The organism is Spiroplasma endosymbiont of Dasysyrphus albostriatus, assembly GCF_964019495.1.
Classification (GTDB): Bacteria; Bacillota_I; Bacilli_A; order Mycoplasmatales; family VBWQ01; genus Spiroplasma_E.
In genome coordinates, this window is the sequence record NZ_OZ026447.1 from 576,715 (window position 1) to 692,057 (window position 115,343).

General features: G+C 23.4%; 145 protein-coding genes, 13 tRNA genes, 1 other RNA gene, 1 pseudogene and 1 riboswitch (2 of these 161 only partly in view). Of the genes and pseudogenes, 129 read left to right on the top strand and 31 right to left on the bottom strand.

Translation table 4 applies throughout. From position 1 onward, the window contains the following. From AACL11_RS03615 to AACL11_RS03655, 9 genes are all read left to right on the top strand, one after another. Positions 1-430, top strand: the 3' portion of a protein-coding gene (locus tag AACL11_RS03615) for a recombinase RecT (protein WP_338988181.1). 437 nt of this gene lie to the left of the window's left edge; the window shows 430 of its 867 coding nt (coding positions 438-867); its start codon lies beyond the left edge, outside the window; it ends in the stop codon at positions 428-430. Between the two features lie 15 nt (positions 431-445). Then, a complete protein-coding gene (locus tag AACL11_RS03620; protein WP_338988184.1) occupies positions 446-634 on the top strand; it encodes a hypothetical protein in 189 nt (62 codons plus the stop codon). Then, entirely contained in the window at positions 627-755 is a 129-nt protein-coding gene (locus AACL11_RS03625; RefSeq protein ID WP_338988185.1) for a hypothetical protein, read from the top strand. The genes AACL11_RS03620 and AACL11_RS03625 overlap by 8 nt, the downstream gene beginning before the upstream one ends. A gap of 3 nt (positions 756-758) precedes the next feature. Next, positions 759-911 carry a hypothetical protein gene (locus AACL11_RS03630; RefSeq protein WP_338988187.1) on the top strand — a complete coding sequence of 51 codons (153 nt, stop codon included), beginning with the start codon at positions 759-761 and terminating at the stop codon, positions 909-911. A 327-nt stretch (positions 912-1,238) separates the two neighbouring features. After that, positions 1,239-1,496, top strand: coding sequence for a hypothetical protein (locus tag AACL11_RS03635; protein ID WP_338988188.1), 258 nt, complete (start codon positions 1,239-1,241; stop codon positions 1,494-1,496). 121 nt (positions 1,497-1,617) lie between these two features. After that, on the top strand, positions 1,618-1,797 hold the full coding sequence (locus tag AACL11_RS03640; RefSeq protein WP_338988189.1) for a hypothetical protein: 180 nt from the start codon (positions 1,618-1,620) through the stop codon (positions 1,795-1,797). A gap of 2 nt (positions 1,798-1,799) precedes the next feature. After that, positions 1,800-2,096, top strand: coding sequence for a hypothetical protein (locus tag AACL11_RS03645; protein ID WP_338988190.1), 297 nt, complete (start codon positions 1,800-1,802; stop codon positions 2,094-2,096). Between the two features lie 89 nt (positions 2,097-2,185). Next, on the top strand, positions 2,186-3,424 hold the full coding sequence (locus AACL11_RS03650; protein WP_338986680.1) for an IS256 family transposase: 1,239 nt from the start codon (positions 2,186-2,188) through the stop codon (positions 3,422-3,424). A 136-nt stretch (positions 3,425-3,560) separates the two neighbouring features. Then, on the top strand, positions 3,561-3,800 hold the full coding sequence (locus tag AACL11_RS03655) for a hypothetical protein (protein WP_338988192.1): 240 nt from the start codon (positions 3,561-3,563) through the stop codon (positions 3,798-3,800). Here AACL11_RS03655 and AACL11_RS03660 read toward each other — a convergent pair. Then, positions 3,797-5,035 (bottom strand): IS256 family transposase, encoded by a 1,239-nt coding sequence (locus AACL11_RS03660; protein WP_338986680.1) that lies wholly within the window; start codon positions 5,033-5,035, stop codon positions 3,797-3,799. The genes AACL11_RS03655 and AACL11_RS03660 overlap by 4 nt on opposite strands. A gap of 145 nt (positions 5,036-5,180) precedes the next feature. Here AACL11_RS03660 and AACL11_RS03665 point away from each other — a divergent pair, with 145 nt between their 5' ends. Beyond that, positions 5,181-5,378, top strand: a complete 198-nt coding sequence (locus AACL11_RS03665) for a hypothetical protein (RefSeq protein WP_338988194.1) — start codon at positions 5,181-5,183, stop codon at positions 5,376-5,378. A gap of 35 nt (positions 5,379-5,413) precedes the next feature. Here AACL11_RS03665 and AACL11_RS03670 read toward each other — a convergent pair whose 3' ends face one another. Genes AACL11_RS03670 through AACL11_RS03685 form a run of 4 tightly spaced genes read right to left on the bottom strand, consistent with a single transcriptional unit; the run spans position 5,414 to position 7,819 of the window. Further along, complete coding sequence (locus AACL11_RS03670; protein WP_338986885.1) at positions 5,414-5,620, bottom strand: hypothetical protein; 207 nt, start codon at positions 5,618-5,620, stop codon at positions 5,414-5,416. Positions 5,621-5,636: 16 nt separating this feature from the next. Next, on the bottom strand, positions 5,637-5,759 hold the full coding sequence (locus AACL11_RS03675; RefSeq protein WP_338973392.1) for a hypothetical protein: 123 nt from the start codon (positions 5,757-5,759) through the stop codon (positions 5,637-5,639). A gap of 4 nt (positions 5,760-5,763) precedes the next feature. Beyond that, positions 5,764-7,590 (bottom strand): hypothetical protein, encoded by a 1,827-nt coding sequence (locus tag AACL11_RS03680; RefSeq protein WP_338988195.1) that lies wholly within the window; start codon positions 7,588-7,590, stop codon positions 5,764-5,766. Beyond that, positions 7,574-7,819 carry a hypothetical protein gene (locus AACL11_RS03685; protein ID WP_338988196.1) on the bottom strand — a complete coding sequence of 82 codons (246 nt, stop codon included), beginning with the start codon at positions 7,817-7,819 and terminating at the stop codon, positions 7,574-7,576. The genes AACL11_RS03680 and AACL11_RS03685 overlap by 17 nt, the downstream gene beginning before the upstream one ends. Positions 7,820-7,887: 68 nt before the next feature. Between AACL11_RS03685 and AACL11_RS03690 the strand changes: the two genes are divergently transcribed. The 4 genes and pseudogenes from AACL11_RS03690 (at position 7,888) to AACL11_RS03700 (ending at position 9,673) form a co-directional block, all read left to right on the top strand. Beyond that, a complete protein-coding gene (locus AACL11_RS03690; RefSeq protein WP_338986622.1) occupies positions 7,888-8,901 on the top strand; it encodes an IS3 family transposase in 1,014 nt (337 codons plus the stop codon). Positions 8,902-8,983: 82 nt separating this feature from the next. Next, positions 8,984-9,040: pseudogene (locus tag AACL11_RS10530) on the top strand (hypothetical protein); the annotation flags it as partial. 111 nt (positions 9,041-9,151) lie between these two features. Further along, entirely contained in the window at positions 9,152-9,358 is a 207-nt protein-coding gene (locus AACL11_RS03695; protein WP_338988197.1) for a hypothetical protein, read from the top strand. A gap of 15 nt (positions 9,359-9,373) precedes the next feature. Further along, on the top strand, positions 9,374-9,673 hold the full coding sequence (locus AACL11_RS03700; RefSeq protein WP_338988484.1) for an ankyrin repeat domain-containing protein: 300 nt from the start codon (positions 9,374-9,376) through the stop codon (positions 9,671-9,673). On the opposite strand, the gene AACL11_RS03705 is transcribed toward AACL11_RS03700, so the two are convergent. From AACL11_RS03705 to AACL11_RS10535, 3 genes are read right to left on the bottom strand one after another with little or no spacing between them, the layout of a single operon-like run. After that, entirely contained in the window at positions 9,674-10,246 is a 573-nt protein-coding gene (locus AACL11_RS03705) for an IS630 family transposase (protein WP_338988471.1), read from the bottom strand. Next, complete coding sequence (locus tag AACL11_RS03710) at positions 10,203-10,475, bottom strand: IS630 transposase-related protein (RefSeq protein ID WP_422397942.1); 273 nt, start codon at positions 10,473-10,475, stop codon at positions 10,203-10,205. The genes AACL11_RS03705 and AACL11_RS03710 overlap by 44 nt, the downstream gene beginning before the upstream one ends. Then, complete coding sequence (locus tag AACL11_RS10535; RefSeq protein WP_422397939.1) at positions 10,409-10,561, bottom strand: hypothetical protein; 153 nt, start codon at positions 10,559-10,561, stop codon at positions 10,409-10,411. Before AACL11_RS10535 ends, AACL11_RS03710 begins: the two co-directional genes overlap by 67 nt. A gap of 510 nt (positions 10,562-11,071) precedes the next feature. Between AACL11_RS10535 and AACL11_RS03715 the strand changes: the two genes are divergently transcribed. From AACL11_RS03715 to AACL11_RS03730, 4 genes are all read left to right on the top strand, one after another. Continuing rightward, complete coding sequence (locus AACL11_RS03715) at positions 11,072-12,496, top strand: hypothetical protein (RefSeq protein WP_338988199.1); 1,425 nt, start codon at positions 11,072-11,074, stop codon at positions 12,494-12,496. A gap of 200 nt (positions 12,497-12,696) precedes the next feature. Beyond that, complete coding sequence (locus tag AACL11_RS03720; RefSeq protein ID WP_252320168.1) at positions 12,697-13,539, top strand: energy-coupling factor transporter ATPase; 843 nt, start codon at positions 12,697-12,699, stop codon at positions 13,537-13,539. Next, on the top strand, positions 13,515-14,393 hold the full coding sequence (locus tag AACL11_RS03725; protein WP_338988166.1) for an energy-coupling factor transporter ATPase: 879 nt from the start codon (positions 13,515-13,517) through the stop codon (positions 14,391-14,393). Before AACL11_RS03720 ends, AACL11_RS03725 begins: the two co-directional genes overlap by 25 nt. Positions 14,394-14,406: 13 nt before the next feature. After that, a complete protein-coding gene (locus AACL11_RS03730) occupies positions 14,407-15,255 on the top strand; it encodes an energy-coupling factor transporter transmembrane component T (protein WP_338988200.1) in 849 nt (282 codons plus the stop codon). Positions 15,256-15,429: 174 nt separating this feature from the next. On the opposite strand, the gene AACL11_RS03735 is transcribed toward AACL11_RS03730, so the two are convergent. After that, on the bottom strand, positions 15,430-16,044 hold the full coding sequence (locus tag AACL11_RS03735; RefSeq protein ID WP_338988201.1) for a hypothetical protein: 615 nt from the start codon (positions 16,042-16,044) through the stop codon (positions 15,430-15,432). A 615-nt stretch (positions 16,045-16,659) separates the two neighbouring features. Here AACL11_RS03735 and AACL11_RS03740 point away from each other — a divergent pair. Both AACL11_RS03740 and AACL11_RS03745 read left to right on the top strand, forming a co-directional pair. Next, positions 16,660-16,736 (top strand) — tRNA-His (locus AACL11_RS03740). 157 nt (positions 16,737-16,893) lie between these two features. After that, positions 16,894-17,430: a DUF402 domain-containing protein gene (locus tag AACL11_RS03745; protein WP_338988202.1), complete on the top strand. Its 537-nt coding sequence runs from the start codon at positions 16,894-16,896 to the stop codon at positions 17,428-17,430. 61 nt (positions 17,431-17,491) lie between these two features. Here AACL11_RS03745 and AACL11_RS03750 read toward each other — a convergent pair whose 3' ends face one another. The 3 genes from AACL11_RS03750 to AACL11_RS03760 form a co-directional block, all read right to left on the bottom strand. Beyond that, positions 17,492-17,713, bottom strand: coding sequence for a hypothetical protein (locus tag AACL11_RS03750; RefSeq protein ID WP_252320160.1), 222 nt, complete (start codon positions 17,711-17,713; stop codon positions 17,492-17,494). Positions 17,714-17,841: 128 nt separating this feature from the next. Then, on the bottom strand, positions 17,842-18,414 hold the full coding sequence (locus AACL11_RS03755; protein ID WP_338988485.1) for an IS630 family transposase: 573 nt from the start codon (positions 18,412-18,414) through the stop codon (positions 17,842-17,844). Next, positions 18,371-18,730, bottom strand: coding sequence for a helix-turn-helix domain-containing protein (locus tag AACL11_RS03760; protein WP_338973555.1), 360 nt, complete (start codon positions 18,728-18,730; stop codon positions 18,371-18,373). Before AACL11_RS03760 ends, AACL11_RS03755 begins: the two co-directional genes overlap by 44 nt. Positions 18,731-18,956: 226 nt before the next feature. Here AACL11_RS03760 and AACL11_RS03765 point away from each other — a divergent pair, with 226 nt between their 5' ends. Together AACL11_RS03765 and AACL11_RS03770 are read left to right on the top strand one after the other, a co-directional pair. Continuing rightward, entirely contained in the window at positions 18,957-19,970 is a 1,014-nt protein-coding gene (locus AACL11_RS03765; RefSeq protein ID WP_338986622.1) for an IS3 family transposase, read from the top strand. Positions 19,971-20,028: 58 nt separating this feature from the next. Beyond that, complete coding sequence (locus AACL11_RS03770; RefSeq protein ID WP_338988203.1) at positions 20,029-20,457, top strand: hypothetical protein; 429 nt, start codon at positions 20,029-20,031, stop codon at positions 20,455-20,457. Here the strand turns inward: AACL11_RS03770 and AACL11_RS03775 are convergent. Further along, entirely contained in the window at positions 20,434-20,943 is a 510-nt protein-coding gene (locus tag AACL11_RS03775) for a hypothetical protein (RefSeq protein WP_338988205.1), read from the bottom strand. The genes AACL11_RS03770 and AACL11_RS03775 overlap by 24 nt on opposite strands. 222 nt (positions 20,944-21,165) lie before the next feature. Between AACL11_RS03775 and AACL11_RS03780 the strand changes: the two genes are divergently transcribed. The 16 genes from AACL11_RS03780 to AACL11_RS03855 all read left to right on the top strand — a co-directional run bounded on the left by AACL11_RS03780 (position 21,166) and on the right by AACL11_RS03855 (position 37,637). Next, positions 21,166-21,955 (top strand): IS5 family transposase gene (locus AACL11_RS03780; protein WP_281747819.1). Its coding sequence is split into 2 segments (ribosomal slippage): positions 21,166-21,426 and positions 21,428-21,955, totalling 789 coding nucleotides; the frame shifts between segments, so codons are not numbered across the junction. A gap of 34 nt (positions 21,956-21,989) precedes the next feature. Continuing rightward, positions 21,990-22,301, top strand: coding sequence for a hypothetical protein (locus tag AACL11_RS03785; RefSeq protein ID WP_338988206.1), 312 nt, complete (start codon positions 21,990-21,992; stop codon positions 22,299-22,301). Positions 22,302-22,365: 64 nt separating this feature from the next. Then, on the top strand, positions 22,366-23,712 hold the full coding sequence (locus AACL11_RS03790; RefSeq protein WP_338988207.1) for a BMP family ABC transporter substrate-binding protein: 1,347 nt from the start codon (positions 22,366-22,368) through the stop codon (positions 23,710-23,712). A 333-nt stretch (positions 23,713-24,045) separates the two neighbouring features. Continuing rightward, positions 24,046-25,353 carry a BMP family ABC transporter substrate-binding protein gene (locus tag AACL11_RS03795; protein ID WP_338988208.1) on the top strand — a complete coding sequence of 436 codons (1,308 nt, stop codon included), beginning with the start codon at positions 24,046-24,048 and terminating at the stop codon, positions 25,351-25,353. A gap of 17 nt (positions 25,354-25,370) precedes the next feature. Further along, positions 25,371-26,951, top strand: coding sequence for an ABC transporter ATP-binding protein (locus AACL11_RS03800; RefSeq protein WP_252319464.1), 1,581 nt, complete (start codon positions 25,371-25,373; stop codon positions 26,949-26,951). Then, positions 26,944-29,499, top strand: coding sequence for an ABC transporter permease subunit (locus AACL11_RS03805; RefSeq protein ID WP_338988209.1), 2,556 nt, complete (start codon positions 26,944-26,946; stop codon positions 29,497-29,499). Before AACL11_RS03800 ends, AACL11_RS03805 begins: the two co-directional genes overlap by 8 nt. Further along, entirely contained in the window at positions 29,499-30,419 is a 921-nt protein-coding gene (locus tag AACL11_RS03810) for an ABC transporter permease (protein ID WP_252319468.1), read from the top strand. Before AACL11_RS03805 ends, AACL11_RS03810 begins: the two co-directional genes overlap by 1 nt. Positions 30,420-30,698: 279 nt before the next feature. Next, positions 30,699-31,433, top strand: a complete 735-nt coding sequence (locus AACL11_RS03815; RefSeq protein ID WP_338988211.1) for a hypothetical protein — start codon at positions 30,699-30,701, stop codon at positions 31,431-31,433. 223 nt (positions 31,434-31,656) lie between these two features. Continuing rightward, positions 31,657-31,908, top strand: a complete 252-nt coding sequence (locus AACL11_RS03820; protein ID WP_338988213.1) for a hypothetical protein — start codon at positions 31,657-31,659, stop codon at positions 31,906-31,908. Then, positions 31,827-32,555 carry a hypothetical protein gene (locus AACL11_RS03825; protein ID WP_338988214.1) on the top strand — a complete coding sequence of 243 codons (729 nt, stop codon included), beginning with the start codon at positions 31,827-31,829 and terminating at the stop codon, positions 32,553-32,555. The genes AACL11_RS03820 and AACL11_RS03825 overlap by 82 nt, the downstream gene beginning before the upstream one ends. A gap of 176 nt (positions 32,556-32,731) precedes the next feature. Further along, positions 32,732-32,863 carry a hypothetical protein gene (locus AACL11_RS03830; RefSeq protein ID WP_338988215.1) on the top strand — a complete coding sequence of 44 codons (132 nt, stop codon included), beginning with the start codon at positions 32,732-32,734 and terminating at the stop codon, positions 32,861-32,863. A gap of 35 nt (positions 32,864-32,898) precedes the next feature. After that, on the top strand, positions 32,899-33,396 hold the full coding sequence (locus AACL11_RS03835) for a hypothetical protein (RefSeq protein WP_338988217.1): 498 nt from the start codon (positions 32,899-32,901) through the stop codon (positions 33,394-33,396). Positions 33,397-33,548: 152 nt separating this feature from the next. Further along, positions 33,549-34,277, top strand: a complete 729-nt coding sequence (locus AACL11_RS03840; RefSeq protein ID WP_338988219.1) for a glycerophosphodiester phosphodiesterase family protein — start codon at positions 33,549-33,551, stop codon at positions 34,275-34,277. Beyond that, positions 34,277-35,725: an MFS transporter gene (locus AACL11_RS03845; RefSeq protein WP_338988220.1), complete on the top strand. Its 1,449-nt coding sequence runs from the start codon at positions 34,277-34,279 to the stop codon at positions 35,723-35,725. The genes AACL11_RS03840 and AACL11_RS03845 overlap by 1 nt, the downstream gene beginning before the upstream one ends. Before the next feature lie 150 nt (positions 35,726-35,875). Beyond that, the gene (locus AACL11_RS03850) at positions 35,876-36,781 is read left to right on the top strand and encodes an ABC transporter ATP-binding protein (RefSeq protein ID WP_338988221.1); all 906 of its coding nucleotides are present in this window, start codon (positions 35,876-35,878) and stop codon (positions 36,779-36,781) included. Further along, entirely contained in the window at positions 36,774-37,637 is an 864-nt protein-coding gene (locus tag AACL11_RS03855) for an ABC transporter permease (RefSeq protein ID WP_338988222.1), read from the top strand. The genes AACL11_RS03850 and AACL11_RS03855 overlap by 8 nt, the downstream gene beginning before the upstream one ends. Before the next feature lie 113 nt (positions 37,638-37,750). On the opposite strand, the gene AACL11_RS03860 is transcribed toward AACL11_RS03855, so the two are convergent. The 3 genes from AACL11_RS03860 to AACL11_RS03870 all read right to left on the bottom strand — a co-directional run bounded on the left by AACL11_RS03860 (position 37,751) and on the right by AACL11_RS03870 (position 39,337). Next, entirely contained in the window at positions 37,751-38,182 is a 432-nt protein-coding gene (locus AACL11_RS03860; protein ID WP_338988223.1) for a BspA family leucine-rich repeat surface protein, read from the bottom strand. A gap of 14 nt (positions 38,183-38,196) precedes the next feature. After that, complete coding sequence (locus AACL11_RS03865) at positions 38,197-38,655, bottom strand: BspA family leucine-rich repeat surface protein (RefSeq protein ID WP_338988225.1); 459 nt, start codon at positions 38,653-38,655, stop codon at positions 38,197-38,199. A gap of 160 nt (positions 38,656-38,815) precedes the next feature. Next, on the bottom strand, positions 38,816-39,337 hold the full coding sequence (locus AACL11_RS03870) for a hypothetical protein (RefSeq protein WP_338988226.1): 522 nt from the start codon (positions 39,335-39,337) through the stop codon (positions 38,816-38,818). A 286-nt stretch (positions 39,338-39,623) separates the two neighbouring features. On the opposite strand from AACL11_RS03870, the gene AACL11_RS03875 reads away from it, so the two are divergent. The 10 genes from AACL11_RS03875 (at position 39,624) to proS (ending at position 52,041) form a co-directional block, all read left to right on the top strand. Continuing rightward, positions 39,624-40,451 (top strand): purine-nucleoside phosphorylase, encoded by an 828-nt coding sequence (locus AACL11_RS03875; RefSeq protein WP_338958059.1) that lies wholly within the window; start codon positions 39,624-39,626, stop codon positions 40,449-40,451. Next, entirely contained in the window at positions 40,426-41,364 is a 939-nt protein-coding gene (tsaD, locus tag AACL11_RS03880) for a tRNA (adenosine(37)-N6)-threonylcarbamoyltransferase complex transferase subunit TsaD (RefSeq protein ID WP_338988228.1), read from the top strand. The genes AACL11_RS03875 and tsaD overlap by 26 nt, the downstream gene beginning before the upstream one ends. A gap of 10 nt (positions 41,365-41,374) precedes the next feature. After that, positions 41,375-41,968: a dephospho-CoA kinase gene (coaE, locus tag AACL11_RS03885; protein ID WP_338988229.1), complete on the top strand. Its 594-nt coding sequence runs from the start codon at positions 41,375-41,377 to the stop codon at positions 41,966-41,968. Positions 41,969-42,158: 190 nt separating this feature from the next. Beyond that, a riboswitch (cobalamin riboswitch) is annotated at positions 42,159-42,324 on the top strand. 158 nt (positions 42,325-42,482) lie between these two features. After that, complete coding sequence (nrdF, locus tag AACL11_RS03890) at positions 42,483-43,502, top strand: class 1b ribonucleoside-diphosphate reductase subunit beta (protein WP_252319910.1); 1,020 nt, start codon at positions 42,483-42,485, stop codon at positions 43,500-43,502. Between the two features lie 17 nt (positions 43,503-43,519). Next, positions 43,520-46,126 (top strand): class 1b ribonucleoside-diphosphate reductase subunit alpha, encoded by a 2,607-nt coding sequence (gene nrdE, locus AACL11_RS03895; protein WP_338988230.1) that lies wholly within the window; start codon positions 43,520-43,522, stop codon positions 46,124-46,126. Positions 46,127-46,316: 190 nt separating this feature from the next. Continuing rightward, positions 46,317-46,407, top strand: a tRNA-Ser gene (locus AACL11_RS03900). A 101-nt stretch (positions 46,408-46,508) separates the two neighbouring features. After that, positions 46,509-48,032 carry a cardiolipin synthase gene (gene cls / locus AACL11_RS03905; protein WP_338958044.1) on the top strand — a complete coding sequence of 508 codons (1,524 nt, stop codon included), beginning with the start codon at positions 46,509-46,511 and terminating at the stop codon, positions 48,030-48,032. Positions 48,033-48,082: 50 nt separating this feature from the next. Continuing rightward, the gene (locus AACL11_RS03910) at positions 48,083-48,784 is read left to right on the top strand and encodes an acetyltransferase (protein ID WP_252319916.1); all 702 of its coding nucleotides are present in this window, start codon (positions 48,083-48,085) and stop codon (positions 48,782-48,784) included. Positions 48,785-48,798: 14 nt separating this feature from the next. Beyond that, positions 48,799-50,583 carry a hypothetical protein gene (locus tag AACL11_RS03915; protein ID WP_338988233.1) on the top strand — a complete coding sequence of 595 codons (1,785 nt, stop codon included), beginning with the start codon at positions 48,799-48,801 and terminating at the stop codon, positions 50,581-50,583. Positions 50,584-50,589: 6 nt separating this feature from the next. Then, positions 50,590-52,041, top strand: a complete 1,452-nt coding sequence (proS, locus tag AACL11_RS03920) for a proline--tRNA ligase (protein ID WP_252319920.1) — start codon at positions 50,590-50,592, stop codon at positions 52,039-52,041. Positions 52,042-52,087: 46 nt separating this feature from the next. Here proS and AACL11_RS03925 read toward each other — a convergent pair whose 3' ends face one another. Next, a complete protein-coding gene (locus tag AACL11_RS03925; protein ID WP_338988471.1) occupies positions 52,088-52,660 on the bottom strand; it encodes an IS630 family transposase in 573 nt (190 codons plus the stop codon). Continuing rightward, positions 52,617-52,976: a helix-turn-helix domain-containing protein gene (locus AACL11_RS03930; protein WP_338973555.1), complete on the bottom strand. Its 360-nt coding sequence runs from the start codon at positions 52,974-52,976 to the stop codon at positions 52,617-52,619. The genes AACL11_RS03925 and AACL11_RS03930 overlap by 44 nt, the downstream gene beginning before the upstream one ends. 154 nt (positions 52,977-53,130) lie before the next feature. Between AACL11_RS03930 and AACL11_RS03935 the strand changes: the two genes are divergently transcribed. From AACL11_RS03935 to AACL11_RS03960, 6 genes are all read left to right on the top strand, one after another. Continuing rightward, positions 53,131-53,487 (top strand): MG284/MPN403 family protein, encoded by a 357-nt coding sequence (locus tag AACL11_RS03935; protein WP_252319922.1) that lies wholly within the window; start codon positions 53,131-53,133, stop codon positions 53,485-53,487. A 9-nt stretch (positions 53,488-53,496) separates the two neighbouring features. Next, positions 53,497-54,903 carry a hypothetical protein gene (locus AACL11_RS03940; protein WP_338988236.1) on the top strand — a complete coding sequence of 469 codons (1,407 nt, stop codon included), beginning with the start codon at positions 53,497-53,499 and terminating at the stop codon, positions 54,901-54,903. Between the two features lies 1 nt (position 54,904). After that, on the top strand, positions 54,905-55,378 hold the full coding sequence (locus AACL11_RS03945) for a hypothetical protein (protein ID WP_338988238.1): 474 nt from the start codon (positions 54,905-54,907) through the stop codon (positions 55,376-55,378). A gap of 60 nt (positions 55,379-55,438) precedes the next feature. Then, complete coding sequence (locus tag AACL11_RS03950; RefSeq protein ID WP_252319928.1) at positions 55,439-55,696, top strand: acyl carrier protein; 258 nt, start codon at positions 55,439-55,441, stop codon at positions 55,694-55,696. A 25-nt stretch (positions 55,697-55,721) separates the two neighbouring features. Then, on the top strand, positions 55,722-56,183 hold the full coding sequence (locus AACL11_RS03955; protein WP_252319930.1) for a Fur family transcriptional regulator: 462 nt from the start codon (positions 55,722-55,724) through the stop codon (positions 56,181-56,183). 59 nt (positions 56,184-56,242) lie between these two features. Then, a tRNA-Trp gene (locus AACL11_RS03960) sits at positions 56,243-56,317 on the top strand. Positions 56,318-56,367: 50 nt separating this feature from the next. Here AACL11_RS03960 and AACL11_RS03965 read toward each other — a convergent pair. Continuing rightward, positions 56,368-57,249, bottom strand: coding sequence for a DegV family protein (locus AACL11_RS03965; protein ID WP_252319932.1), 882 nt, complete (start codon positions 57,247-57,249; stop codon positions 56,368-56,370). Positions 57,250-57,628: 379 nt separating this feature from the next. Between AACL11_RS03965 and AACL11_RS03970 the strand changes: the two genes are divergently transcribed. The 8 genes from AACL11_RS03970 (at position 57,629) to AACL11_RS04005 (ending at position 64,096) form a co-directional block, all read left to right on the top strand. Further along, positions 57,629-58,418, top strand: a protein-coding gene (locus AACL11_RS03970; protein ID WP_422397937.1) for an IS5 family transposase whose coding sequence is annotated in 2 segments (ribosomal slippage) — positions 57,629-57,897 and positions 57,896-58,418 — 792 coding nt in all. Because the reading frame shifts where the segments join, the coding sequence is not laid out codon by codon here. Positions 58,419-58,518: 100 nt separating this feature from the next. Next, on the top strand, positions 58,519-58,731 hold the full coding sequence (locus AACL11_RS03975) for a hypothetical protein (protein WP_338988239.1): 213 nt from the start codon (positions 58,519-58,521) through the stop codon (positions 58,729-58,731). A gap of 140 nt (positions 58,732-58,871) precedes the next feature. Continuing rightward, positions 58,872-59,297, top strand: a complete 426-nt coding sequence (locus AACL11_RS03980) for a hypothetical protein (RefSeq protein ID WP_338988240.1) — start codon at positions 58,872-58,874, stop codon at positions 59,295-59,297. Positions 59,298-59,432: 135 nt separating this feature from the next. Further along, entirely contained in the window at positions 59,433-60,497 is a 1,065-nt protein-coding gene (locus tag AACL11_RS03985) for a hypothetical protein (RefSeq protein ID WP_338988241.1), read from the top strand. 23 nt (positions 60,498-60,520) lie between these two features. After that, positions 60,521-60,691: a hypothetical protein gene (locus AACL11_RS03990; RefSeq protein WP_286642093.1), complete on the top strand. Its 171-nt coding sequence runs from the start codon at positions 60,521-60,523 to the stop codon at positions 60,689-60,691. 171 nt (positions 60,692-60,862) lie between these two features. Next, on the top strand, positions 60,863-61,126 hold the full coding sequence (gene secG, locus AACL11_RS03995) for a preprotein translocase subunit SecG (protein WP_174480339.1): 264 nt from the start codon (positions 60,863-60,865) through the stop codon (positions 61,124-61,126). 106 nt (positions 61,127-61,232) lie between these two features. Then, entirely contained in the window at positions 61,233-63,509 is a 2,277-nt protein-coding gene (rnr, locus tag AACL11_RS04000) for a ribonuclease R (RefSeq protein ID WP_338988242.1), read from the top strand. Next, positions 63,482-64,096, top strand: a complete 615-nt coding sequence (locus AACL11_RS04005) for a hypothetical protein (RefSeq protein ID WP_252320716.1) — start codon at positions 63,482-63,484, stop codon at positions 64,094-64,096. The genes rnr and AACL11_RS04005 overlap by 28 nt, the downstream gene beginning before the upstream one ends. On the opposite strand, the gene AACL11_RS04010 is transcribed toward AACL11_RS04005, so the two are convergent. Continuing rightward, positions 64,097-64,489 carry a hypothetical protein gene (locus AACL11_RS04010; protein WP_252320718.1) on the bottom strand — a complete coding sequence of 131 codons (393 nt, stop codon included), beginning with the start codon at positions 64,487-64,489 and terminating at the stop codon, positions 64,097-64,099. It lies immediately after the preceding gene. A gap of 276 nt (positions 64,490-64,765) precedes the next feature. Between AACL11_RS04010 and smpB the strand changes: the two genes are divergently transcribed. After that, positions 64,766-65,197 (top strand): SsrA-binding protein, encoded by a 432-nt coding sequence (gene smpB, locus AACL11_RS04015; RefSeq protein ID WP_252320720.1) that lies wholly within the window; start codon positions 64,766-64,768, stop codon positions 65,195-65,197. A gap of 27 nt (positions 65,198-65,224) precedes the next feature. Then, the gene (locus tag AACL11_RS04020; protein WP_338988243.1) at positions 65,225-66,028 is read left to right on the top strand and encodes a hypothetical protein; all 804 of its coding nucleotides are present in this window, start codon (positions 65,225-65,227) and stop codon (positions 66,026-66,028) included. Between the two features lie 116 nt (positions 66,029-66,144). On the opposite strand, the gene AACL11_RS04025 is transcribed toward AACL11_RS04020, so the two are convergent. After that, positions 66,145-67,332 (bottom strand): Mbov_0401 family ICE element transposase-like protein, encoded by a 1,188-nt coding sequence (locus tag AACL11_RS04025; protein ID WP_338988245.1) that lies wholly within the window; start codon positions 67,330-67,332, stop codon positions 66,145-66,147. Positions 67,333-67,553: 221 nt separating this feature from the next. On the opposite strand from AACL11_RS04025, the gene AACL11_RS04030 reads away from it, so the two are divergent. The 3 genes from AACL11_RS04030 (at position 67,554) to AACL11_RS04040 (ending at position 68,678) form a co-directional block, all read left to right on the top strand. After that, positions 67,554-67,835: a hypothetical protein gene (locus tag AACL11_RS04030; RefSeq protein WP_338988247.1), complete on the top strand. Its 282-nt coding sequence runs from the start codon at positions 67,554-67,556 to the stop codon at positions 67,833-67,835. A 160-nt stretch (positions 67,836-67,995) separates the two neighbouring features. Then, a complete protein-coding gene (locus AACL11_RS04035) occupies positions 67,996-68,379 on the top strand; it encodes a terminase small subunit (RefSeq protein ID WP_338988248.1) in 384 nt (127 codons plus the stop codon). Beyond that, positions 68,373-68,678, top strand: a complete 306-nt coding sequence (locus AACL11_RS04040) for a hypothetical protein (protein WP_338988250.1) — start codon at positions 68,373-68,375, stop codon at positions 68,676-68,678. Before AACL11_RS04035 ends, AACL11_RS04040 begins: the two co-directional genes overlap by 7 nt. A 142-nt stretch (positions 68,679-68,820) precedes the next feature. Here the strand turns inward: AACL11_RS04040 and AACL11_RS04045 are convergent. Continuing rightward, positions 68,821-69,650 (bottom strand): IS5 family transposase gene (locus AACL11_RS04045; RefSeq protein WP_338986605.1). Its coding sequence is split into 2 segments (ribosomal slippage): positions 68,821-69,254 and positions 69,254-69,650, totalling 831 coding nucleotides; the frame shifts between segments, so codons are not numbered across the junction. Positions 69,651-69,727: 77 nt separating this feature from the next. Between AACL11_RS04045 and AACL11_RS04050 the strand changes: the two genes are divergently transcribed. Continuing rightward, a complete protein-coding gene (locus AACL11_RS04050) occupies positions 69,728-70,468 on the top strand; it encodes a hypothetical protein (RefSeq protein ID WP_338988252.1) in 741 nt (246 codons plus the stop codon). A gap of 149 nt (positions 70,469-70,617) precedes the next feature. Here AACL11_RS04050 and AACL11_RS04055 read toward each other — a convergent pair. Next, a protein-coding gene (locus tag AACL11_RS04055; RefSeq protein WP_338986605.1) for an IS5 family transposase occupies positions 70,618-71,447 on the bottom strand; the annotation gives its coding sequence in 2 pieces (ribosomal slippage) (positions 70,618-71,051 and positions 71,051-71,447; 831 coding nt in all). A gap of 40 nt (positions 71,448-71,487) precedes the next feature. Between AACL11_RS04055 and AACL11_RS04060 the strand changes: the two genes are divergently transcribed. Further along, complete coding sequence (locus AACL11_RS04060; RefSeq protein ID WP_338988253.1) at positions 71,488-71,877, top strand: hypothetical protein; 390 nt, start codon at positions 71,488-71,490, stop codon at positions 71,875-71,877. On the opposite strand, the gene AACL11_RS04065 is transcribed toward AACL11_RS04060, so the two are convergent. Both AACL11_RS04065 and AACL11_RS04070 read right to left on the bottom strand, forming a co-directional pair. After that, positions 71,870-72,442 carry an IS630 family transposase gene (locus AACL11_RS04065; protein WP_338988471.1) on the bottom strand — a complete coding sequence of 191 codons (573 nt, stop codon included), beginning with the start codon at positions 72,440-72,442 and terminating at the stop codon, positions 71,870-71,872. The two genes, AACL11_RS04060 and AACL11_RS04065, sit on opposite strands and share 8 nt — an antisense overlap. After that, positions 72,399-72,758 carry a helix-turn-helix domain-containing protein gene (locus AACL11_RS04070; RefSeq protein WP_338973555.1) on the bottom strand — a complete coding sequence of 120 codons (360 nt, stop codon included), beginning with the start codon at positions 72,756-72,758 and terminating at the stop codon, positions 72,399-72,401. The genes AACL11_RS04065 and AACL11_RS04070 overlap by 44 nt, the downstream gene beginning before the upstream one ends. A 172-nt stretch (positions 72,759-72,930) precedes the next feature. Between AACL11_RS04070 and AACL11_RS04075 the strand changes: the two genes are divergently transcribed. From AACL11_RS04075 to AACL11_RS04250, 36 genes are all read left to right on the top strand, one after another. After that, a complete protein-coding gene (locus AACL11_RS04075; protein ID WP_338988254.1) occupies positions 72,931-74,259 on the top strand; it encodes a hypothetical protein in 1,329 nt (442 codons plus the stop codon). After that, positions 74,228-74,728 carry a hypothetical protein gene (locus tag AACL11_RS04080; RefSeq protein ID WP_338988256.1) on the top strand — a complete coding sequence of 167 codons (501 nt, stop codon included), beginning with the start codon at positions 74,228-74,230 and terminating at the stop codon, positions 74,726-74,728. The genes AACL11_RS04075 and AACL11_RS04080 overlap by 32 nt, the downstream gene beginning before the upstream one ends. A gap of 91 nt (positions 74,729-74,819) precedes the next feature. Further along, on the top strand, positions 74,820-75,179 hold the full coding sequence (locus AACL11_RS04085; RefSeq protein WP_338973555.1) for a helix-turn-helix domain-containing protein: 360 nt from the start codon (positions 74,820-74,822) through the stop codon (positions 75,177-75,179). Between the two features lie 28 nt (positions 75,180-75,207). Next, positions 75,208-75,708: an IS630 family transposase gene (locus tag AACL11_RS04090; protein ID WP_338988468.1), complete on the top strand. Its 501-nt coding sequence runs from the start codon at positions 75,208-75,210 to the stop codon at positions 75,706-75,708. Positions 75,709-75,721: 13 nt separating this feature from the next. After that, positions 75,722-76,888, top strand: a complete 1,167-nt coding sequence (locus AACL11_RS04095) for a hypothetical protein (RefSeq protein WP_338988258.1) — start codon at positions 75,722-75,724, stop codon at positions 76,886-76,888. A gap of 38 nt (positions 76,889-76,926) precedes the next feature. Next, complete coding sequence (locus tag AACL11_RS04100; RefSeq protein ID WP_338986622.1) at positions 76,927-77,940, top strand: IS3 family transposase; 1,014 nt, start codon at positions 76,927-76,929, stop codon at positions 77,938-77,940. A 77-nt stretch (positions 77,941-78,017) separates the two neighbouring features. Continuing rightward, entirely contained in the window at positions 78,018-78,470 is a 453-nt protein-coding gene (locus AACL11_RS04105) for a BspA family leucine-rich repeat surface protein (protein ID WP_338988487.1), read from the top strand. 96 nt (positions 78,471-78,566) lie between these two features. Then, positions 78,567-78,982, top strand: a transfer-messenger RNA (tmRNA) gene (gene ssrA / locus AACL11_RS04110). Between the two features lie 197 nt (positions 78,983-79,179). Next, a tRNA-Cys gene (locus AACL11_RS04115) sits at positions 79,180-79,255 on the top strand. A gap of 107 nt (positions 79,256-79,362) precedes the next feature. Beyond that, positions 79,363-79,439, top strand: a tRNA-Arg gene (locus AACL11_RS04120). 1 nt (position 79,440) lies between these two features. Continuing rightward, a tRNA-Pro gene (locus tag AACL11_RS04125) sits at positions 79,441-79,517 on the top strand. A gap of 11 nt (positions 79,518-79,528) precedes the next feature. Then, positions 79,529-79,604, top strand: a tRNA-Ala gene (locus tag AACL11_RS04130). Between the two features lie 32 nt (positions 79,605-79,636). Beyond that, positions 79,637-79,713: transfer RNA gene (locus tag AACL11_RS04135), tRNA-Met, on the top strand. Positions 79,714-79,720: 7 nt separating this feature from the next. Beyond that, positions 79,721-79,797, top strand: a tRNA-Ile gene (locus AACL11_RS04140). Between the two features lie 13 nt (positions 79,798-79,810). Then, positions 79,811-79,900, top strand: a tRNA-Ser gene (locus AACL11_RS04145). Between the two features lie 21 nt (positions 79,901-79,921). Further along, positions 79,922-79,996, top strand: a tRNA-Met gene (locus AACL11_RS04150). A gap of 1 nt (position 79,997) precedes the next feature. Next, positions 79,998-80,073: transfer RNA gene (locus AACL11_RS04155), tRNA-Asp, on the top strand. Between the two features lie 232 nt (positions 80,074-80,305). Then, positions 80,306-80,965 (top strand): hypothetical protein, encoded by a 660-nt coding sequence (locus tag AACL11_RS04160; protein WP_338988260.1) that lies wholly within the window; start codon positions 80,306-80,308, stop codon positions 80,963-80,965. A gap of 316 nt (positions 80,966-81,281) precedes the next feature. Continuing rightward, positions 81,282-81,770: a hypothetical protein gene (locus AACL11_RS04165; RefSeq protein ID WP_338986766.1), complete on the top strand. Its 489-nt coding sequence runs from the start codon at positions 81,282-81,284 to the stop codon at positions 81,768-81,770. A gap of 134 nt (positions 81,771-81,904) precedes the next feature. Then, positions 81,905-82,063 (top strand): hypothetical protein, encoded by a 159-nt coding sequence (locus tag AACL11_RS04170; protein ID WP_338988261.1) that lies wholly within the window; start codon positions 81,905-81,907, stop codon positions 82,061-82,063. Continuing rightward, positions 82,053-82,187 (top strand): hypothetical protein, encoded by a 135-nt coding sequence (locus AACL11_RS04175; RefSeq protein WP_338988262.1) that lies wholly within the window; start codon positions 82,053-82,055, stop codon positions 82,185-82,187. The genes AACL11_RS04170 and AACL11_RS04175 overlap by 11 nt, the downstream gene beginning before the upstream one ends. 117 nt (positions 82,188-82,304) lie before the next feature. After that, a complete protein-coding gene (locus AACL11_RS04180) occupies positions 82,305-82,664 on the top strand; it encodes a helix-turn-helix domain-containing protein (protein WP_338973555.1) in 360 nt (119 codons plus the stop codon). 28 nt (positions 82,665-82,692) lie between these two features. After that, positions 82,693-83,193 (top strand): IS630 family transposase, encoded by a 501-nt coding sequence (locus AACL11_RS04185; protein WP_338988468.1) that lies wholly within the window; start codon positions 82,693-82,695, stop codon positions 83,191-83,193. 58 nt (positions 83,194-83,251) lie between these two features. Continuing rightward, the gene (locus AACL11_RS04190) at positions 83,252-83,458 is read left to right on the top strand and encodes a hypothetical protein (RefSeq protein ID WP_338988263.1); all 207 of its coding nucleotides are present in this window, start codon (positions 83,252-83,254) and stop codon (positions 83,456-83,458) included. A gap of 15 nt (positions 83,459-83,473) precedes the next feature. Further along, positions 83,474-83,656, top strand: a complete 183-nt coding sequence (locus AACL11_RS04195) for a hypothetical protein (RefSeq protein ID WP_338986770.1) — start codon at positions 83,474-83,476, stop codon at positions 83,654-83,656. Beyond that, positions 83,649-84,377: an ERF family protein gene (locus AACL11_RS04200; protein WP_338988265.1), complete on the top strand. Its 729-nt coding sequence runs from the start codon at positions 83,649-83,651 to the stop codon at positions 84,375-84,377. The genes AACL11_RS04195 and AACL11_RS04200 overlap by 8 nt, the downstream gene beginning before the upstream one ends. A gap of 206 nt (positions 84,378-84,583) precedes the next feature. Next, positions 84,584-85,009 carry a hypothetical protein gene (locus AACL11_RS04205; protein WP_338986776.1) on the top strand — a complete coding sequence of 142 codons (426 nt, stop codon included), beginning with the start codon at positions 84,584-84,586 and terminating at the stop codon, positions 85,007-85,009. After that, entirely contained in the window at positions 84,999-85,409 is a 411-nt protein-coding gene (locus tag AACL11_RS04210; RefSeq protein WP_338988267.1) for a hypothetical protein, read from the top strand. The genes AACL11_RS04205 and AACL11_RS04210 overlap by 11 nt, the downstream gene beginning before the upstream one ends. 113 nt (positions 85,410-85,522) lie before the next feature. Then, a complete protein-coding gene (locus AACL11_RS04215) occupies positions 85,523-85,882 on the top strand; it encodes a helix-turn-helix domain-containing protein (protein WP_338973555.1) in 360 nt (119 codons plus the stop codon). 28 nt (positions 85,883-85,910) lie between these two features. Beyond that, positions 85,911-86,411: an IS630 family transposase gene (locus tag AACL11_RS04220; protein ID WP_338988468.1), complete on the top strand. Its 501-nt coding sequence runs from the start codon at positions 85,911-85,913 to the stop codon at positions 86,409-86,411. Positions 86,412-86,527: 116 nt separating this feature from the next. Then, the gene (locus tag AACL11_RS04225; RefSeq protein WP_338988269.1) at positions 86,528-86,713 is read left to right on the top strand and encodes a hypothetical protein; all 186 of its coding nucleotides are present in this window, start codon (positions 86,528-86,530) and stop codon (positions 86,711-86,713) included. A gap of 3 nt (positions 86,714-86,716) precedes the next feature. After that, positions 86,717-86,902 (top strand): hypothetical protein, encoded by a 186-nt coding sequence (locus AACL11_RS04230; RefSeq protein ID WP_338988271.1) that lies wholly within the window; start codon positions 86,717-86,719, stop codon positions 86,900-86,902. Between the two features lie 115 nt (positions 86,903-87,017). Then, positions 87,018-87,200, top strand: a complete 183-nt coding sequence (locus tag AACL11_RS04235) for a hypothetical protein (RefSeq protein ID WP_338987501.1) — start codon at positions 87,018-87,020, stop codon at positions 87,198-87,200. Between the two features lie 3 nt (positions 87,201-87,203). Next, entirely contained in the window at positions 87,204-87,476 is a 273-nt protein-coding gene (locus AACL11_RS04240) for a hypothetical protein (protein WP_338988273.1), read from the top strand. 269 nt (positions 87,477-87,745) lie between these two features. After that, entirely contained in the window at positions 87,746-88,060 is a 315-nt protein-coding gene (locus AACL11_RS04245) for a hypothetical protein (RefSeq protein ID WP_338988274.1), read from the top strand. Between the two features lie 65 nt (positions 88,061-88,125). Beyond that, on the top strand, positions 88,126-88,629 hold the full coding sequence (locus tag AACL11_RS04250) for a hypothetical protein (protein WP_338988275.1): 504 nt from the start codon (positions 88,126-88,128) through the stop codon (positions 88,627-88,629). A 98-nt stretch (positions 88,630-88,727) separates the two neighbouring features. Here AACL11_RS04250 and AACL11_RS04255 read toward each other — a convergent pair whose 3' ends face one another. Further along, the gene (locus AACL11_RS04255; protein WP_338988276.1) at positions 88,728-88,871 is read right to left on the bottom strand and encodes a hypothetical protein; all 144 of its coding nucleotides are present in this window, start codon (positions 88,869-88,871) and stop codon (positions 88,728-88,730) included. 97 nt (positions 88,872-88,968) lie between these two features. Here AACL11_RS04255 and AACL11_RS04260 point away from each other — a divergent pair, with 97 nt between their 5' ends. The 4 genes from AACL11_RS04260 (at position 88,969) to AACL11_RS04275 (ending at position 92,757) form a co-directional block, all read left to right on the top strand. After that, complete coding sequence (locus AACL11_RS04260) at positions 88,969-89,982, top strand: IS3 family transposase (protein ID WP_338986622.1); 1,014 nt, start codon at positions 88,969-88,971, stop codon at positions 89,980-89,982. Between the two features lie 135 nt (positions 89,983-90,117). Beyond that, positions 90,118-90,267 (top strand): hypothetical protein, encoded by a 150-nt coding sequence (locus AACL11_RS04265; RefSeq protein WP_338988277.1) that lies wholly within the window; start codon positions 90,118-90,120, stop codon positions 90,265-90,267. 230 nt (positions 90,268-90,497) lie between these two features. Continuing rightward, positions 90,498-91,109 (top strand): hypothetical protein, encoded by a 612-nt coding sequence (locus AACL11_RS04270; protein WP_252319175.1) that lies wholly within the window; start codon positions 90,498-90,500, stop codon positions 91,107-91,109. A gap of 22 nt (positions 91,110-91,131) precedes the next feature. Next, positions 91,132-92,757, top strand: coding sequence for a hypothetical protein (locus tag AACL11_RS04275; protein WP_338988278.1), 1,626 nt, complete (start codon positions 91,132-91,134; stop codon positions 92,755-92,757). A gap of 79 nt (positions 92,758-92,836) precedes the next feature. Here AACL11_RS04275 and AACL11_RS04280 read toward each other — a convergent pair whose 3' ends face one another. After that, positions 92,837-93,409: an IS630 family transposase gene (locus AACL11_RS04280; protein ID WP_338988471.1), complete on the bottom strand. Its 573-nt coding sequence runs from the start codon at positions 93,407-93,409 to the stop codon at positions 92,837-92,839. After that, positions 93,366-93,725 carry a helix-turn-helix domain-containing protein gene (locus AACL11_RS04285; protein ID WP_338973555.1) on the bottom strand — a complete coding sequence of 120 codons (360 nt, stop codon included), beginning with the start codon at positions 93,723-93,725 and terminating at the stop codon, positions 93,366-93,368. Before AACL11_RS04285 ends, AACL11_RS04280 begins: the two co-directional genes overlap by 44 nt. A 280-nt stretch (positions 93,726-94,005) precedes the next feature. Here AACL11_RS04285 and AACL11_RS04290 point away from each other — a divergent pair, with 280 nt between their 5' ends. The 5 genes from AACL11_RS04290 (at position 94,006) to AACL11_RS04310 (ending at position 99,238) form a co-directional block, all read left to right on the top strand. After that, complete coding sequence (locus AACL11_RS04290) at positions 94,006-94,467, top strand: hypothetical protein (protein WP_252319173.1); 462 nt, start codon at positions 94,006-94,008, stop codon at positions 94,465-94,467. A 323-nt stretch (positions 94,468-94,790) separates the two neighbouring features. Then, positions 94,791-95,411, top strand: coding sequence for a hypothetical protein (locus tag AACL11_RS04295; RefSeq protein ID WP_252319172.1), 621 nt, complete (start codon positions 94,791-94,793; stop codon positions 95,409-95,411). 23 nt (positions 95,412-95,434) lie between these two features. Next, complete coding sequence (locus AACL11_RS04300; protein WP_252319169.1) at positions 95,435-97,012, top strand: AAA family ATPase; 1,578 nt, start codon at positions 95,435-95,437, stop codon at positions 97,010-97,012. 14 nt (positions 97,013-97,026) lie between these two features. Continuing rightward, complete coding sequence (locus tag AACL11_RS04305) at positions 97,027-98,514, top strand: VWA domain-containing protein (RefSeq protein WP_252319166.1); 1,488 nt, start codon at positions 97,027-97,029, stop codon at positions 98,512-98,514. 88 nt (positions 98,515-98,602) lie between these two features. Further along, positions 98,603-99,238, top strand: coding sequence for a hypothetical protein (locus tag AACL11_RS04310; protein ID WP_338988279.1), 636 nt, complete (start codon positions 98,603-98,605; stop codon positions 99,236-99,238). A 23-nt stretch (positions 99,239-99,261) separates the two neighbouring features. On the opposite strand, the gene AACL11_RS04315 is transcribed toward AACL11_RS04310, so the two are convergent. After that, entirely contained in the window at positions 99,262-100,236 is a 975-nt protein-coding gene (locus AACL11_RS04315) for an ankyrin repeat domain-containing protein (RefSeq protein ID WP_338988281.1), read from the bottom strand. Between the two features lie 674 nt (positions 100,237-100,910). Here AACL11_RS04315 and AACL11_RS04320 point away from each other — a divergent pair. After that, entirely contained in the window at positions 100,911-101,327 is a 417-nt protein-coding gene (locus AACL11_RS04320) for a hypothetical protein (protein ID WP_338988282.1), read from the top strand. Here AACL11_RS04320 and AACL11_RS04325 read toward each other — a convergent pair. Together AACL11_RS04325 and AACL11_RS04330 are read right to left on the bottom strand one after the other, a co-directional pair. Beyond that, positions 101,324-101,896 (bottom strand): IS630 family transposase, encoded by a 573-nt coding sequence (locus tag AACL11_RS04325; RefSeq protein WP_338988471.1) that lies wholly within the window; start codon positions 101,894-101,896, stop codon positions 101,324-101,326. The genes AACL11_RS04320 and AACL11_RS04325 overlap by 4 nt on opposite strands. After that, entirely contained in the window at positions 101,853-102,212 is a 360-nt protein-coding gene (locus AACL11_RS04330) for a helix-turn-helix domain-containing protein (protein WP_338973555.1), read from the bottom strand. Before AACL11_RS04330 ends, AACL11_RS04325 begins: the two co-directional genes overlap by 44 nt. 123 nt (positions 102,213-102,335) lie before the next feature. On the opposite strand from AACL11_RS04330, the gene AACL11_RS04335 reads away from it, so the two are divergent. From AACL11_RS04335 to eno, 14 genes are all read left to right on the top strand, one after another. Continuing rightward, positions 102,336-102,998 (top strand): hypothetical protein, encoded by a 663-nt coding sequence (locus tag AACL11_RS04335; protein ID WP_338988284.1) that lies wholly within the window; start codon positions 102,336-102,338, stop codon positions 102,996-102,998. Between the two features lie 241 nt (positions 102,999-103,239). After that, a complete protein-coding gene (locus tag AACL11_RS04340; RefSeq protein ID WP_338988285.1) occupies positions 103,240-104,541 on the top strand; it encodes a hypothetical protein in 1,302 nt (433 codons plus the stop codon). 121 nt (positions 104,542-104,662) lie between these two features. Further along, positions 104,663-105,379, top strand: a complete 717-nt coding sequence (locus AACL11_RS04345) for a hypothetical protein (RefSeq protein WP_338988286.1) — start codon at positions 104,663-104,665, stop codon at positions 105,377-105,379. 96 nt (positions 105,380-105,475) lie between these two features. Continuing rightward, positions 105,476-105,551 (top strand) — tRNA-Phe (locus AACL11_RS04350). A gap of 132 nt (positions 105,552-105,683) precedes the next feature. Beyond that, positions 105,684-106,877: an N-acetylglucosamine-6-phosphate deacetylase gene (gene nagA / locus AACL11_RS04355; protein ID WP_338988287.1), complete on the top strand. Its 1,194-nt coding sequence runs from the start codon at positions 105,684-105,686 to the stop codon at positions 106,875-106,877. Positions 106,878-106,904: 27 nt separating this feature from the next. Further along, entirely contained in the window at positions 106,905-107,654 is a 750-nt protein-coding gene (gene nagB, locus AACL11_RS04360; protein ID WP_252319509.1) for a glucosamine-6-phosphate deaminase, read from the top strand. Positions 107,655-107,670: 16 nt separating this feature from the next. Continuing rightward, positions 107,671-108,420, top strand: coding sequence for a triose-phosphate isomerase (gene tpiA, locus AACL11_RS04365; protein ID WP_338988289.1), 750 nt, complete (start codon positions 107,671-107,673; stop codon positions 108,418-108,420). Positions 108,421-108,461: 41 nt separating this feature from the next. After that, entirely contained in the window at positions 108,462-109,838 is a 1,377-nt protein-coding gene (locus AACL11_RS04370; protein WP_338988290.1) for a hypothetical protein, read from the top strand. 17 nt (positions 109,839-109,855) lie between these two features. Beyond that, on the top strand, positions 109,856-111,391 hold the full coding sequence (gene gpmI, locus AACL11_RS04375) for a 2,3-bisphosphoglycerate-independent phosphoglycerate mutase (protein ID WP_338988291.1): 1,536 nt from the start codon (positions 109,856-109,858) through the stop codon (positions 111,389-111,391). Positions 111,392-111,582: 191 nt separating this feature from the next. After that, entirely contained in the window at positions 111,583-112,515 is a 933-nt protein-coding gene (locus tag AACL11_RS04380; protein ID WP_338988292.1) for a hypothetical protein, read from the top strand. 29 nt (positions 112,516-112,544) lie between these two features. Next, entirely contained in the window at positions 112,545-113,660 is a 1,116-nt protein-coding gene (locus AACL11_RS04385; RefSeq protein ID WP_338988293.1) for a hypothetical protein, read from the top strand. 5 nt (positions 113,661-113,665) lie between these two features. Next, positions 113,666-114,196, top strand: a complete 531-nt coding sequence (locus AACL11_RS04390) for a hypothetical protein (RefSeq protein WP_338988294.1) — start codon at positions 113,666-113,668, stop codon at positions 114,194-114,196. A 317-nt stretch (positions 114,197-114,513) separates the two neighbouring features. Beyond that, complete coding sequence (locus AACL11_RS04395; protein ID WP_338988295.1) at positions 114,514-114,882, top strand: hypothetical protein; 369 nt, start codon at positions 114,514-114,516, stop codon at positions 114,880-114,882. 119 nt (positions 114,883-115,001) lie between these two features. Then, positions 115,002-115,343, top strand: partial view of a phosphopyruvate hydratase gene (gene eno, locus AACL11_RS04400; RefSeq protein WP_338957874.1) — the 5' end (the start) only. Its footprint extends 963 nt past the window's final position; the window shows 342 of its 1,305 coding nt (coding positions 1-342); the start codon lies at positions 115,002-115,004; the stop codon falls past the right edge of the window.

A 115,343-nucleotide genomic window follows, 5' to 3' on the forward strand; every position in this document is an offset into this window, starting at 1 on the left:
AGAAAGATTAAAAGAAAAAACTATTGGTTATGTTGCTTATTTTAAATTAAAAAATGGTTATGAAAAATATTTATATATGTCAAAAGAACAAATAGAAGAACATTTTAATACTTATTCTGAAACTTATAAAAAAAATAAAAAATTTATTGTTAGTAGTTTTGAAGCAATGGCATTAAAAACTGTATTAACTCAATTATTAAGAAAATGAGGAATTATGTCAGTTGATATGCAAACTGCTTATGAAAATGACCAAGCAATCATTACTGAAAATGAAAATATATATATTGATAATCCAAATAATAGTAATAATGTTGAAGTTAAAATTATTAATTCAAATAATGAAATTGATAATACTGATATAAATTCTACTTTATCTAAATTAAAAGAATTAGAAAAAGAAGAAGAAATAATAGAAAATTTTGAAGTTTAATAAGGAGTTAAAATAATGAATAATCATGAAAATTGTATTAATAAAGAAAAATTACTTACAGAAATGAACAAACGATGTAATAGTTTAAATCAAAAAATTAAATTATCAAATAATAATGATTGAATAAGAGATTTTACTATTAAACTTTTTGAACTAGAAAATTGAATTGAAAAAATAGAAAATGGTGAATTTGATAATGAATAAAGAAAAATTAATTATTTGATTAAATAAACAAATTAGTATTTGTTTATGTGATTCATTAAAAGAAGCAGGTAAACTTACTGCTTATTATAAAGTAGTTGAATTTATAGAAAAGGAAGAATAAATAATGAAATTATTTTATATCTTATTAAGAATATTAATTTTACCATTATTTTTATTATTTTCTTTAATCACTATTCCTTATAATTTATTAACATTTATTTTATTTGGTAAATTTAAAATTGAATTTGAAATGACATGAAAAGAGGAAAGTAAATAATGTCATGATGAGGAATATTATTAATAGTCATAGCAACTACACCAGTAGCAATAATATTATTATTTTGCTTAGTTGCTCTTATTTTGGGAGCAATAGCAATAATAAAAGATTAAAGAAGAATAAATAATAATTAATATTTAGGCATTTGACATATATCCTTTCCTCGTTCCTTTTTTTATTTTATTTAATATGTCAATGTAAGTCCTAATTATAATTTTATATCTATACAGAACGAAACTATAGAATTATTAAAATTTGGATAACATTATAATTCTATAGTCCACCGTTTACTACGGTGCTGATGAGTTCATAAAAGGATGTGAAATAATGAGAAATATTAGAACTGAATGATTTTATAATGATAAAAGTCCAAAAGAAATAAAATGTCCAACAGTAAGTTTATTAAAAAATAAAGAAGATGCTTTATGTTATTTATTAGCATTAAATTTATATCCAAAATTATATCCACAAGATATTTTTTATTCATGAATATTAGAAAATAATCAAACTGGATATTTAATTATTTGTGGTAATAATAGAGATACTATTGGAAATATGCAATTTAAATTTATAAAAGGAGAATAAATAAATGAAAAAGGAAAAAATTAAAATTAGAAATTATGAATTTGAATTAAATTCTTATGTAGTAGATTCCTTATTAGATGTTATAAGAGAACTGATAAAAACAAATAAAGGAGAATAAATTATGTTAGATGAAATTTTAAAAGTAATTTTTGATAAATCAGATAAAAAAGAATTAATTAATATGATAGAAAGATTAATTATTTGTACTAATAATCATTCAGAAACAAAAAAATGACTTATTAGAGATTTTGATAAAACTAATTATGTTTTAGAAAAATTATTAGAAATAAAAGGAGAATAAACATGGAAACAAATAATTATACTTTAACTAAATTAATTAGAACTGGAATAAGTCCAATTTGTGCAATGATTGGTACAAGTGCTTATTATGGTCAAGTAATGAACAATTCACTATTAGGTTCAATTAATAGTTTATTATTTGGTAAAAAATTAGGTTTAGATATTTGAAATTTAAATCAAAGACCAAATACTAAAACTAAATTAATTAATAGTAGTAAAAAAATCTTACTTGGTTTAGGAACAATTAGTTTAGTTAATTATGCTAAATTTACTAATGTAGATATTAATCCAAATCGGTAATGTTTAGTAATCTGTGTAACTTACAAAAATAACTATGTTTAATTAGTTCTAGTAAATATAATTAATTTTCTAGAAAGAGTGAGTTACAGATGGCTAAAAAGCAAAATATTAATAACAATGATCCAATATCACAAGCAGTAGATTTATTATTAGAAAATACTGAAGATTTAACAACAGTTTTTAAAGAGGGAGGATTATATAAAGAATTAACAAAAAGATTAGTAGAAAAAATGTTGAATTCTGAGATGCAAAATTATTTAGGATATGATAAGAATCAACATAGTAATAGTGACAATGCTCGTAATGGTATAAGTTCAAAAAAATTAATAACCCAACAAGGTAAAATTGAAATTGATGTACCAAGAGATCGTAATAGTAATTTTAATCCTGTAATAGTTGCAAAAAGACAAAGAAGATTTGATGGTTTTGATCAACAAGTTCTTTCTTTATATGCAAAAGGTATGACATTATCAGATATTAGAATGCAATTACAAGAGTTATATCATGGTGCTGATATTAGTGAAAGTGTTATTAGTCAAATTACTGATGATGTTATTGATGACGTCAAAGCATGGCAAAATCGACCATTAGATAGTGTTTATCCGATTGTTTATTTTGATTGTATAGTAGTTAAAGTACGACAAGATAAACGGATTATTAATAAATCAGTTTATATAGCTTTAGGAGTTGATTTAGAAGGTAAAAAAGATGTTTTAGGTTTATGAATTAGTGAAAATGAAGGTTCTAAATTTTGATTAGCCAATTTCACAGAAATGAAAAATCGTGGCTTAAATGATATTCTGATTGCTTGTAGTGATAATTTAACAGGCATGTCAGAAGCAATACAATCAGTTTATCCTAAAACCGAACATCAATTATGCATCGTTCATCAAATTAGAAATAGTTTGAAATATGTCTCATATAAGCATAGAAAATCTCTAGTTGCAGATTTAAAACCAATTTATACTGCATGTAGTGAAGAACAAGCAATGCAAGCTTTAGAATCATTTGAAAATAAATGAACTAAACAATATCCACAAATTGCTAAATCTTGATATAAAAATTGAGATAATTTAATGGTTTTTATTAGTTATCCTGCAGAAATAAAAAGGGTAATTTATACCACAAATGCTATTGAATCTGTTAATAGTCAATTACGAAAAGTCATCAGAAATAAAAAAGTTTTTCCTAACGATATGTCAGTTTTTAAAATATTTTATTTAGCAATTGACAATATAACAAAAAAATGAACAATGCCCATTCAAAATTGAAATACAGCAATTGCTCATTTTATGATAAAATTTGAAGACAGAATTAATCTGAATTAGTAACTTTGTAAAACAAAGAAACACAGATTATTAAAAAGCCTCTCCAAATCCAACAGAAAGTCCAATAACAACTACTACTGTTGACCCTTTTCCACCAGATTTATTATTTGTAGTAAATAATAACCCTAATAATTTAATGGATTGAGATACATATTTTAGTTTAAATGCTTATGGTATATCAAATCTTATTAGTGGATTAACTGAATTAATACCTAATAAATTTGAAGCAATAAGAAAGATTTGTAATATGGCTACTGGTGGATGTTTAATATCAAGTGGTGTAGCAATGGGTATTAATAATGATTTTAATAATGCTTATGCAGTACCTACGAGGCTTTTTAATAATCTGTGTTTCTTTGTTTTACAAAGTTACTAATTCAGATTAATTCTGTCTTCAAATTTTATCATAAAATGAGCAATTGCTGTATTTCAATTTTGAATGGGCATTGTTCATTTTTTTGTTATATTGTCAATTGCTAAATAAAATATTTTAAAAACTGACATATCGTTAGGAAAAACTTTTTTATTTCTGATGACTTTTCGTAATTGACTATTAACAGATTCAATAGCATTTGTGGTATAAATTACCCTTTTTATTTCTGCAGGATAACTAATAAAAACCATTAAATTATCTCAATTTTTATATCAAGATTTAGCAATTTGTGGATATTGTTTAGTTCATTTATTTTCAAATGATTCTAAAGCTTGCATTGCTTGTTCTTCACTACATGCAGTATAAATTGGTTTTAAATCTGCAACTAGAGATTTTCTATGCTTATATGAGACATATTTCAAACTATTTCTAATTTGATGAACGATGCATAATTGATGTTCGGTTTTAGGATAAACTGATTGTATTGCTTCTGACATGCCTGTTAAATTATCACTACAAGCAATCAGAATATCATTTAAGCCACGATTTTTCATTTCTGTGAAATTGGCTAATCAAAATTTAGAACCTTCATTTTCACTAATTCATAAACCTAAAACATCTTTTTTACCTTCTAAATCAACTCCTAAAGCTATATAAACTGATTTATTAATAATCCGTTTATCTTGTCGTACTTTAACTACTATACAATCAAAATAAACAATCGGATAAACACTATCTAATGGTCGATTTTGCCATGCTTTGACGTCATCAATAACATCATCAGTAATTTGACTAATAACACTTTCACTAATATCAGCACCATGATATAACTCTTGTAATTGCATTCTAATATCTGATAATGTCATACCTTTTGCATATAAAGAAAGAACTTGTTGATCAAAACCATCAAATCTTCTTTGTCTTTTTGCAACTATTACAGGATTAAAATTACTATTACGATCTCTTGGTACATCAATTTCAATTTTACCTTGTTGGGTTATTAATTTTTTTGAACTTATACCATTACGAGCATTGTCACTATTACTATGTTGATTCTTATCATATCCTAAATAATTTTGCATCTCAGAATTCAACATTTTTTCTACTAATCTTTTTGTTAATTCTTTATATAATCCTCCCTCTTTAAAAACTGTTGTTAAATCTTCAGTATTTTCTAATAATAAATCTACTGCTTGTGATATTGGATCATTGTTATTAATATTTTGCTTTTTAGCCATCTGTAACTCACTCTTTCTAGAAAATTAATTATATTTACTAGAACTAATTAAACATAGTTATTTTTGTAAGTTACACAGATTACTAAACATTACCGTACCTACAATTGTTGCTGGTGCAAGTGAAATTATCCATAATTTATTACCTATGGAAACTACACATCATAATGAAGAAATGCAAGAAACATCATTTAATGATGAAACTACAAGATTAATTAATGACAATAGATTTACTATTAATAGTGAAACTGCAAGTCAATATTATGGTAGTGATAATATGAGCGAAGTACCATTAAATCATGATAATGCTTCATTAAATTGAGATTATAATCATATGAGTTTATAAATAAGTAAAAATGCCTTTAATAGGCATTTTTTTAATTAATAAATACTTTTTACTTCTTGTTGTTTATTAATAGAATTTAATTTACTTTGTAATTTATTAATTTTATTTTGTTTTTTAAGTTGTTTTTTATTAGGGTCTGTTAAAGATTTACCAAAAGCAACGAATGCTTTTCCTAATTTAATTAAAACATAACCTCCATTAATACATAAATTAGCAACTATAATAATTGTTGTAGTATCCATATTAATCACCACCTTTCTAAAATATTTGATTAATTTTTAATACAATTTTTACTATAATAAATATAATTAAACCTGCTGTTGCAGAAGATAATAAAACTCCAATTAAACCTAAAATAATTTTTATAATTTTAAAAAACATAATATTATTCCTGTAATTCTTCTAATTTTCATACATTACCTTTTAAATTACCTTTTCCAGTATAAATAGTAATCAATTTAGCATGTTGAACTGATAAAATTACTATATTAGCACTATCATTAAAGGTTTGTATTTGTACACCAGCAATTTTTTTATTAGTTATAATAAATTCTTGAATAGTATAAACTGGATTATATATACTTCAAGAATAATAAATTCTATAATGTTTATTCTCTTGAAAATCATAAGTAATTTGTCAATTATCTCATTTATTTTTTTCTCTTGTTCCTACTTCTTTTCATTGTGGAATAGTTGGACTTGGTGTTGGATTATTTTTTAATTCAATATCTCAATTATTTTCTTCTATTTGATTTGTTTCTAAACTTTTTGAATTAATTTTTATAGGTTTATCTATATTAATTACACTTGGTGAAGTAATATTTAATGTATTACTAGTAATTTGATAAGTATTTTCTTTTAATTCTTCAAAACTAAATATAGCACCACCATCAATTTCACATTTAATAAATAAACTTCACTTATTAGATTTAGTATAATCAGCATTAAGAATTAAAGAAGCATCTTTATTATCAATTTTACCAATTAAAAGAGTTCATGTACCAGTTCCAACTGCTTTTGCTGATTTAAACAATAACATTAATGGATAACCATTTTGTTCAGGTGCATTTCTGTGTCATGTTATAAATACACGATATGTTTTATTAAGGTCAATATTAAAATTATCTCATGTTCTATTATCAACTTTCTTTCCTATTACAACTCAATTTTCTTTATCTTGCTTTTTATCTATTTTATCATCTATATATTTTTTATTTGGAATATCTAAATCATCAGTTACAACTGGTTCATTTCTATAAATTAAAGTTTTACCTCCAACATTAGTTTTAATAACTTCATTAACTAATCTTGTAGTACTATTTTTATCATCTTTATTATTAAATATTCTATTTTCATCAACTGAACTACCACCAGTAGCACTAATAGTATTAGTTTTTTCATCAATCTTAATATTTTCACCAGCAGTTAATTTATCTTGTTTTTTATCAACATATTCTTTATTGGTTGCATCACTTAAAAATGTAGGTGTACCAACATCAATAAGTCTTCTTCCATTAGCATCAATACCTTTATTATCTTTGGATTTAATAAAATTAGGATTATCTTTATCAACTTCTCATAATGAATCAATATTACTATCAACATGAATTTTTAATTTAGGAATAGTATCACTAATATCATCTATTTTTATACCAACTCCTGCAATAATTCCTTCTTTTCGTAAAAAAGTTTTATTACCAGAATCTCAAGTTATAACTCTATTATCACTTTCATCAAAAATATTAGGTGTATTAAAATTATCTGTATTACATGAAATACTATTATTTATTGCTTTTCTTGGTGTATGTAAATTTGCTTGTTGTAATAAATTATATACTTCCATTAATACATAATCTGGTTCATTTGGTGGACTAATACTACTTGATAAACCATTACCACTAATAGATACTGAACTTCTAATAAATGCCATTCCATCAGTTAAATAATAAATAGTCATTCTTGATGTTGCTCTTTTAACTAATTGTTGTTGAGTTTCATTAAGATTTTTAAATCCTATGACTTCAATTTGATTACCAGTAATAGTATTAATTCTTTCACTTGAAATAGCAATTGCCATAATAGTAAAATCAGTTTTAGTATTATCAGTAGTAGTTTGGTCAGCATCTGGTATAAAACCATATATAGTTTTTAAATCATCTTTTGTAATATAATTTAAATTTACATTTCAATCAATATTATTTTTGTTTTCCATAATCTTTATACCTTCCATATCCTTGTACTGCTTGTGATTTATTAACTACAAACTTATTAAGTTCTTTATCAGTTGCTCTTTTATTTAAAAGATTAACTGAATATCTGGTTCTTTCTTGTTTTTCTGATTTAGTAACTTTTTTAAGTCCACCATAATAATAATCACCAAGAATACTTCATGCACCATGACCATCTACTGTTTTTGTTTTTACCATTTTGGATGGGGCCACTTAGCCCTTTTTACTAGACCATTAATTTAAAAAATCTGAATGTATTCTAAAAACAATTGTGTTATATAATGAACACTAATTTTGACCTGAAAGGATTTTTATTAATGGATAAAATTAAACAAATAGCATTAATAATTAACAAATTAAATATCAAAGAAAAAATTAAAATTATCGATGATTGCAAAAATCAATATTCAATTAGAAACTTATGTCAATATCTTCAATTAAACAGATCAACATATTACTTTTTAAAAAATAAACAAAAACTTATTAAAAAAGAAAAAAATCATATTATTAATTGCAATCATAAATATCAAGAATTATGCCAACTTTTAATCGAATTTCATTCTACAAGAAAAGGTAGAATTTATGGATATTTAAGAATTTTTTCAGCTTTTAAAGAGTGATTAAAACAAGAGAAAAATATCATTTTAAATATAGAATTATCAACAAAACAAATGCGAAAAATTATGAAAAAACACAATATTCAAGGATTAAAACAAACTAAAAATAACTATCCTAAAAACAAAAAAAATCCAAATAAGTGAATACCTACAATGGATAAAGTAAACAAAGATTACAAAAGTACAACCGCTTCAAATCAAATTTGATCAATGGATACTAAACAAATAAACACCAAAGAAGGTTGACTATATCTTTTTGTAATTATTGATTTTTATTCAAATAATGTTGTTAGTTATAATACATTTTCAAATAAATCATATCAAGATTTAATTCTTCCTGCACTTGAAAAAATAAACAACCAATTTTCTTGAAATCAAATAAAAAACGTTATTTTACATTCAGATAACGCCAACGAATTTTATTGTCAAGAAATTACAAAATGAGCAAAAAACAAACAAATAATTTTAAGCAAAAAACAACCATATGATATTGGCGGTAATGTCATATCTGAAAATTGATTTTCACATTTATCTCAAGAATGATTGCCTAAAGACTCAAATCAATATTTAACAATCAATGAAGCTATTAATGATGTAAATCAATATGTTATGTTTTATAATTATGAAAGAATACATTCTAAATTTTTAAAACCACCAATATTACAAATAAAAATTTAGAAATATCTATCAAAATATGGTCCAGTAATTAGGGCTAACCACCGATCCTAACTCAAATATTAATTCAGTTAAAGGATGAAATATATTCCATATAGCAATACTTTTCGGAAATGTAGATATTGTAAAATTATTAATACAAAAATTAAATGATCAATCATTAATAAATTATGTAGCAGAAAAAATTGGTACTCCTTTACAATGTGCAATTGTAGGTGCTAGTGTTGATACAACAGGTCTACCTAAAGAGGGAATGCCTTGAGTTAATCCATTATGTTATTTTAGATTTATATCAAATAATGATATGGGTATAAAGGACAGTAGAACTAAAATTTTAGTTGAAAATTATAAAGAAATTGCAAAAACATTGCTTTCTATTTTATCTTATGATCAAATTAATTCTAAGGATACTGAAGGAGATAGTCCAATTCATGATTGTGTACTAAGATCTAATGTTTAATTATTAAAATTAGTATTAAACGCAGGTGGTGAAGTAAATATGCAAAATAATTTAGGATATACTCCCTTGCATCAAGCAGTTCTTTATTCTAGGTTTGAAGTAATAGAAGAACTGTTACAAATACCTAATATTGACTTAACAATAAAAGATAAAAGCGCATTAACTGCATACGATTTAATTGTGAAAAAAAGTAATAGAAAAGATAAAATTAAAATAATAAATTTAATAGAAAATTGTCTGTTAAGTAAAAATATTAAATTTGAACGTTTTGTTGAAGTTATTATTGATAATAATATATCTGATAATAATATATAGCTAACTAAAGTAATGTTTACTCATATCTTGAAAAACAAAATCAATCGCGTTTTTAATATTTGGTCAATAATTTGGTAATATTTTTCTTATATTATGTTTTATAGCAAATCAAAAATGTTCAATTGGATTTAAATTAGGAGAATATGGTGGAAGAAATAATAGTTTGCATCCAGCATTTTCAATTAATTGTTTTGTTGCTTTAGATTTATGAAACGTCGCATTATCTAAAACTATAATTTGTCCACACTTTAATACTGGAATTAGTATATTTTTAACATATGATTCAAAAATTTTACTATTGCAATGTCCTTCAAATGCTCATAGAGCTTTTAATTTACCTTTATTTAGTGCACCAATTATACTCATTCTCTTTATTTTATATGCAGGTTTATTATCAAATAATCTTTTACCTTTTTCAGACCAACCATATTTATAAAATTCATTATCATCAATTCCAGATTCATCAATATATACCAAATCTTCATTCATTATTTTCGCTATTTCTTTTAAAAAATCTTCTTGTTTATTTTTATCTCTTTGTTCATATAGAAAAGTTTTTTTTATATGTATAATTTAGTTTTTTGAAATAGTTATAAACTGTTTCTTTTGTCATATCACCAAATTTTTCAATTACTTTTTGAACTGTAACATCTTTATTTTCTGCTAAATAATTTTTTAATTCATCTAAATCCTTTATTTTGTGGCTATGTCCTTTTTGATAATTCAAAATTGGTTTTATATTTCCGGTTTTTTGCTTTCTTTTTCTTCATAAAAATAAAGTCTTTCTAGTGATATTGAACACTTTACAAATTTCTTTAATTTTCATGTTTTTACTTTCATAAACTTCATTACTTTTCTTCGTAAGTCCTCACTGTATGGTTTTGGCATAATTTAATCTTCCTAATCTATTTTAATTATTGCTGAATTATACTTGTAAGTGCAAGAATTGTTTAAATTACATATTATTATTTTACATTATTTATGAGTAAACATTACTTTCGTTAGCTATATCTGATAATAATATATCTGATAATAATATATCTGATAATAATATATCTGATACTAATGGTTATTATGATGAGGTTGATACTGTTTCCTTATTAAGTAATGATGATGATACAAGTGATGTAGACAGTATAATTTGAGAGTCTAATAATAATTTTTCAGATAGTTTAGTTACTGATACTGTTTCTTATACAACAAGATTTTAGTGTTTAAAAATAAACTTTTTTAATAAATCTTAAATATTTTATAAAAATTTAAAAGTGTTATCTAGCAAGTATAATATATATTTAATAAAGTTTATATATAATATATATGAAAAACTAAATATAGTTTTCAATCCATTATTTTTTTTAAAAAAATAATCGATTTTTTTATTTTGAAAGGAAGATTTTGATGCCAGTTACTGAACAAGAAAAACGTAAAAAAGAAAGTTCAGAAATAAAAAAAGTAATTAAAGCCTTTGAAAAAGAAATCGAAGAAAATGATAAGCAAATTAAAAATGAAAAAAAAGAAATAAAAAAATGAGAAAAACTAAAGTTAAATATTAATGATGAAAAAAAAGATTTAAGTAAAGAAATTAAAAAACTTAAGATAGCCTTAAATGAAATTAAAAATAAATTAAAGGAAAAAAAAGAAAAAAATATTAAATATGAAGAAAAAGAGGTAAAGTTTAAAGAAAAAGATTTAATAAAATTAGAAAATTTAAGAAAAGAAATTGAAAATAAAATTGAAGTAGAAGAAAAGCAACAACAACAAATACAAGAAAATATAACAAAATTAAAAGAAAATGAACAAGAAATAATAAATCAATTAGAAAAATTCAAAAAAAATGAGAAAGAAATGGAAGAAGAAATAGGTAAATTAAAAGAAACGATAGTTGTTGATGATAGTAATGTGAATATTTTGATTAAAGAAAAAGAAAATGAAATATTAGAAGTAAGATTAAAAATTGCTAATTTATCTGATAGTTTAAAAAGAAAAGAGAAAGAAATAACATTATTAGAATTTGAAGAATTTAAACATAAACAAATTATTTTAGAAAATAAAGAACAATTAATAAAAGCAAATCATAAATTATATTCAAATAAAAAAACAGAAAATGAAGTTAAAATAGCAGAATTGGAGATCAAAAAAAACAAGAAAATTTGTGAAATATATGAATTACAGCATAAACTAAATATAGTGGTTATAGATGATGCAAATATTAATTCAAAAATTTTAAGTTTACTTTTGACAATATGTAGGCTTGAAAAATCTTCTATAGAAATTACCAAAGAAATTACAACAAAAAAAGATGTCTTAAAACAAATAAAAAATAATTCATTAGAAGAATCAATAGTAATTTCACCAGAAGAAAACGCTACTTCTGTTCAGCAAAATGCAAAACCATGGTTTAAACGTATATATAAACCATTTACTAAACTTTATAGAGGTAGTAAACAAAAAATTACATTAGGATATTATCAAAGAAAAGAAAAATCTTTAGAAGCGGAAATTAGGAAATTAGAAGCCGAAAAATTAAAAGATTTTTGAAATAAATTTTGATTACTTATGAGCTGTGGTTGTTATAATAATCATGGCAAAACAACAAGAAAAATAGAAGAAAAAAAACGAGAATTAAAAGATATTAAAAAAGAACTAGAAAAATTATCAAAAAATAATGTTTCAAATAATGATCCGCAACCTTCAACTTCATCAGCAGTACCCAGTTCATCTAAAAGTTGAAGTGACAAATTATTGAAATCAACAGAAGAAGTAACAAAAAATGATTCTTTATTAAAAGAAAATTCTAAAAATCTGGATGTTTCTTTACATTAATTTCATAGAATAGAAATTTATATAACTTTAATTTATAAACTAAATTTTATTAGAAAATGAACAATAATTTTACTTCAATTTTGAACAGATATTGTTCATTTTTTTCTTTTTTTATAATTTTTATAAATTATAAATTGATATATATAAAATTACTGTTATAATTTTACTAGCATAATATTTAAAATGGAGTTAGAAGTAATATGAGTAAATCTAAAATTTCATTAAGTTTAAAAAATGTTGAATTTCGTTATAAACCAGAATACAATAACGCTGTTGATAATGTTAGTTTTGATATTAATCATGGTGAATATATTACTATAATTGGTCATAATGGTAGTGGTAAGTCAACACTTTCAAAAATTATTATTGGTGTTTTACACAAACAAAAAGGTACAATTCAATTATTTGGTGAAACAATTACTAATAAAAACATTAAACAATTACGTCGTCACTTAGGTATTGTTTTTCAAAATCCTGATAACCAATTTATAGGTTCAACTGTTCGTGATGATATTGCTTTTGGCTTGGAAAATCATTTAGTTGAACCCAGTGATATGCCAGCAATTATTGACAGAGTTTCTAGGGCAGTGGGTATGGAAAAATATTTAGATCATGAACCACTATGATTATCTGGTGGTCAAAAACAACGTGTAGCTATTGCTTCAGTTTTAGCTTTAGAACCTGATATTATTATTTTTGATGAGGCAACTAGTATGCTTGATCCAAAAGGTAAACGAGAAGTTAAAGAAATTATGTTAAAATTACAAGAACAACGCAATAAAACTATTATTTCTATTACTCATGATATGGATGAAATTATTAATGCCGATAAAATTATTGTTATGAATAAAGGTAAATTAGTTCGTTATGGAACTCCATCTGAAATATTAAAAGAATGAGAGTTTTTACAAAGTATTCATTTAGATATTCCTTTTGTTTTAAAAGTATCGTTAGGTTTAAAAAATAAGGGAATTAATATTAATGAAACATTAAGTGAAGAGGAGCTGATTTCTAGCTTATGTCAATTAAATTCAAAGAAGTAAGTTATACTTATTCTCCAAAAACCCCTTATCAATATCAAGCATTAAAAGATATTACTATTGAAATTGTTGAACAAAAAATAGTTGCTATTATTGGTGAAACTGGTAGTGGTAAATCAACTATGATTCAACATATTAATGGTTTATTAGTTCCAATGGCAGGTTCAGTTTTTATTAATGATTTTATTATTAAGGCTAATCAAAAAAAAATTCGTGATATTAAAAAAATACGTAAACAAATTGGCTTAGTTTTTCAATTTCCCGAATATCAGTTATTTGAAGAAACTATTGAACGAGATATTATGTTTGGACCAGTTAATTTTGGTGAGAAAAAAGATAAAGCACGAGAGTTAGCAAAAAAATATATTAATTTGGTTGGATTAGACGAAACATACTTATCAAGAAGTCCATTTGATTTGTCTGGTGGTCAAAAACGAAGAGTTGCTATTGCTGGTATTTTGGCATTACAAGGTCATACTTTAATTTTAGATGAACCAACAGCAGGACTTGATCCCGATGGTGAAAAAGAATTAATTAATTTATTTTATGATTTAAATCATAAAGAAAATAAAACTATTATTTTAGTAACTCATAATATGAATCATGTACTAATGGTTGCTGATGAAGTTATTGTATTACATAATACACAGATTTATAAAAAAGCAGATCCAATTACTATTTTTAGAGATAAAAAATTAATTACCGAAACCGGAATTGAGCCACCAAAAATTTATAGTTTTTTATATAAATTAGAAGCAGCAGGATTTGATACATCAAAAATTACTGCTAGAAGTGATTCAGAATTAATTGACCAGTTGTCAAAAATATTATCCAAAAAAAATAGCAATAAAAAGTAAGGAGTAATAAATAATGAAAGTTAGTTTTGGTCGTTATTTACCTTTAAATTCAATCATTCATCGTGTAGATCCAAGAATTAAATTACTAGTTTTAATTTGTTTAATTGCTTCACTTTTTTTTCATACTGGTTTTGAAGGTTACGCTCTTATTGGTTTTACTGTCATAACAATTTTCTTTTGTGCAAAATTACCTTTTATGATGTTATTAAAATTAATGCGCCCGATTTTATTTATGGCATTTATTTTATTTATAATTAACTGTTTTTTAACTGATGGCCCTAATTTAGGAATGATTTGACGTTGGCATGGTATTAAAGTATCGTATAAAGCTATATTTGTTAGTATTTATATTGCTCTTAGAATTTATTTAATGATTTTAATTACAACAATTTTAACAACCACAACTCAACCATTAGATTTAACATTAGCATTAGAAGATTTAATGTTACCACTAAAATTAATTAAATTTCCAGTACATATTATTTCAATGATTATTTCTATTGCTCTTCGTTCAATTCCTACATTATTAGATGAAGCGGGTAGAATTTTAAAAGCACAAGCATCACGTGGTGTAGATTTAAAAAATGGTCATTTTAAAGAAAAAGTTAAATCGTTAGTATCATTAATTATTCCCTTATTAGTTTCTTCATTTCAAAAAGCAGAAGATTTAGCATACGCTATGGATTCAAGGGGTTATGATCCACAAGGTAAAAGAACACGTTTTCGTCAATACCATATTGATTTTAAAGATATATTTTTCTTTATTATTGGTGTAGGATTGTTAGCATTTCTTATATCTTATACTTATCATCCAGAAATATTTTGAAGAATTCCATTTATTGATGATTATTATTCACAATAATAAACGTATATGAATTAGGTTTACTAATTTTAAATATTTATTAATATTTAGTTAAAATAAAAATTTTGCAACAAGTGTCATAATATTTATCATTTTTTTTCTTATACTCCCTATTATTTTTTTTAATTAAAAATTCTTAATTTAAATTTAAAACATATTAATAATTAAAATTAATTAAGGAGTAAGTCCGGTTGCTAAATTATAATCATAAATATCACTATCTAAGTTACTTGTAACTACAATACTGTTATTTCATTCAACATTTTGTTTTGCTATTTTTTCACTAACTAACAATTGTTCAATAGCTTTATCTAATAAATTTAATTGATCTAATTCTAAATTATTTAATGCATTTTTTATAACTTGTTCATCATACATATCATTACTATTAAAATTACTTAAATCAAAAATTTGTTTTGAACTAGAAACATGATCATATTGCAATTCTCTTTCTTTTTCTTTAATAAGTTGATGTCTTTTTTGGTCATATTTTTTCTTTCTTACTTTTATTTCGGATCTTTGATAATATTTTTTCTTTTTTGCTTTTACTTCGGGTTTTTGATCATATTTTTTCTTTTTTACTTTTACTTCGGGTTTTTGATCATATTTTTTCTTTCTTTGTTTATTTTTTTGGTATCACATTTGATCATATTTTTTCTTTTTTGCTTTTACTTCAGGTCTTTGTTCATATTCTTGTCATTTTCTTTTTTTAGATTGTTTATTAAATATTTCTTCATTGGTTTGAAATGAAGAAGTAGTATTAGTAACTATACTTAAACTATTATTCATATCTTTTTCCCCTAAATATAATTAAAGTTAATTTTATTTAAACTTTTATTATATATTTTTTGCTATTTATTAAAAATAATATTTTTTGATACATAAAAATGTATATTATAACTTTTTCAAAGTTTTAAAAATAAGATTAATAAGATATATAAATTAAAATTGTATAAATTATACCAATTTTAAATGTTTTTTCAATCTTTAAAACTATTATTTTGTTTTGTTTTTGGTGCTCTTAATTAAAATTAATTGAGAAAGGAATGAGTATATTGCTAAATTTTTAATCATAAGTATTAGTATCTAAATTACTTGTAAGTTAGTATTGTTAATAAAATTTGATTAATAAATTGATTTAATAAGATATTATCTATTACATTTTTATGCTTTTTATTAAGGGCATAATAAAACTTTATTTTAAGAGTATTTAAATTAATAATTAACCATAATTATTAATTTAAAATTGTGTTCTAATTGTTAATAGTAACATTGTTTTTTATTATTGTTATTGTTATATACGAAAATTAGATGATTATTTTTGTAGTTTTATGAAAAAAAATATTAAAAAATCATAAATTTATTGTATAATATTTAACAGTTTTACTTATAGAAACTAATATGGCGACTGTGGCGTAGCGGTCTAGCGCATCAGTTTGTGGAACTGACATTCGCGGGTTCGAATCCCGTCAGTCGCCCCATTTAATAAAATTATGTTTTTTTACTACTCCTTTTTGGAGTTTTTTCTTTTTTAAATAAATATTATTATAAATTTATTTTTCGCTTTTTATTTACTAAATAAATAATGGTATAATTATTATGTTTTATGATTTGCAGAAAGTTGAGGTTTAAATGTATATGTACCTTAAAGAAGGGCAAATACTTTCAATTCATGCATATAAGCATAATGGCGATTTATATCGTAGTTGAAATAATTCAATTGTTTTAGAAGATACTGAAAAATATTTAGTTTTAGTAAATGAGAATGTAACAATTACTGAAATTAATGGTCGTAAATGAACAACCGTTGATCCAGCAATTTGGTTATTTTTTAAAAATAATTGATACAATATTATTTGTATGATTCGTAATGATGGTGTTCATTATTATTGTAATATTGCCAGTCCTTTTATTTTAGATTCGCAAACAGTTAAATACATTGATTATGATTTAGATGTTAAAGTATTTCCTAATCGTTCTTATAAACTGTTAGACTTGAAAGAATTTAAAACTAATCGTCGAATATGAAAGTATCCAATACCTTTACAAAATATATTATGACAAAATATAAATAAATTAAAAAAAGGAATTAAGAAAAATGAAATTAATTTATTTAATGATGATGTAATTTTAAATTATTGAAAAAATTATCAAGACCAAAGTTTACAAAAATAGTAAGAACATATGTTCTTACTATTTTTGATATTAAAACTTTTTATAACTAAATTAAATTTTTTTATAAAATAGGTAATGTTTTTGCATAATTATGTTCTCTCATAATACTGTTTATATTAATTTTTTTACTTTTATCTTCAATACTATTATTTATATTTTGAATATCTATATCATTAAATTGTATTTTCTTTTTGTAATTATGATAATTAATAGCATATGTTTTTAATTTTTTTATTTCTTTAAACATTAAGTTTTTTATTTCTTGTTCAATTTCTTTATTCATTTTTTACTCCTTTTAAAAATAAAAACCTATTTACTTTGAGAAACAAAGTAAATAGGTTAAAAACTATATTTAGTTTGTAGTTATTTTTAACATCTTTTTGAAAATTTACAATTAATAAACATATATAGCTAACTAAAGTAATGTTTACTCATATCTTGAAAAACAAAATCAATCGCGTTTTTAATATTTGGTCAATAATTTGGTAATATTTTTCTTATATTATGTTTTATAGCAAATCAAAAATGTTCAATTGGATTTAAATTAGGAGAATATGGTGGAAGAAATAATAGTTTGCATCCAGCATTTTCAATTAATTGTTTTGTTGCTTTAGATTTATGAAACGTCGCATTATCTAAAACTATAATTTGTCTACACTTTAATACTGGAATTAGTATATTTTTAACATATGATTCAAAAATTTTACTATTGCAATGTCCTTCAAATGCTCATAGAGCTTTTAATTTACCTTTATTTAGTGCACCAATTATACTCATTCTCTTTATTTTATATGCAGGTTTATTATCAAATAATCTTTTACCTTTTTCAGACCAACCATATTTATAAAATTCATTATCATCAATTCCAGATTCATCAATATATACCAAATCTTCATTCATTATTTTCGCTATTTCTTTTAAAAAATCTTCTTGTTTATTTTTATCTCTTTGTTCATATAGAAAAGTTTTTTTTATATGTATAATTTAGTTTTTTGAAATAGTTATAAACTGTTTCTTTTGTCATATCACCAAATTTTTCAATTACTTTTTGAACTGTAACATCTTTATTTTCTGCTAAATAATTTTTTAATTCATCTAAATCCTTTATTTTGTGGCTATGTCCTTTTTGATAATTCAAAATTGGTTTTATATTTCCGGTTTTTTGCTTTCTTTTTCTTCATAAAAATAAAGTCTTTCTAGTGATATTGAACACTTTACAAATTTCTTTAATTTTCATGTTTTTACTTTCATAAACTTCTATTACTTTTCTTCGTAAGTCCTCACTGTATGGTTTTGGCATAATTTAATCTTCCTAATCTATTTTAATTATTGCTGAATTATACTTGTAAGTGCAAGAATTGTTTAAATTACATATTATTATTTTACATTATTTATGAGTAAACATTACTTTCGTTAGCTATATATCAAATATATTAACTTTGTAATGGATGGGGCCACTTAGCCCTTTTTACTAGACCATTAATTTAAAAAATCTGAATGTATTCTAAAAACAATTGTGTTATATAATGAACACTAATTTTGACCTGAAAGGATTTTTATTAATGGATAAAATTAAACAAATAGCATTAATAATTAACAAATTAAATATCAAAGAAAAAATTAAAATTATCGATGATTGCAAAAATCAATATTCAATTAGAAACTTATGTCAATATCTTCAATTAAACAGATCAACATATTACTTTTTAAAAAATAAACAAAAACTTATTAAAAAAGAAAAAAATCATATTATTAATTGCAATCATAAATATCAAGAATTATGCCAACTTTTAATCGAATTTCATTCTACAAGAAAAGGTAGAATTTATGGATATTTAAGAATTTTTTCAGCTTTTAAAGAGTGATTAAAACAAGAGAAAAATATCATTTTAAATATAGAATTATCAACAAAACAAATGCGAAAAATTATGAAAAAACACAATATTCAAGGATTAAAACAAACTAAAAATAACTATCCTAAAAACAAAAAAAATCCAAATAAGTGAATACCTACAATGGATAAAGTAAACAAAGATTACAAAAGTACAACCGCTTCAAATCAAATTTGATCAATGGATACTAAACAAATAAACACCAAAGAAGGTTGACTATATCTTTTTGTAATTATTGATTTTTATTCAAATAATGTTGTTAGTTATAATACATTTTCAAATAAATCATATCAAGATTTAATTCTTCCTGCACTTGAAAAAATAAACAACCAATTTTCTTGAAATCAAATAAAAAACGTTATTTTACATTCAGATAACGCCAACGAATTTTATTGTCAAGAAATTACAAAATGAGCAAAAAACAAACAAATAATTTTAAGCAAAAAACAACCATATGATATTGGCGGTAATGTCATATCTGAAAATTGATTTTCACATTTATCTCAAGAATGATTGCCTAAAGACTCAAATCAATATTTAACAATCAATGAAGCTATTAATGATGTAAATCAATATGTTATGTTTTATAATTATGAAAGAATACATTCTAAATTTTTAAAACCACCAATATTACAAATAAAAATTTAGAAATATCTATCAAAATATGGTCCAGTAATTAGGGCTAACCACCTTCCATTCTATAATTATGATTTCTTTAAAAGGATTAATGGAAAGTTCTTATGAATTATTATGGAAGTTTGGAGAATGATTACAAGAAGTTTTTGATTCTGGATTAAGTACTATTCAATGATTAGGATGAATTATATTGATAGCTTGTCTAACAACTTATGGTATTCTTATATTTATTTTAGTTATGATAAATTCAAGAAAAGCATTTGAACAAAGAATTGGTTATATTCTTGGTTTAGTAATTGGAGTTGGTTCAATTGTTGTTACATTATTACCATTAATTATTGTTAGTATTGCCAGTCTTGGCAATGGAGTAATAACTTTAGTATTAGGATTATCATTTGTTTTTATTGGATTAAATGGTGGTTTAGTTGCTTGTGGATCATTATTTGGTTTAATTAGTGCAAAAAATATTATAAATTTATGAGATGCAAAGAAAAAGTAGATTATATCTACTATTTGTTAATGTATAATGCATTAATTGTCGATGTATGCTAATAATTAAAACGTTAAATATTGTTACAATAAGTAAAATTCATCAATGATCGTTTAAAGTATTAAAATAATCAAGTTTGCTTTTAAAAACGGCAGTTTCAACTAACATAAATAATGCATTTAAAATGAAAAAAATTAATCAACCAAAACTAAATAGAATAATTAGATAACGATAAAATTTAGTTTGAAAAGTACTACCTTTGACTTTAATTTGATAAACTGTTTCATAAGTATAATGATTAATAGAAAAAGCAAACAAAATTAATAGAATTAAACTATTTATGCCAACTATTAATAAAATATTAATTATTTTTTCACTAGTAGTATTTATTAAAATTGAACCTATTATTATAAATATAATTTGAACAATTAATCACAAAATGCTAACATAAAAAAAACTTTTTTTTGTTCAGTATTTAATTAATTCATTTTCCATTTTGTATCACCATATTAATTTTAGTATATTTTATGCAAATATAGAATAAAATTTATCTTTTTATAATTTTTCATAACATAATAAGTTTGGGAATAACTAAAATTAGAGAGGGAAATAAAATGGCAATTGAAGTAGAAATTAGGCGTATACGTCTAAGAACCTGTTTAGAATCTTTTAGAAAATAATGTAAAATTACTATATATTTTAAAATAAGAGGTATATATGCATAAAAATTATCCAAGTCATGTTACTAAAGAACAATTTGAGAACATAAAATCAACTTTAGAAAACAGCAAAAAGAAAACAAAACCAAGAAATTTAGATTTATATGAAGTGTTTTGTGCAGTTTTATATGTATTAAAAAGTGGTTGTCAATGAAGAATGTTACCAAAAAATTTTCCAAAATGACAAACTGTATATTATTATTTCCAAATTTGAAGTAAAAACAATGATAAAGAACCTAGTGTATTGCAATTAATTTTAAAAAAAATTAGTTAAAAAGATTCGTATTAAGAATCATCGAAAAGAAAAAACTAGTTTTTGTATAATTGATTCGCAAAGTGTTAAAAATACAGATACTACTGAAAATAAAGGTTATGATGCTGGTAAAAAGATTTCAGGAATAAAACGTCATATTGCAGTTGATACGCAAGGTTTACCACATGCAATTTACATAACTACAGCAGAAAAAACAGATCGTAATAGTGCTATCATAATGATTAAAAGTGAAAAAGAAAATCTTTCTACAGTTCAAAAAATAATAGTAGATGCTGGCTATACTGGTGAAAAATTTGCTTCTGCAATCAAAACAATCATAAATGCAAATGTTGAAGTTGTAAAACGTAATGAATTACATTCTTTTGTAGTACTACCAAAAAGATGAGTTGTAGAACGAAGCTTTGCATGATTAGAAAAATGCAGAAGATTATGAAAAAATTGTGAAAGAAAACTAAATACTAGTTTACAAATGGTTGTTCTTTCCTTTATTTCAATTTTATTAAAAAGATTCTAAACAGGTTCTAAGACTTGGTTGAACGCAAGCATATTTGGGGAAATTAGTAGGTATTCGTCAAGCAACAATTAGTAGAATTGAGAGTAATGCTAAAAATTCTTCATGAGGAATAATTCATAAAATTCTTTTAGCATTATTAGTAGATATGAATGATATAAAAGGTTTTACGCATGATTTTGTATTAAAAGAAAATGATTTTGAACTATTTATTAAACTGTTAATGGCTAATTCACAATTAAAAACTAATATTTTATATAATCCTGTTCATTGTGCACGAATTATTATTGATGCATATAATAGAGGAATTATTAATTTTGATGAAAAATATGGTAAAAATAAAGTATAAAAAAATTGTAAATAAATATTAATATTTTTACTGTAGTACATTTTTTTATTTATAGGAGAAATTTATGAAATATTTTTTAAAATTATTAATTATTACTTTGTTAATAAATAGTTCATCAGTAGGATTAATTGGATGTAGTATTCCTAGTGTTGGTGATATTTGAATAATTACTGATGGTGGTGATTTATTCGATAAAGCTTTTAATCAGCAAGTATTAGAAGGTTCAAAAGAGTTTACTAAAACATTTAATGATAATCGTATTATGATTAGTAATTTACCCGGTAATGAAGTTTGAAAAAATAAAAAAATGAAAACGCGTTGAATTATTTCACGAGATAGTACAGTTTCAACTTTACAAAATAATTATAATTTAGCAACATTTGCTGGTGCTAAAACAATTATTGTTGTTGGGTTTAATCATCTTGGTGCATTAACACCAGCTATTCAAAATCAATATAAAAAGTTAGGTGTTCGTTTTATTTTAGTTGATGCTAAATTAGAAAAACCAGTTGATGTAGCGTGTTTAAGTTATTCAGCAGAACAATCAGGGTTTTTATCAGGATTAGCAGGAGCAATATGATTAGCTGCTAATCATGAAACATATGATGATAATGGTTTAAAAATGTCAACTTTTGGTGGTTTACCAGCTGATACTATTGTTAGTTATATGATGGGTTATTATTGAGGTGTATATTATTTTAATAAATATCGTAATAGCAATGATAATTTATTGGAAATGACTAATGCCATTAGAATTAAAGAGGGTAAGAAAAAAATTGAAAAATGAACTAATAAATTTGATATTCATTTTGATAAAATTGCTAAACAATTTACAGGTAGTTTTGAATCCGGTACAAAATCATCAAAAGCGATAACTTCACAATTAATTGATGGATATAAAGATGATATTGTAATGCCTGTTGCAGGAGCACAAACAATTGATTTAGTATCAGCTGTTAAAAACTCTACTACTAATAGCAAAGCAAAAATTATTGGTGTCGATGTTGATCAAAGTGTTCAATATAGTTATGCTAAAGATATTTTTATTACATCAGCTTTAAAAGGAATTCATAAGTCAGTTAATACTTGATTATGACATTCTTTTAATTTAGATTATAATGAGGATGGTATTAAACCTATTAATGGTGAACAATACTTTGATGGTAGCATACCACAACCAGCATTAGGTGGTCAGCAATATCTTGGAATTGCTAATAATGATTCTATTAGTGCTATTTATAATAACTTAATTATTGATAGTAATGATTATTGACATTTAGCACAAAAAGTAACTGATGCTTATAATAAATTAGTTGCTGATTTAGCTAATGATTCTACTCGTGATAAGTGAGAAAATGCTTGAAAAAATTATGTTGATGAAAGTGTTGAAAAGTATAAACCACAGTTTTAATAAAACTTTACTATATATTTTAAAAAATTTATAATTATTCTTGAATTTTTAAAGAATAAGTTTTATTATCTTATATAATGGTAGTTATGCCATTAAAAGGAGAAACTAGTGTTTAGAGTTAATTGTGAAAATAAGAAAATAATTAATATTAAATACATATATACTGTATTTTTTAATAGTAAGTTATTCCCACCCATTTATTTTCAAAATTTATTTATACACAGTTTTATTTTATTTTGAATAATTGAATTAAGAAAGCAATGTTTTTGCTTTCTTTTTTTATATTTTTTTTATATAAATATTTATATATAATTGTAGGAGGAATATAATAGTATGCGTAAAATTTTTACTGTATTTAGTGCAATATCATTGTCAGTAATAATGATATTACCAATCATTGCTTGCAATAGTCAGTTTAATGATCCAAATATTTATCGAATAACTGTTGTAACTGATGGACATACTATTAATGATGTTTCTTTTAATGAATCATCATATAATGCTGCCCTCAAGTTTAAACAAGAGTTTAATGATTGAACACATAGTGATTATGTTGATCCTCAATATAAAAATAAAAGAGTTGAGGTTTCTTGAGATAATCCCCAATTAACTAATACTGATGATTTAATGACATCATATAATAAAGCCGTTTTCATAAACAGTAAAGTAATTATTGCTTCAGGATTTTTACATCATAATGCTTTGGTTAAAGCACAAAATACTATTTTAAAACATAAAGTGAAATTTATTTTTATTGATGGTGATACTCCAAATAAAAAAGTACCAAAATCTAATAAACAATTGGCTGGTTTACTTTACAAAGCAGAACAATCAGGCTTTTTAGCCGGATTAGCAGGGGCAATATGGTTAACTGCTCATGCTAATCAATATGGTGGACTTGATAATTTAAAAATGTCAACCTATGGTGGACTTGATATTCCAGCAGTTACTAATTATATGTATGGTTATTATTGAGCCATACAGTTTTTTAATAATAAATTTAAAAATAAAGAAGATGAAGAAAAATTAATATCATGAGTTAAAATTTTAAATTCAGATTTTAAAGAATCATTACCAAATATTAAATTTATAACTTCAGGTACTCAATTTAGTGGTGATTTTACTCAAGGTTCAAAAGGTTCACAAGCAATTAATGATGATCTTGCTCGACAAAAAACTAATATTATTTTTCCAGTAGCAGGACCACAAACCGAAGATACTTTATCATCATTAAAAAAATCTGGTCAAGGTAAAATTATTGGTGTTGATACAGATCAACAACTTCAATACCCACAATCTGCAGATAGGTTTATTACTTCTGCAGAAAAAGATTTAATTAGTTCAATTAAACTTATGCTCTGAAAATCAGTTGGTAAAACTGATCAGAATCCAGAGCATCCAACTGATCCAACTGCCGATCAAACATTTATTGATGATGCACCATACAGAGGTGGGCCTAATTTTACTGGAATAGCACCAAATAAAGCAATTAAAGATGGTGATAAAGATATTTATACACCATTAATGACAGAAACTACTAATTGATTAGATAAAATTTCTGCTGGATGACAAAAAGTACTCAATTTAAAAGATCATTATTGAATTAATGGTATTAAAAAAGAATATGATCCATTTAAATAATTAAGAGGGGTGATAAAATGCAAGTAAATATTGAAAAACAGAACTTACAATATGCTGTTGAAATGGAAGGTATTACTAAAGTTTTTTTAGATACTATTATTGCTAACAATAATATTTCTATTAAAATTAAAAAAGGAGAAATTCACGCTTTGGTTGGCGAGAATGGTGCAGGTAAATCGACACTAATGTCAATCTTATTTGGACTATATCAACCAACAAAAGGTATTATTAAAATTAATGGTAAAGAAGTAGTAATATCAGGACCAATTAGAGCAGGCGAATTAGGTATTGGAATGGTACATCAACATTTTAAATTAGTTGATAACTTCACTATTTTACAAAATATTATTTTAGGTAGTGAGCCAGTTCATAAATGACAGTGAATTAATTATAAAAAAGCTAAATCTAAAATTTTAGAAATTTCAAAAAAATATAAATTAGACATTAAACTTAATTTAAAAATTGAGAATGCTAGTGTTGGTATGCAACAACGTGTTGAAATTTTAAAAGTTCTTTATCGTGGTGCTAGTATTATTGTACTTGATGAACCAACCGCGGTTTTAACACCACAAGAAATTACTAGTTTATTAACAATTATTGAAGAACTTAGACGTGATGGTAAAACTATTATTTTTATTAGTCATAAATTAGAAGAGGTTAAACAAGTTGCTGATAATGTTACAGTAATTCGTTTAGGTAAAGTTATTGAAACTTTTGAATCTAAGAGTAAAACTAAAGAAGAAATTGCTACTTTGATGGTTGGTAGAGATTTAGTTGATATTAGAAATCAAGGTAATGTTGTATTAGGGCCAGTATTATTAAAAATTGATAATTTATTTGTTCATAAAATTGGTAATAGGAAATCAATAATGGGTCTTTCTGATTTTAGTTTAGAAGTTAAGTCACGAGAAATTGTGGCTATTGCTGGTATTGAGGGTAATGGTCAAACTGAATTAATTTCAGCAATTACTGGTTTGATTAAGCCAGAAAAAGGTGATATTTTTTTTGGTAATAAGAATATGAAACACAGTTCAATTCGAAGTTTATATAAAAGTGGTTTAAGTCATATTCCTGAAGATCGTCATAAATATGGACTTGTTTTAGATTATAATGTTATTGATAATATGGTTTTACAAAATATTAGCGAATATCCTTTTTCTAAGCATGGTTTGATTCGCAGTAAAGCTATTCAATCTTATGCACAAAATATTATTAATAATTATGATGTTCGTGGTAGTAAAAGTGGTTTTGCTTTAGTTAGAGGTTTGTCAGGTGGTAATCAACAAAAAGCGGTTGTTGGTAGAGAATTAACAAGAAAACATAAAATTTTAGTTGTTGCTCAGCCAACACGTGGCTTGGATATTGGTGCTATTGAATATATTCATAGTCGTATTCTTGATGAAAAAAATGAAGGTAATGCAGTATTATTAATTTCTTATGAATTATCAGAAGTTATGTCATTAGCAGATCGAATTGTTGTTTTACATGCTGGTAAAATTACTGGTAATGTTAGTGCTAAAAATGTTACTCGTGAACAATTAGGATTAATGATGGCGGGACAAAAAATGTTAATGGAAGGAAATGAAGATAATGTTTAAACAAAAAACATGATTTTTAAAACGACGAAGTCGTTTATATCTTGGTTCAAAAGAAATGAATAGTAGTCTTACTAAATTTAAGGGTTCAATTTTTGCCATTATTTTTGGATTAATTATTGCTTGTTTTGTTATAATTGGTTCAGGTCAAAATGCTTTTACTTATTTTCAGTTGTTATTAACATATGCTTTTACAAGTTGGCCAGCTAATAATTGAGATAATACTTTAGTTTGATGAGCAATTTATATTGTAGCAGGATTAGCACTAGTTATTTCTTTCCGCTCAGGAATGTTTAATATTGGAGTTGCGGGTCAAATGTTAGCAGCAGGAGCTGTTGTTATCGCAATTGGTGTCCGTTATGACTTATCACAACCATTAGCTATAATTAGCGCGCTTTTTGCTGGAGTATTAGCAGCAATATTGGTGGCGTTGGTAACAGTGTTATTAAAAGTTTTTTTTAATGTTCATGAGGTTGTTACTTCTATTTTATTAAATTGAACAATTTGATATTTAGTAAAATGACTATTTAAAATCAATAAAGATTTATATGATGCTGATCATGGAACATCAGCAACTATTCATGATAGTATGAGTATGAGTATTAATGGTTATAATTGTATACTACCATTATTAATTTCTATTATTTTAATAATAACAGTTTGATTCTTATTGAAAAAAACAACTTTAGGTTATAAAATTCGAACAGTAGGTTTAAATCCATTTGCTGCGGTTTATAGTGGTATTAATCATAAACATTATTGCATAACATCATTTGTTATTTCAGGAGCATTAGCAGGAGTAATGGCTGTTATTTATTACATTGCCAAAAATCCTTCAATTAGTTTTTTAACTGATGATTTACCAACTATTGGTTTTGATAGTATAGCTGTTGCCTTAGTTGGTCAAATTAATCCAATAGGTGTTGTGGGTTCTGCTTTTCTTTGAGGCTTAATTAAGAGTGGTGGTTCAATTGGTTCAGTATTAACATTACCAACAGCAACTGGTGATATTATTTTTGGTGTTATTATTTATTCAGCTGCTTGTGCAGTTTTATTATCTCGTTTACAGCCAATTAAATTTTTAATTCGTTATTTAAATATAGCCTTTGATGGAGAAAAACGAAAAGTTACAAATAGTTTTATTGCCAAGATGTACTATCATTTTATTGAAAATTTTAAAATAAAGAGACAATATAATAAGTTAAAATCAGATTTAATTAAAGAAAAAAATAATAAAATTAATCACTTAAAGATAGAATATAATAAATCATTATCAGATTATGAGTCAAAAGTTAAAAATTTAAAACAAAATCTTTCACAAGAAATTAATAAATTGAAACAAGAATTAAGTGATCAATTAAAGTCATTAAAAAATGAATTAGTTAAAACTAATGATAAAAAATTAAAAGAACAATTAATTTTAAAAAAATGTCAACTTCAAATTACTTATAAAATTGAAACTAAGGAATTAATTAAAAAATATAAAATTGATAAAGAACAATTAAAGGTAGAATATAATAAATCATTATCAGATTATGAGTCAAAAGTTAAAAATTTAAAACAAAATCTTTCACAAGAAATTAATAAATTGAAACAAGAATTAAGTGATCAATTAAAGTCATTAAAAAATGAATTAGTTAAAACTAATGATAAAAAATTAAAAGAACAATTAATTTTAAAAAAATGTCAACTTCAAATTACTTATAAAATTGAAACTAAGGAATTAATTAAAAAATATAAAATTGATAAAGAACAATTAAAAGGAAAATATAATAAAATACTATGAGATGATAAGTCAGTAGTTAAAAATTTAAAACAAAATTTTTCACAAGAAATTAATAAAGTTAATAGTGATATCAACTTACAATTACAAGCAGTTATTAATAATAAAAATGATAAAGTTGGTGTTAATTGAGCACAATTTTTCCAAGAAAATAAAGCTTTAAATCATTATATATATAAACAATATAATGCAATTTGAAAAAAAGGTAAAATTGGTAATTGAAATAATTTTCAACAAGAAATAAAAACGATTTATGGTGAAAGTTTAAATATGTATATTAATGAAAAAATGAAATATGAAAATAATGTTTATAACTATAAGCAAGATTTAATTCGTGAAATAGTATTATTAAAAAAACAAAAAGCAATATTAGATAAGTCAAGAGTAAAAGACTTAAAATTAAATCTTTATCGAGAAATTAATAAATTGAAACAAGAATTAAGTGATGAATTAAAGTTATTAAAAAATCAAACAGTTAAAACTGACGATAAAAAAATAAAAAAACAATTAATTTTAGCAAAACATCAACTTCAAACTAATTATAAAAATAATGTTAAAGACTTAATTAAAAATTATAAAATTGACAAACAGCAATTAAAAAGTCAAATTATCCCAATTAATAGTAATATTAATATATTAACTAAACAATTTACTAAAAAAGCGGAAATTGAAAAGACAACTTTTATTAATAAATTTACTGATATATTTAAAAATGAACAACAAGCAATTATGAAAATAAAAACTGAAAGAGCAGGAGGAAAAAGTTAATGGAAGCACTCAAAATAATTCTTGAACATTCTAGTTTAATTTTTGTTGTTTTAGTACTTGGTGCATTATCTGGATTAATTTCAGAACGTGCTGGTGTTGTTAATATTGGTATTGAAGGAATGATGACAATTGGTGCTCTTGCTTTTTCTTCATTTGGAAAAAATATAGGTGTTAATTGAGGTAATTGATCACAAATTGTTGCTTTATTAGTAGCTGGATTAGCGGGAATGGGATTTGCTTGTTTCCATGCTTTTGCATCAGTTACTTTAAAATCTGATCAAATTATTTCTGGCGTTGCAATTAATATTTTAGCAGCAGCAATTGCAGTTTTTGTTGTTCAGTTACCAGGGAATAATGGTTTTATTTCATTAACAAATATTTATCAATTACCAAAAATTGGTAATAATGAATTTTTTAATTTATATTTATTTTTAGCAATTATAGTTTTAGTAAGTATTGCTATTATTCTAAAATATACTAAATGAGGATTACATCATGTTGCGACTGGTGAAAATCCCAATGCGGTTGATGCTGCAGGAATTAATGTTATTAAACAACGATATGTTGCTGTATTATTATCTGGTTTTTTAGCAGGAATTGCTGGTGGTATTTTTCCAATGTATGCTAGTCAAACTTTTCGTGGGACAGTTAGTGGAAATGGTTTTATTGCTTTAGCTATTTTAATTTTTGGACAATGAAGAGTACCATTGATTACAATTGGTGCTGCCTTATTTGCTATTGTTGAAACAACAGGTGCCAGAATTACGTTTTTACCAAATATTCCTCAATGAATATCAAGTAATTCTGATATATGGAATATATTGCCTTTTGTAACATCTTTATTAGTTTTAGTGTTTACATCAAAATGAAGTAAAACACCAAAAGCATTGGGTATTGCTTTCAATAAATCTAAACGATAAAATTATTTATTAATAATTTTAATGATGAATTAATTTTGAAATTAAATTTTACTTTTTTAGTAATATTTTCTAAGATTTAATTAAAAATATAATAAAATAAAAAATTTTATGGGTATTTTATACTATAAAATTTTTTATTTTATTAAGAATTTGAAAAAAATTGCAATAATACAGTTTTATTTATCAAAAAAAATAAATATAATTTTTGATAGATAGAAAAAATGTGGTAAAAGTTTAAATTAAATTTAATTAATTATGTTTATAGGAGGAGCAAAGCATATGGATAATGAAAGTATAGTTATTAATGTACCTTATTTATTTCAAAAAAATAAAGAAAAAAGACAAGAATATAAGCAAAGACCTGAAGTGAAAGTAAGGAGGAGAGAATATGATAAAAAAAGATATCAGCTTATTAAAGAAAAACAGCGAGAGTATAGTAAACTATGATATTGACGCAATAAAGAAAGGCAACGAGAATATAGAAAAAAATGTTATCAGCTTAATAAAGAATTGGAACTAAAAAATAGTAAATTATGATATCAACGCAATAAAGAAAAAAAGCAAAAACAAATAGAATTGCAATCTGGTTATGTTTTTAGTTCAAAACAAAATTTTGAATTAAGCAATTTTAATTGTGATGATATGTGTAGTGAACAAATAAAAAATATTGCATGAGATGTTTTAGAATTACAACTTTATTCAGAAACACAAGAAACAGAATTAGATAAGTTATTAGAGGAAGCAGAATTTGAATATATCGCTAATAAAGAACAAAGTTTGGGACTAAGTAGTGAAAATTTGTTATCTAATTTAATTTATGATAATGTTTGTGGTGAACAAATTGTAAAAGATGTATCAAATAATTTAGAATTATGTCAATCTGGTGAACAATTATTAGTTAATAAAAAAATCTCACAACAAAATTTTAATTGAAATAGTAATATTATACTTACAAGTAATTTAAACAGTGATAATTGTGATTATAATTTGGCAACTGGTTTTATTTTTAATTAATTTTAATTGTTAATAATATTTTTTTAAGTTTAAATTAAAAATTTTTGATTTTAAAAAAATAGTAATTAAGAGTAAAAAAAATAAAAATGAAAATATTATAGATTTTGTCATAATATATTTTTATTTTTAATTAAATATTAAAAAAACATTTAAAATTGGTAAACCTAATTCATATATTTATTAATATAAAAATTTAATTAATTATATTTAGAAGGGGAAAATCATGAATAATGGAAATATAGTTATTAATGAATTTTATTTATTTCAAAAGAATAAAGAAAAAAAGAAAGAATATACTCAAAGGTCTGAAGTAAAGGTAAGAAGGAGAAAATATGATCGAGAGTGATATCATAAAAATAAAGAAAAAAAAGAGAATATGCTCAAATGCCTGAAATGAAAGAAAAAAAAAGACAATATGCTCAAAGGCCAGAAGTGAAGGCAAGAAGGAAAGAATATAATGAAAGACCCAATATAAAGGCAAGAAAGAGAAAATATGAGCAAAGGTCTGAAGTGAAGGCAAAAAAACGGGAATATAATAAAAAATGATATCAACGCAATAAAGAAAAAATAAAAGAGTATGTTCAAAGGCCTGAAGTGAAGGCAAGAATGAAAGAATATAATAAAAAATGATATCAACGTGATAAAGAAAAAAAGCAAAAACAAATAGAATTGCAATCTAGTCATGTTTCTACTTTAAAACAAAATTTTGATTTAAGCAGTTTTAATTGTGATGATATGTGTAGTGAACAAATAAAAAATATTGCATGAGATGTTTTAGAATCACAACTTTATTCAGAAACACAAGAAACAGAATTAGATAAGTTGTTAGAGGAAATAGAGTTTGAATATATGGCTAATGAAGAACAAAGTTCGGTACTAAGTAGTGAAAATTTGTCATCTAATTTAATTTTTGATGATATGTGTGGTGAACGAGTTATAAAAGATGTATTAAATAATTTAGAATTAGATCAATTAAATTTATTAGATAAATCTATTGAACAATTGTTACTTAGTGAAAAAATAGCAGAACAAAACTTTGAATGAAATAATAGTATTCTATTTGTAAGTAATTTAGATAGTGATATTTATGATTATAATTCAGTAACGACACTTATTCCTTAATTAAATTTATTTTTAATTGTTAATAATATTTTTTAAGTTTAAATTTATTTAAAAAAGTATAGGAGTATAAGAAAAATCAAAAATAATAAATAATATTAATTTTGTTATAAAATATTTTTTTATTTTAAAAATAAAAAAGTAGTAAAAATTCAAATTAAATTAATGGGGGAAAAAATATGGATAATGGAAGTGTAGTTATTAATGAAACTTCTTCATCATTTTGAAATGAAGAAGTTAATAAACAATTTATGCTAGGACAAAAATTAAAAAAAGTCAAATATGATGTCATCAAAATAAAGAAAAAATAAAAGAGTATGTTCAAAGGCCTGAAGTGAAGGCAAGAATGAAAGAATATAATAAAAAATGATATCAACGTTATAAAGAAAAAAAGCAAAAACAAATAGAATTGCAATCTAGTCATGTTTCTACTTTAAAACAAAATTTTGATTTAAGCAGTTTTAATTGTGATGATATGTGTAGTGAACAAATAAAAAATATTGCATGAGATGTTTTAGAATCACAACTTTATTCAGAAACACAAGAAACAGAATTAGATAAGTTGTTAGAGGAAATAGAGTTTGAATATATGGCTAATGAAGAACAAAGTTCGGTACTAAGTAGTGAAAATTTATCATCTAATTTAATTTTTGATGGTATGTGTGATGAACAAATTATAAAAGATATATCAAATAATTTAGAATTAGATCAATCTATTGAACAATTGTTACTTAGTGAAAAAATAGCAGAACAAAACTTTGAATGAAATAATAGTATTCTATGTGCAAGTAATTTAGATAATGATATTTATGATTATAATTCAGTAACGAGATTTATTCCTTAATTAAATATTAATTTTAATTGTTAATTTTTACTTAAACTTAAAAAAATAAAATTTTATAGTTGAATTTCTGGGAAACACAAAGTACTTTTTTAATTACAAAACAAGTCTAGTGTAAAATAATTAGGTATAGGAATATTGGGGGTGTTTATTTTATGGCATTATTAGTGGCACATCGTGGATTTCGTTCTACAGAAGGTGAAAATCGAATCATTGATTTCCAAAATGCTTTGAAAATTTGCCAAGCAGTAGAGTTTGATATTCGATTAACAAAAGATAATAAAGTAATTATTTTTCATGATGATACATTTGAAAGAATTCCCAATAATAAAAGTGAGGTTAGTAGTTTATTATATGAAGAAATTATTAATTTGGAATTTTTTAAAAATAATAAAGAATGAATTCCACCATTATTTAATGATTTTATTGAAAAATTAAGTAAAAATTATCAAATGATTAATGTTGAAATTAAAGAAGAAATTAATCGTAAATATACCCCAAATCAATTAATGGTTATTTTTTCAGAAATTAAAAAATTAGAAAAAAAAAGTAAAGCTGAAATTATTGTTTCTTCATTTAATCACCAGTTATTAAACGAAATTGTTAAAAGAATTAAATATCCTATGAAAAAAGGTTATTTATTTGAAAATAAAAATGATTTTAGTGAAAGGTATATTAAAAACTTTGATTATTTGCATCCTTCAATTTCCGTAGTTTTAGATTTTGAAATGATTAGTAAGTTAAAAAAATTAAAAAAACCGTTAAATATATGAACATTTAAGAGTGATGAAGAAGCTGTGAAGATAAATGAAATCTATGGTAATCAAGTAGCTGGCTATATTAGTGATAATCCTAAATTATTATGAAAGCAGAAAAATAAATAATGAAGATATTTTTAAGTAAATGTTGAAAAAGTTTTACGCACGACTTGGATAATAAAACTATTTTGATTATTAGCATTTTAGCTTTATCTGATTTATTTGTTTTTAGTGGAGTACTTTATTTACGATATATTATTCCTAACTTTAATCAGTATATTAATTTAAATCAAGATGAGTTTGATTTTGTTGTTGCTATTTATGGTTTTGTTGCTCTTATTTCTAGAATTCCAGGCGGTTGACTTACTGATCGTTTTAGTGCAAAAAAAATAATGATAGTATCACTTATAATAACTGGATTATGTGGTTTATGATGAACATTAATAATTCAACTTAATATGGATAAAAATATACGAATGATTCAATTGTATATTATTTATACAATATGGGGTATTTCGATTGCCGGACTTTTTTGAGCACCACTTTGAAAATTAGTATCACAGAATGTAACAAAAGAACAACAAGGTGTTGCTTATGGTCTTGAAGGCACAGTTTTGGGATTATTTGGTTTAATTTTTATTGCTGGAATTGCAACAGGAATAACAATTTTAACTAAAAATTTACAAAATCAGTATGGTCAAAATGATTTTATTACAAAAATACCATTTTTAGTTTTTGCTTATTTTATTTGTGGTATGGTACTTATAATGTCATTATTAGTTTGAATATTTATTCCTAATAAAAAACGTGAAGAAACAGAAATTATTTGAAAAGAAAAAATAATTTCACTATTTCAACCAATGAAATTTTTGCGAGTTTGACTTTGTGGTATTTTTGTTTTTGGAATGTACATGTTCCAGTCTACTTTTGCATATTATATGAAAGATGCTTTAACAGAAGTTGGTGTTACTGTTGGTGTAGTAACTATTCTTGGTGGAATTCGTTCATATGGTTTAAGATTTTTAGTTGCTAGTCCAATTGGTCGTTGAGCTGATAAGTGAAAGTCTTACGTTTTGGGTTTAATATTTTTATTATTAGTTGGAATGATTGCATGTTCTTTATATGTAGTTATCCCTGGTTGAGGTAATGCTTGATTTTTACAGTCATCAAAAGCAGTTCAAGTTTTATTTCAAGTTATAATGTGTTTACTTTTTATGTTTATTGGCTGTGTAGGTTGAGCATTATTGACGTTAAGATTTGTTCAAGTTGGAGAATTACCAATGGAAAAAAATAGTTATGCTAGTACAATATCATTAATTTCTTGAATTGCTTTTACTCCAGATGCTTGATTTAATTATGTTGCTTCAGCCATTGGAAAATTGCCAAATAATTCTTATGTGGTTGATGGTCATCGAAATTATTCATTGCAGGGAATTCAAATTTTATTAATTATTGCTATCGTTTGTGTTTTAGTTGGTTTAATTGCCGGAATAATTATTTATATTTTAAATAAACGAGAGTTAAAGAAACTAAATAAAACTTCATTTCGTTTTCGTGAGTTAGGAAACGTTTAATTATTTAATTAAATTAAATGATAATGTTTTATAAAACTTGAAAATAAGTATATTAAAGATTCTTTTATAAAAAAGAAACATACCATTATTTATATTTTCTTCTTTTTGGTTTATAATAATTTCATGAATTAGTTTAGTTTGGAGAAAAATATGAATATAATTCAATTAAAAAATTTAACTAAAGAATATTCTCCAAATATTGGTTGTTTTGATATTAATCTTTCAATCAACAAAGGTGAAGTTTATGGTTTTATTGGCCCTAATGGTGCTGGAAAAACTACTGTTATTAGACAAATGATAGGTTTTATTAAATCTGATACTGGTTTTGCAAATATTTTAGATTATGATTGTTGAAAAGAATCGGCAAAAATTATGGAATCTCTTGGCTATTTAGCTGGTGAAGTAACATTGCCTGATTATATGTCAGGAATTGCTTATTTAAAGACAGTAGCTAATATTAGAAAAAATATTTCTTGGGCATATGTTGAAAAATTAATTAATTATTTTGAACTTGATGCAAAAAGAAAAATTAAAAAAATGTCTAAGGGTATGAAACAAAAAGTAGCGATTATTTCAGCTTTTATGCATAAACCAAAAGTTTTGGTTTTAGATGAACCAACTTCAGGTTTAGATCCTTTAATGCAAGAAAGGTTTAATACTTTAATTAGAAATTTTAAAAATGAAGGTGCAACAATATTTATGAGTTCCCATATTTTTGGCGAAATTGAAAATATATGTGATAAAGTTGCTGTTATTAAAAAAGGGAAAATAATTTCTGAAATATCAATTAAGGAAATACAAAATTCTGCTAAGAAAAATTATGAAATTAAATTTTCAACAGTGAAAGATTATAATGATTTCTTAAATAAAAAATGAGATATTATTGAAAAAAATAATATAACAAAAGTTATTAAACTGAATGTTTTAAGTACTAATGTTGATAAGTTTTTAAAAGAATTATCACTTTATAAAGTTGATAATTTTAAAGAATTACCATTTAGTTTAGAAGAATATTTTATTAAATTTTATAAGGATGAGGTAAATTTTAATGATTAATTTTAGATTTGTTAAATCACAATTTAAAAATATTAAAATTCCATTAATATTATTTTTTATAATTTTATGTATTTTAATAGCTCCCATTTTAACACAAGATTATCTTGCTCCAACTATGACATTAATTGGTGAAGAACATGGAGTATCAGGTTTAGGTGGATTAGGTGGCATGAATTATCTTAATTTTGTTTTTTTTGGTATTCCGGGGTTAATATTAATTTTTTCTTTTAGTTTAATTTTAAATCATATTTTGGTTTCTAAAGAAATTGATAAAGGTTATTTAGCTTCATGATTAACAATGCCAATGTCTAGAAAAACTATTTTAAATTCAAAACTTTTTGTTTTGCTTTCTTCAATATTAATATTATATGGTTCAGTTTTTGTTTTTCAATTAATTATTTTTCCAATTAGATTTCAAGATTTTAAACTTCAAGAATTTGGATATCTTGTTTTATATAATTTGGGTTTAATATTATTGGCTTTACTTTGAGCATCAATTAATTGAACTTTTATTAGTTACTTTAATAAGTCAGTTATTTCTCTTTCAGTAGCAACATGTATTTCAACAGTATTTATTTTGTTTCAAACAATGACATTATTCTCTTCTATACCTGGACTTGAGTACCTTAAATATTTTAAATATATGACAATTGCTTCTTTATTTAATTCTCCATTTAAGTTTGGTGATATTCCAAATATAACACCCGCTCCCGGTGTTACAGAAGTAGCAAAAGCACCGCTTTTTTCTATTAGAGCATTAGATTTTGCTTGACAATATCCAATAATGTTAATAGTACCTCTTGGTTTATTTCCATTAGGAAATTATTTTCTTATTAAAAAAGATTTATCTTTGTAAATTGATAATATTGTTTAATAAATGAGTTTAATAAAAATATCTTTAAAGTTTTAAAGATATTTTTATTTATTTAATGTCAATAAGATATTACCTTTTTATTAAAATTTTTGATTTTAGTTTTTAAATTTTGGTAATTTATTAGAATTATCAATTTGTGAACCAATAGCAAATTTTTCATGACTTGTTACTTTATTTACATTTCATTTTGAAATATCTTGATTAAATGATGAAGTACCATAAAACATTGAACTCATATTTGTTACATTAGAAGTATTTCATGTTGAAAGGTCTTTATTAAATGCAGTGGCATTACAAAATATAGCATGCATATTTTTTACATTTAATGTATTTCATTTTGATAAATCATTATTAAATGCTGAAGCACCATTAAATATACTATTCATATTTGTTACATTAGAAGTATTTCATGTTGAAAGGTCTTTATTAAATGAAGTTGCTTCAAAAAATATACTACTCATGTTTATTACTTTTGATGTATCTCAGTTTCCGATGTTTTGGTTAAATGCTGAAGCACGTGTAAACATATAACTGATATCAGTTACATTAGAAGTATTTCAAGATGAAATATTTTTGTTAAAACTGATGCACCATAAAACATATAAGCCATATCTGTCACGTGAGAAGTATTTCATGTTGAAATATCTTGATTAAATGATTTGGCTTCTATGAACATTTCTCTCAAAGATGTTATTTCTGGTGGTAATTGATTAGGAATTTTTTCAATAGTTTCTGGCATTGTTACTACTTGTATTTGTTGATTATTTTTAAAAAATCCAATTTGAATAACTTCTTTACTATTTATATTTGACAAATCTCTTTCACTAGTTGTTATTTGTTTGCCATCTTTATCAATGTAAATTGTATCTTGCTGTGTTTTATTTTCAATATAATTAGTTGTAATATTAGTTTTTTGTAAAGTTGTGTTTAAGAAACTAGTTAAATTACCTGTGGTTGTTGCAAGTGTTAAAACACTTAATGTTTTGATTAATATTTTCATTAAGATCTCCTTTTTTGTTTTTCCCAATAACTTCTTAAGTTTAAGAAGTTAATTATATTTTAAGTCGTTTAAAAATAAATGCAATAAGTGTTTAGTTTATGATAGAAATAAAAAATAACTAATTTCATTAATGAGATTAGTTATTTTTAAATATAAAAATTTATTTAAATGGAGAACTATATGGATTACTATTTGCCCTTCTTTCTCATTGAGAACAACTAGGTATTTCATTAATTTTGATTTTATTAGTTTCATTTCATGAACTTTTTAACTTTTCACTAGTTTTTAAAACTGTATAAAAAAGTATACCAAAAGTTCCATCATGATAAACAGATGGTTCATTCATATGTACATGCTTTAATTTTTCAAATTCTTGACTTTTTAATGCTTCTCGTTGTTTTCTTTCTTCTTGATAATATGGTCTATTTTTTATTACTTCTATTTGTTTATAATTATTTATTCATATTTTTTCTTCTTTTCGCAATTTTTGTTCTAATGGTCTTATAGTATCATTTGTTTCAATTACTCGTTCTGCTTCTGTTCTTCAATTTATTTGATCTAATTTTTCTCATTCAAAATATATTTTTTGTTGTAAATATTTCCGATTTTCAGAAGAACTTTTCATTTTTCTTTGGCATTCTTCTATTTCTTTTTTATTTCCTTTAGTTAAATTTTTAAACATTTATGTTTCCCACCTTTTTAAAATAAAAACTCATTTACTTTAAAATAAAGTAATGAGTTTTTTATAAACTAAACATTATTTAGTTTTAATAAATTATACTAAAAAACTAAAAAAGGTGTTGATTAAACTTTTTTTAGAATATTTTTTATTTTCTTTAATTAGTATGAAAAGTTATAAAATTAAATTTAATTTTTAAAATAAAAAACTAGTCATTAAAAATATTAATGTTGTTACTAAATTAACAATATATTATAATAACTATTATTATTTAAAAAAAGGAGAATATATGGAAAATAAAGAAAAAATTCCAACAGCTCATATTAAAGCTGCTCGTGATCAAATTGCAAAAGTAGTAATTATGCCAGGTGATCCATTACGTGCTCAATTCATTGCTTCTAATTTTTTACAAGATTGAAAACAAGTAAATAATGTTCGTAATATGTTAATGTTTACTGGAAAATATAAAGGATATAATATTACTATTGCTGCTAGTGGTATGGGTATGCCTTCAATTGGTATATATTCATATGAGTTATTTAAATTTTATGATGTTGACTGTATTATTCGTGTTGGTAGCGCTGGTTCATATCAAAAAGATGTTAAAGTTTATGATATTATTAATACTACTAAAGTATATAGTGAATCTACTTTCGCTAAATATGCTGCTAATATTGATGAAAATCAAATTGAATCTGTTGGTAATATTAGCAAAATTATTAATAAAGTGGCACAAAAAATTGATAATGAATTTGATCAGCAAAAAAATGAAAATTCTTCGTATATAGTAAGTGAAAAAATAAATTTAAGATCGGGTTTAATTCATTCAAGTGATGTATTTTATCGTATTAATGATAATGATTATAAAACTAATCCTTTAATTAGTAAATGCTTAGCAGTAGAAATGGAATCTTTTGCCTTATTTGCTAATGCAAAACATTTAGAAAAAAATGCGGCTTGTTTATTAACAATTTCTGATTCTTTTATTACCGGTGAATCAATTTCAGCAGCATTACGCGAAACTAGTTTTAAAAAAATGATGATTTTAGCTTTAGAATCAGCAGTTGCTTATTATAAAGAAGAGGATATTGATGATAATCTTAGCGATAGAAACTAGTTGTGATGAAACTAGTGTTGCTGTTATTAAAGATAAAAAGGTTTTAAGTAATATTATTGCTTCACAAATTAAGCTTCATCAACAATATGGTGGTGTTGTTCCAGAATTAGCAGCACGAGCTCATAGTGAAAATATTGCTACTGTCTTACAAACAGCAATTGAAAAATCTAACATTTCAATTATGGATATTGATTTTGTTGCTTATACTAATACTCCTGGTCTGGCTAGTTGTTTACACGTAGGTAAAATTATAGCAGAAACTATTGCTGCTTATTTAGAAAAGCAATTGCTTCCATGTAATCATTTGTATGGACATTTGTATGCTTCTTTAATTAATAATGAATGAGAATTTCCAGTACTTGGTTTATTAGTTAGTGGTGGTCATACACAGTTGATGTTGGCAAATGAACATTTAAATTTCACTATACTTGGTCAAACATTAGATGATGCTGTTGGTGAATGTTATGATAAAGTTGCAAGAATGTTAGATTTAAAATATCCGGGTGGTCCTGAAATTGAACGAAGTGCTAAATTGGGAAAGCCAACTTATAAATTACCATTACCTAAAAATGATAATAGTTTAGATTTTAGTTTTAGTGGTTTAAAATCAGCATGTGCTAATTTGATAAATAAAGAAAAAGGTAAGTTACAATTTAATAATTTTGCAGCTTCTTTTCAAACAACAGTTATTCAAGTATTGATTAATAAAATTGAATTAGCATTAAAAAAACATAATCCAAAAACTTTAGTTTTAGCAGGAGGAGTTAGTGCTAATCAGCAATTAAGATTAGCAGTATTAGATTTAAAAATTAAATATCCAAATTTAAAAATAATTGTTCCAAAATTAGAATACTGTACTGATAATGCAGCAATGATTGGTATTCTTGCAAGTTATCAAATTGAACATAAGTAAGGGTGAACTCATGATTATTGGTATTATTGGTGAAGCGGGAGTAGGTAAGACAACTGCTACAAATTTTTTTCAAAATAAAGGTGCGTATGTTATTTTTGTTGATAAAGTTGTTAAACATATTTATACACTAAAAGAAACAAAAAAAGCATTAATTAATGAATTCGGTGATACTTTTATTAATAATGATAAAACAATTAATAAAATAAAATTACGGTATGAAGCATTTCAGCACCCTCATATTTTACGTAAATTAGAAAATATTATTTGACCAAAAATGATAAAAATTGTCGAAGAAGATATTATTCTTAATAAAATACACCAAAAATTAATTGTTATTGATTGTGCAGTATTATTTAATGCAAATTTAAATTTATTAGTTGATAAAATTCTTTTAATTGAGGCTGAAGAAGATAAAAAAATCCAACGAATAAAAGAACGTGATAATGTTAATGATTTACAAGTTATTTCATTATTAAATCAACAAAAAAAATATTTAATTTTAAATAAAGATATTGATTTTATTGTTAAAAATAACGGTACTATTAATGATTTTATTAAACAATTACAAAAAGTTGAAAAAAAGTTATTAACAAATAAAGTATAAAGATTAATGTTTTTTACTTTAAAAAACAACAGTAAAGAATATATTAAATTATTTTTGTATATTAAAATGAAAATTTTCATAATAAAAAAATTAAGAATAATTTTAAAATAGTTGAGGTTAAAAAAATACATAGTAATGTATTTATAAATTACCAAAATTGTTTTTCTTGTAGTAGAATATTTATACAACTAAATAACAAGGAACTTTAGATGTTCGGGAAAAAGATGAGAATTCTTTGCTGCCCCAGTAACTGTGATGTTGATGAACGTTACAAAACCATTGAAGATAAAACTTTGAGAAGGGTAACAAGTAAAATGAAACTAAGCCAGTAGACCGGTCTAATTTTTTAAGTGATATTATATTCCTGGGTGTGAATTAATGATTATTTTTAATAATTACTTTTATTTTTTAATATTTGTAATTTTAATAAAGTAATTTTTAATAATGACAACATCCTTTATATAATAATAGGGGATGTTTTTAGTTGTGTAATTAAGTAGAGGGGTAATAATAAATGGCAAAAGATAACAAATATTTTCAACAATCACAGTCACCATTAGAATATATTATGAAAAATTTTAATGGAAAAATGCGGTCTGTAAATTGAAATGTAATCAATGATGAAAAAGATTTAGAGGTTTGAAACCGTATTACTCAAAATTTTTGGTTACCAGAAAAAATTCCTGTTTCTAATGACTTAACTTCTTGAAAAACATTAAATCCAAAATGACAAGAGTTAATAACAAGAACATTTACAGGTTTAACTTTATTAGATACAATTCAGGCAACAGTTGGTGATATCGCACAAATACCTAATTCTTTAACTGATCATGAACAAGTTATTTACACAAATTTTGCTTTTATGGTAGCAGTTCATGCTCGATCATACGGAACAATTTTTTCAACTTTATGTTCTAGTGAGCAGATTGAATCTGCTCATGAATGAGTGATTAATAATGAAAGTTTACAAGCCAGAGCACGTGCACTAATTCCTTATTATACAAGTGATGATCCTTTAAAATCCAAAGTAGCTGCCGCTTTAATGCCAGGTTTTTTATTATATGGTGGTTTTTATTTACCATTTTATTTATCTGCTCGTAGTAAATTACCTAATACTTCAGATATTATTAGATTAATTTTACGTGATAAAGTTATTCATAATTATTATAGTGGCTATAAATATCAAAGAAAAGTTGAAAAGTTACCAAAAGAAAAACAAGAAGAAATGAAAAAATTTGTATTTGATTTATTGTTTAAATTAATTGATTTAGAAAAGCAATATTTAACAGAATTATATCAAGAATTTAATTTAGCTGAAGACGCTATTAAGTTTAGTTTATATAATGCTGGTAAGTTTTTACAAAATTTAGGATATGATTCACCTTTTAGTGAAGAACAAACAAGAATTAAGCCAGAAATTTTTAATCAATTATCAGCTCGAGCTGATGAAAATCACGATTTCTTTTCAGGTAATGGTTCATCTTATGTAATGGGCATTACTGTAGAAACGCAAGATGAAGATTGAGAATTTTAATTTTAAAGGAGAAAAAAATGCATAATGATGTTGTAAAAGTTTCAAACCAAAAAATATTAAAGCCAGAAGGAAAAATTCATGTTGTTTATTTTTCTTCTTTGTCAAATAATACTCATCGTTTTATTCAAAAATTAGAGGTTTTAAATTCAAGAATTCCTCATGATCTACAAGAGGAAATTTTAGTTGATAAAGATTATGTGTTAATAACACCAACATATAGTGGGGGTGGTGATATTAAAGAAGGGGCGGTTCCTAAACAGGTAATTAAATTTTTAAATAATAAGCAAAATCGTAATTTTTGTCGTGGTGTTATTGCGTCGGGGAATACTAATTTTGGTGATACTTTTGCAATTGCCGGGCCAATTCTTTCAAAAAAATTAAATGTCCCACTATTATTTCAATTTGAATTATTAGGAACTAATAATGATGTATCAACAATAAAAAATATATTAGTAGATTTTTGAGATAAAGATAAAAAAAATACCAATGAAATAAATACTTTATCTGGAACTTTAGAAAGTGATGAATATGTTACTTTAAATGCTAGAGCAAAAACTACTAATAATGCACAATTTGATTTGCAAGCAGCACAATCTTATATGAAAAATCATATTAAACCAAATTTATTGCTTTTTAAAACCGTTAAAGAAAGAATAGAATATTTAGTAAAAAATCAATATTATGATGAAACAATAATTAATAAATATTCAATTACGGAAATTGAACGATTAACAAATGAAGCATACAGTTTTAATTATCAGTTTACGAGTTTTATGGGTATTTTAAAATTTTATAATTCTTATGCTTTAAAAAGTTTTAATGGTAAACAATATTTAGAAAATTATGAAGATAGAGTTGTTATGAATAGTTTATTTTTCGCTGATGGTAATATTGAACATGCTAGTAAAATTTTAAGACAAATTATGTCTGGTAGATTTCAACCAGCTACTCCCACATTTTTAAATGCAGGAAAAAAACAAAGAGGTGAATACACTTCATGTTATCTTTTACGAATTGAAGATAACATGGAATCAATTGCTCGCGCTATTACTACTTCATTACAGTTATCAAAACGTGGTGGTGGAGTTGCTTTGTGTTTAACAAATTTAAGAGAATTTGGAGCTCCAATTAAAAATATTAAAAATCAAGCAACAGGCGTTATCCCAGTTATGAAAATTCTTGAAGATTCATTTTCATATGCTAATCAACTAGGTCAAAGACAAGGTGCTGGGGCAGTTTATTTAAATGTTCATCATCCAGATATTATGTTATTTTTAGATTCAAAGCGTGAAAATGCAGATGAAAAAATTCGTATTAAATCAATGTCTTTAGGAGTAGTTATTCCTGATATTACTTTTGAATTAGCAAAAAACAATGAACAGATGGCACTTTTTAGTCCTTATGATATTGCAAAAGTTTATGGTAAAGCAATGACAGATATTTCTATTACTAAAGAGTATTATAATATGTTAAAAAACCCTGATATTAGTAAAAATTTTATTAGTGCTCGCAAATTATTTCAAATGATTGCTGAATTACATTTTGAAAGTGGATATCCTTATTTATTATTTGATGATACAGTAAATAAAAATAATGCTCATCCCGGTAGAATTGTTATGAGTAATTTGTGCAGTGAAATTATTCAAGTAAGTACAGCTAGTGAATTTAATAGTGATTTAAGTTTTAAAGAAATTGGTGAAGATATTAGTTGTAATTTAGGAAGTATTAATATTGCAAAAGTAATGGAAAGTGGAAGTGAATTTGGTGAGGTTATTTTTCAAGCAATTCATTCATTAGACCACGTATCAAGAAGTAGTGATTTTTCTAGTGCTCCGTCAGTTGCATATGGAAATAAAAAAAATCATGCTTTGGGTTTAGGCACTATGAATTTACATGGATTTTTAGCAACAAATCATATTTTTTATGATTCAAAAGAAGCAATTGATTTTACTAATATTTTCTTTTATGTTATGGCTTATCATGCTTTTAGTGCTTCAAATAAATTAGCATTAAAATTTGGAAGTTTTGGTGGATTTAAAAATTCAAAATTTGCTGATGGTTCATATTTTGATAAATATATAAAATGTCAGTCAGATAAATGAACTCCTGAAACAAAAAAAATACAAGAATTATTTACAAAATATAACATTATGATTCCAACTCAGAAGCAATGGAAAGAATTAGTAATAAAAATTAAAGAAACGGGATTGGCTAATTCACATTTAATGGCAGTAGCACCCACTGGTTCAATTAGTTATTTATCTTCGTGTACACCAAGTCTACAACCGGTAGTCGCTCCTGTTGAGGTACGAAAAGAAGGGAAATTAGGTCGTGTTTATGTTCCTGCTTATAAGATTGATGATAATAATTTATCATATTACACTGAAGGTGGATATGAATTAGGTCCTAATCCAATTATTGATATTGTAGCAGCTGCACAACAGCACGTTGATCAAGCAATTTCTTTAACTTTATTTATTACTGATAAAGCGACAACTCGTGATTTAAATAAAGCTTATATTAGAGCCTTTAAAAAAGGTTGTTCATCAATTTATTATGTTCGTATTCGTCAAGAGGTTTTAGAGGATAGTGAAAATTATCAATGCAATGTTTGTGTTGTATAAATTAAATAGTAGTTTCAAGTAAAAAAATAAATTTGTAACAAATTTAGTAATATATTATTTATTTAATTTAAAAAATAGTGAAATTTTATTTTGGAATATAGGATTTTTTAAAAAAAATTAAAAAATACATAGTAAATTTTAAAATTAAAGTTATAATAATAATTGTAAAAAAAATAATTATTATAACTTTGGAGTGGTACTCAAGAGGCTGAAGAGGACTGATTGCTAATCAGTTAGGACGGGAAACTGTCGCGAGAGTTCGAATCTCTCCCATTCCGCCATTATTTAAAAAGCATTAATTGCTTTTTTTTACTTTTAAATAATAAATTTATTAATAATTAGATATAATTTAATAAAGAACTCTTTATATTAAGGAGAAATCATGCGTAAACGAGTAAACTTACTTTTATCATTAATCTTATATATTGCTTTGATTGCAACAATAGTTTTTGTTATATTTAATTATATTAAATATTCATGAATTATTTTGATGATAATTATTACTTTAACTATTTTAACTGGTATTATTATTTTCATTACCAATCGTATGCAAGATGCAAAACTATCATGAATTATGGTTACCTTATGTTTGCCAATCATCGGTATTTTTTTATATTGAACTTTTGGTCGTCCTTATCGTTATCGACGAAAACAAAAAGCTTATTTAAAAACAAATAGTTATTTTTATACCCAAGAAGATTGAACTTTTGCTAATTCAATTTTAGAATCAAAAAAAATAACTTTGAGTGAAGATACTTTATCTTTATTTAACTATACAACAAGAATTTCTCATCGACCATTTTATAATAATACTGATGTTCAAATTTTAAATAATGGTCCTAATAAATTTGTTAAATTAATTGAAGATTTAAAACAAGCAAAAAGTTATATTTTTATTAATTATTTTATTCTTGGTGAAGGGGAGCTGTTAGAAGTAATTATTAATGTTTTAAAAGCAAGGATTGAAGCAGGAGTTAAAGTTTATATGATTTATGATGCTGTTGGTTCATATTTTAGTTTATCAAAATATAAAATATGAAAAATGAAAAAAATGGGAATTATTATTCATAAATTTTCACCAGTTAGATTACCATTTATGACAGGAAATTATAATTTTCGTAATCATCGTAAAGATATTATTATTGATGGGAATATTGGTTATGCTGGTGGAGTTAACTTAGCAGATAACTATATTTATCTTTCTGCAAAGTATGGCTTTTGAAGAGATACCCAAATTAGAATTGTTGGGGAAGCTGTTAAATCAATTGATTTAATATTTAGACAAGATTGGCATTTTATTACTGGTAATATTCTTGATATTAGTGCTGAAAAATCTGAAATAAAAATTAAAAATAATATTATTGTCCAAGTAATTGATGATGGACCTATTACTAAAGAAACAATTCAAAAAGATTTATTTATTAAATTTATTAGTAATGCTAAAAAGCGAGTTTGAATTAGTACTCCTTATTTAATTCCAACTAGCGATTTAATTACTGCATTGCGTAATAGTGCTTATTCTGGTGTTGATGTTAGATTATCATTACCCGGAATTACTGATAAATTTTTATCATTAGACATGTCAAGAACTTATTATGATTCATTGATTGAGTCAGGTGTTAAAATTTACGAATATAATAATGTTTTTAACCATTCTAAGTCTGGTATTTTTGATGATGATATTACTATTATTGGTTCAACTAATCTTGATTATCGTAGTCTTTATTCAGATCATCAAACTTTAGTAATTGTTTATGATAGTAAAACAAATAGTGATTTATCTGCTTCATTTGAAAAAGATTTTATTCATTCTAGTTTAATTATTAGTAATCCACTACTACATCGTAGTTTTGCCTATCGGGGTGTATTTTTATTATTGCTTAGAATTTTAGCACCATTATTTTAAAAAAATTTAGTATAATTAGGTAAATATTAATAATAAGGTGGTCATAATTTATGGGTTGAAGTCGACGAATTAAAAAAATTAAAGAATATTTTAGTGATGAAAATCAACCTAATTTGGATATTTCTAAATTATCAGAAGACAATGAAAAAAAAACTCCTTTTTTTAATAGGTTTAAAAAACAAAAAAAATCTAATAAATCTTCTACTTCAACGAATAATAAAAAACGTAATAATATTTTTTTAAATTTTAGAAGAAGATCAACTATTCAAATTATTAAACATTTAGAAAATAAAAATATTTTTAACTTATTTTTTTATACTGATGTTAGTAATATTACTTTAATATTAGAACAAGGAATTAAACCTTCTTCACAAATTAAATTATTGCCAAAGCAAGAATATATTGTTTGAACTTATTTAGAACATGCTACTTATTTAGAATTAGAGTTAGGTAATTCAACACGTCATTTTTTTTGAAAGTGATGTGCAGAGCAAAATGTTGATGTTAATAAAATAGCTATTATTTCTGTTGATATTCATAAACTATTTCAAAGCACTACTAAAGATTGAGGTTTAAATGTTGATACTAATCGTGTTCAAATATACGAAACAATTCCTGTTGAAGCTATTGATTGAATTTTGGTTAAAGATCGCAAAATGTTTCGTTTAGCTAAATTATATATTGATAATCAAAGACTAAAGTTAAAACTTTTCCAAGGAAATAATGGTAATATTACTTTAGGCTCTGATTAAATGGAGGTAAAATTATGCGTTGATCTGCAATTGTAATTATTGCTTTAATTCCTTTTATGACAATAATAATTATTTTATTTATACGTTTAAATCATCGTAATAATCAATATTATAATGTTATCCATGGTGATTTGTTAAGTTTAGTTCCATTGAAAATTGATTTAAAAAATGAAATCATTACTTTTTCTGAACGCTTAGAAGTTTTAAATCGTAAAAAACGAATTTCATTGTTTGTATTTAAATCAATGATGAATCGTAAAACTAAAGTAAAAATTGAAATTTTTATTCAAGATTTATTAGTGAATAAAGTTCCATTTGAGCCGTGTCATTTTTCGGTTTCCTTTCAATTAGGAAGTAAAGTTATTGTTTATGATTTATCAATTGATTATTTTGATAATAATAATAAAGTTTTGTATGGTCAAATGCAAAGTAATATTCGTTATAATCGTTTTGCTATTTCACAAGCAATTATTTTACAACAAAATGAGTTAACAGTGGTAAAGTCAGTTTTTGTACAAACTATTTTAGATAATTTTAGTCAAAAAAAATATAATAAAAAAATAAATAGTCAATTTGAATATATGATTTTAATAAAAATAAAGAATTATTTAGCATTAGAAAATATTTTAACTGTTAATAATATTGAACGAATGGAATTATTAATTTCATATTATAGTAAAATAACTTTAGGATTAGATAATACTATTATTTGTAAATATTATGATGGTCAGTTTTTAATTTATTCTAGAAATAAGAAAATAAATTTATATCGATTCCAAAAAAAAATAAATAGTTATATTAAACGTAATTTAGTAGAAAAAAGTAGTTATTTGCAGATTCAAAGTCAAATATTATGTGTTTATGCTTCAGTAAAAACTGATGCTTCAAATGTCTATATATTATATAATAAAATTATTGATAAGAATCAATTAGAAGTAGTACAAAGTAGAGACTTAATTGAAATCAAATTGAAGACAAATGATATTTTAAATTATCCCGATTATAATCATTATTCACTTCTACAATCAGAACAAATGGAAAAATTATTAAGTGTTAGTATTAGACCAGTATATAAAAGTGATAATTCAAATGAACCAAATTGTTACTATGCTTGATGAAATTTTGTTAAAAATTCTTATTATGTTTCGTTTATTATTTTGATGCGTAATATTCAAGATTCAGGATTGTGATGAAAAGTAAATGAGCCTTTATTTATTCAAACATTTGAAAAATTTGCAAAATTAAAACAAGAAAAAAACCTTATTCTTCCTGTTAGTTTAATTGAGTTACAAGATAAAACTATTTTAACAAAGTTAATTGCTCTTGTTAATAAGAGAAAAAATCTTTTTGAAAATTGTGATTTAATTTTTGATTTTCAAGATATTGGTGAAATTAATAGTTGGAATAAGTATGATTCAATTATTAAAACTATTCGTAGTAATAAAATAAAAATTTCTTTTACTCATGATTTACGTCATATTGATAATTTTAAATTAATTAATCATTTTAAACCTGATTATGTAGTTTTAACTTCTAATTTATTAGAACAAGTTACTTTTAGTTTTAGTAAATATATTGATGTTATTATTTGTTTGCATTATTTAAGAATTTTAGGTATTAAAAATATTTTAGCTCGTGGTATTATTAACGTTCCTGAAATTATTGTTTTAAAAGGATTAAAGGTTGACTATTTACTAGGAAAAGTATTAGAATCAGAACAAGCAAATAAAGTGCTAGATGCTTTAAATTACCCAAATTATTGGAAGTGACATAAAAGTCAATCAACGAAAGGTGAATAGATCATTATGAATAATGCAAAGAATAAAAATATTACAGCAAGAGAGATTGATTTTGCCAAATGATATACTGATGTTATTAAGCAAGCAGAACTTTGTGATTATGGTGCAGAAAATGGTTCAGCGGCCGGTACCATTATTTTTCGTCCTCGCGGATATGCAATTTGAGAAAATATTCAACATTTATTAAATCAAAGATTTAAAATTTTAAATATTGAAAATGTAATGCTACCACTTTTAATTAGTCAAAAAGCATTTCAAGTTGAAAAAGATCATATTGAGGGTTTTGCACCAGAATGTGCAACTGTAACTAAAGTTGGAAATAATCAATTATCAGAGGAACTAATTATTCGTCCTACTTCAGAAGTTTTATTTTGTCGTCATTTTTCAAAAATAATTAGTTCATATAAACAATTACCATTATTATATAATCAATGATGTAATGTTGTTAGATGAGAAAAAAATACAAAACCATTTTTAAGAACTAGTGAATTTTTATGACAAGAAGGACATACAATGCATAATAACGATGAAGAAGCAAAAAACTTTACATTAAAAATGATTAAGTTGTATGCTGATTTTGTTGAAAAACAATTAGCAATTAAAGTTATTGTTGGTGCAAAAACAATTCACGAACGTTTTGCTGGAGCAAAAATGACATATACAATTGAAACTATGATGCAAGATGGACAAGCATTACAAGCCGGTACTAGTCATTATTTTGGTCAAGAGTTCACAAAGGTATTTAATATTAAATTTAGTAATAAAGACAATAAACAAGAATTAGGATATCAAACATCATGAGGTGTATCGACAAGATTAATTGGTGCTTTAATTATGGCGCATAGCGATGATCTGGGTTTAGTATTGCCATCTACAATTGCACCACATCAGATTATGCTTTTAAATTTATCACCTAAAAGTGATAAAGTTAAAATAACTGTTGAAAGAATATTTAAAATTTTAAGTTCTCATTTCCGAGTATTAATAAATGAAGATAATAAAAGTTTTTCTTATAAGAAAAGTGAAAGTCAAATTAAAGGTATTCCAATTACTATTGCAATTGGTGAGCAAGAAATTGAAAATCAAGTAATTAAATTAATTTTACGTCATAATTTAGATACTATTGATGTTGAAATTAATAATGAAAAACTATTAGTAACAACTATTATTAATCAATTAAATAAATTAAATAAAGATTTATTTAATAATTCACAAAAAAAATTAAATACAAGTTTAAAAGAGTTAACAGATTTCAATGAATATCATAAATTAGTTAAAATTCATAAAGGTTTCTTTATTGTACCTTTTTGTGATCAAATAAAGTGTGAAGAAGAAATTAAAAGTTTAACTGGTACAACATCACGTTGTATTCCTTTAGAACCGTATAAAAAACCAAGTAATTGTTTTAAGTGTCAAACTCCTAATAGTGTCTGAACTTATTTTGCAAGATCATATTAAAATTAGTCAGTTAAATAGAAATAAAATAGAGGAAAGATAATTATAGCTAACTAAAGTAATGTTTACTCATATCTTGAAAAACAAAATCAATCGCGTTTTTAATATTTGGTCAATAATTTGGTAATATTTTTCTTATATTATGTTTTATAGCAAATCAAAAATGTTCAATTGGATTTAAATTAGGAGAATATGGTGGAAGAAATAATAGTTTGCATCCAGCATTTTCAATTAATTGTTTTGTTGCTTTAGATTTATGAAACGTCGCATTATCTAAAACTATAATTTGTCCACACTTTAATACTGGAATTAGTATATTTTTAACATATGATTCAAAAATTTTACTATTGCAATGTCCTTCAAATGCTCATAGAGCTTTTAATTTACCTTTATTTAGTGCACCAATTATACTCATTCTCTTTATTTTATATGCAGGTTTATTATCAAATAATCTTTTACCTTTTTCAGACCAACCATATTTATAAAATTCATTATCATCAATTCCAGATTCATCAATATATACCAAATCTTCATTCATTATTTTCGCTATTTCTTTTAAAAAATCTTCTTGTTTATTTTTATCTCTTTGTTCATATAGAAAAGTTTTTTTTATATGTATAATTTAGTTTTTTGAAATAGTTATAAACTGTTTCTTTTGTCATATCACCAAATTTTTCAATTACTTTTTGAACTGTAACATCTTTATTTTCTGCTAAATAATTTTTTAATTCATCTAAATCCTTTATTTTGTGGCTATGTCCTTTTTGATAATTCAAAATTGGTTTTATATTTCCGGTTTTTTGCTTTCTTTTTCTTCATAAAAATAAAGTCTTTCTAGTGATATTGAACACTTTACAAATTTCTTTAATTTTCATGTTTTTACTTTCATAAACTTCTATTACTTTTCTTCGTAAGTCCTCACTGTATGGTTTTGGCATAATTTAATCTTCCTAATCTATTTTAATTATTGCTGAATTATACTTGTAAGTGCAAGAATTGTTTAAATTACATATTATTATTTTACATTATTTATGAGTAAACATTACTTTCGTTAGCTATATTTGTTTTTAAATTATTATTGAGGTGATAATAATGAAAGAACAAATAAGTGCTGATAAGCAACTAATTGCTGCTATTTTTGTTAAATATGAACAAGCAAAATTAACATTAGCAAATAATAATTTTAAAGAAAATTATGTTTTGAAAGAGGATAGTGTTCACTATGCTAATAAGATAGCGATAAATAAGGATTTAAAAAATTATGAAAAACATGTACAAATTGTTGATACAGTTTTAGCATTATTACCAAAAAATGAATATAGTTATATTGTTAGAACGTTCTTAGTTAAATCAAATAAAAATTGATGAAAAAAATATTATCATATCAAAGAATATGAAAAATTAGAAAAAACGGCTATTAAGCGTTTTTTATACTTATATTTAATTTAAGGATATAAAATGAATATTAATAGCATTGATTTATTGAATTCGCGTAGTTTTTTAGAACAAAAGATGAATTTAACGAGTGATGTAAAAAACAGCCCCATTTATGAAAAAGAATTATTTTTAATTCCAAGATTTACAGTGGTTGGCTTTCCAATCCAAACTTTGCAAAAAAGCAGTTATTATTATATTGAACTTCAAATTGTAGAAGCATATAGTTATGATTTTGATATTAACAAAGAACCAAGTGAAGGATTACTTGACGATGTAACGTTTCAATATGATTTGAATTATAGTAATATTAAGCAGGCAAGTGGACAACTTGTGATATCTAAATCAATTAAGTGAGTATTTCTTACTTCTTCATATTTAGAATTACTTGAAAATAATAAACTTGGTCCATATGCTGATATTTCTTTTTTACATATGGTTATGAAAACTTATAAGATAATTTTACCAGCAATAGCAATTAAAAAAGATAATATAAATATTTTAAATTATAGTTTTAATTGTAAAAAACCTAGTAATTTAAAGCAAGTTCGTCATATTAATAATAAACATAATTATGGAACACTTAGTTTTTATTTTAATAGTAATCCACAGTATCAATTACAAATTAAACCAAAAATGTTTATTACAACAAATTTTAATTTGGAAATTAAAAATCCCATTATTTTAACGACAAATTTCTCTGATAAAGGATTTTATCATATTTTTTCTAAAAAGATCATGAAGAACATGATAGTTGGTGGAAAATCAAGATTAGATGAGGTTTTTAAGTTTTCTGGTAATAATATTAATACTGCAAATATAGTGCCAATAAGAATAAAACGTTATCTAGTATCACATTTTCCAAAAGTAAAAGATTATTATTATGATGATAAAGAAACAATATTACGTAAAATATTAATATTTAATAATAATTTTGATTTACAACAAAATACATCATTAAATATTAATGAAAATCTATCAAAATTTTATCAAAATAATAAAATACCAGCTTTTTTATTACGTAATAAAAAAAATATTGATGAATATTATTTAGAATTTTATAGTACTGGATGGGTTACAATTTATAATAGCATTGTAAATAAAATAGTATTGAATGATGAAATAGGAAAAAATCAATTTGATTTACCAAGATTTGAATGTTTTCACTTTAATATAAATATTCCATTTAATTTTCAAACCTTTTTTAAATATGATATTAATTTAAAATTTATTGAAGAAAGTAGTGAACCAATTATTGGTGGTCCATATCATTCTATTTTTATTAAAAAATTAATAAGAAATAATAGTGAAAATTGAGTGACAACCACTAATTTTAGTTTAACTTACAATGAAATATTAAAATTTTATAGTAGTGATAACTTTAGTTTTATTGATTATAAGTATTTAATTCATAGTCAAATAAAGGTATAAAATGTTTATACGTAGGTTACAAATTAGCATTTTAATTATTACTATCACTATTACATTAAGTATTATGTTATTTTTTATTATCAAAAATTTTTCAACTAATAAAAATTTAAATGAAATGGTAAAAGAATATGATGTAGAATTAGAGACCGTAGATGATAAAAAAGAAAATTTAAATCCAGACATAGTTGTAGAAGCTATTGATATTAAAAAATTAAATGAAAGTATTACAATTATTTTAGATAAAAATAGTACTATCTTAGCAAATCAGTCACAGATTATATATAAAATACAATTTAATCAAGATTTATTTCAATACATATTTTTAAAGTTAATTATTAAAACATTTCCACAATGAAAAATTAATAATTTTATTTTTCATTTTAATATTTTAAATAATGCTGTATGAGTTGAATATAATACTAATTTAAAACTAGATTATTTAGAATGATATTTTAAAATAACAAATAAAATTTAATGCTCTATGTTATACTAAGTATAACTATTAATAAAAATGATTTAAATTAGGAGTGAATTTATGGATATTTTAAGTGAAATTCATCAAATTATTAAAAAAGATTATCCAGAAATTAAAGAAAAAATTACACCCAAAACTAAATTTAAAGATGTAAAAATTGACTCTCTTAAATTAGTAATGATTGTTATTAAAATAGAAGAAAAACATAATGTAAAAATTAATGATAATAAATTACTGGATTTACAAACAAAAACAGTTCAAGATTTAATAAATGAAATTGAAAGATTAGTAGCAATTGAAAAAAATAAAAAAAAGTAATATTATATTTTATCAGGAGATTAGTATGAATAAAAATTTTGAAAATATTATCCAAAAGTTGAAAGATAAAGACTATCGTTTAACTGATGTTCGTAAAGCAGTTATTAAAGTATTAACGCTTAAGCAACATGTTAGTATTAATGATATTATTAGTTTTTTAACAAAAGAAGGTAATGATAATATTAATATTATGAGTATTTATAATACTATTGATTTATTAATGACAGAACATATTATTCATGCTAATGTTTTTGAAGGAAAACAAATAATTTATGAACTATCAGAAAATACCGTTCATATTATTTGTAATTTTTGTAATAAAATTATTCATGCCTCTTTCGAAGATAAACAACAAATTTCACCATTACAAGAAGAAAAACTTGAAAAATTAGCAACTAAAAATAATTTTTATTTTTCACATTATAAGTTAGAAATTCATGGAATTTGTGATAAATGTGAATTAAAAATAAAAAAAATGAAATTTTAATTGAACTTAAAACTTCTTTAGCGTAAAATTAAACATGTACTATTTAAATTAAATATTTTAGGGGTGTAGTTCAATGGTAGAACATCGGCCTTCAGATCCGAGTGTTGTGGGTTCGAGTCCTGCCACCCCTGCCATTATTAAAAATCACTTTTAAATGTTTCTCATAAAAGTGAATTTTTTATTGTTATAATTTTGGTAACTTATCTTTATCTAAATTAAAAGCAACAAAACTGAAGGTTCCAATTCCTGTATGAGCACAAATTACGTTTGCTAAATTAATAGTTTTGACGTTTTTAATGCCATAATCTTTAACAAATTTTGTAATTTTTTCTATTTCTTTTGCCTCAGCAAAAGCATGAATAATGTAAAAGAGAGTAATACTTTCTATTTTTTTACTTTTATTAATTTCTTTAAGAGTATTTTTAATAGCTTTATCTCATGTTCTTGTTTTATCAAATTTATCAATGGTTCCGTCAAAAGATAAAATTGGAGTTATTTTTAACATAGTAGCTAAGGCTGCTGCTGATTTTGAAATCCTACCACCACGAACTAAATAATTTAAATCATAAGGTAAAATAAATGCTATATAGTTATCTCTTATTAATTTTAGTGCTTCTATAATATCATTAACATTATTTTTTTCGTTAAGTGACATTTGATATGCTTTTTTAACTAATAGTCAGTTAATAACTGAAACACCATTACTATCAAAAACAAAAACTTTATCTTTAAAATTAGATTCTTTTGATAACATAGTAGCAGTGTTATATTGACCCGATAACCCCTTTGATAAAGGAATAAAAATAATCTTTTCAAATTTAGTTAAAGCATCTTCTCAAATTATACTCATTTGACCAAGTGGTGTTTGCGAAGTTTTGGCAGATTGTTTTTCATGAACTATTCTATTATAGAATTCTTCATCCTTTAGAATGTTAGGGTCATCAGTAATAGTTGTATCATCACTAAAAGTGATTAATAATGGACAAAATCCAATATTCATTTCTTTTAAATCTTTAATTGAAAATCCTGAAGAGGAATCAGCGACAATACCAATTTTTTTTTTCAATTTTCTCACCCTAACTATAATATTTTTTACTTATTTATTAAATTATAACATATATTTTTTACTTAAAAATGGACTTTCATCATTGAAAGATATATAAAATAGTTAATATGTTGTTTTTGGAATGGTTGATTCTTGTTTCTTAGATTTTTTTATCAGAACATTAATTCTAAAAAACTTAATGTATTCTAAAAACAATTGTGTTATATAATTAACACTAATTTTGACATGAAAGGATTTTATTAATAAGTTAAATATTTTTTCAAAATTAAAAATTATTAAAGACGGAAAAAATATTTTTCAATTAGATATCTAAGAACCTGTTTGGAATCTTTTATAAAATAACGTAAAATGACTATATATTTTAAGATAAGGGGTATATATGCATAAAAATTATCCAAGTCATGTTACTAAAGAACAATTTGAGAACATAAGATTAATTTTAGAAAATAGCAAAAAGAAAACAAAACCAAGAAATTTAGATTTATATGAAGTATTTTGTGCAGTTTTATATGTATTAAAAAGTGGTTGTCAATGAAGAATGTTACCAAAAAATTTTCCAAAATGACAAACTGTATATTATTATTTCCAAATTTGAAGTAAAAATGATGGTCAAAAACCTAGCACTTGACAATTAATTTTAAAAAAAATTAGTTAGAAAAGTTCGTATCAATAATGACAGAAAAGAACAAACTAGTTTTTGTATAATTGATTCACAAAGTGTTAAGAACACAGATACTGCTAAAAATAAAGGTTATGATGCTGGTAAAAAAATTTCAGGAATAAAGCGTCATATTGCTGTTGATTCTCAAGGCTTACCACATGCAATTTACATAACCACAGCAGAAAAAACAGATCGTAATAGTGCTATAATAATGATTGAAAATGAAAAAGATAATCTTTCTGCAGTTCAAAAAATACTAGTAGATGCTGGTTATACTGGTGAAAAATTTGCTTTTAAAATCAAAACAATCATAAATGCAAATGTTGAAGTTATCAAACGTAATGAATTACATTCTTTTGTAGTATTACCAAAAAGATGAGTTGTAGAACGAAGTTTTGCATGATTAGAAAAATGCAGAAGATTATGAAAAAATTGTGAAAGAAAATTAAATACTAGCTTACAAATGGTTGTTCTTTTCTTTATTTCAATTTTATTAAAAAGATCCTAAACAGGTTCTAAGAAAATATATTAAATCAAAACTATCAGCATATTACTTTTTAAAAATCAAGAAAAATTTATATAAATAAGTAAAAAATATTATAGTTAGGGTGAGAAAATTGAAAAAAAAAATTGGTATTGTCGCTGATTCCTCTTCAGGATTTTCAATTAAAGATTTAAAAGAAATGAATATTGGATTTTGTCCATTATTAATCACTTTTAGTGATGATACAACTATTACTGATGACCCTAACATTCTAAAGGATGAAGAATTCTATAATAGAATAGTTCATGAAAAACAATCATTGCATCAACTGCATTAACTAGTGGTATTCCTGCTGAAAGTGGTACTTTAACTAAAATAGAAACTGAAACAGAAAATGAATTAGAAGAAAAAGATGAAAGAGTAAATTCTACAAAAAAAAGAGTTAAAAGGCAAACTCCACCAAGTTTACAAAAAACAATGACAACAATTAATATTGGTCAAATTGAAGCGAATGATAAACAACATATTATTCAAAGATTAAGAGAAATTAATCATCCAATTTTATCTAGAGAAGATTTTTTAGAAAATATTGAATTTGAAAACATTACAAATATTAATGCAACAGTGCATGCTGGTATTAACATTTACGATCAAAATCCCGCAAGAAATATTCCAAAAAATTTAAATTTTACTATTAACTTTACACCTCAAAGATTAACATTATCAAGTATTCTTATTAGAACTGAGTTAGGAGAATTGTTAGATAATGCAGCATTAACAATAATAGAGAGACTAAATTTTTTAAATCCCGATTTGCATTTACGTTATCCTAGTTTTACAAATAGACATCCTATAGGCATAAATAATTTTCAAATTTTATCAGAAAATGTTTATGATTTTTAACAGAATAATCCTCATATTGTTTTTGATAGTGATTTAAATGTAACTTTTACTATTAATGAACAAAGCGTAAGATTATCAACTTTACTTAGAAATACTAATTTAGGACAAATTAGACGTAATGATCCGAGTACTATTATGGAAAGGTTATGAGAATTAAATCCTGATTTAGTTTTTCATTTCGACTTTGTGCCGGGTATAGATTTCTCTTCATTTTTAACTTCAACTACATTAATAATTCCACTATCACATATGTTTCGTCCAAACAGTATAATATTTACAGAAAATTTGAATATTATTTATGATTGTGATTTTAGTGTTACTTTTACTACACTTGAAGATATATCAAATTATAAACCAAGTAATTTGCACACCACTACAACAACAACCCCTTCACCTTTAGCAGGTGGAAGCGCTGTTTTGCCATCAACATCTGAACAATCTTTTAACATTGGAACTAGTTCTAGAAATAGAAATCAACAAAGTAATCAAAGTACAGGCTCTAGAATAAATCAGAAACCAAAGTGTGATATTTTAAAAACACAAATTATTGATCAAAAATTATTAGATATTTATCACACCACATCTACAGAAAGTAAAAATAATGTAAGAAAAAAACTAACAGAAATTTATGGACAACATTTTACTGATGCTAGTTGAACACAATTTGAAAAAATTGTTGAATTGCATAAATATGGAATCGTTTTTATAACACCTAATAAAAATGAATATTTATTAAAAGGTCTAGCCACTACCACAACTATGAGTATTCCACCTGCATATAAAGTTGTTAAATGAATAAGTTCTCCACAAGCTACAACAGTAGTTGAAACAGAAGAAGCAGTGCCTTTATTAGAGGTTGGTGAAGAAGGTGCGATTGCTATTGGCGAAGAGGTTGTTGAAGGTGGTGCATCTGTTATGATTGAAGGAGGGCCTATTGGATGAGTTGTGGGTGGAGTAATTATAGTTGGTGGAATAGCATATTTAGTGTATAATTGATCGCATGCTCATAATGCTGATATCAATTCCCATAATCAATATAATAAAATAGAAAAATATTACATACCTTTAGACAATAAAACTCCACAATATACAGAATCAAGTAAAATTAAATTAGGTATTAGTAATGATATGTGAATAAAATTAGCAGAAATTTATCAAGATAATAAAGATAACTATCAACTTTTTGAAAAAAAATTTTAAGTGAAATTACTAAATTTCCACAATTGATAGGAACCTTAGCAAATAGTTTAAGTGATAGTAATTTAAAAACTTTGGTTAAAGTTATGTATAATAATTTTTCAGAAATAAACATTTTTTATATGATGACCAATCAACATGGATGAAAGATTGTAACAAATGCTGTTGGAAATTACTTAGAAATTGAACCAGAATAAAGTTAATAAATTTTTCCTATAAAAGAATTATAAAACATAACATATTAGGCTTATTTCATAATTAAAATTTTAATTTTGGAATAAGTCATAATAATAATTATGAAAATTTTTTTATTTTTAGTAAAATTAAGTGTAAAATTAATAATATTATAAAGAAGTGGAAGTGACAAAATGAGTCAAAACATTATTTTTGCTTTTGAAATTATTGCCTTAATTATCGCTATATTATTAGTAATTTTAGGTTTATTACAAGGTAAAAAAAATCATAATGGACTTGGTGCTTTAAGTGGGGGTAATCAAGAATTATTTGCTAGTACTAAAGAACGTGGTTGAAGTAAGTTATTTTCTATTGCCACTTTAGTATTAGGTATATCGTTATTTACTATGGCAATAATAGTAAGAATTCTTATTAATACTATTGGAGTTATAAATTAATGATAATTATTTTATAAAAAGGCACACTAAAATGTGCCTTTTTATAAATTTTAAAAGATAGATTATAATTAATTATATAATTAGGATAAAGTTGGGATTGATTGAAATGAAGCAAGAGATTATTAATGAGTTACAAAATAGTATTACACCTTTATCAACGGTTGATTTAACAGTGAAACTTAATATTACTAATCATCATCAACAGCAAGAACTTATTGCTGATTTAGAAGAATTGAAAAATAGTGAAATTATTTTGGAAAATAAAGAACAACAATTTTATATGCTAAAAAATAATAATTTATTTATTGGCAAAATTCAAATTACTAAAAAAGGATTTGGATTTGTTAAATTATTAAATAGTGAAGAAGAATATTACGTTAATATAAAAAACATAAATAATGCGTTAAATAATGATGAAGTATTATGTAAGTTAGTGAAAATTAATAATCAGAATGATGAGGCTGTAGTATTAAAAATTATTAAACGTGATACTAATCTTCTTGTTGGTACTGTTATTGTTAATGCAGATACGAAAGTAAAAACATTATTAATTCAAAATGCAAAGTTACAACAGTATGAAGTTAATATTTTAAATCCTGATAAAGCGTTAGAAAATAATATTGTTGTTGCAAAAATTAAAAATTTTGAACAGAATATTTTTAATGTTACTATTACTAAAATATTGGGTAATATTAATGATCCTGGTGTTGATATTTTAGCTGTTATTTATGAAATTGGCATTAAAGCACAATTTGATGTTGAAACATTAGCAGCAACAGATAAGGTGCCATTAACAGTGTTAGAATCAGATAAAATTGGTCGTATTGATTTGACTAAAGAGTTATTAGTTACAATTGATGGTAAAGATGCTAAAGATTTTGATGATGCTATTTGTGTTACTAAACTAGCTAATAGTAATTATCGTTTAATTGTAGCTATTGCTGATGTTAGTCATTATGTAACAGAAAATAGTCCTTTAGATGAAGAGGCATTTACTCGCGGTACATCTGTTTACTTAGCAGATCGTGTTATTCCTATGTTACCAACGCAGTTATCAAATGGTATTTGTTCTTTAAATGAACAAGTAGAACGTTTATGTATGGTTTGTGATATGGAGATTGATAAGAATGGTTTAACAGTAAAACATAAAATTTATCAGGCATTTATGAAATCAGCAAGAAGAATGAATTATGATGAAGTAAATGATGGATATAATGGTAAAAATCCAAATTTTATTAAAACACATCCACAAATTTGAGAAATGTTACTAAAAGCAAAAGAATTGCACCAAATTTTATGAAAGTTTAAACAAGATGCTGGAGTAATTGATTTTGAAATTAATGAAGCAAAAACAATTATTAATGACAATGGAGAAGTAACTGATATTATTTTAAGAACTCGTGATATCACTGAAAAATTAATTGAAAGTTTTATGATTAGAGCTAATGAAGTAGTTGCTAAAACTGTATTTGATATGAAATTACCTTTTATTTATCGTGTTCATGAACATCCTCGTTCTAAAAAAATGCATCAAATGGTTACAATTCTGAAATTAATGGGCATTAAACTAAATCCAAAAATCACAAATATTAGTTCAAAAGATTTACAATTATTATTAAATTCTTTAAAACAATTACCAACATTTCAAGTTTTATCAACTTTATTATTAAGAAGTATGGAAAAAGCACAGTATACTAATAAATGTATTGGCCATTTTGGACTTGCTAGTGATTATTATACACATTTTACTTCGCCAATTAGACGTTATCCTGATTTAATAGTTCATCGTTTATTGCGCCAATATATAGTTAAAAGAGAAATAAATGCTAAAATAATTGAGAAATATCAAAGTTTTACTAATTGAGCTGCTGAGCAATCTAGTAATATGGAATTAAAAGCATTAGAGTGTGAACGAGCTGTAGATCAAATGAAAAAAGCAGAATACATGATGCAATTTATTGGTCATAAATTTGAAGGTATAATTTCTAGTGTAACTGGCTTTGGATTATTTGTTGAGTTAGATAATACAATTGAGGGTTTAATTAGAATTGCAGACATGACTGATGATTATTATATTTTTAATGAAAAAGCAATGATTTTGTTTGGTGAAAGAAAACGAAAACAGTATGCTCTTGGTCAAAAGGTCAGTGTTCTTGTTAAAAGTGCAAATAAAGTTGCTAGAACTATTGATTTTATTTTAGAAGAAAATGGTCAGCAAAATAAAAACCGTGATAAAAATAATAATAATCAATCATCAAAAATGTATAAAGCAAATAATTTTAAATATAGAAAAAAGATAAAACTAAATGGTAAAGTTAAAAAAAATAAAAATGAAAAGAAAAATGGAGTAAAAAAATGAAAATACAAGGGCAAAAAAGATTAATTCAACAAAGCAATCTTAACATTGAATGCTATTATTATAATTATTTTAAATCGCCAGGCTTAAAACAATATCCGGATTTATTATGAGTTAATGAAGATTATAACTTAATTAAGCAAGTAAATATTGAACAAGATACTATAATAAGATTAGCAACTAATTTATTTGAAGTTGGTCAAAAATTTAATTTGTTTGAAAATTTAGATTATTTTATTATGATGCCAAAAAAACCTACTTCAGTTAGTAGTTTAGAATTGGTAATAATTGAATTAGTTAAAATTATTAAAAAAAAATTAAATTATGAGATATTATTTATTAATAATATTTTCCAAGTTGATAACTACCGTAAATTTTGAGAAAATAAATTAAAAGTTAGCGAAAGACAAATGGAAATTACTAATAAAATTCATTTATTACCTAAATATATTAAATTTTTTAATAAAAAAAACATTATTATTATTGATGATATAGTTGCCTCAGGGATTTCTATTGCCCAAACTATTTTAGAAATTATCAATAATAACAATGATTTTAAAATTAAAGCTTTGTGTTATGGTTCAGTTTATAATTGAGAAGAAATTTATAAATAGTTAAAAGAGTTTCCTAATTTTTTTCTTTTTTTCTTCTAATGAGTCTGATTCAGATATATTATAAGAATCTTCAATATTATTTATAAATGCATAATTAATTTCAGCATTAATTTGATTTTTAGCAATAAGTTTTAAAATAAAATCAGCAGTATCTGCTTCTAAAGCAAATGTGTAAATTTCGAATTCATCTTCATTAATAATTTCCGTTTTCGTAGAAATTTTTAAAATATGATTTTGTTCATCAATAATAATTTTGCAAACCTCAAGTTTTTTACCAGTTAAAATCTTATAAATAATTACTTTATCATTATTATTTTTATCAAAACCCAAATCGCCTTGATAAAATTGACTATTTTTTACTGCTATTGGTTTAGTATTTAACTCTCCTGCCATGTCCTTAGACTCCTTTCAGTTGTTTATTAATATATAAAATTAACAAAAACCCGTAAAACAAATATAAAATCTATTTCTTGGGTCGCTATACAACAAATATTAATTTTATGTTTAATTTTACATTAATCATTGCTAGAAAAACTATTGATTAATCTAACCTTCATTAGATTATAGCATGTTCTTAATAAAAAACAAATTTAAGTAAGTATTTCAGTATTTATGAAATTATTATTATATAATCTAATTATAAAGTTTATGAAAATAATGGTGGAAACAATGAAAATAATTGCAAAAAATAAAAAAGCGTACTTTAATTATGAATTATTAGAAAAATTAGAAGTGGGAATTGTTTTGACTGGTTCTGAAATTAAATCAATTCGTTTAGGTAATGTATCTTTACAGGATAGTTATGTAACTTTTAGTAATAATGAAGCTTATATTATTAATATGAACATTACTACTTATAAATTTACTACTAGTTATATACTTGATCCATTAAGAAAAAGAAAATTACTTTTAAATGCTCGTGAAATTAAAAAAATTCAACAAGAACAAAAGCAAAAAAACTTAACTGTTGTTCCAACAATGATATATTTAAATAGTAAAAGTAGAGCAAAGTTAGAAATAGCATTGGCTCGTGGTAAAAAAAATTATGATAAAAGAGAAACCATTAAAAATCGTGATGCAGTAAGACAAATCAAAAAATAATAATTTAATTAAGAAAGGAAAAAAACTATGATAATATGATTATCTTTCTTAATAATCTTTTGTTTATTTACAAGTTTTTATTTATTTTTTCTTTTTAAGCAAAAGATAGATAAGTGGCAATGATTATTTATTAGTTATTATTTTTTTCTTTATCTTGGTATTAATAGTTTAAAAGCTATTAATAATTTTTTAGTTTTATCATTAACTAATTTAGTAACTGAAGCAATTAGTATTACAGTGATTGTTTCAGTTACTGTAATTATTTTTGCTATACCAGCTACTTTTTTTACTGCAAAATTTAAAAAAAGAAAGTTGTATATTTGATGAATGCATAGTTGACTTTTGGTTACTTGTTGTTTAGTTTTAATTGTACCAAATTTTTGATCTTTGATTTTGTTAAATATTGCGTTAGGAATGAGTACTGCATCATTAGGAGTTCATGAATTAATGTTCAATGAACAATATTTTGTAAAATCACATGCTTTTTTAACTTTTACTATACTTATTGTTCCAGGATTATTGGCAAGTTTAATTATTATACCGATTAATATGCTTACGCTTAATATTTCAACTATTACAATTTCAAAAATCAGTTATTTTATTATTGCTGCTTTGTGTTTTTTCATTTTGACTTTTTTCATGTCTTTTCTTTTGCGAGAAGATCCAAAAAATATGGGTATGCATGATGAAATATTTTTAAAAAAAATTAAAACTTTTTCTCAATGAAAAATAATAATTTTAATTAGGACGGTTATCAAAGGACGTATGAGATTAACCCTTAGAATTATGAGTAACATTAACAATATAACTCCAAATTCTATGATTTGTTAATTTAATTATATCATATATTTTAAAAATATTAAAATATATAATTTCAAAATTACATTTAAATAACACAAAAATTCTAATCTTAAAATTAGAAATAAAAAATATTAAGTTTTAACTTATTAAGTACTATTAAGATAACTTCTAGTATTTAAATAATTTGCTTTTGCTATTAACATATTATTTAATGTTTGATAATTATATATTTTTGCTCCATTAGTTAAAGATTTTAAAAAATGATATACATCACTTTCAGCACTACATCCTATATTTCATGAAGCATTTTGATTAATAATTCCTTGTTCATTATTTTTAAAATAATTATAAGTTTTTTTAGTAACTTTATTATGATTATTTTCTAAAATAGTAATTAATTCATTATAACTACCATTTGAAAAAGTAGTTGTTACATCTAAATAATTTGTTCAATCAAGTGCTTTCTTTTGATGTTTACCACGAACATTAACAAAAGATTTTCATAAATAACTATAAGCATGATATTTATCTAAAATATAATAACAACCCAATCAACTAGCCATTGCTCTAATTCATAATGCACCATCACCAGCAACTACTAAATTATAATTATTATATTCTCAATTAATAGCAAATATATTTAATTTAATATCATAATAATTATTAATAGTTTGCATTGTAAAATTATGTAATTCTTCTTGTTTTGGCGCATTATTAGTTTTAAATAACATAAATGAAGTTATTTTCTTTTCTAATTTATTTCTATATGAATAAATTTCTTTTCTTCCTAAATTATAAGTTAAAAGTCTACAACAATATTGTTGTTTTAAACCATTTTCATCTCAACAAGTTATATAATCATCATCTGCACATATATTTAATTTTTGATTTTCTAATACTTTAAATTTTTCTTCTGGTATAAATTTTTCAATTTTTACATTTTTAAATATTCTTGAAATAAGATTTTTAGAAAAAGAAGTATATTTAAATTCTGATTGAATATTAAAATAACCTTTTTTGCTTATTAAATTTTCAATTAAATTATCTAATATTGCAAAATATAAATCATTAGTAATTCTGGCTCTTTTTTTAATACCAAATTCTTCATAAATTGGATAATGATATTTTTGATTAATTGTATCTCAATAAACTCTTTGTCTAAAAGTATCCATTCCAATTGGAGTATTTACTGTTCTATTACATGTTCAAGCAACTTTATATTGATTTTTATCTCTATTTAGAAAAAAATATTCATCAAAATCATGGATTTTTTGAAAATATTTTGCTAAAATATTAGTGATTTCAGATTTTAGAAATTCTTTAAAACTAAACATTTTTTTAACACCTTTCTATTTATTTTTTTTCCTAACTATTCTAACAAATTTACTAAATTATTGTTGAAAAATGTTTTGTTTTAGAGTATAATATTAAAGAACGATAAAATAAACTGCAAATTCTATTTACGTTTAAAAGATAACTTTTATTAGTTATCTTTTCTTTTTTAATAAAATAATGTACAATAAAGAAAAATATAAATAGAAAAGGAAAATAAAAAATGCTAGAAAGAACATTATGAATACTATTATTAATAATAGTAGAGATGACATGAATTTTATTAATACATTATGGAATTAAATATTGTAATAATGATAAAATTTTTGGTATTTTTTTGATAATCATTCCATTGCCTATATTAGGTACTTTTATTGGTTGTATGATTATGTATAAATCACAACATCCAGAATTTAAATTTTGAAAAAGTTTTGGGAATAAAATTAAGAAATTATTTAAATTTAATTTTAAATTTAAACAAAGAAATAAAAAAATAGCAGTATAATACTATTTTTTGTTATAATTATATTATAAAAATTAAATAAAGAAATATATGAAGTAATTAATAAAGTTAATAAGTTATTACAAAGCAGTTCTAACTTAAAAGTTATATTAATTATATCATATTTTTTGTGTTTTTAAAGCATATGAAAGGAGATTTTTATGTGCAAAAAGAAAAAATAAGAATTAGATACAATATTAAATCTTTAAAAGAAGAAATAAAAAAATATTTTGAATATTGTACTACTAATGAAGAAATACCAACAAAAGAAGGTATGCAAATGTTCTTAAATATTACTCAAAATACTATAAATGAGTGAAAAAAGAAACAAAAAGATACTTTTTTACAACAAATTAATTGAGCATATGCAAAAATTAAACATTTAAATCTTCAAAGATTTTTAAAAGCAAGTCCTAATTCTTCTGCTTGATATTTAGAAAGAGCATATGTAAAAGACTATAATTTATCTACAAAAATAGATATTAATACTGATAACACACACCCTATAGTAATTCAACTTGAAAATAAGAGTAAGAATAAATGTTAGAAAATTTTGGTTATCTTAATGATATTTTAAAACAAATGTATTATAAAAAACCTTTAACTGTTAAAAGAATTGACCAATTAGGTAGTCGTAAATCTGGTAAAACTATTCAAGATTTCGATTTTGAATGTAAAACAACTGTATTACCAAATACAAAAGTTAAAACTTATGTTTTTAGAAATATGAGTGAACAATTATATGATACTTGAAAACAATTAAAAAATAGATGAGTATTATTTGCTATTGGTTTAGAATATACAATAGACTTCTTGCAAAACTGTGATTATTATCATAGTTTTTAAATTTAAAATTTTATTTTAATAACACTTTTAATATTTATTAAAAATTATTATTCAAAATATGTCTTATTTTTTCTTCATTAAAATAGAACAAAAATTATTATTTAAAATAACAAAATTTAAAATATTAAATTTTTGAAGATTTTTAATTTAAAAGTTGTAAATTATAAATTGAAGCTATTAAATTAAATCTTAAAGCAAATCTTTTTCTTCTATTTCGATATTTTTCACTAATAATTTTAAATTTTTTCAGTATAGCAAAAATATTTTCTATAACAACTCTCATTTTTGAAATTTGTTTATTATTTTTCTTTTCTTCTCTAGTTAAAGGAATTTTCTTTGATTTTCTTTTTGGAATTAAAACATTAGGATGTATATTTTGTATTCCTTGATATCCCAAATCCACTAAAATAGTTGTTTGTGATAAAAATTTAACTTTTGAATCTTTTAAAATTTTAAAATCATGGTTTTTACCACAAGAAAAATAAGAACTTATAATTTTTTTACTATCTTGTTCAATTATAATTTGTGTTTTTATTGTGTGTTTTTTCTTTTTTCCTGAATAATATTTCTTTTGTCTTTTTTTGGGCGTTGGATAGCGCTTTCAGTAACATCAATAATAGCTGTTTTATCTTTAAAATTATTATTTAACAATGATTTTGCTCCATTAAGTTGCTGAAAATCAGGATGTTTTATTAAAGTATTTTCTATTCACTTGATATTTCTATAACAATTACTTTCACTAATTCCATAACTTTTAGCAATATGAAAATATGTTCGGTATTCACGTCAATATTCTAACGTCATTAATAATCTATTTTCTAAAGTTAATTTATTAGGTGTACCACCATTTTTAAACTTTTTTAATTCTTCTTTTTTTAAAATTTCTATCATTTTTTTAAAAACAATCTCATTTATACCAGTTAATCTTAATAGTTCTGCATTTTTAATAGCTTTTAATTTATCAAACATCATAAATTACCTATCTTTTTTTAATTTTAATTATATTTTAAAAATGAAAATTTTAATAGATAAGTCTCGCAAGAAGTCTAATGTCTGAAACTCGTAAAACTATTAATTATAGAGATAGTGAAATTGAATGTCGTGCTTTATATAAACAAAATAATAGTGAAATTAAATTAACTGGTTTACCAGATAATTCAAAATATGATTATGTAATTAGACATGTTGATGAAGCACATCAAATTGCTAAAAAAGATTGACAAGATATGGCAGATGCTATTCGTGGTTGTAGTCAATTATTAGAAATTAATAGTTGTAATCCTTGAAGTATTTTAAATTATTATATTAAAAATGTAGTTACATATTGTCCACAAAATGAAAAAAAAATAATTAATGAATATGAACAATTTTATTTTAATGAAAAAGATAAAAGAATTGTTCATTATCAAAATTGAAAACTTAATTATTTATTACCAAAACATGAAGGTCAACGATTATTAGAATTAGAAAAATTAGACCCATTATCTGCAAGAGTAAGAAGTCATGGTTTAGTAGGTTATGAATCTGGTGGAATATATACACATTTAATTCATAAAATATCACGTTTATTACAACCAAGTTATAGATTTAGTGCTGGATTAGATTATGGTTTTAAAGATGATGCTATGGCATGTTTATTAATAGGTTTTGATTATGATTTTAAATTTGTTAATGTTATTGATTGTTTAAAAATAGAAAATAAATTAATACGTTATGATAATAAACAATTAGCAAGATTAGTAGTTGAATTTTATATTAGACTTCTTGCAAAACTGTGATTATTATCATAGTTTTTAAATTTAAAATTTTATTTTAATAACACTTTTAATATTTATTAAAAATTATTATTCAAAATATGTCTTATTTTTTCTTCATTAAAATAGAACAAAAATTATTATTTAAAATAACAAAATTTAAAATATTAAATTTTTGAAGATTTTTAATTTAAAAGTTGTAAATTATAAATTGAAGCTATTAAATTAAATCTTAAAGCAAATCTTTTTCTTCTATTTCGATATTTTTCACTAATAATTTTAAATTTTTTCAGTATAGCAAAAATATTTTCTATAACAACTCTCATTTTTGAAATTTGTTTATTATTTTTCTTTTCTTCTCTAGTTAAAGGAATTTTCTTTGATTTTCTTTTTGGAATTAAAACATTAGGATGTATATTTTGTATTCCTTGATATCCCAAATCCACTAAAATAGTTGTTTGTGATAAAAATTTAACTTTTGAATCTTTTAAAATTTTAAAATCATGGTTTTTACCACAAGAAAAATAAGAACTTATAATTTTTTTACTATCTTGTTCAATTATAATTTGTGTTTTTATTGTGTGTTTTTTCTTTTTTCCTGAATAATATTTCTTTTGTCTTTTTTTGGGCGTTGGATAGCGCTTTCAGTAACATCAATAATAGCTGTTTTATCTTTAAAATTATTATTTAACAATGATTTTGCTCCATTAAGTTGCTGAAAATCAGGATGTTTTATTAAAGTATTTTCTATTCACTTGATATTTCTATAACAATTACTTTCACTAATTCCATAACTTTTAGCAATATGAAAATATGTTCGGTATTCACGTCAATATTCTAACGTCATTAATAATCTATTTTCTAAAGTTAATTTATTAGGTGTACCACCATTTTTAAACTTTTTTAATTCTTCTTTTTTTAAAATTTCTATCATTTTTTTAAAAACAATCTCATTTATACCAGTTAATCTTAATAGTTCTGCATTTTTAATAGCTTTTAATTTATCAAACATCATAAATTACCTATCTTTTTTTAATTTTAATTATATTTTAAAAATGAAAATTTTAATAGATAAGTCTCGCAAGAAGTCTATTAAATTAGCAAAAGAAAATAATTTGTTATATGAATATGGATTAACTGTATATTGTGATTTTAGTAATTATACATTTATTGAAATGTTAAATGATACAGCAATTAAATATAACGTTAATTCATGGCTCTATTTTAAAGATTGTGTGAAATTAAGGTTAGAGTTTAGAATAGGTAAGAATGTGGCTTTAATGGCATCAGAACGCTTAAATATAAGTATGAAAGCACAAGAATTATTAGATGAATTTAGATTAGCAATATGAGATGAAAAAAGTATTAAACAAATACCTTTGGCTGGTAATGACCATTTACGTGATGCATTTGATTATGCTATAGAACCATATATAGCTAACTAAAGTAATGTTTACTCATATCTTGAAAAACAAAATCAATCGCGTTTTTAATATTTGGTCAATAATTTGGTAATATTTTTCTTATATTATGTTTTATAGCAAATCAAAAATGTTCAATTGGATTTAAATTAGGAGAATATGGTGGAAGAAATAATAGTTTGCATCCAGCATTTTCAATTAATTGTTTTGTTGCTTTAGATTTATGAAACGTCGCATTATCTAAAACTATAATTTGTCCACACTTTAATACTGGAATTAGTATATTTTTAACATATGATTCAAAAATTTTACTATTGCAATGTCCTTCAAATGCTCATAGAGCTTTTAATTTACCTTTATTTAGTGCACCAATTATACTCATTCTCTTTATTTTATATGCAGGTTTATTATCAAATAATCTTTTACCTTTTTCAGACCAACCATATTTATAAAATTCATTATCATCAATTCCAGATTCATCAATATATACCAAATCTTCATTCATTATTTTCGCTATTTCTTTTAAAAAATCTTCTTGTTTATTTTTATCTCTTTGTTCATATAGAAAAGTTTTTTTTATATGTATAATTTAGTTTTTTGAAATAGTTATAAACTGTTTCTTTTGTCATATCACCAAATTTTTCAATTACTTTTTGAACTGTAACATCTTTATTTTCTGCTAAATAATTTTTTAATTCATCTAAATCCTTTATTTTGTGGCTATGTCCTTTTTGATAATTCAAAATTGGTTTTATATTTCCGGTTTTTTGCTTTCTTTTTCTTCATAAAAATAAAGTCTTTCTAGTGATATTGAACACTTTACAAATTTCTTTAATTTTCATGTTTTTACTTTCATAAACTTCTATTACTTTTCTTCGTAAGTCCTCACTGTATGGTTTTGGCATAATTTAATCTTCCTAATCTATTTTAATTATTGCTGAATTATACTTGTAAGTGCAAGAATTGTTTAAATTACATATTATTATTTTACATTATTTATGAGTAAACATTACTTTCGTTAGCTATATTAGAAATTTAAGTGCAAATATAAATCCTTATTTTGAAAGGAAATAACATATGAGTAATAACGAAACATTAATATCTGAAGAAAATTCTAAAAAAAATACTGAAGTATTATCATCTAAATGATGTATGCTTAATTTAACAGAAATGGTAGCAAATCATGGCAGTAAATTATTATGAGGTAATGGCTATACTTTAACAAGTGAAGATGAAGAATATAAAAATGCTATTGAAAAATTAAAAGAATGAAATAATTTTGATAGTTTATTTTATCAAGATTGTCATATTAAATCTGGTTATGGTTATAGTATTGTTCAAATTGATAGAAGTAAGACTGGAAGAATAGCATTAAATTTTGCTCAACCATATGCTCAATCAAGAGTAGCAAGAGTATTAGAAACTGAATATAGTGCTAGTACATGGTCAAGAGTACAATATGATGACCAAAGTATTTATGTTAAAACAACATATACTCCAAATCAAATTATTAGATATTTTACTAGTGATAAAGTTACATTAGATGGTTTACAAGAAAAAATAAGTAAAGATTTACAATTACCATTAATTGAAAATCATAATTTAGGTATTATTCCAGTTAAATTTATGCAAAATTTACCTAAAAAGAATTTCTTTGGTGGAGTTATTGGTGATTATTATCCAGATATGACTGCTTGTAAAGGATTACAAAAATTATTGAATCATACATTTGAAATTATTTGAAAAGAACTTAAATATAACCGTACAAGAGTGTTTGCCGATATTACTCAACAAGAAGTTAATCAATCTACAACTGCAATTGATATGAACGAATTATTTGGTGATTTTGTATTACAAGCAAATTTAAGAAGTGTAGGAAGTACTAGTGGAACACCACCAATTGCAATAATACAAGGTAATCCGGTATTAGATAAATATGCAGATTTTATACAATTTATTATTGATAAAGCGTTTGAAGGTAGTGGCTATAGTCCAGTAAATGATACTACAAGTCAAAAAACAGAAGCAGAAGTATTAATTACAAATAGTAGAGATATGGAAACTACAAGAATTAAAAGAACTTTAAATCAAAGTGATTGAAATGAAATATTTCAAAGATGTTTTATATTAATGGGATTAGATGGTGATAAATCTAAATGAACATTTGAAATTAAAGAAAATACTATTACAGATAGATTAAAATCACTTGAAATTGATGAAGTTGAATTAAGATTAGGAATTACTAATATTAAAAGAATTATTGTTAAAAGATATGGTGTTAGTGAAGAAGAAGCACAACAAATTATTAAAGAAAATAGAAAATATCAAAAAGAAGAAATTGAATTTAATAATACTTTTTTAGGAGAAACTAAAAATGATACCGAAAATAAATCATCAATTAATTAAAACAGTTTGAAAAAGTACAGGTGAAATTGAAAAAGATTTTACACAAAATAAAGATTTACAATTTCGTGTATGTCCTTTTACTATTATTTTAGGTGCTATAAATTCAACAAATGGTGGTTATAAACCACCAACTAGTATTCCTAATGATTATACTAGTTTTAGTAAGATATTCACTGGTAGAGAAGCAATACAAGCAGTTTGAGACCATTCTTATTATCCTATTCAAGATAAAGATAATCCAGATTTAGCATATAAACAATTACAAATTGGTGATGTATTTTATGGAAATATATTAAGTGACCAATTAGGTATTACTTATAGTGCTACACCAGCAAATAATGTTTTTATTCAAGAACAAGCAATTAAAAATGTAGTTATTAATATTCCAAATGAAAAAAAGAATTTTAATTTTATTAATAATATTGTTGCAAATTTATATATAGCTAACGAAAGTAATGTTTACTCATAAATAATGTAAAATAATAATATGTAATTTAAACAATTCTTGCACTTACAAGTATAATTCAGCAATAATTAAAATAGATTAGGAAGATTAAATTATGCCAAAACCATACAGTGAGGACTTACGAAGAAAAGTAATAGAAGTTTATGAAAGTAAAAACATGAAAATTAAAGAAATTTGTAAAGTGTTCAATATCACTAGAAAGACTTTATTTTTATGAAGAAAAAGAAAGCAAAAAACCGGAAATATAAAACCAATTTTGAATTATCAAAAAGGACATAGCCACAAAATAAAGGATTTAGATGAATTAAAAAATTATTTAGCAGAAAATAAAGATGTTACAGTTCAAAAAGTAATTGAAAAATTTGGTGATATGACAAAAGAAACAGTTTATAACTATTTCAAAAAACTAAATTATACATATAAAAAAAACTTTTCTATATGAACAAAGAGATAAAAATAAACAAGAAGATTTTTTAAAAGAAATAGCGAAAATAATGAATGAAGATTTGGTATATATTGATGAATCTGGAATTGATGATAATGAATTTTATAAATATGGTTGGTCTGAAAAAGGTAAAAGATTATTTGATAATAAACCTGCATATAAAATAAAGAGAATGAGTATAATTGGTGCACTAAATAAAGGTAAATTAAAAGCTCTATGAGCATTTGAAGGACATTGCAATAGTAAAATTTTTGAATCATATGTTAAAAATATACTAATTCCAGTATTAAAGTGTGGACAAATTATAGTTTTAGATAATGCGACGTTTCATAAATCTAAAGCAACAAAACAATTAATTGAAAATGCTGGATGCAAACTATTATTTCTTCCACCATATTCTCCTAATTTAAATCCAATTGAACATTTTTGATTTGCTATAAAACATAATATAAGAAAAATATTACCAAATTATTGACCAAATATTAAAAACGCGATTGATTTTGTTTTTCAAGATATGAGTAAACATTACTTTAGTTAGCTATAAGTTATATATGATTCCAGAAATTAATAAAGTTATAAATACTGATAAAAGTATTAAAGTTGATAGACAATGATATATTCTTGAAGTTGCTAGTAAAACTTATAATAATGAAAATAAAGAATTAGCATATATTCAATGTACTTTTAGTAGTTTAAATGATAAATTAGCAACAAGTGGATTAGCTATTAATCAATATGTACAATTAGGTGCTCCTGGTGACCCAGTTGCATTACCAGCATTAGATGAAAATAATAATATTATTTTAGATAGTAATTATTTAAAACCATTACCAGTTACTCATTGTCAAGTATCTTTTTATGGTTCAGTAAAACCTATTTCAATAGCATTATGAGGTAGAGATATTGATATTTCAGATAATACTAAACAACATAAATATAGACAATATCCAACTAAATTATTATTTCCATGACAATATCAATGTTCAACTTATGACCCAGTAAGTTTTCAAGCATTACCAGAAACTAATTATGTTTTAACTGTACGTGGTGAAAGTACAATGGATAGTTATCAAGATTGACAAAAAGTAATTGCACCAAATTATGATGATGGTGCAACGAAGCATTATGAGGGACATTTAAGAACTAATGTTGAAAAAACTAAAAATACTAATAAAGTTGATATTTCAAAGAGATTAGTAAATTATTGAGATAATAATTTTTTAAATGGTGCTGAAATAGAAGATTATAATTATGCAACTGCTGGTAATCCATATTTTCAATATTATAATAAAAATAATAAAAAATTTATTGGTAATACTCATTATAATATGAATAATAATAAATTTAAGCAATTAAATACTATAAATGCTTTACATTATTTTATTTATAATCCTATTAGTGAAATTCCTTTAACTCCAAGAGAAACAATTAAAATTAATCTTAATACTATTCCAGTATTTGGTTCATTTATGAATGTATTTGTTGGTGGTTTAGATATTGGTGCTAAATTAGTAAGTAATTTATTAATACCTCAATTTCAATATATAAATGGCTTAATATCTGCTGAATTATATACTTTTTATACAACATTATTATATAGTTCACAAAGTACTAATCCTGCATTAATTCCATTTGATGTTTTTAGAAATGATACACCAGATGCAATTCAATCAGTTGGATGGGGCCACTTAGCCCTTTTTACTAGACCATTAATTTAAAAAATCTGAATGTATTCTAAAAACAATTGTGTTATATAATGAACACTAATTTTGACCTGAAAGGATTTTTATTAATGGATAAAATTAAACAAATAGCATTAATAATTAACAAATTAAATATCAAAGAAAAAATTAAAATTATCGATGATTGCAAAAATCAATATTCAATTAGAAACTTATGTCAATATCTTCAATTAAACAGATCAACATATTACTTTTTAAAAAATAAACAAAAACTTATTAAAAAAGAAAAAAATCATATTATTAATTGCAATCATAAATATCAAGAATTATGCCAACTTTTAATCGAATTTCATTCTACAAGAAAAGGTAGAATTTATGGATATTTAAGAATTTTTTCAGCTTTTAAAGAGTGATTAAAACAAGAGAAAAATATCATTTTAAATATAGAATTATCAACAAAACAAATGCGAAAAATTATGAAAAAACACAATATTCAAGGATTAAAACAAACTAAAAATAACTATCCTAAAAACAAAAAAAATCCAAATAAGTGAATACCTACAATGGATAAAGTAAACAAAGATTACAAAAGTACAACCGCTTCAAATCAAATTTGATCAATGGATACTAAACAAATAAACACCAAAGAAGGTTGACTATATCTTTTTGTAATTATTGATTTTTATTCAAATAATGTTGTTAGTTATAATACATTTTCAAATAAATCATATCAAGATTTAATTCTTCCTGCACTTGAAAAAATAAACAACCAATTTTCTTGAAATCAAATAAAAAACGTTATTTTACATTCAGATAACGCCAACGAATTTTATTGTCAAGAAATTACAAAATGAGCAAAAAACAAACAAATAATTTTAAGCAAAAAACAACCATATGATATTGGCGGTAATGTCATATCTGAAAATTGATTTTCACATTTATCTCAAGAATGATTGCCTAAAGACTCAAATCAATATTTAACAATCAATGAAGCTATTAATGATGTAAATCAATATGTTATGTTTTATAATTATGAAAGAATACATTCTAAATTTTTAAAACCACCAATATTACAAATAAAAATTTAGAAATATCTATCAAAATATGGTCCAGTAATTAGGGCTAACCACCCCCATCCAAAGTACCAGATCAGTTACCATCAGAAATAACAAGTACAAAACAGATGTTTCAAAGTGCTTCATCGTTTGATCAAGATATTTCGGGTTGAGATGTTTCAAATGTTACAGATATGAGTGATATGTTTGCATATGCAACTTCATTTAATCAGAATATTTCAGTTTGAAGAGTAGAAAAAGTAAAAATTATGAGAGGTATGTTTTTTAATGCACATGCTTTTGATCAAAATATTTCAAGTTGAAATGTAAATAAAGTGACAGATATGCATGGTATGTTTGCTGGTGCAAGAAAATTTAATCAAGATATTTCGGGTTGAGATGTTTCAAATGTAATAACTATGCATTCTATGTTTGCCGGTGCAATAACGTTTGATCAAAATTTATCACAATGAAATGTTTCAAAAGTAATAATTCATGATAATTTTGCCATTAATTCTTGAATTAGTAATAGCATTGATAAATTGCCAAATTTTAATTTTTAGATTTTATAATTTATGATGAAAGTTTGAAAGAATTATTAGTGATTTTTAAGAAAACCAAAAATTGCTTTATAGTAGAAAGTAATGTATAATATTAGCGGGGATGTTCTGGTTTCGACAGGAGTGAACAACTAATTGTGGCAGTGGTTTGGTAGACCATAATACTACGAGGTTTCATAACCGGAAAACAAACTAAAACCGTAGTACCTAACTGATTCACAACAAAGTTAAACAACTTTGGATTTGGTTTAGGAAATCAAGCAGTTTTACCTGCTTAATTACTTAAGAAGTAAATACTACCGTTACTAATAGCAAGTTTATCATTATTAGTAACGTATCATAGGATAAACTAGAAAAAATGATGTTAATAAATTTTTTCGAATTTCCATTAACTAGCTATTCATAATTTCGTATAATTTATTATTAAATAGTGATTTTTCTAAATTATACTAAACTGTAGATACAGTTAGTCAGTTAACTTTTGGACGCGGGTTCGATCCCCGCCATCTCCACCATAAATTAAATGCACAATTGTGCTTTTTTTATTATTTAATTTAATAATTAATTATAAATACCTTTATAAAATTTTAATTAGTGAAATAAATAATAAAAAAATATTTAAATATTTTATGAATAATATTGTAAAACAAGTTGCAAATAGTAACTAGTCTTGGTAATATTGAAAAGTCTTTAAATTTTTTTAATTATATTTGGAGCCGTGGCCAAGTGGTTTAAGGCATAAGTCTGCAAAACTTTGATCGTCGGTTCGAATCCGATCGGCTCCTCCAAAATATTAATAATATTTGCAAATATACTTGTAAATATTACTTTTAATAAGTTATAATTGATTAGGTTTAATGATTTAATGAGTTACTATAAATTTTAGTAATTAAATGCGCCTGTAGATCAATTGGATAGATCGTTTGACTACGGATCAAAAGGTTGTGGGTTCAAGTCCTGCCAGGCGCACCATCGGGATGTGGCTCAGCTTGGTAGAGCGCTCGGTTTGGGACCGAGAGGTCGCAGGTTCGAATCCTGTCTTCCCGACCATTATTAAATAAGGGCCCTTAGCTCATTTGGTAGAGCGCCTGCCTTGCACGCAGGAGGTGGTCGGTTCGATCCCGATAGGGTCCACCATTATATATCAGTTAAACATTTAAACTAAAACTGGCGAGGTAGCTCAGTTGATTAGAGCGTTCGGTTCATACCCGAGAGGCCATGGGTTTGAGTCCCATCCCCGCTACCATAGTCTAGGACCCTTAGCTTAGTTGGTTAAAGCTCCCGGCTCATAACCGGGCGAGCATTGGTTCGAATCCGATAGGGTCCACCATACTTAAATACTCGGAGGCTTACCCAAGTCCGGTTGAAGGGAACAGTCTTGAAAACTGTCAGTGCGCAAGTGCTCGAGGGTTCGAATCCCTCAGCCTCCTCCATTATTATTAAATTTTATACATCGCGGAGTGGGGAAGTGGTATCCCGTCGGGCTCATAATCCGAAGATCATTGGTTCAAATCCAGTCTCCGCAACCACGGTCTTGTGGTAAAGTGGTTAATACGCCTCCCTGTCACGGAGGAGATCGCGGGTTCGATCCCCGTCAAGACCGCCATTTAGAAAATAAAACATAAGCAGTATTAATTTAGAGAGTAAGTAAAAAGTCTTACTCTTTTTTTTATTGGTATAATGAATAATTATTTTATTCATTATGGAAGAAAGTTTTTGATTGATTAAGTAAATTAAAAATATTAAAATACACGTATAGTTTAAATAATAAATATAATTTTATTTAAATTTAGCTATTATTTTATAATAGTTTTTAATTTTTAAAAAGGAGCAAAAATATGATAAATAATTTATTAATCTTTAATAACTCATCTTCAAGTATCGTAAGTAGCAATAATGTTGAGACATTGATACCAGTGAATAATGTATTAACATTAGAAAATGGTATCAATGAACCAATTTTAAAAAATATATTATCATTAAATTTTTTATATAATATTGAAATGAGTTCTAAAGAACAACTGCAATTACTAAAGGCAGAACAATTACAATTATTAACGAAAAAACACATTAAAATGTTTAATAAAAAACAAATTCAAGCATTTACAGAAGAACAAATACCACATTTCACAAAAGAACAAATTCAAGTATTTACTTTACAACAAGTTTCATGATTTACTAAAGAGCAGAATTCATGATTTACTAAAAAACAACTTGCAGCCTTTACACCAGCACAAGTTTTAAAGTTTAAGAATAAAAGAATCAAAAAAATAATTCAAAGAGAACAATTTCAAACATTTACATTAAAACCAATAAAAGTAACTTCATTAAGTTTAAATAGAAAAAAACGTTCGACTCGTTCGAATTTAGAAATGTATACTAGTCACCAAATTCAATTATTAACAAAAAAACAAATTCAATCATTTACACCAGAACAAATTCAAGCAGGACGTATTGCAACATTAGTTAGATTTAATAAGAAATTAAATGAGAGATAAAACTCTCATTTTTAATTGTTGAACAATTATAATTAATTATTTTGATAAATCTGTACTTTATTAAAGTAATTAATTATTACATAACTAAATAAAAATTATTAAAGGCTATAGTGCAGATATAACTAATAGTAATTTTTGTGTTGCTCTTTTAAAACTTGATATTTTTTGGTTCCCTTCCCCTAGAACCCCTACCCTCCAAGGCTTTGCTACTTACAGTAGCATAAGCCTTACGTATAGTAGAAGAAGTATTTAGTTAGTAGTATATAAGCCTTTTATCACTGTAGGTGATAAGGCTTATACATAGAAAGGATTCGTAATGATTAATGTTAATTTAGATATTAAAAATAAAGTAAGAGAAACAACTAAAGGTATGTTATTAGAAATTGGTGAATATGAAACATGATTTCCAATTAAAGATACTATTATTAATCAAAATAATAAAAAAATAACATTAAAAATAATTGAAGATTTTAATTATAAATTAGGTAAAAAATCAATTACAAAAGATATTGAAAGTATTAAAGGTAGTGAAATTTTAAAATATATAAAAAATATTTCAGATATTACTACAAATGAAAATAAATTAATATCTTGTGAATTTTATGAACAATATAATGGTTATTATATTTTTACAAATGATAAAAATCAAGAATGTTTTAAATATAACATTACATGAGAAAAAGATATGAAAAGTTTTAAAATAAATAATCCATATAAAGATAATGATTTAGTAATAAATTATATTGTTACACCAATGAAAGATATAAATACTCATAATGAAAAAATATTTTATTTAAAGTATTAAAGGAAATTAATATGTTATTAAATGTTGAAAAAATAGAATTAATTAAAAATTTATGTAATGAAAAATTACTTAAAAATAAAAAATATATTGAAATACAAGAAATATTAAAAATTATAGAAAGAGAGAATTAATTTATGTTGAATTTAAAAGAAGATAAAAGAATATATTTAAAATATGAAGAAATTGAAAAAATATTTGGTTCATGTGATATTTGTCATAAAAATTCATCATTTGCAAATAGAACTTGTAATAAATGTTTTTATAAATTAATTGGTGAAAATAATGAAATGTAATATTCATAATGAAAAATATATATGATTTTCTGAATTAGAAAATACATATTATTGTAATAAATGTATAAATGACATGATTGAAGAAGATATGTATTTAACAAGTGATAATTGAGATTATTTATAGCTAACGAAAGTAATGTTTACTCATAAATAATGTAAAATAATAATATGTAATTTAAACAATTCTTGCACTTACAAGTATAATTCAGCAATAATTAAAATAGATTAGGAAGATTAAATTATGCCAAAACCATACAGTGAGGACTTACGAAGAAAAGTAATAGAAGTTTATGAAAGTAAAAACATGAAAATTAAAGAAATTTGTAAAGTGTTCAATATCACTAGAAAGACTTTATTTTTATGAAGAAAAAGAAAGCAAAAAACCGGAAATATAAAACCAATTTTGAATTATCAAAAAGGACATAGCCACAAAATAAAGGATTTAGATGAATTAAAAAATTATTTAGCAGAAAATAAAGATGTTACAGTTCAAAAAGTAATTGAAAAATTTGGTGATATGACAAAAGAAACAGTTTATAACTATTTCAAAAAACTAAATTATACATATAAAAAAAACTTTTCTATATGAACAAAGAGATAAAAATAAACAAGAAGATTTTTTAAAAGAAATAGCGAAAATAATGAATGAAGATTTGGTATATATTGATGAATCTGGAATTGATGATAATGAATTTTATAAATATGGTTGGTCTGAAAAAGGTAAAAGATTATTTGATAATAAACCTGCATATAAAATAAAGAGAATGAGTATAATTGGTGCACTAAATAAAGGTAAATTAAAAGCTCTATGAGCATTTGAAGGACATTGCAATAGTAAAATTTTTGAATCATATGTTAAAAATATACTAATTCCAGTATTAAAGTGTGGACAAATTATAGTTTTAGATAATGCGACGTTTCATAAATCTAAAGCAACAAAACAATTAATTGAAAATGCTGGATGCAAACTATTATTTCTTCCACCATATTCTCCTAATTTAAATCCAATTGAACATTTTTGATTTGCTATAAAACATAATATAAGAAAAATATTACCAAATTATTGACCAAATATTAAAAACGCGATTGATTTTGTTTTTCAAGATATGAGTAAACATTACTTTAGTTAGCTATATATGAATATTATATTAATGAATTACAATTAGAAAATTTTAAAGGAGTGTAAATATGAATCAATTAGAATTACAAAATGCAAGAAAATTAATAGAAAAATTTGAAGAATTACAAGAAGAATTTAATAGTAAATATGAAAATTGAGAAATTACAATTGATGATGATGGTGATTTAAAAACTTATAATGATTATTTTACATATGAAGATGTAAATAAATTAGAACAAGCAATTATTGATTATAAAAGAATTTTTAAAGGTTAAAGGAGATGAATAAATATGACAGCAGCTCCTAAAAAGAAACCAGAAGATTTAATTATTAAACAAATTATTATTAGACTTACTAAAAGTGACCATTATGAATTAAAAAAACTTTGTGTAAAAAAAGAAATTACAATTAATAATTTTGTAAGGGATTTAATTAAAAATGCAATAAATAGAAAGAGTGATAAAAATGAATAATAATTTATATAAAAAAATACTTAAATTACAATTAGAAATTGGTAGTACACCTAAAAATGGTTTTAATACTCATGGTAATTATAAATATTGATTATTAAGTGATATTTTTAATAAAGTTAAATTATTATGTAAAGAATTAAATATTGTTATTACACATGAAGATATATTAACAACTGATAGAAAAATAAATTATTTAGAGACTAAAGAAGTAGAAATAACTTATTTTAAAAGATATACAATTATTGATTTAGATAATGATAAAGAAATTAAATATTTTGATATATTAGCATGTGCTAAAAATAAAGATGTAGCAAAAGCAAAAGGTAGTGCAGAAACTTATGCTTATAGATATTTTTTAATGAATTTATTGTTATTAAGTGAAGATGAACTTGACCCAGATAATGATAATGTTAATTTAATACAAAATAATAAACAACAAAATAATTATATTAATAATAATGTAAAAATACAAAATGAAAAATGAGAACCAAGTGAAAAACAATTAGATTATTTTGAAAAATATATGATTACAAATACAGTTTTATTTGATGAATGTATCAGAGAAGATATGGAAAGATTAAATCCAAGTAATAATAAAGATTTTTTAATATTAATGGGTGAAAATTATTTAAAAACTTTATTTGATAAATTTAAAGAAATTCGTGAAAGATTTAAAAATTTAAAAAATAATAATAAAAATGAGTATAGAAATTATGAATAAATGTAAATATTGTAATAAAAGAATTTGATTAACTAATTATTGATGTATGAATTGTTTAGAAATATTAATTATGAATTTAAATAAAAATAAGGAGAATAAATAATGGGATATTGAACAAAGTATAAATGTGTTTTTTGTGGAGAAATAATGATTGGTGATGAAGAAAATATTGAACATGTAAGAGAACATAGAAAGGGTATTAGATAATGAAAAAAGTTGAAATTAATAAAGAAAATAATGAAAAATGTGGATTTGAATTAAATCATCAAGGTAAAAGTGTATTTCCACCACAAGAACCAATACCATGTTGTTTTAGTGAAGTTAATACTCTAGGTAAACATATAACAAATTGCACTAATTTACCAACAAAATTAGATAAAGATAATGTACAAGTAAGATATTTTTGTGAAGAACATATGATTAAAGTTGAAAATATAAGAAGAAAAATGGCTCAAAAATATATTAATGAATATAAAGAAAAATTAATTGAATATTGTAAAAGATGTGATTATCAATTTAGTAATTCATGATATACACAAAAATATGATGATAATATATGTACTGATTGTTTTGCTGAAGAAGGTGAATGAAATGAAGAATTAGAAGGAAATGATGATGAAGATGATGAATAATTATTTACTTTCAATTGACCCAAGTATTAAAAATACTGGATTTACATTATGAGAAAAAGAAAATATAAGTAATAATTTTATAATAATTTGAAAACCAATATTTGTTAAAAGTTATAGTTTTAAAAATTATAAGGGAAAAAGAAGTTTTTATTGAGCTATAAATGCAAATAATGATGAATTAGATTTAATTATAGAACGTGGTTTTCCTAATATGAAAGGTTCTGAAACACAAGACCATCTTCGTGGTTTTATTGCTGGACAATTTAATAAATTATTAACAAAAGATATGTTAATAAGTCCTAGACAATGACAAAATTGATATTTAAAAGAATTAAGATATGAAGAAGATGATTTATTTAAAGATAAAAAGTGAAATAAAGAAAAATCATTATATAGCTAACGAAAGTAATGTTTACTCATAAATAATGTAAAATAATAATATGTAATTTAAACAATTCTTGCACTTACAAGTATAATTCAGCAATAATTAAAATAGATTAGGAAGATTAAATTATGCCAAAACCATACAGTGAGGACTTACGAAGAAAAGTAATAGAAGTTTATGAAAGTAAAAACATGAAAATTAAAGAAATTTGTAAAGTGTTCAATATCACTAGAAAGACTTTATTTTTATGAAGAAAAAGAAAGCAAAAAACCGGAAATATAAAACCAATTTTGAATTATCAAAAAGGACATAGCCACAAAATAAAGGATTTAGATGAATTAAAAAATTATTTAGCAGAAAATAAAGATGTTACAGTTCAAAAAGTAATTGAAAAATTTGGTGATATGACAAAAGAAACAGTTTATAACTATTTCAAAAAACTAAATTATACATATAAAAAAAACTTTTCTATATGAACAAAGAGATAAAAATAAACAAGAAGATTTTTTAAAAGAAATAGCGAAAATAATGAATGAAGATTTGGTATATATTGATGAATCTGGAATTGATGATAATGAATTTTATAAATATGGTTGGTCTGAAAAAGGTAAAAGATTATTTGATAATAAACCTGCATATAAAATAAAGAGAATGAGTATAATTGGTGCACTAAATAAAGGTAAATTAAAAGCTCTATGAGCATTTGAAGGACATTGCAATAGTAAAATTTTTGAATCATATGTTAAAAATATACTAATTCCAGTATTAAAGTGTGGACAAATTATAGTTTTAGATAATGCGACGTTTCATAAATCTAAAGCAACAAAACAATTAATTGAAAATGCTGGATGCAAACTATTATTTCTTCCACCATATTCTCCTAATTTAAATCCAATTGAACATTTTTGATTTGCTATAAAACATAATATAAGAAAAATATTACCAAATTATTGACCAAATATTAAAAACGCGATTGATTTTGTTTTTCAAGATATGAGTAAACATTACTTTAGTTAGCTATATATAGTTGGTGGTTTAATTAGACAACAAAATTGAAATATAACTATATCAAATCATGATGAAGCAGATAGTTTATTAATTGGTTGATATTATTTAAATAAGGAGAATAAATAATGAGTAAAGATGATTTAAAACCATGTAAACATTATATATATTATAAAGTACAAAATTATTATTTTGGAGAATGTGATATGTGTGATGAAGAAAAGGAGAATAAAATGCAAAACGAAAAATACAAAGGATGAAAAAACCCATTTAATTTCGAAATATTTATAGAAGAAAACAACAAGGAAAAATAAATAATGATTAATGAGTATGATTGAATATGATATTGTGATATTTATGGTTGTAAAAATAATAATAGTAAACAAGAAATATATGTATGTTCAATTAAAAAAGATACAAAATTAGGATTATGTAAAACTCACTTAAATAATTATAAAAATATAAAAATTGATTATGTTATTGATATAAAGGAGAATAAATAATGCAAAAAGAAAAAATTAAAATTAGAAATTATGAATTTGAATTAAATTCTTATGTAGTAGATTCCTTATTAGATGTTATAAGAGAACTGATAAAAACAAATAAGGAAGTAAAATAATGCAAAAACAAAAGCAAGAAAAAGTATTATTAAAATGTATTGTTAAAGATTGTAATAGTAAAGTATTAGTTACTTTAAAAACTGTAAATATAGAAGATAGTGTAGTTCAATTTTTTAATATGTGTTATTTTCATAAAAAACAATTTAAAAATAAAGTAAAAGAAATAAAAAATAAGGAGTAAATAATGAATTTATGAGATTTTTTAAAATATAGTGATAAATATAATGTTTTTAAAATATTTACTGAAGATAAAGAAATATATTTTTCATGAAATGGTGGAAGTAGTGAATTAGATGATGACCGTACTTTATTAGGTTATGAATTAGCAGATTGAAAAGTTTTATCATATAAACAATATCCAAATGAAATTAGAGTATTTATTAAATTAGATAATCAAGAAATGTGTTCATATAATCATTTTCCAAAAACAAAAGAAGAAAGATTAAATTATAAATAAGGAGTAAATAATGGTTTGATGAGAAATATTAACTATAGTATCAGTATCAGTAATATTATTTTTAATGATTATTTCAGTACTAACAGATGTTATAACTAAAATTATTAATTATTGATAATATAACTAAATTATCTATATTAAATATAGAAAATATGATATAATTAATAAAGAGAAGTTAACCCGTTTCTAATTATTTATAACTTCTCTTTTTTATATTTTAATTTATAATATTAAATATAAATAAATTATTATGAAATGGGTTATATATTATGCAATGATGGGAAATTTTATTGACATTATTAGGTATTTTAGTTGGTGCTGGTGGAGTATCAGCAATATTTATTGCATGATTAAATAATAGACATAATAAATCAGAAAATGAAAAAAATAGAGAACATAACAGTATAGAAAATGAAAAAGATAGACAAAATAAATTAAAAATTGAAGAAGAAAAAACTAAAAGACTTATTTTACAAATTCAAAATGAAAAAGATAAAGAAAGAGAAAATTTTAAAAAAGAAAATTCAAATAATCCTACTTTAATTTTAGAATTGTACAGAAAAGGAAGAAAAGGAAAACAATAGTTTATTTTATAAATTACTATATAATAAAACATGAGTTAAAATAATAAAAAAAGGAATTTTAAAAAATGAATACATTTATTGAAAAAGAAAAAATAAAAGTTTTAAATGAATTTTTAAATCTTTCTTTAATTAAAATTGCTAGAAAATATTTAAAATTATTAAAAAATAATCGTAAAATAAATACTAATGAAATTATTTTAGATGTTTTAGATATTTCTGTTTATTTATCAGAAAAAGATATAAACATAAATGATAAAAATTTTTTAAAAAAATTTAAAAATCCTAGTAAAAAAGAACAAAATAAAATTATAAAAGCATTAAAAAATCCAAATAATGATAAAATTTACAAAGATTTGGCTATAGAATTAGGAATAATTTTTTTAGTTATAAAAGATAAAGTAATACAAGATAAATTATTTAATTGTTTGTTTAAATTATATATTGAAAACAATGAGAATATAAATATATTTTTTAAAGTCAAAAAAGAAGATAATTTTTATAATGAATTTAAATCTGATTTTATAAATAATATAAATAATAATAAATTTATTTTTTGTTTACCATCATAAAAAAAGTTACCTAAATGGTAACTTTTTAATTAGGTGCCAACCTAATCATATACCGATATACTTACCATTTAGGTAAGTATATTCACATTATACATTATTTAAGATTGTGGGGAAATATTACTTTGATTATTTTTTAATTCTGATTTTTCTTTTACTTTTTTTCTTTGTTCATAATCATATAATATTTTTCTTCCTTTTTTAATTCCCAAATCTGTTAATAATTCATTATATTTTTTTTGCATTATAATAATTCCAATTTGGATGGGGCCACTTAGCCCTTTTTACTAGACCATTAATTTAAAAAATCTGAATGTATTCTAAAAACAATTGTGTTATATAATGAACACTAATTTTGACCTGAAAGGATTTTTATTAATGGATAAAATTAAACAAATAGCATTAATAATTAACAAATTAAATATCAAAGAAAAAATTAAAATTATCGATGATTGCAAAAATCAATATTCAATTAGAAACTTATGTCAATATCTTCAATTAAACAGATCAACATATTACTTTTTAAAAAATAAACAAAAACTTATTAAAAAAGAAAAAAATCATATTATTAATTGCAATCATAAATATCAAGAATTATGCCAACTTTTAATCGAATTTCATTCTACAAGAAAAGGTAGAATTTATGGATATTTAAGAATTTTTTCAGCTTTTAAAGAGTGATTAAAACAAGAGAAAAATATCATTTTAAATATAGAATTATCAACAAAACAAATGCGAAAAATTATGAAAAAACACAATATTCAAGGATTAAAACAAACTAAAAATAACTATCCTAAAAACAAAAAAAATCCAAATAAGTGAATACCTACAATGGATAAAGTAAACAAAGATTACAAAAGTACAACCGCTTCAAATCAAATTTGATCAATGGATACTAAACAAATAAACACCAAAGAAGGTTGACTATATCTTTTTGTAATTATTGATTTTTATTCAAATAATGTTGTTAGTTATAATACATTTTCAAATAAATCATATCAAGATTTAATTCTTCCTGCACTTGAAAAAATAAACAACCAATTTTCTTGAAATCAAATAAAAAACGTTATTTTACATTCAGATAACGCCAACGAATTTTATTGTCAAGAAATTACAAAATGAGCAAAAAACAAACAAATAATTTTAAGCAAAAAACAACCATATGATATTGGCGGTAATGTCATATCTGAAAATTGATTTTCACATTTATCTCAAGAATGATTGCCTAAAGACTCAAATCAATATTTAACAATCAATGAAGCTATTAATGATGTAAATCAATATGTTATGTTTTATAATTATGAAAGAATACATTCTAAATTTTTAAAACCACCAATATTACAAATAAAAATTTAGAAATATCTATCAAAATATGGTCCAGTAATTAGGGCTAACCACCCTAATTTTAAATCGAATAATAACTTAGAAAGAAATAATGCAAATAAATCACAAGAATTAATAAATATAAATAATGAAGAAGAAATATTAATTATGGATAATATTGAATTACAATCTGTATGTGATGAAAATGTAGAAAATCTAAATAATGAAGTTGATAAGTGAAAACAAATAAACGCAATAGATTTATCAGATTATCACTCAAAATTAGCAAGTGCAAATATTTCTGGATACTCCATATAATCGAAAAAATATTTAAACAATACTATATTATTAAAATAAACAATAATTTTCAATAATTATTGTTTATTTTTCATATTACTTGTACTTAAAAATAGATATTATTAATTATGTTTGTATTTATTTTAAAATAATAATTTGATTATTTTATATATTTAAAATTCGGATATAAGTTAACTATATAGTTTTTAAATAAAATGCATTATAATTATTTTATAGGATGGGTGAAAGATATGGATAAATCATTAGATAAACAATTTTTAACTACAAGTAATCTTATTGGTCAAAAAGAGTTAAAGAAATTAAAGGAAACTCCTTTACCTTCATTATTAGATTTAAATTTAACAAGAGTTTACTTTACTAGTCTTGGTGATGGTTTTTCGCGAATATTTATTTTAACTATTCAAATTTTTTGAATTGGCTTGATTTTTTTTAATGGCATTGGTTTTGGTCAATTGGTTGCTAATCTTCCTGGTATACCATCAGCACCAGTTTTTCAAAGTGCAATATTAAAAGTAGTAGCAATGTTAGTTACTGTTTTATTTGCTTTTATAATTTTAATTATGGTTTTACCCGTTTTTTTATCTAAAACTATTAGAGGTATTGGTTTAAGTTGTTTATTTTTTTTAATATTTGGTTCTATTGTTAATTTAATAATTATTGGTATTAGTTTTTTTATGTTTTCTTATAGTGACAGTCCTTATCGAATCACAGTATTGATTTTCGCGGTTATAGCACTCTTATTATGATGAATTGCTATTTTGCATTGATGATTAAATACTATTGAAAATAAAAAATATTTAATTAAAAGTATTATTAAAATGTATGAATTAAGTTTTAGATAATGGAAATTTAGGTGAATAATATATGGCTAAAAAGAAAGATAATGATGATTGAAGAAAACTAAATAATATTACTAAATACGTTACTGGTAAAGTAGAACCAGTAAAAGTAAAAAAAACTTTTCTGACAATAACTATTTCTTTAATTATGATAATTGGTTTAGCAATTAGCACTTTTTTTATTGCTCTTGCTATGCAGAGTGCTTTTAATATTGGTGATTTTAAACAAAATATTCCAGAAGAATCAATTATTGTTGATATGAATGATGTTCCAATTGATAGTAGTAATAAAAATTTACGTTTGCCATTTTTTGAAGAAGAATCAAAAAAACAAGTTTTTGATTTATTAATAAAAGAATCTTGATGAGATAGTTTTTTTCCAACTAATATTACTAATTATGATTTCACTTTTTATAAACCCAATAGTAATGATGAATTAGATAAGAGTTTAATTCAAACTGATGGTGTTACTAAATTTGATTTAAAATTAAAGTTACAATCTTCATTTATTGAATTTAAAATACCAGTAATTGCATTAATTAAAAATACTGCTAAATTTTATGAAAAATTTATGATGTTTAATCAATTTGAAGGAAAATTTAGTAAACATGTTTCGGGAAAATTTCCAAATGGTAGTGATTATTTGCAAGAGCAATGAACACATGGTTATTTACCAACTAATTTTTATTATGCGGATAAAATTGATAATACTATTATTTATAAAACAATCGAAGATGAAATTAATAAATTTATTAATGATTATAAAGAAGAATTTGCTAGTGATACTCATCTTTATCCAATAATATCAACAATTCCTTTAGCAGATATTGATTTTAATGATGTAGCTACTATTAAACCATATTTCGAATTAGTTCATAATCCCGAATTAAATTATGTTGGTAATGCTGTGAATAGTTCCAAAGAATATGTTAATCTTTATTCATATTCTTCAAATTTTCCATTAAAACCTTTTTATATAACATATGTTTCTAATCCAAATGTTGTTTATGATTTCATTGATTTAAAACCAACAAGTATTGAAAAGGTTATTGATTATCTTAAAGTTAATACTATTGATTTTGTTCCTTTTAGTATGGTACAAGAAGCAGTAGATAGTGATGAATCATTAATAAAATATAGTCCTCCACATGTATTATTGACTAGTGATAATAGTGGTAATCATTTTAAATATAAGGAATTGAGTTATTATTTTGGCTTTTCAAATTCAATAAATAATAGTATTGAAAATATTAATGTTAATGATTATATTAATATTGGTAATTTAGAAACTTTTTTAGAAAATAAATATTGACAAGAAATGTATCAATTTGCAAAAAATAATTCTACTTTTTTCTTATTAGATTATCCTGATTCGAGGGTTGATCCAAATATTAATTGAAATCTTGTTATTAAATCACTTGCTACTTTTAAAGGATATTTTGTTAAAGCTTTAAAGGTGCAAATTAATGAGTTAAGTGCTTTTACTTTTTTAGATATTGATGGTAATAACTTATCATTAAAGGCAACTGATATTATTAAGACTAATGATATTAAAAAAATTAGATTTCATATTGGAAAAGATTTGATAAGCAGTGACTATGTTCCCAAGCCCCATAGTTTTAATTTTACTTTTAAAGTAAAGTGAATTTAAATACTTAAAAATAAGTATTGATTTTATGAAAATGGGTTAAATTTTGATAACTATAATTTAATATTCATACTAATTATAGCTAACTAAAGTAATGTTTACTCATATCTTGAAAAACAAAATCAATCGCGTTTTTAATATTTGGTCAATAATTTGGTAATATTTTTCTTATATTATGTTTTATAGCAAATCAAAAATGTTCAATTGGATTTAAATTAGGAGAATATGGTGGAAGAAATAATAGTTTGCATCCAGCATTTTCAATTAATTGTTTTGTTGCTTTAGATTTATGAAACGTCGCATTATCTAAAACTATAATTTGTCCACACTTTAATACTGGAATTAGTATATTTTTAACATATGATTCAAAAATTTTACTATTGCAATGTCCTTCAAATGCTCATAGAGCTTTTAATTTACCTTTATTTAGTGCACCAATTATACTCATTCTCTTTATTTTATATGCAGGTTTATTATCAAATAATCTTTTACCTTTTTCAGACCAACCATATTTATAAAATTCATTATCATCAATTCCAGATTCATCAATATATACCAAATCTTCATTCATTATTTTCGCTATTTCTTTTAAAAAATCTTCTTGTTTATTTTTATCTCTTTGTTCATATAGAAAAGTTTTTTTTATATGTATAATTTAGTTTTTTGAAATAGTTATAAACTGTTTCTTTTGTCATATCACCAAATTTTTCAATTACTTTTTGAACTGTAACATCTTTATTTTCTGCTAAATAATTTTTTAATTCATCTAAATCCTTTATTTTGTGGCTATGTCCTTTTTGATAATTCAAAATTGGTTTTATATTTCCGGTTTTTTGCTTTCTTTTTCTTCATAAAAATAAAGTCTTTCTAGTGATATTGAACACTTTACAAATTTCTTTAATTTTCATGTTTTTACTTTCATAAACTTCTATTACTTTTCTTCGTAAGTCCTCACTGTATGGTTTTGGCATAATTTAATCTTCCTAATCTATTTTAATTATTGCTGAATTATACTTGTAAGTGCAAGAATTGTTTAAATTACATATTATTATTTTACATTATTTATGAGTAAACATTACTTTCGTTAGCTATATATAAAATAGTTTTAATTATATAGGTTATTAATTGTAAAATTAATATAAATTTGTTATTATTCTTGTGTATAAAAAATATAAATAATATAGTAGTTTTTAACCCATTGTTTGTTGAGATAAAAGCAAATGGGTTTTTATTTTGAAAGGAAAATTATAAATGATATTGCAAAAATATAAAAAATTAAAATTAGTAACCTTATTTTTATTTATTTTAACTATTTTAATTATGGTAATTGGTTTAATGTTAATTGGTTTTTCTAATTTTGATAAAAGTTTTTTTGAACATCTTAAATTATATAAAGAAAAAAGACTTATTATAGAAATAACAATAGAAATAACAAATGGATTTAGTTTATTAAATTATATGAGTGTAAATTATATTTTAAATCATTCTGCAGAAAATATATGTTCATCAGTAGTTCATAATTATGATGGTTATTATGATTGAGTTCAATTACAAATTGGAGTTATTTTTTGTATAATTTTAACTCCAATTTTTGGATTTTTTACTATTGCATTAACTTTTTTAATTATTGGTTTAAAAGTAAAAATAAAAAATAATAATTTTTGAGATGCAATCCAAAAATGTGAAATAATTAACAGTTATTATGTTCATTAGGTATTTTGTTTTTAAAATATATTAAGTATTATTTTTAGTGAATCAACAAAATGTTTTATTTTATATAATGATTTATAATGATTTATAATTTCTTATTTATTTAAAAAATATTTTTAATAATTATTTAATTTTGGATGGTCAAAGTTAAATAATTATTTTTTTGTTTTTAATTTTGCCATATTATATTTTAAAAAAATAAATTTAAATTTGATAATTTTGTAAAATTAAACACTTATAATTTTAATTTATATCAGATACTATTATTAAGTTTTAATACCTAAAATAAGTTATAATATAAATAAAAAATAAGGGGTGTTAGATATATGGAAGAAAAAAAAGATGACTTAAAAAATACTCCATTGTCAAATGTTGATAATAGTATTATCAAACCAAATAATGATAATCCATCATTTAAAGATATTGAAGAACAACGTTTTACTACTTATAATCCGTTATTAAGTGATAGTATTAAATTTAAAAGAATGTATTGAAGTTCAAAAATGGAAAATATTGCTCGTATTTTGTTACTTACAGTTTCTTGTTTTCATTTAATTTTTTCTTATTTTTTAGCTAACAATTTGGTTAATCAAATTTTGAGTAATAAAGGTAGTAACATGAACCCAACTTATATAATTTATATATTTTTAATTATAACTCTGGGATTTAATTTTATATTTTATTTACCAGTAGCGATTGGTCGCACTGCTAGTGCTATGTTTGGATGATCAATTGTTTATATTATTTTAGCAATTGCTTATTTTATAGTTTTAGAAGTATTTTGTACAATTTTGTTAGTGGTTAATGGATTAGTAAATGAAACTGTTTCTGCAGAAGTTCCAATATTTATGATTATTGTTTTACTAATAACTGTTTTATGATTAATTGCTGCTTGTTTATTAATTGTTAAAAGTGATGATGTAAGAAGAGAATTAAGTGTCGAATAAATAATAAGTAAAGGAGAATATAAATGAGTACAGATAGTTTACTTTCTAAGCGAATTGAACAATTAATTAAAGTAATTAGCGCTGATGTTTATGAAAAAGAAACTGTTTTTAAACTTGCTATTTTGGCGTTATTATCAGGAGAATCAATATTTTTATTAGGATTACCAGGAATTGCTAAATCATTAATTTCACGACGAATTAAATATGCGCTCCATGATGGGCGAAATTTTGAATATTTAATGAATCGTTTTTCTACTCCAGAAGAAATTTTTGGACCAATCTCAATCAAAGATTTATTAAAAGGTAACTATGTAAGAATTATTGATCAATATTTGCCTGCTGTTGATATTGCTTTTTTGGATGAAATTTGAAAAGCAGGCCCTTCAATTCAAAATACATTACTAACTATTATTAATGAAAAAATCTTTCGTAATGGTGGTGTTGATATCAAAGTACCATTAAAACTATTAATTTCAGCTTCTAATGAGTTACCAGAAAGTGGTAAAGGTTTAGAAGCTTTATTTGATCGTTTTATTATTAGAATGATAGTTTATGGTTTAACTAATGAAGAAAATTTTAATGATATGTTAGAAAGTATTACTAGTTTAGAAGTAAAAGTTCCACTTGAATTACAAATTAAAACTTCTGAATATGAAAAGTGATTAAAAGAATTGGAAACTACTGTTACTTTAAGCAAAGAAACATTAAATTTTATTTCTCGTTTTCGTAAAATTTTAACAGAAGCAACTAATGGTAAAGCTTACATTTCCGATCGAAGATGAAAAAAAATTGCTAAATTAATAAAAGCTTCAGCTTATTATAATGGTAGAACAACTACTGATAAGCCTGATTTATTGATTATTCCTTACTGTATTTGAGATAATGAAGATCAAGAAAAAGAGTATACAAAACTTTTCAATGAAGCATATTGTGAAGATTTAACTTACACATTGAAACAAAATCAGATTGAACTGGAAAGTGAGTTGGAAACATTAAGTAATAATGCCGAAAACATTAAAGATAGTCAAAATCAACCATCTATTTACTCCAATCCATTTTCTGAACAAATTAAAGGCATATATTATCGTTTATTATGACATAGTGATGAGTTTCCAATTTGTTTTATTAGTAGAAAGGATTTTCAGTTATTATTACGACGTAATAAAAAGAGTCATAATATTCAATTATTTTATGGTAAAAGTTTAAGTAAAATGGAAGGTAATCAGAAGTTTGAGTTACAATTAAAGAATTCTAGTGAATTAATAAATATTACAAATAATTCTATAATTCAAGTTGAATTAACTAATACTGATAGTAAATCACAATTTGGAAATATTAATAGTCAAATTAAAGATTTAAAGCAACAAATTAATGAATTAAAAGTACATTTTGAACAAGAATATCATCGTTTAAGTAAAACCGATTCTATATTTTTTGATGAACAATTTAAATCACTATTAGAAATGGCATTTTTTGATAAAATTTCGCAAATACCAAAAGCAGAAACTGAAACGACTCTTTCATCAGAATCACTAACTGAAGATTCACCAATAACTATTCCAAATGTTAATGATACTAATAATAATTCTGATATTAATTAAGATAGGTGATTATTATGGAACAATTAATTGAATCCCATGTTTCACAAATTTTAGAAACTAAATTGAAAAAAATGTCTTTATCAGAAACAAATTTAAGTAGTTTTACTTGATTTAAAAAAAATTTTGCTTGATTAGCTCCAGAATTTGATCAACAAATTAGTCATTTTTATTTAAATGAAGTTTTAGAAAAAAGTAAAAATATTGTTATTAGTCCCATCATTAAAAGAGAATTACGATTATATTTCTGAGTTATGATTAATGGTATTGATAGATTAAAAAATAATTGACAAGAAATTTACACTAGGGCAAAAATTCTTGATTCACCAATGATTAATTATTTTTATTATTTTCAAGAAAAATTTAAGGATCGTAAACTTAATAGTAAATTAACTTTTGATAATTTTATAAGACATTGAGAAAGTTTAATTGTTCAAAGAATTGTAAATTATAAATTATTTGAAACTATGCAAATGCGTCAAAAATATTTAACAATGTGAAGTAATAATATTAAAATTATTAATGAAGTAAGACATATTGTTGGTTTTGCTTGAAATTTTTTTGGACGATTTTGAGAAGGAGATTTAAATGATTTTAAAAAAATTAATTTAAATACTATTATACAATATGGTGAAATTTTAAATAAGAATCCAGCTATTATTGAAATTGCTAGACTACTTGGTCGTTGAAAAGGAATTTCGGGTTTAACAGAAAAGCAGGTTCATCAAAAAGTACAAATTGAATATCAATTAAAGCCATTAGGAAAATGGCCTGAAGAAATAGTAGGAATTACCGAGGGTAAAGATTTAGAACATTTATTACCATTAGAATTAGTTAATCTTGCTATTCCAGAGTTAAATGCTATTTTTTATAAAAAATTTGTTGAAGAAAAGTTAGCAATTACAGAGTTTGAATCAATGGATTTAGTTGCCACTGAACATCTTGTTGAAGAAGTTGTAGAAGTACCAATTCCCGAAAGTGAAGGCCCTTTTATCTTATGCATTGATACATCTAAATCGATGAGTCATAGTCCAGAAATTATTGCAAAATCAATTGCGCTTGCTATTAGTAAAATTGCTTTACAAGAAAAAAGACCATGCTATATGATCAATTTTTCTGGTAAATTTGAAACTTATGATTTATCTAATTTAGTTTCATCAATTCCCAATCTAATTCATTTTTTAGGTCATAGTTTTAAAGGACATACTAATATTAATCCAGCTATTAGTCATGCTTTAACAATTATGCAATCTAAAACATATCATAATGCAGACTTATTGGTAGTTTCTGATTTTTTATCTGCTAATATTACTAAAAATAATATTAATTTAATGTTGCAACTAAAAGCAAAAGCTAATCGCTTTCATGCTATTAATATTGCTTCTTCAACATTGTCTAATAATTTTAAAAAATATTTTACTAATTATTGACATTATGATCCTCGCGATCCATTTGCTGCGCGAAAAATTGCGTTAAATTTAGCTAAAACTAAAAATAAATCTTAATCTTAATTTTGATAGTTATTTTTTTGCTTTAATAATGATAAAATATTATTAGAGTGAAAAAGTAAACTGATAATGAGAGATGGATAATATGAAAAAAAATAATTTAATTTTAAGCAAAATATTAGTTATTATTAGTGTTTTAACAGTAACAATTAGTTTATCAATTTTTCCATTATTTAATTGAGGTGTTCCATTAAAAAACAATATTGCTATTATTATTACTTTAATCGTTAATAAAGAACCAATTACTAGTAGTTTTTATAAACAATTAATGACTAGTGATAGTATAGTTTCTTTATATACTTTTGGAACATTATTGATTTTTAATTTAACTTATTTAATACCATTAATTTTTATTAAAAAACCTTTTTCAAGATCAGTTTTTGCTATACACATGTTATTAATAACCTTAGTATTGATACTTTTTGTATTAGTACTTTTTAATTACTTTAATATTAGAAATTTTCAAACTATTCCTTTTAAAGATTTATGAACAATTCCTTGAGCAGGTATTGGTTTAAGTTTACTTACTATTTTTTGATATGGCTTAAAAAATTTATGAGTTAATCCTCCACAGTTATCAAAAAAAAGTAATGATTATAGTAAAAACAAACAAGAAGAAATTAAAAGTGATGATTTACCATCATATGAAGATTTACAATTACAATTAAAAATGTTAAAAAAACAATTAAAAGAAGTTAGAAATATTAAAGGTAAGAAATAATAAAAGTTATTTTAGATTTTTAATTAGATCATTAGCAAACTTTGTTTTTTGATATTTGTTGTTGGTTGATTACTATAGTTAGGTGAATTTATTTGATTTTTACTTGAGTTTAAAATTCATGATTGCAAATATTCTTTCACTTCTAGATTCACTTTATTTATTGATTCTCAAAAATTATCTATACATTCAATTTTGGCACCATTTTCTATTAGAAACTTAACTCCCTCTATATTATTATTATTATTATTATCAGCAATTAGAATTAAGGCAGTTTTACCAGTTTGATTTGTATGATTAATATCAGCGTTATTTTCTACTAAAAATTTAATAACATCTAAGTGATTATTTTGAGCAGCTCGTGTTAAAGCACTTTCTTTATTATAATTAATTATATGGTTAACATCGGCATCATTTTCAACTAAAAATTTAATTATATTTAAATATCCTTTTTTGGCGGCTTTTGTTAAAGCACTATTACCACTACCAATTTTTATATTTTTTTGAAAATAATTTTCTTTGATTCTATAAGTATAAGTAAAAATATCTGAATTTGTATAGTTGACATTAGCATTATTTAGTAATAAAAGTTTAATTTTTTTTAAATCATTTTCTTTTACTGCATTCATTAATTGTTTATTTTTTTCTCTTTCTCTTGCTTGTGGTGAACATCATTTCAAAAATTTAATTACATCTAAATGACCATTTTCAATAGCTCGATCTAAAGCAGTTTCACCACGTAAATTTATTTGATTAACATCGGCATCGTTTTCAACTAAAAATTTAACTATATTTAAATACCCTTTTTTGGCGGCTTTCATTAATGGAGTATTACCACTAGTATTTTTATCTGGATAAGAAGTCACTTTACCGGTAAGTTTTTTACAAATGGAATATTTAAAGTTTCTATAATTGACATCAGCGCCATTTTTTACTAATTTCATCGTTTTTTTAAAATTACCTTCTTCAATAGCAATCATTAATTTCTCATTTTTAGTCATATCTTTTAATGCTCCTTTTCTTTTAACAATTTAATAAAAATCCTAATATAGAAAATATCTATACTAGGAATAAACAATTATTAAATTAATAAAATTATAATTTATTTTTTTAATCTATCAATTAATATGCTTTTTTGTATTTTTAAGGTTTTGAATATTTAATTAAAAATAATTTAAAGAATGTAAGTAAATGATTATAAAATAAGTGTTTTGTATAGTTTGATTTAATTATTATTTTATAGTAGTGTATTATCAATAGTAATTATAATATTTGCAAAATTAGCCTTTTAATAGATTTATTTATTAATAAGGTTTTTTAATATTATAATTTATATTTTAAATTAACATTATTATGAGTAGAAATTTTAATGCCAAGATTAGAACATTTAGAAAAAGAAAGAATAAACAAATTTCTTATTTTACTAAAAAATAGTGATGAAATAAAAATTTTTTTTTAATGATTATAAAGAAGTCATATTAAATGGTGAATGTCAATATATGAATTTTTTTTATGATTTAGATGAATTTTTAAAAAATAAAGAAAAAATTAGAGAACAATTAAAAGCAGAAACAGTTCCTGATAATAAAAAAATAAAAAAAATAAATTCTTTTTTTTAAAAAAGGAAAATAATAAAAAAATGTTTTTAATAGAAAACTTAGAAAAGAAAGCAAATATGTTGGAAGAAATACATAATATTTTATTAGAACTACGTGATAATGCACCAAAACGGGAAATGGAACATATTATTTATTTAAAAATATTATTATTATTATATTTTAATGATACTACTATAGAAGGCAAAACGTTAGATTTTTCTGAATATGAACAATGAACAAAGATATTTATTAAATTTTCTAATATAAGAATGAATGAACTTGAAGGAATTGATTTAGAAAATATTAAAATAATAACTGATGCAGTACAAACTTTATTTTTAGATGTATTTCGTGATGAAACTTTTCAAAGAAAATATAATTTAAATATTGAAAAAGAAAAGTCTAAATTAGAAATAGAAGATGTAATATCTTTTAATCTTTTTAATGATGCACTTGAAATTATAAATACTAAAATATTTAAAACTTATAGCTAACTAAAGTAATGTTTACTCATATCTTGAAAAACAAAATCAATCGCGTTTTTAATATTTGGTCAATAATTTGGTAATATTTTTCTTATATTATGTTTTATAGCAAATCAAAAATGTTCAATTGGATTTAAATTAGGAGAATATGGTGGAAGAAATAATAGTTTGCATCCAGCATTTTCAATTAATTGTTTTGTTGCTTTAGATTTATGAAACGTCGCATTATCTAAAACTATAATTTGTCCACACTTTAATACTGGAATTAGTATATTTTTAACATATGATTCAAAAATTTTACTATTGCAATGTCCTTCAAATGCTCATAGAGCTTTTAATTTACCTTTATTTAGTGCACCAATTATACTCATTCTCTTTATTTTATATGCAGGTTTATTATCAAATAATCTTTTACCTTTTTCAGACCAACCATATTTATAAAATTCATTATCATCAATTCCAGATTCATCAATATATACCAAATCTTCATTCATTATTTTCGCTATTTCTTTTAAAAAATCTTCTTGTTTATTTTTATCTCTTTGTTCATATAGAAAAGTTTTTTTTATATGTATAATTTAGTTTTTTGAAATAGTTATAAACTGTTTCTTTTGTCATATCACCAAATTTTTCAATTACTTTTTGAACTGTAACATCTTTATTTTCTGCTAAATAATTTTTTAATTCATCTAAATCCTTTATTTTGTGGCTATGTCCTTTTTGATAATTCAAAATTGGTTTTATATTTCCGGTTTTTTGCTTTCTTTTTCTTCATAAAAATAAAGTCTTTCTAGTGATATTGAACACTTTACAAATTTCTTTAATTTTCATGTTTTTACTTTCATAAACTTCTATTACTTTTCTTCGTAAGTCCTCACTGTATGGTTTTGGCATAATTTAATCTTCCTAATCTATTTTAATTATTGCTGAATTATACTTGTAAGTGCAAGAATTGTTTAAATTACATATTATTATTTTACATTATTTATGAGTAAACATTACTTTCGTTAGCTATATATGGAACAATTACCTATTTTTACCAAAAAAATACCAAAATATATTAGAGAAATATCAATTATTAAAAAATACGATATACTAGTTGATTATAAATTATTTCTTCTTAAAAGAAATGAAATAAGAGAGACTATTGATATAGTCACAAAGATATCAAAAGAATTATTTGAAAGAAATGAACAATATAAAAATAAAATTAAAAAGAAAGAAAATCAAAACAATACTTTTTCTTTATTAAAAATGGAAGTTGAATTAGTAGCAATAGAAGAAATAATTAATACACTTAAATTAATTGAAGAATATAAACATTCTAAATTTATTTTTGCAATTCGTGGTATATGAAATCTTATTTTAATTTTATATTTAAAAGAAACAAATCATAATAAAGAAATAAAAATTGAAGAATTTCAAAAATGAATAGATAACTTTATTAAAGTATGTAAAAACCAGAGATTTTATATTACAGAACGTGAGAAATTTAAAAGTTTAAGTAATTTTATTGAAATTCTTCAAAATTTTAAAAAAAATATTGTTACAAATAAAGAATTTCAAGAAGAAGTGGCAATCACAGTTATTAGTGAAAAAGATTTTCCTGAAAATATAACTTTGATTAATAATACTTCTAGTGTAGTAACAAATTTAGAAAATAGACCATTTAATATGTAAAGTTTATTTTTTTATTTTAACAAAATATATTGTATAAAATAGAAATAAATTATTATTTTAATAATAATTTTCTCTTTACAAATGATTATAATAGGTGTATTATTGTTAGGAATTATATATTTATAAAATTAAGCCTGTTAATAAATTAAATTTATTAGTGTGGCTTTTTATTATTTTTATATAATTCATTAGCAAACAATATTAATTAAAAACAAATTAAATATGTTAAGGAGAGATTTAAGTGTCAGAGTTAGATTTCTTATTTAATGAAGAAAAAGTAGAACAATTTATTAAAGAAGCAAAAAAAGATGAACAAATGAAAAAATATAATAAATCTTTTAATGATTTAAATGAAATTTTAAAACAATATTATAATTGTTTAGATAGATATAATGCTTTTATAAATTCAAACAATAATAGACAATTAAATTTAAAAAATAAAATAAAAAAATGATTTTTGTCAAAAAATATTCAATTTTTAAAAACAAAAAGAAGTTTAGCAGAAAAAAAATTACGATTAGCTGAACATAATATTTATTGGAAAATATTATCCTTATATTTTGATGATAATTCTTTAAATGGTAAAAGATTATATTTTTATGAATATGAACAATGAAAAAAGATATTTATTGAATTTGCTAATATAAAAATGAATGAATTACAAGGATTTGATTTAGAAAATATTAAAATAATAACTAATACAGTACAAACTTTATTTTTAGATGTATTTCGTGATGAAACTTTTCAAAACAAACATGAATTGGAAGTTATAAAAGTAAAAAATTTAATGGAAAAATTTATTTATGAAACAATTAATAGTAAAGAAATATTAAGTTTTCAAGTAGCGTTTGCCAATCATAAATTAGTTAATGAACAATATAACAATCTAAAAGATAATCAAGAGTCAGTTCTAAAAGAAATTAATTTAAAAATAAAAGTTATTACAGATAAAATAGAAAAAAACAATATGAAGCTACAAAAAATAAAAAACATATGATTTTATAAAATTTGAAAATGTAGACAGTTAAAGAAAAGTAACAAAAATTGAGAAATTAAATTAGGTGAAAAGATTGCAGAAAAAGAATTTTTTTTAAAAAAATTTAAAAATCTTTATACTAAATCACTAGATCAGTCAACACTTAAAAAAGCAGAATTGGATTTATCTGCTAAACTATTAGCATTTTATTTAGAACAAAACAAATCTAAAAATTTAAAATTTTCTGAATATGAAGTGTGAAAAGTCGAATTTATTGCTACATGTGAAAAAGTAATTAAAAATCTTGAATTTAATAGTTTAAAAATAGAGTTAATTACTAATTTTGCAGTAACTTTATTTAAAGATGTTTTAAAAAATATTGAACTTCAAAAAAAATACGAAATTAAAGTTATTAATGATGATAATGATTTATCATCTCAATTAGATTCTGATACATGTCTTGTTTCTGAAAGTGGTATTAGTGAATGAAGTGATAGTTTTGGTGAAAGTATTAATATTGATATGAATATTAACTTTCATTCTCCTAAACAAACAGTTGTAGCATAAGTTATTAATAAAATAAATTATTAAAATTATAGATATTGAATTTTATAAAACATAAATAAATTATCGGATTAAATAGTGGGTTATAAGAGATATATTTGAACTAATGGAAAGAATGATAAAAATGGATATTAAACTTATAAACAAATGAGAAGTAATAATTAAATTGATAATATATTCACAGGCAATAAGAGAATATCAAGAGTATTTTAATATTTTACAAGAATTAGAAAAAGAACGTATAACTAGATTAGAAGATCTTGAAAATAAAAAACAAGAAATAATAGAAAAAATAAATAATAAACAATTGGTAATTCCAATTATTACTGCATTATTAAATTGTTGAAGAAGAAATAAAATTCAAGATTTTGATTTTTTGATTAAAAAATTGAAAGTTAAAACTCCTCATAATAATATGAGAAAAGTATGACGTAATGTTTGAAAAGAAATATTAACTTATTATTGTGATGGTGATTTAACTAAGACAATTAATTCCGAAGAGTTTAAAGAATGACAGGATAAATTTATCGAAAATTGTGAATCATTAATTGAAAAATGAAAAGGTAAAGAAAAATATAAATTGATATTAGATACTTGTAAAAAATTATGTGAGATTGTCAAAAGTTTAGTAAATGATGTATGTAGTGATCATGAATTTCAAAGAAGTGAATCATTAAATATTATTGGTAATAATATATTTTTACAAGCAAATATTGCTAAAGAAAATGGGTCTACTGATTTATCAAATAATAATTGAAAAGAAGAAATTAGAAGAGACTCAAATCACTTAATGCCAAAAACTGAAAAACCTTGTTGAAGAAGATATGTAATTAGAAGATAATTAGTAAAAAAATAAATATATATTTAAATAAATTAAAAAATAAGTTTTAACCCCTTGTTATTTTTTACTTTTATATGCTATTATTGTATAGGTAACGGCTCGGTAGCTCAGTTGGTAGAGCATTCGCCTGAAGAGCGAAGTGTCAGTGGTTCGAATCCGCTTCGAGCCACCATTATTTAAAATATAGGCAATTAAGCCTTTTTTTTAATTATTTTTCTTAGATTTAGGTTTAAGTTAAAATTTTAGGTATAATAGTGTCATTAGCAATTTTAAACAATTAATAATTCTAGAAAGAAGGGTATTAGTGTCTAAAATTTTAGTTTTAAATAATGCGAAAATAATTAGCATTAAGAAAATAATAAATAATGGTTTTTTAGTAATTAAAGATAATTTAATTTTCCAAATTAATGAAGGAAAGTATAATTATGAATTTCAAGATGCTCAGGTTATTGAATGTCATAATCAAACAATAATACCTGGTTTTATTGATTTACATGTACATGGAGGTTATGGCTATAGTTTAATGGATGGTACCATTGAATCAATTAATAATTTTGCAAAATTAGTTCCAAAAGAGGGAGTAACAAAGTTTTGTTATGCAACAGTTACTGCCAGTAAAAAAGAAATTGATAATATTCTTTCAGTATTTGCTAAGTATATGAAAACAGAAAATAAAGGTAACAAGGCACGAATTATTGGTGCATATTTAGAAGGACCTTTTATCTCAGAATTACAAAAAGGAGCACATACTCCGTCATTACTTCATGTTCCTGATCTTAATTTAGTAAAATCTTGAAATATAATTAGTAACAAAAATTTAAAATTTATTGTTTATGCTCCTGAGATAGATCCTAATTTAAATAATAAAAATTCAAATTTTATTTCTTCATTAATTAAAAATAATATTATTCCTAGTGTTGGTCATAGTAATGCTACTTTTAAAGAAATAACTAAAACTATTGAATATGGTTTAACGCATATTACCCATCTTTATAATGCAATGAGTCCCTATAATCATCGCGATCCTGGTGTTGTTTCAGCATCATTATATTATGATCAATTAGTTACTGAGTTAATTTGTGATGGAATTCATGTTGATATTGATATTTTAGCAATAACATATAAAATTAAAGGTGCCGATGGAATTTGTATGATTACTGATGCCATGAGTGCAAAGGGACAGCCTGATGGTAAGTATTTATTGGGACCATTACCTGTCATTAAAAGTAATAATAAGGTTACTGTTGAAGCAACCGGAAAATTGGCAGGCAGCATTGCAACAATGATTGCTGGTTTTAAAAATTTATTAAAAATTACTAATAATAATTGACAAGATTGCATCAAAATGGCCTCTTATAATAGTGCTAAACAAGTAGGAATTGCAAATAAAACGGGTGATATTGTTATTGGTAAATTAGCAGATATTATTGTATTAACTAAGAATAATGATATTTTTTTAACAATATGCGAAGGAAAAATTGCGTATCAACAAGAATAAGTAAGTAATGTAAGGGGTTTTTAAATTATGAAATTAATTATTTTAAAAGATAAAACTGAGGTTGCTCAATTATTAAGTAAAATTATTATTGATATTATTAAAGTTAAACCAAATGCTATTTTAGGATTAGCAACAGGAAGTAGTCCAATTGAAACATATAATTTATTAATAGCAGATGCAAAAAATAACAAAAGAGATTGATCAAAAGTTGTAACATTTAATTTAGATGAATATGTTGGTTTAACTCCAGATCATGTAAAAAGTTATCGTTATTTTATGAATCATCAATTATTTAATCATATTAAAAGTCTTAATTTAAAAAATACGTATGTTCCTAAAGGTATTGGTGATTTAGACCAAAATGTGGAAGAATATGAAAAATTATTAAAAGAAAAAGGACCAATTGATTTACAAATATTGGGTTTAGGTACTAATGGTCATATTGCTTTTAATGAACCAGGTACTCTTGCAAGTAGTAAAACACATGTTGTTAATTTAACTAAAGAAACAATTGAAGCTAATAAAAGATTTTTTTCTAAAGTTGAAGATGTACCAACCAAAGCTGTTACGATGGGCATTCATACTATTTTACAAGCTAAATTGATTGTTTTAATTGCTACAGGAACTAATAAAGCACAAGCTATTCGAGAGTTAGTTGAAGGTAAAGTTTCTCCAAATTATCCATGTACTTTTTTACAAAATCATGATGATGTTACAATTATTATTGATGAAGAAGCAGCAGCATTATTAAAACCAACTATATCAAAAAAAAATTAACTTAAAGGAGAAACAAATGGAACGTAAAAAGATTATTATTGGAAATTGAAAAATGTATAAAAATATAGAAGAAACTCAATTTTTTTTAAATGAATTTAATAAATTAATAAAAACTAAAAATATTAAATATGATTATGGAATAGCAGCTAGTTTTACTAATTTACCCTTATTAAAAATGAACAAAACTTCTACTTTAATTATTGCAGCTCAAAATTGTCATTATGAAACCGAAGGTGCATATACTGGTGAAATTTCAATTAAGATGCTAAAAGATATGATGGTTAGTCATGTTATTATTGGTCATTCTGAACGCAGAATGTATTTTAATGAAGTAGATGAAACAATAAATAAAAAAATACATTCACTATTTAATGCTAATATTATACCAATTTTATGTTGTGGTGAAACTTTAAACCAATATGAAAATAAAGAAACTAATGAAGTAATTAAAAATCAAATTAAGTTAGCATTAAAAAATATTAAAACAGAAAATATTGCTAAGTTAGTAATTGCCTATGAGCCAATATGAGCAATTGGTACTGGTAAAACAGCAACAGCTCAACAAGCCCAAACGGTTTGTAAAATGATTCGTGAATTTATTAGTGAATTATATAATAAAAATGTTGCAGAACAAGTACGTATTCAGTATGGTGGTTCAGTAAAACCCGATAATATTAAATTAATACTTTCTGAACCCGACATTGATGGTGCATTAGTTGGAGGTGCTTCATTAGTACCACAATCTTTTTTTGATTTACTAATTTAACTCTATTTAAATTACTAATAAAAATAAGGAGTTAACTAAACATGGAATTATCAAAGATACAAATTAAAAGTATGTGAACAAAACTAACAAAAAAAATTAAACATCGTGCCTTTCCGGCAACCACTTTTGTCAATGCTTTTAGGAATAAGTCAGAAATTTTAGCATTGTTTAGTAAAAATGGTGAAGACACTAATCAATTAGAACAAATTGGCTTTATTATTTGTACTAAAACTATTTTTGCTCCTAGTAGTGATAGTATTGTTAGTGACAAAGGTATTATTACTAATGAATATTTTACTGGTGAAGTAATTGATGTTAATAATACTCTTATTCCTAATACTTATATTCATTTAGTTAAGGTTAATAGTGGACCAATCGTTATTAACGATATTCCATTGTATTTAACTATCAATGAAAGTCATCATCAATCATTAGTTAATAATAAAATTGGTGCTAAATTATTTACAAATAGTTTGATGAAACAATTAAATTATAAAACTTCTAATTTTAGTTCTATTTCTATTACTGAACAAAATTTTATTGTTGCTCTTAATAATTTAAAGATAAATAGAAAACAAATATTGCAAAGTGAATTTATCATTAATTCTTTATTAGAACAAAAATTATCATTAGAACAGTTAATTTTATTGCAAAATAAAAAAGAATATAGTTATTTAAAAAAATTTAATGAAGTTGAATTACAAGAAATTATTAATTTGCAAAAAATAGCAGTTGTTGCTATTAAAACTAATAAAGATCAGCGAAAAATAACATTAATAGCAGGTAATAAACAACGAATTGAAAACTTTTTTATTAATGCTAAAAAACCAATCATTATTGCTATTAATGCTATTAATAAAAAAATTAGAGCAATTAATCAGCCCGAAAATATTCAACCAATAGCACCGATAACTAATATTACTAATTATCAAGATTTATGACAATTACAAAAAATTCATAAAGAACTATTGAAGTCATTTTCAAAATGGCGGATAGTATCTCAAGATATATTAGAAAATTTATCACAGACTTTTGCTTATGGTTATTATTCAGAAGTCATTGATAATTTGAAAATTACTCATTATTCTTTTAATAATGATTTATTAGATTATAATTTAATGGAAATTAAAGGACACAATTTATTAGCTAATAGTAGTAATACTATTTTATTTCTTTCTAATAATATTAGTGATAATCCTAGTATGGTTATTTTATTAAGTGAAGATTTAAAATCAATTTGTGATTTAAAAACAATAATTACTAAAATTACTAAAAAGCAATCTATTAAAATAGTCTTTAAAAAAGATATTGTTATTTTGAGTACTGTTCATTATGAATGTATTACTGATTTTATTACTAAAATGATTACTATTTTTAAATCTGATAATTTTAAACATCAGTTACAAGTTATTAAATAAAATATGAGGTGAAATTTATGAAAACAAAACAACCAATATTACTATGTATTTTAGATGGTTTTGGTATTGCAAAATCTAGTTCAACTAATGCTATTAGTTCTGCAACAAAACCTAATTTGGATTATTTATTAAAAACTTATCCGCATACTGAAGTTTCAGCTTCTGGCCTTGCAGTTGGTTTACCAGAAGGACAAATGGGCAACTCTGAAGTTGGACATTTACAAATTGGTGCCGGTAGAGTAATTTATCAGTCATTAACATTAATTAATAAGTCAATAAATGATAAAACATTTTTTAAAAATGAAACAATATTGTCAGCAATTAATCATGCCAAAAAGAATAATAGTAATGTTCATATTATTGGTTTACTAAGTGATGGTGGAGTACATGCTCATATTAATCATATTTTAGCATTATTAGAAATTGCTAAACAACAAAATTTTAAGAATGTTTATGTTCATGCTATTTTAGATGGTCGTGATACAAAAGCTGATATTTCTAAAATTTATATTGAACAGTTATTAAAAACTATGAAACAATTAGGCATTGGTATGCTTGCTACTATTTCAGGAAGATATTATGCTATGGATCGCGATAAACGTTGAGATCGTTTAAAAATAGCATATGATGTAATAGTTAATCATGAAGGTGCTTCATTTATTGATCCTATTGCTTATGTTAATGCAGAATATAGTGCTGGTCGTAATGATGAATTTATTATGCCTGCTTATAATTCTGAAATTAATAATGGTAATATTAGGAATAACGATAGCATTATTTTTGCTAATTTCCGTCCTGATCGTGCAATTCAATTAGCATCAGCATTAACAAATAATAAATATGATTTTAATATTAGTATGAAAATACCAACATTAAAAAATACTTTTTTTATTTCAATGATGGAATATGCTAAAAGTGTTAAACCACAAGGTGTTATTTTTCCACCTATATCAATGCTTGATGCTTTAGGGGAATGATTAAGTAAAAATCAATATCATCAATTACGAATTGCTGAAACTGAAAAATATGCACACGTAACTTATTTTTTTGATGGTGGTGTTGATGTTGAATATCCACTATCAACAAGAATTTTAATTCCTTCACCAAAAGTAGCAACTTATGACTTAAAACCAGAAATGAGTGCTCGCGAAATTACTACTCGTTTAGAAATTTCACTTTCTAAAAACATATATGATGTTATGGTTTTAAATTTTGCTAATCCTGATATGGTTGGTCATACTGGTGTTTTAAATGCTGCCATTGATGCAATTGATGTTATTGATGAATGTATTGGAAAATTGTATCAAGCAATGAAAAAAGTGAATGGTATTTTAATGATTACTGCTGATCACGGTAATGCTGAAATCATGATTGATAAAGAGGGTAATCCTAATAAAAAACATACATCGCAACCAGTACCATTTATTATTTGTAAAACAGGATTAAAATTAAAATCAGGTGGTTGCTTAGCAAATATTGCTCCAACGCTATTAGACGTTTTGGGTTTAGTTAAACCAACTGTTATGACCAGTGAGTCTTTAATTATTAAATAAAAATATATTGATTTTTCTTTTTATTGATAAGTGCTTGTTTTAAGAATATAAAAGTATTAAAATATAGGCATATGAATTAAATATAGTGTTTCCCCTTTTATTTTTTTAAATAAATATAAGGGGTTTATTATATTTAGTTCCTATATTATTTTAGAAATCTATACATTTATTAAAAATTATGGAGGTAAAGTATGCCATTATCAGAAACAGTAGAATATCAATATCGAGAACTTAATGACTTTCTACAAAAATCATTAAGTTCTAAAAAAGATGAATCATCACCCAATATAACTTTAAATAGTTTGGAAGTTAAGATTGATGATATAAAAACACAATTAGATAGTAGTTTAAAAGAATATATTATTGAACTTGTATATGTAGATGAAAAGGGACGTTTAGTAAAAAATACTAATGATGAAAATGTTAGTATTATTCAACAACCACCTTTAGCAATTAATAGTGATCAATTACAACAACTAGTAATAGTAAAAGAAAAATTAGATAGTTCTCTAGTACATTTATATCGAACTAAAAAAGAAAATGATAAGATTATTCTTGAATATTTAGGTAAAAAAGAATTACCGGCATTATTATTAAAAACTCAATCAGAATCCAATAATTTAAATAATGAAGAATATAAAGAAGAGTTAGATGATCTTAATGTTAATATTATAAAAAGATCTGAAGAGCCTATGAAATTATCATTTGCTGAAAATGGAACGTGTTATTTATTTATTGATAATAAAAATAAAACAATTGTTCCTGTAGATGTAAATGATGCTAAGGAATTTAAAAACTTTGTAGCCAAAAAATGTCCTCGTAATGGTAGTATAAATATTGAAGTTGATAAAAATGGAAAGATTTTGTTTGCATATATTATTGATAACCAGACTCATAAGAGGAAAGATATAAAAATTGATGAAAAATTAATTGATACTCTTGAAAGAGTAATTAGTACAGCCTCTTCTTTACATTCACAACATTTACAAAATAATTCTGTTGCACCTAAAAAAGAAGTACAAAGTAATAATTTTTTTCCTGCAAAGGAAATTAATGGTACTGAAGCACCATCAAAACCAGTAGAACAAAATGTTAAGTCAGTTTTATCTACACCAACACCATAAATGTAATAATTAAAGGAGAAAATATAAAAATGCCACTAATGGAAAATTTTAAATGATTTACAAACATTATGAGAAGTATATATCAATCAGAAATAAGTGATGTTGAAGATATTGCTATTGAAGTAGAGGATGACCTATATTCAAAAAAGAATACACTTAATATTTTGAAGAATTCTTCTTTCAATATTAATCCATTAAAAGTAAAAAAAATAGTTAGTTTAAATCAAGATGGAAAATTTGTTGTTGATAGTGGTTCATTAGTTAATACTATATTTATTAGTGATGAATCATTAATTCAAAATGATCAAAGTATATTTAAAAAAGACCAATTAGTTTTCGTTGAGGATGAAACTGACAATACTAAAATTAAAGTATATAAAATTTTATTTGATGAATCTGAAGGTGAAATAAGACCTGAATTAGGATTATTAGGAAGTATAAATTTATTAAAATTTAATGAAATTTTTATAAATTCTGGACTGTTTAAAGAAAATGATGTTTTAATTAATCAAAAGATTAAAAGTTTATTAGATACTCCACAGTTGCAAAATCCATTTGAACAACCAAACCCAGTTTGAGATGTGGAATACTATAAAATTAATGATTATTCTTCAAATAGTACAATGATCGAAGATTTTAAAAAACATTTAAATTTAGTGAATGTTGAAAAAGACTATTTTATTTATTGTCAAGGAAATGAAATTTTTATTAAAAATGTTACTGATCCAAATGATACTTTTATAATCTCAACAACTGCTCAAAGTATTACTGATAATGATATTTTTTATTTAAATAAAAAGATTAACGAAAATGGAGAAATTTTTTGAGAAACCTATAAAATAACAAAAAAACCTGTTCTAGGACGATTATATGATAATGTAAAATATCAAGCACATAAAGTTAAATTTTTAACCGACCAGCAATTTGATGATTTAAAAGCATTAAGTACTCCTCCAGAATTAGGATTTACTATAGAACCAACAAATAATATTGGATTAGCATCTGTTATTAAAGCAGAACAAGAAGAAATTGATTTAGATGCTATGCTTTTTTACTTATTGTACCAGAAGTATTACCAGAAGATTTACCTGAACCTTTACCGATTACAAATAATATCACTGAAACATTACAAAATAATAGCATAGAAGGTTTGTATAGTTTAGTAATAGAAGATGGTAAAATAAAAATATCAGATGCTAAATCAGATCCAGAAAATGTAATTTTTGAACAAGAACTTTCTCTGGATAATAAAAAAATATGAAATGATATAGAAGTTGCTAGTAAGTATCAAAAAGTATACTTTGCAAAAAACCCAAGTAATAATTTAGTAGAAAAATGAGTAGTTATTGCTGATCAAAATCAACTACAATGTATTGGAACACTTTCTTTATTAGAGTTAAGAAAAAGTTTTGCAAATAATAATTTATTTCCTAATGGATTAAAGGGTATTCACTGTGGAGAAAATGGATCACAAGTTAAAGTGGCAAGAGCTGCTGCTGAACAGGTAATATCACCAAAACCATCAGCTACAAAATTATCTCCAGTTATCGTTAAAAATGTTATTAATTTAAAATGAGATGATAGTAGAGAATTATGAGATTTAAACATAACAACTGATGAGCAAACATTGGATAAAAAATTAAAATTAGAAAAAGATGAAAATGATATTTTGAAAATTTAATAGATAAAAATAATAATGCAAATACTGTTATTTTATTTAATAAGTATGATGGAAAATTTTTAAGAGTATATTATTTTGATGAAAATAATAAAAAAGTAAATTGCTCTAATAAGTTAAGTGATGAAGATAAAGAACAACTTAGTATCATAAATCAGAAAGCAAAAGTAAGAGTATCAGAAACAAGAACAGTAAGACCAATACCTGATTTAAAATCAAACTTATTTTCAAAAAATATTAAAACTTTTAATTTTAATATTTTTAATGGAAAATGGTATGTTTTATGTAATGATGAACTTGGAATTCCATTAAAAGCAGAAGTGAAACTTAGTCCTGAACAAATTCGTGCATTATCATATTTAACTAAAAATGAAGTTGATTTTTCTTTAACTTTTGATAAAGATGATAATTTTAAAAGTATAAGTTATATCTTTTATAGAGATGAAGTAAAACAAAATGTAACTATTAACAGAAAAGATTTATCTAATGGTAATAATTTTAATCAAAAAACGATTGAAACTGATGAATTAATGAAAGCAATAATTACTGCTCTTAATAATCCTGAAAGTTTAATACCAGAGGATGATGGAGTAACTCCAAAACCATGAAATAGTGATACTGCTGCTAAAGTTAATGATACATCATCACCAAGTAGTACAACTCAACATTCACAACAACAACAAATGTAATTAAATCATCATTATTTTAGAAGCACAAATAAAAAATATTTGTGCTTTTTTGATTCTAAACAATATTTTTTTCTGTATAATAATTAGTGAAATATTAAAGAAAGAAGGAATTAACAAATATGTCTTGCATTATTGATATTAGAGCACTACAAGTAATAGACTCAAGAGGAAATCCAACTATTCAAGTTGAATGTTGAACTGAAGATGGTGGATACGGGATTGCTTTAGTGCCATCAGGTGCTTCAACAGGTACTAGAGAAGCTTTAGAACTACGAGACAAAGATACTAAAGTTTATGGTGGACTTGGTGTTATGAAAGCTATTAAAAATATTAATGAAAATATTGCCGAAGCCATTATTGGTTTGGAAGTTACTAATCAAAGATTAATTGATCAAACAATGATTAAGTTAGATGGAACAGAAAATAAAACAAAATTAGGTGCCAATGCTATTTTAGGGGTA